At 50.0% G+C, this 83316-nt stretch carries 75 protein-coding genes and 6 tRNA genes; 36 read left to right on the top strand and 45 right to left on the bottom strand.

Annotated features, from left to right (window positions below; translation table 11 throughout):
• Window positions 1-62: 62 nt before the first annotated feature.
• From HMPREF9439_RS07005 to HMPREF9439_RS07050, 10 genes are all read right to left on the bottom strand, one after another.
• A tRNA-Pro gene (locus tag HMPREF9439_RS07005) sits at window positions 63-139 on the bottom strand.
• 31 nt (window positions 140-170) lie between these two features.
• Window positions 171-596 (bottom strand): MerR family transcriptional regulator, encoded by a 426-nt coding sequence (locus tag HMPREF9439_RS07010; protein WP_008811491.1) that lies wholly within the window; start codon window positions 594-596, stop codon window positions 171-173.
• Between the two features lie 6 nt (window positions 597-602).
• The gene (locus HMPREF9439_RS07015; protein WP_008811490.1) at window positions 603-959 is read right to left on the bottom strand and encodes an HU family DNA-binding protein; all 357 of its coding nucleotides are present in this window, start codon (window positions 957-959) and stop codon (window positions 603-605) included.
• A gap of 9 nt (window positions 960-968) precedes the next feature.
• Entirely contained in the window at window positions 969-3380 is a 2412-nt protein-coding gene (gene pheT, locus HMPREF9439_RS07020) for a phenylalanine--tRNA ligase subunit beta (protein ID WP_008864326.1), read from the bottom strand.
• Between the two features lie 17 nt (window positions 3381-3397).
• Window positions 3398-4414 (bottom strand): phenylalanine--tRNA ligase subunit alpha, encoded by a 1017-nt coding sequence (gene pheS, locus HMPREF9439_RS07025; RefSeq protein ID WP_008811488.1) that lies wholly within the window; start codon window positions 4412-4414, stop codon window positions 3398-3400.
• Between the two features lie 127 nt (window positions 4415-4541).
• A complete protein-coding gene (gene rplT, locus HMPREF9439_RS07030; RefSeq protein WP_008811487.1) occupies window positions 4542-4898 on the bottom strand; it encodes a 50S ribosomal protein L20 in 357 nt (118 codons plus the stop codon).
• An 18-nt stretch (window positions 4899-4916) separates the two neighbouring features.
• The gene (gene rpmI, locus HMPREF9439_RS07035; protein ID WP_008811486.1) at window positions 4917-5114 is read right to left on the bottom strand and encodes a 50S ribosomal protein L35; all 198 of its coding nucleotides are present in this window, start codon (window positions 5112-5114) and stop codon (window positions 4917-4919) included.
• A gap of 139 nt (window positions 5115-5253) precedes the next feature.
• A complete protein-coding gene (gene infC, locus HMPREF9439_RS07040) occupies window positions 5254-5787 on the bottom strand; it encodes a translation initiation factor IF-3 (protein WP_008811485.1) in 534 nt (177 codons plus the stop codon).
• Window positions 5788-5791: 4 nt separating this feature from the next.
• Complete coding sequence (gene thrS / locus HMPREF9439_RS07045) at window positions 5792-7717, bottom strand: threonine--tRNA ligase (protein ID WP_008811484.1); 1926 nt, start codon at window positions 7715-7717, stop codon at window positions 5792-5794.
• A gap of 165 nt (window positions 7718-7882) precedes the next feature.
• Window positions 7883-8173, bottom strand: coding sequence for a hypothetical protein (locus HMPREF9439_RS07050; RefSeq protein WP_008811483.1), 291 nt, complete (start codon window positions 8171-8173; stop codon window positions 7883-7885).
• 84 nt (window positions 8174-8257) lie between these two features.
• Here HMPREF9439_RS07050 and HMPREF9439_RS07055 point away from each other — a divergent pair, with 84 nt between their 5' ends.
• From HMPREF9439_RS07055 to HMPREF9439_RS07065, 3 genes are read left to right on the top strand one after another with little or no spacing between them, the layout of a single operon-like run.
• The gene (locus HMPREF9439_RS07055) at window positions 8258-9511 is read left to right on the top strand and encodes a M20/M25/M40 family metallo-hydrolase (RefSeq protein ID WP_240141142.1); all 1254 of its coding nucleotides are present in this window, start codon (window positions 8258-8260) and stop codon (window positions 9509-9511) included.
• A 22-nt stretch (window positions 9512-9533) separates the two neighbouring features.
• Window positions 9534-9956: an NfeD family protein gene (locus HMPREF9439_RS07060; protein WP_008864327.1), complete on the top strand. Its 423-nt coding sequence runs from the start codon at window positions 9534-9536 to the stop codon at window positions 9954-9956.
• A 34-nt stretch (window positions 9957-9990) separates the two neighbouring features.
• Window positions 9991-10923 carry an SPFH domain-containing protein gene (locus HMPREF9439_RS07065; RefSeq protein ID WP_369975295.1) on the top strand — a complete coding sequence of 311 codons (933 nt, stop codon included), beginning with the start codon at window positions 9991-9993 and terminating at the stop codon, window positions 10921-10923.
• A gap of 48 nt (window positions 10924-10971) precedes the next feature.
• On the opposite strand, the gene HMPREF9439_RS07070 is transcribed toward HMPREF9439_RS07065, so the two are convergent.
• The 9 genes from HMPREF9439_RS07070 to HMPREF9439_RS07110 all read right to left on the bottom strand — a co-directional run bounded on the left by HMPREF9439_RS07070 (window position 10972) and on the right by HMPREF9439_RS07110 (window position 18710).
• Window positions 10972-11048 (bottom strand) — tRNA-Val (locus tag HMPREF9439_RS07070).
• 54 nt (window positions 11049-11102) lie between these two features.
• Window positions 11103-11179: transfer RNA gene (locus HMPREF9439_RS07075), tRNA-Val, on the bottom strand.
• Window positions 11180-11246: 67 nt separating this feature from the next.
• On the bottom strand, window positions 11247-13358 hold the full coding sequence (locus HMPREF9439_RS07080; protein ID WP_008811479.1) for a RelA/SpoT family protein: 2112 nt from the start codon (window positions 13356-13358) through the stop codon (window positions 11247-11249).
• 106 nt (window positions 13359-13464) lie between these two features.
• Window positions 13465-13821 (bottom strand): RidA family protein, encoded by a 357-nt coding sequence (locus tag HMPREF9439_RS07085; protein ID WP_008811478.1) that lies wholly within the window; start codon window positions 13819-13821, stop codon window positions 13465-13467.
• 15 nt (window positions 13822-13836) lie between these two features.
• Complete coding sequence (locus tag HMPREF9439_RS07090) at window positions 13837-15210, bottom strand: PFL family protein (RefSeq protein ID WP_008811477.1); 1374 nt, start codon at window positions 15208-15210, stop codon at window positions 13837-13839.
• Between the two features lie 20 nt (window positions 15211-15230).
• The gene (locus tag HMPREF9439_RS07095; RefSeq protein WP_008864328.1) at window positions 15231-15812 is read right to left on the bottom strand and encodes an ACT domain-containing protein; all 582 of its coding nucleotides are present in this window, start codon (window positions 15810-15812) and stop codon (window positions 15231-15233) included.
• Between the two features lie 167 nt (window positions 15813-15979).
• The gene (locus HMPREF9439_RS07100) at window positions 15980-16792 is read right to left on the bottom strand and encodes a TatD family hydrolase (protein ID WP_008811475.1); all 813 of its coding nucleotides are present in this window, start codon (window positions 16790-16792) and stop codon (window positions 15980-15982) included.
• A complete protein-coding gene (locus tag HMPREF9439_RS07105; protein ID WP_008811474.1) occupies window positions 16793-17482 on the bottom strand; it encodes an ABC transporter ATP-binding protein in 690 nt (229 codons plus the stop codon).
• Window positions 17475-18710: a lipoprotein-releasing ABC transporter permease subunit gene (locus tag HMPREF9439_RS07110; protein ID WP_039896221.1), complete on the bottom strand. Its 1236-nt coding sequence runs from the start codon at window positions 18708-18710 to the stop codon at window positions 17475-17477. Before HMPREF9439_RS07110 ends, HMPREF9439_RS07105 begins: the two co-directional genes overlap by 8 nt.
• A 105-nt stretch (window positions 18711-18815) precedes the next feature.
• Here HMPREF9439_RS07110 and HMPREF9439_RS07115 point away from each other — a divergent pair, with 105 nt between their 5' ends.
• From HMPREF9439_RS07115 to HMPREF9439_RS07140, 6 genes are all read left to right on the top strand, one after another.
• On the top strand, window positions 18816-19859 hold the full coding sequence (locus HMPREF9439_RS07115; protein WP_008864331.1) for a hypothetical protein: 1044 nt from the start codon (window positions 18816-18818) through the stop codon (window positions 19857-19859).
• A gap of 16 nt (window positions 19860-19875) precedes the next feature.
• On the top strand, window positions 19876-21594 hold the full coding sequence (recJ, locus tag HMPREF9439_RS07120; protein WP_008811471.1) for a single-stranded-DNA-specific exonuclease RecJ: 1719 nt from the start codon (window positions 19876-19878) through the stop codon (window positions 21592-21594).
• Window positions 21595-21725: 131 nt separating this feature from the next.
• Window positions 21726-22830, top strand: a protein-coding gene (gene prfB / locus HMPREF9439_RS07125) for a peptide chain release factor 2 (RefSeq protein WP_118631445.1) whose coding sequence is annotated in 2 segments (ribosomal slippage) — window positions 21726-21806 and window positions 21808-22830 — 1104 coding nt in all. Because the reading frame shifts where the segments join, the coding sequence is not laid out codon by codon here.
• Between the two features lie 2 nt (window positions 22831-22832).
• Complete coding sequence (locus HMPREF9439_RS07130; RefSeq protein ID WP_008811469.1) at window positions 22833-23600, top strand: SDR family NAD(P)-dependent oxidoreductase; 768 nt, start codon at window positions 22833-22835, stop codon at window positions 23598-23600.
• The gene (lysS, locus tag HMPREF9439_RS07135; RefSeq protein ID WP_008864334.1) at window positions 23590-25125 is read left to right on the top strand and encodes a lysine--tRNA ligase; all 1536 of its coding nucleotides are present in this window, start codon (window positions 23590-23592) and stop codon (window positions 25123-25125) included. Before HMPREF9439_RS07130 ends, lysS begins: the two co-directional genes overlap by 11 nt.
• 5 nt (window positions 25126-25130) lie before the next feature.
• On the top strand, window positions 25131-25970 hold the full coding sequence (locus tag HMPREF9439_RS07140; protein ID WP_008864335.1) for an NUDIX hydrolase: 840 nt from the start codon (window positions 25131-25133) through the stop codon (window positions 25968-25970).
• A gap of 3 nt (window positions 25971-25973) precedes the next feature.
• Here HMPREF9439_RS07140 and iscX read toward each other — a convergent pair whose 3' ends face one another.
• The 10 genes from iscX to uvrB all read right to left on the bottom strand — a co-directional run bounded on the left by iscX (window position 25974) and on the right by uvrB (window position 34134).
• The gene (gene iscX, locus HMPREF9439_RS07145) at window positions 25974-26174 is read right to left on the bottom strand and encodes a Fe-S cluster assembly protein IscX (protein ID WP_008864336.1); all 201 of its coding nucleotides are present in this window, start codon (window positions 26172-26174) and stop codon (window positions 25974-25976) included.
• Window positions 26174-26512 carry an ISC system 2Fe-2S type ferredoxin gene (gene fdx, locus HMPREF9439_RS07150; RefSeq protein WP_008864337.1) on the bottom strand — a complete coding sequence of 113 codons (339 nt, stop codon included), beginning with the start codon at window positions 26510-26512 and terminating at the stop codon, window positions 26174-26176. The genes iscX and fdx overlap by 1 nt, the downstream gene beginning before the upstream one ends.
• A gap of 2 nt (window positions 26513-26514) precedes the next feature.
• The gene (gene hscA, locus HMPREF9439_RS07155) at window positions 26515-28374 is read right to left on the bottom strand and encodes a Fe-S protein assembly chaperone HscA (protein ID WP_008864338.1); all 1860 of its coding nucleotides are present in this window, start codon (window positions 28372-28374) and stop codon (window positions 26515-26517) included.
• On the bottom strand, window positions 28374-28874 hold the full coding sequence (gene hscB / locus HMPREF9439_RS07160) for a Fe-S protein assembly co-chaperone HscB (protein ID WP_008864339.1): 501 nt from the start codon (window positions 28872-28874) through the stop codon (window positions 28374-28376). Before hscB ends, hscA begins: the two co-directional genes overlap by 1 nt.
• 16 nt (window positions 28875-28890) lie before the next feature.
• Entirely contained in the window at window positions 28891-29214 is a 324-nt protein-coding gene (gene iscA, locus HMPREF9439_RS07165) for an iron-sulfur cluster assembly protein IscA (RefSeq protein WP_008811462.1), read from the bottom strand.
• Window positions 29214-29609 (bottom strand): Fe-S cluster assembly scaffold IscU, encoded by a 396-nt coding sequence (gene iscU, locus HMPREF9439_RS07170; protein WP_008811461.1) that lies wholly within the window; start codon window positions 29607-29609, stop codon window positions 29214-29216. The genes iscA and iscU overlap by 1 nt, the downstream gene beginning before the upstream one ends.
• Window positions 29610-29624: 15 nt before the next feature.
• Window positions 29625-30833, bottom strand: a complete 1209-nt coding sequence (locus tag HMPREF9439_RS07175) for an IscS subfamily cysteine desulfurase (protein ID WP_008864340.1) — start codon at window positions 30831-30833, stop codon at window positions 29625-29627.
• Between the two features lie 35 nt (window positions 30834-30868).
• Complete coding sequence (locus HMPREF9439_RS07180) at window positions 30869-31324, bottom strand: Rrf2 family transcriptional regulator (RefSeq protein WP_008864341.1); 456 nt, start codon at window positions 31322-31324, stop codon at window positions 30869-30871.
• Between the two features lie 114 nt (window positions 31325-31438).
• The gene (locus HMPREF9439_RS07185) at window positions 31439-31936 is read right to left on the bottom strand and encodes a low molecular weight protein-tyrosine-phosphatase (RefSeq protein ID WP_008811458.1); all 498 of its coding nucleotides are present in this window, start codon (window positions 31934-31936) and stop codon (window positions 31439-31441) included.
• A gap of 143 nt (window positions 31937-32079) precedes the next feature.
• Window positions 32080-34134, bottom strand: a complete 2055-nt coding sequence (gene uvrB / locus HMPREF9439_RS07190) for an excinuclease ABC subunit UvrB (RefSeq protein WP_008811457.1) — start codon at window positions 34132-34134, stop codon at window positions 32080-32082.
• A gap of 916 nt (window positions 34135-35050) precedes the next feature.
• On the opposite strand from uvrB, the gene speF reads away from it, so the two are divergent.
• The 4 genes from speF to HMPREF9439_RS07210 all read left to right on the top strand — a co-directional run bounded on the left by speF (window position 35051) and on the right by HMPREF9439_RS07210 (window position 40247).
• A complete protein-coding gene (gene speF, locus HMPREF9439_RS07195) occupies window positions 35051-37246 on the top strand; it encodes an ornithine decarboxylase SpeF (RefSeq protein WP_008864344.1) in 2196 nt (731 codons plus the stop codon).
• A gap of 67 nt (window positions 37247-37313) precedes the next feature.
• Window positions 37314-38624, top strand: coding sequence for a putrescine-ornithine antiporter (gene potE, locus HMPREF9439_RS07200; protein ID WP_008811455.1), 1311 nt, complete (start codon window positions 37314-37316; stop codon window positions 38622-38624).
• A gap of 161 nt (window positions 38625-38785) precedes the next feature.
• Window positions 38786-39988, top strand: coding sequence for an amino acid aminotransferase (locus HMPREF9439_RS07205; protein WP_021868127.1), 1203 nt, complete (start codon window positions 38786-38788; stop codon window positions 39986-39988).
• A gap of 183 nt (window positions 39989-40171) precedes the next feature.
• Window positions 40172-40247, top strand: a tRNA-Asn gene (locus tag HMPREF9439_RS07210).
• Window positions 40248-40375: 128 nt separating this feature from the next.
• Here the strand turns inward: HMPREF9439_RS07210 and HMPREF9439_RS07215 are convergent.
• Window positions 40376-40696 carry a PsiF family protein gene (locus HMPREF9439_RS07215; RefSeq protein ID WP_008864347.1) on the bottom strand — a complete coding sequence of 107 codons (321 nt, stop codon included), beginning with the start codon at window positions 40694-40696 and terminating at the stop codon, window positions 40376-40378.
• Between the two features lie 275 nt (window positions 40697-40971).
• Here HMPREF9439_RS07215 and HMPREF9439_RS07220 point away from each other — a divergent pair, with 275 nt between their 5' ends.
• Together HMPREF9439_RS07220 and HMPREF9439_RS07225 are read left to right on the top strand one after the other, a co-directional pair.
• Entirely contained in the window at window positions 40972-41481 is a 510-nt protein-coding gene (locus HMPREF9439_RS07220) for a DUF8052 family protein (RefSeq protein WP_021868129.1), read from the top strand.
• Between the two features lie 39 nt (window positions 41482-41520).
• Window positions 41521-43179: a carbon starvation CstA family protein gene (locus HMPREF9439_RS07225; RefSeq protein WP_040603505.1), complete on the top strand. Its 1659-nt coding sequence runs from the start codon at window positions 41521-41523 to the stop codon at window positions 43177-43179.
• A 442-nt stretch (window positions 43180-43621) separates the two neighbouring features.
• On the opposite strand, the gene HMPREF9439_RS07230 is transcribed toward HMPREF9439_RS07225, so the two are convergent.
• The 4 genes from HMPREF9439_RS07230 to HMPREF9439_RS07245 form a co-directional block, all read right to left on the bottom strand.
• Entirely contained in the window at window positions 43622-44152 is a 531-nt protein-coding gene (locus tag HMPREF9439_RS07230) for a YggT family protein (protein ID WP_008812134.1), read from the bottom strand.
• A gap of 99 nt (window positions 44153-44251) precedes the next feature.
• The gene (gene ampD, locus HMPREF9439_RS07235; protein ID WP_008864351.1) at window positions 44252-44818 is read right to left on the bottom strand and encodes a 1,6-anhydro-N-acetylmuramyl-L-alanine amidase AmpD; all 567 of its coding nucleotides are present in this window, start codon (window positions 44816-44818) and stop codon (window positions 44252-44254) included.
• Window positions 44818-45084, bottom strand: coding sequence for a PP0621 family protein (locus tag HMPREF9439_RS07240; protein ID WP_008812136.1), 267 nt, complete (start codon window positions 45082-45084; stop codon window positions 44818-44820). The genes ampD and HMPREF9439_RS07240 overlap by 1 nt, the downstream gene beginning before the upstream one ends.
• Window positions 45085-45087: 3 nt before the next feature.
• Window positions 45088-45921 (bottom strand): cytochrome C assembly family protein, encoded by an 834-nt coding sequence (locus HMPREF9439_RS07245; protein WP_008864352.1) that lies wholly within the window; start codon window positions 45919-45921, stop codon window positions 45088-45090.
• A gap of 67 nt (window positions 45922-45988) precedes the next feature.
• Here HMPREF9439_RS07245 and ffh point away from each other — a divergent pair, with 67 nt between their 5' ends.
• From ffh to HMPREF9439_RS07290, 9 genes are all read left to right on the top strand, one after another.
• Entirely contained in the window at window positions 45989-47383 is a 1395-nt protein-coding gene (ffh, locus tag HMPREF9439_RS07250; RefSeq protein ID WP_008864353.1) for a signal recognition particle protein, read from the top strand.
• On the top strand, window positions 47383-47988 hold the full coding sequence (gene ruvC, locus HMPREF9439_RS07255; protein WP_008864354.1) for a crossover junction endodeoxyribonuclease RuvC: 606 nt from the start codon (window positions 47383-47385) through the stop codon (window positions 47986-47988). Before ffh ends, ruvC begins: the two co-directional genes overlap by 1 nt.
• Before the next feature lie 3 nt (window positions 47989-47991).
• Window positions 47992-48561 (top strand): Holliday junction branch migration protein RuvA, encoded by a 570-nt coding sequence (gene ruvA, locus HMPREF9439_RS07260; RefSeq protein ID WP_008864355.1) that lies wholly within the window; start codon window positions 47992-47994, stop codon window positions 48559-48561.
• A 3-nt stretch (window positions 48562-48564) separates the two neighbouring features.
• Window positions 48565-49605, top strand: coding sequence for a Holliday junction branch migration DNA helicase RuvB (gene ruvB, locus HMPREF9439_RS07265; RefSeq protein WP_008812141.1), 1041 nt, complete (start codon window positions 48565-48567; stop codon window positions 49603-49605).
• Window positions 49589-50311 (top strand): hypothetical protein, encoded by a 723-nt coding sequence (locus HMPREF9439_RS07270; RefSeq protein WP_008812142.1) that lies wholly within the window; start codon window positions 49589-49591, stop codon window positions 50309-50311. Before ruvB ends, HMPREF9439_RS07270 begins: the two co-directional genes overlap by 17 nt.
• Before the next feature lie 56 nt (window positions 50312-50367).
• Window positions 50368-53934, top strand: a complete 3567-nt coding sequence (locus HMPREF9439_RS07275) for an exodeoxyribonuclease V subunit gamma (RefSeq protein ID WP_008864356.1) — start codon at window positions 50368-50370, stop codon at window positions 53932-53934.
• A gap of 11 nt (window positions 53935-53945) precedes the next feature.
• Window positions 53946-57371: a UvrD-helicase domain-containing protein gene (locus tag HMPREF9439_RS07280; protein ID WP_008864357.1), complete on the top strand. Its 3426-nt coding sequence runs from the start codon at window positions 53946-53948 to the stop codon at window positions 57369-57371.
• Window position 57372: 1 nt separating this feature from the next.
• A complete protein-coding gene (recD, locus tag HMPREF9439_RS07285) occupies window positions 57373-59319 on the top strand; it encodes an exodeoxyribonuclease V subunit alpha (RefSeq protein ID WP_021868132.1) in 1947 nt (648 codons plus the stop codon).
• Between the two features lie 193 nt (window positions 59320-59512).
• Window positions 59513-59857 (top strand): type II toxin-antitoxin system death-on-curing family toxin, encoded by a 345-nt coding sequence (locus tag HMPREF9439_RS07290; protein ID WP_008812146.1) that lies wholly within the window; start codon window positions 59513-59515, stop codon window positions 59855-59857.
• 470 nt (window positions 59858-60327) lie between these two features.
• On the opposite strand, the gene HMPREF9439_RS07295 is transcribed toward HMPREF9439_RS07290, so the two are convergent.
• The 4 genes from HMPREF9439_RS07295 to HMPREF9439_RS07310 are packed head-to-tail and all read right to left on the bottom strand — an operon-like array spanning window position 60328 to window position 66792.
• Entirely contained in the window at window positions 60328-62139 is a 1812-nt protein-coding gene (locus HMPREF9439_RS07295; protein ID WP_008812147.1) for an ABC transporter ATP-binding protein, read from the bottom strand.
• Window positions 62139-63554: an ABC transporter permease gene (locus tag HMPREF9439_RS07300; protein WP_008864360.1), complete on the bottom strand. Its 1416-nt coding sequence runs from the start codon at window positions 63552-63554 to the stop codon at window positions 62139-62141. Before HMPREF9439_RS07300 ends, HMPREF9439_RS07295 begins: the two co-directional genes overlap by 1 nt.
• Complete coding sequence (locus HMPREF9439_RS07305) at window positions 63551-64528, bottom strand: ABC transporter permease (RefSeq protein ID WP_008864361.1); 978 nt, start codon at window positions 64526-64528, stop codon at window positions 63551-63553. The genes HMPREF9439_RS07300 and HMPREF9439_RS07305 overlap by 4 nt, the downstream gene beginning before the upstream one ends.
• Window positions 64525-66792 (bottom strand): ABC transporter substrate-binding protein, encoded by a 2268-nt coding sequence (locus HMPREF9439_RS07310; RefSeq protein WP_008864362.1) that lies wholly within the window; start codon window positions 66790-66792, stop codon window positions 64525-64527. Before HMPREF9439_RS07310 ends, HMPREF9439_RS07305 begins: the two co-directional genes overlap by 4 nt.
• A 274-nt stretch (window positions 66793-67066) precedes the next feature.
• Between HMPREF9439_RS07310 and ybgC the strand changes: the two genes are divergently transcribed.
• The 6 genes from ybgC to HMPREF9439_RS07340 all read left to right on the top strand — a co-directional run bounded on the left by ybgC (window position 67067) and on the right by HMPREF9439_RS07340 (window position 72108).
• Window positions 67067-67483: a tol-pal system-associated acyl-CoA thioesterase gene (ybgC, locus tag HMPREF9439_RS07315; RefSeq protein WP_008812151.1), complete on the top strand. Its 417-nt coding sequence runs from the start codon at window positions 67067-67069 to the stop codon at window positions 67481-67483.
• Between the two features lie 25 nt (window positions 67484-67508).
• Entirely contained in the window at window positions 67509-68192 is a 684-nt protein-coding gene (tolQ, locus tag HMPREF9439_RS07320; protein ID WP_008864363.1) for a protein TolQ, read from the top strand.
• A gap of 9 nt (window positions 68193-68201) precedes the next feature.
• Window positions 68202-68624: a biopolymer transporter ExbD gene (locus HMPREF9439_RS07325; RefSeq protein ID WP_008812153.1), complete on the top strand. Its 423-nt coding sequence runs from the start codon at window positions 68202-68204 to the stop codon at window positions 68622-68624.
• Window positions 68624-69823 carry a cell envelope integrity protein TolA gene (gene tolA, locus HMPREF9439_RS07330; protein WP_008864364.1) on the top strand — a complete coding sequence of 400 codons (1200 nt, stop codon included), beginning with the start codon at window positions 68624-68626 and terminating at the stop codon, window positions 69821-69823. Before HMPREF9439_RS07325 ends, tolA begins: the two co-directional genes overlap by 1 nt.
• Window positions 69824-69840: 17 nt before the next feature.
• Entirely contained in the window at window positions 69841-71352 is a 1512-nt protein-coding gene (locus tag HMPREF9439_RS07335; protein WP_008864365.1) for a mechanosensitive ion channel family protein, read from the top strand.
• 105 nt (window positions 71353-71457) lie between these two features.
• Window positions 71458-72108: a YczE/YyaS/YitT family protein gene (locus HMPREF9439_RS07340; RefSeq protein WP_008864366.1), complete on the top strand. Its 651-nt coding sequence runs from the start codon at window positions 71458-71460 to the stop codon at window positions 72106-72108.
• Between the two features lie 43 nt (window positions 72109-72151).
• Here HMPREF9439_RS07340 and HMPREF9439_RS07345 read toward each other — a convergent pair whose 3' ends face one another.
• On the bottom strand, window positions 72152-72448 hold the full coding sequence (locus HMPREF9439_RS07345) for an addiction module antidote protein (RefSeq protein ID WP_008864367.1): 297 nt from the start codon (window positions 72446-72448) through the stop codon (window positions 72152-72154).
• 764 nt (window positions 72449-73212) lie between these two features.
• On the opposite strand from HMPREF9439_RS07345, the gene HMPREF9439_RS13645 reads away from it, so the two are divergent.
• Complete coding sequence (locus HMPREF9439_RS13645) at window positions 73213-73584, top strand: SF0329 family protein (protein WP_302987784.1); 372 nt, start codon at window positions 73213-73215, stop codon at window positions 73582-73584.
• A gap of 227 nt (window positions 73585-73811) precedes the next feature.
• Here HMPREF9439_RS13645 and HMPREF9439_RS07350 read toward each other — a convergent pair whose 3' ends face one another.
• Window positions 73812-75560 (bottom strand): proline--tRNA ligase, encoded by a 1749-nt coding sequence (locus HMPREF9439_RS07350; RefSeq protein WP_008864370.1) that lies wholly within the window; start codon window positions 75558-75560, stop codon window positions 73812-73814.
• 118 nt (window positions 75561-75678) lie between these two features.
• Here HMPREF9439_RS07350 and HMPREF9439_RS07355 point away from each other — a divergent pair, with 118 nt between their 5' ends.
• The gene (locus HMPREF9439_RS07355) at window positions 75679-76224 is read left to right on the top strand and encodes an RNA pyrophosphohydrolase (RefSeq protein ID WP_008812160.1); all 546 of its coding nucleotides are present in this window, start codon (window positions 75679-75681) and stop codon (window positions 76222-76224) included.
• Window positions 76225-76238: 14 nt separating this feature from the next.
• On the opposite strand, the gene proB is transcribed toward HMPREF9439_RS07355, so the two are convergent.
• The 4 genes from proB to rplU all read right to left on the bottom strand — a co-directional run bounded on the left by proB (window position 76239) and on the right by rplU (window position 79419).
• Complete coding sequence (gene proB / locus HMPREF9439_RS07360) at window positions 76239-77369, bottom strand: glutamate 5-kinase (protein WP_008864371.1); 1131 nt, start codon at window positions 77367-77369, stop codon at window positions 76239-76241.
• 217 nt (window positions 77370-77586) lie between these two features.
• Window positions 77587-78699 carry a GTPase ObgE gene (obgE, locus tag HMPREF9439_RS07365; RefSeq protein ID WP_008864372.1) on the bottom strand — a complete coding sequence of 371 codons (1113 nt, stop codon included), beginning with the start codon at window positions 78697-78699 and terminating at the stop codon, window positions 77587-77589.
• A gap of 119 nt (window positions 78700-78818) precedes the next feature.
• On the bottom strand, window positions 78819-79079 hold the full coding sequence (gene rpmA, locus HMPREF9439_RS07370) for a 50S ribosomal protein L27 (RefSeq protein ID WP_008812163.1): 261 nt from the start codon (window positions 79077-79079) through the stop codon (window positions 78819-78821).
• A 28-nt stretch (window positions 79080-79107) separates the two neighbouring features.
• Window positions 79108-79419 (bottom strand): 50S ribosomal protein L21, encoded by a 312-nt coding sequence (gene rplU / locus HMPREF9439_RS07375; RefSeq protein ID WP_008812164.1) that lies wholly within the window; start codon window positions 79417-79419, stop codon window positions 79108-79110.
• A gap of 270 nt (window positions 79420-79689) precedes the next feature.
• Between rplU and HMPREF9439_RS07380 the strand changes: the two genes are divergently transcribed.
• The 4 genes from HMPREF9439_RS07380 (at window position 79690) to HMPREF9439_RS07395 (ending at window position 82423) form a co-directional block, all read left to right on the top strand.
• Entirely contained in the window at window positions 79690-80670 is a 981-nt protein-coding gene (locus HMPREF9439_RS07380; RefSeq protein ID WP_008864373.1) for a polyprenyl synthetase family protein, read from the top strand.
• A gap of 20 nt (window positions 80671-80690) precedes the next feature.
• A tRNA-Pro gene (locus tag HMPREF9439_RS07385) sits at window positions 80691-80767 on the top strand.
• Between the two features lie 184 nt (window positions 80768-80951).
• Window positions 80952-82295: a tyrosine-type recombinase/integrase gene (locus HMPREF9439_RS07390; RefSeq protein WP_008864374.1), complete on the top strand. Its 1344-nt coding sequence runs from the start codon at window positions 80952-80954 to the stop codon at window positions 82293-82295.
• A 51-nt stretch (window positions 82296-82346) separates the two neighbouring features.
• Window positions 82347-82423, top strand: a tRNA-Pro gene (locus HMPREF9439_RS07395).
• Here the strand turns inward: HMPREF9439_RS07395 and mobC are convergent.
• Window positions 82424-83185, bottom strand: a complete 762-nt coding sequence (gene mobC, locus HMPREF9439_RS07400) for a plasmid mobilization relaxosome protein MobC (protein ID WP_087941999.1) — start codon at window positions 83183-83185, stop codon at window positions 82424-82426. It lies immediately after the preceding tRNA gene.
• Window positions 83186-83316: the final 131 nt, after the last annotated feature.

Consider the following 83316-nt stretch of genomic DNA (forward strand, 5'->3'; position numbering starts at 1 on the left):
GAGAATGCTCATGCCGAGCACACCAAAAAAGGCTGCCACTTGGACAGCCTTTCGAGAATTTGTGGTCGGGGCGGCGGGATTCGAACTCGCGACCCCTTGCACCCCATGCAAGTGCGCTACCAGGCTGCGCTACGCCCCGACTCAAGAACCGTGATATTACACGATTTTTTTTAATTGTGCAAAAACTCTTCGATTTTTTCTAAGTTATAGACGACAGAATCAAATTCTTCCCAATCGATTTCCGCCTGAGAAAAGGTCCCGGCTCCTTCAAAACCAGGGAAAGAAGTCTCCGGAAGCTGTGGTGCAGATGCACCGGCTTTTGCTTCTCTGTCTTCTTTATTCAAAATTTCTCTTGCCGCATCAATACGATAGCCGTCTCCGTAGAGAAGCTCCCGTATTCTGCGGGCAATCAAAATATCTTTTGCGCGGTAAGCACGCTGGCTTCCGCGCTTCATCGGTCTGAGCTGAGAAAATTCTTTTTCCCAAAACCTCAGGACATAATCTTTTACACCACAAAGTGCGCTCGCTTCCCGAATCGGAAAATACCTTTTCGAAGGTATCGGCGGCAATTCAGGAAGCTTTTTCTTTCTAGGCATCCGCTATCAAGCCTTTTGGCGGAGGTTGTAATCGATAAAGTCCGTCAGTTTCTTGGAAGGATGGAAGTAGACATCCAAACGGGTCGGAGCGTCAAACCATTCCTTGGCCTCCGGATCAAAGAACATTTTATAGGCTCTTCCGCAGATTTCAAACCTGCCGAGTGTCGTGAGTTTTACTTCCTCTCCGGTTGCCAAAACATCCGAAATGGTCTGGAAAAACTGAGTCACAAAAACTCGAGACATCTCGCGGCTGAAGCCGAGCTCTTCGAAGAGAACTTCTTCGAGCGTGCTGCGGTTCATTGTGTTCTTATCCCCAAGCAACTCTTTGACGAGTTCAAAATTGTCAGGACCAATGTTTGCCATGACTTCCCCTTAATCTCTCAAGACTGCACCCTCTTTAGCGAGGGCTTCTACCACAGCGGCGACGGCCTCATCAGCCTCTTCTTCAGAAAGCTGAGCATCCGGGCGCTGGAGCAACATGTTAAATGCAAGGCTCTTCTTCCCTACATTAGCACCATCCTGGGGTTTGTAAAGATCAAAGAGTTTGAAAGATGACAAACTCAGCAGGCGCGGATCCTTCTTCGCAGCCTTGCGAACGGCATCCATCAGCTTCTGAACCGGAACTGCATCGTCAATGAATACGGCGATGTCGCGGGACATCGGCTGGAACTTAGACAGACTGCGGTTGACCGGTACTCCGATATCAAGAAGCGCTTCTTCCTTGAGTTCAAAGACTATCGGAGAATGCGGCAGCTCATACTTATGAGCCAATTCCGGGTGAAGCTCACCGATAAATCCGATTTCTTCGCCGTCGAGATAAGCCGTGGCGGCGCGTCCCGGATGGAGTGCAGGATGGTTAGATTTTTCGAAGCGGAGATTGCGGCCCGGAAGCAACATCTCTACTGCGCCCTTTAAGTCGAAGAAGTCAAAGTTTCTGGCCTTCTCTCCCCACTGAGCGGGACGGGCAAAACCGTATACCAGTGCGGCAAGATGCAGCGGCTGATACACGCCTTCAACGGCGGAGTCGGAACCCTTAACGGAAGGATCACGCCTGAAGATGCGGCCCAATTCAAACAAAGCGGCTCTATCAGCCTTGCGATTGAGGTTGTACTTAAGGCGATCCACCAAACCTGAGATCAGCTGTGTTCTCATCACAGCCATTTGAGAAGCGATCGGATTCAAAACCTTGATCGGATCTTTCACTTCGGCAAAGTCTGCTTCAGCATCTTCACTGATGAAGGAATAGTTAATCAGTTCCTGGAAACCTAAACCAGCCATCTTCTTGCGAAGTTCATGACGGTCGAGTTTTGCTTCAGAACGTTCGAGCATAGCTACGCGAGCCAGCGGCGGAATTTCCGTCAGGTTCTGATAACCGTAAAGACGAGCAACTTCTTCGATCAGGTCTTCTTCAATCTCAATGTCAAAGCGATAGCTCGGCGCATCTACAACGAAGGTGTCTCCTTCTTTCTTGAAAGAGAAGCCTAAGCGAGTAAAGCACTCGGCCATTTTGTCGTCGGAGATATCAGCACCGATGACTTTTCTGCAGCGGTCAGCTCTCATGCGAACGGGTTCGCGAACGGGCAGCTCTTCGATTTCGTCGACAACCGGACCGACCTTGGTTTCAGAGGTACCGCAGATCTCGAGGATCAGGCGAGTGATGTATTCCATGTGATCCACATTGGACTGGAAATCCACACCGCGCTCAAAACGATAGGCAGCATCGGTCGAGAAGTTTAATTTTCTGCAGCGGCCCTGAATGGCTTTGGGCCACCAAAAGGCAGCTTCAATAAAGACATTCTTCGTCTCCAGCGAGACGGCGGCATGATCGCCGCCCATGATGCCGGCGATGGCTTCAATGCCGTTGTTGTCGCTGATCACTCCGAAATACGGATCGATATCGACGGTCTGACCGTTGAGCAGTTCGCCCTTCTCGCCTTCTTTACCCCAGCGAACAGTCAGCGGACCGTCAAGCTTATCGAGGTCAAAAATATGAGTCGGACGGCCGAGCTCGAGCATGACGTAATTGGAAATGTCCACCAACGCAGAAATCGAACGTTGTCCAGAACGTTCCAGGCGGTCCTTCATCCACTGAGGCGTCGGAGCCTTCGCATTTACGCCGCAGACCACACGGCCGGCGAACCGTCCGCAAAGATCCGGGGCCTCATTGCGTACTTCGTGAACGCGGTCGCAGGTGGCCGGAACCGGAGAGAAATCCGGGAGGGAAAGCTCGGCACCGGTCAGCGCTCTCAAATCGCGGCCGACACCGATCACGCTTAAAGCGTCACCGCGGTTCGGAGTTGCTTTGACTTCAATCTTCTTGTCATCTAGACGTTCGTAGACGCGAATGTCTTCTCCGACAGGCGCATCTTCCGGAAGAATCCACAAACCGGAATGATCTTCGCTGATACCTAACTCTCGGCTGGAGCAGAGCATACCGTTGCTCTCGACACCGCGGAGTTTGGCTTTTTTAATCTTGAAATCGCCGGGGAGAACGGCGCCGATGGTGGCGCAGGGTACCTTGACGCCAGCCTTAACGTTCGGAGCTCCGCAGACGATCTGTACGGGCTCGCCCTTGCCGATATCGACTGTACAAACATGCAGTTTGTCTGCATTCGGATGCTGATCACAGGTCAGTACCTGAGCAACGATCACACCGGTGAAAGCCGGCGCAATCGGTTCGGCGCCTTCAACTTCCAGACCGCCCATGGTCAGGGTTTCGCACAGCTCATCGCTGCTGAGGGCAGGATTGATGTAATGGCGCAGCCACTCTTCTGAAAATAACATTTTTATCCTTTCGCCGATTAGTTGAACTGTTTGAGGAAGCGGAGGTCGCCTTCGAAGAAAAGACGAAGGTCATCGATTCCGTAGCGGAGCATGGTCAGTCTTTCAAGACCGGAACCGAAAGCAAAACCGATGTAGCGTTCCGGATCTAAACCGAAGTTTCTGACGACATTCGGATGGACCTCGCCAGAGCCGCTGATTTCCAGCCATTTTCCTTTTCTAGGACCGCTGGTGAACATCATGTCCACTTCAGCGCTCGGCTCGGTGAACGGGAAGTAGCTCGGACGGAAGCGAACGATGAGGTCGTCCGTTTCAAAGAAGCGCTTCAGGAAGTCAACATAGACGCCCTTCAAGTCGGCAAAACTGATGTTTTCGTCGATCCAAAGACCTTCGACCTGGTGGAACATCGGGGAATGCGTTGCATCGGAGTCCACGCGATAGGTCCTTCCCGGAGCGATGACCTTGATAGGCGGCTTGTGCTGACGGGCATAACGAACCTGCATCGGAGAGGTATGCGGTCTTAAAGGAAGCTGTTTGCCGGTTTCATCCTTCATGTCCACGTAGAACGTGTCCTGCATAGAGCGGGCCGGATGATTAGGCGGATTATTTAAAGCTGTAAAGGTGTACCAGTCGTTTTCAACTTCAGGGCCGTCGGCAACATCAAAGCCAATCGTTTTAAAGATTTCTTCGACGCGCATCCAGGTTCTCATGACCGGATGAATACCGCCGTAGCCGAACGTACGTCCGGGGAGCGTGATATCGACCGATTCAGAGGTCAATTTACGGTTGAGTTCTTCGCGGGCCAAAGCTTCACGTCGATTATTGAGCAGCGTTTCGACTTCACGTTTAGCTTTATTGATTTCGGCTCCGCGAGCGCGTTTTTCTTCGATGGACAGTTTTGCCATCCCCTTCAGCAATGCTGTCAAAGAACCGTTTTTGCCGAGATAGACCGCTTTCGCGTCTTCAAGGGCTGCCGGCGTTGCGGCCTGATCAAAAGCCTCTTTGGCAGATTGAATGATTAGACTGAGATCTTCCATATTGGGTCAGTTGGATTTTTAGTAACCTGAAAAAACAAAAGCCTGGCATATCAAACCAGGCTTTTGTAGGTATTTTAGCAGTTTCAAAGCACTGAAAGTGGCTTGAAACCTGCGTGTCTGAAGCTAATTAAGCAAGGCTAGCCTTAGCTTTAGCAACAACAGCGGCGAAACCTTCTTTATCGAAGATAGCCATGTTGGACAGAACTTTACGGTCGAGTTCAATACCGGCTTTCTTGAGGCCGTTCATGAACTGGCTGTAGTTCATGCCGTTGGCACGAGCACCGGCGTTGATACGAGCAATCCACAGACGGCGGAATACGCGTTTCTTGTTGCGGCGATCGCGGTATGCGTACTGACCGGCACGCATAACTGCCTGCTTAGCGACACGATAAACATTATTGCGGCGAAGGGTAAAGCCCTTGGACAGCGCAAATACTTTCTTATGACGGGCACGAGCCGTTACACCACGTTTTACTCGGGGCATCTTATTCTCTCCTCTAAATTAAGCGTAAGGCATCATCGCGCGGATTTCTTTTTTATCCGACTCGCTGATGGTTAACATGCCGCGCAGGTGACGTTTGTTCTTCGTCGTGCGCTTGGTGAGAATATGACGCTTGGTAGCGTGTGCACGCTTGATGGAGCCGCCGGAGCGAACTTTAAAACGCTTACTCGCAGCTTTTTTGGTTTTCATCTTGGGCATTTTGCCTAAGTTCCTTTTATTAGATGATTGCAGGCGCCCTCAGACACTGAGGATCTTGTTCAGCCTGGTTTCACTTATTTTCTGCCCGAAAGCAGGGTCGTAATAATACTCCAAAACAAATCATTAATTTGTAAGAATACTATTTCTTTTTCTTAGGAGCCAGAACCATAATCATCTGGCGACCTTCAAGTTTAGGAAAGGATTCGACCTGAGCAATATCAGCCAAATCTTCTTTCACTTTATTCAGGAGATCTGTACCAAATTCCTGGTGGGCCATTTCACGGCCTCTGTAGCGCAGTGTGACCTTTGCTTTATTACCGTCGGCTAAAAAACGAGTCAAAGCACGAAGTTTCGTGTCGTAGTCGTTCTTATCCGTCTGCGGACGGAACTTCACTTCCTTGACCTGAATGACCTTCTGCTTGGCCTTCTGTTCCTGTGCCTTCTTCTGCTCCTGATAGCGGAATTTACCGTAATCCATCAGACGGCAGACCGGAGGACGAGCGTTCGGCGCGACCTCCACTAAGTCAACATCTGCCTCTTCGGCCATGGCTAAAGCCTGAGAGGTCCTGACGATACCGATCATCTCGCCGTCAAGACCCGTCAAGCGAACTTCAGGGACGCGGATCTCGCCATTGATCCGGTGTGTACGTTCTTGAGCTATTTTCGTCTCCAATTAGTTATTCAATTTCGTTCACGTTGCGGCGCGTTGCCACATCTTCCTGAACGAGCTTAATAAAGTCTTCCACGCTCATGGCGCCAAGATCCTTGCCGCCGCGAACTCGAACCGCGACTTTACCTTCTGCCTTTTCCTTAGCTCCGACAACGAGGATGTAAGGAAGCTTCTGCAGGCTAAGTTCGCGAATCTTATATGTAATTTTGCCGTTTCGCAAATCTGCTTCGGCACGAAGACCCGCCTTTTTGAGCATAGAAACCACTTCTTTGGCGTAATCGGCCTGGTCGTCGGTAATGTTGGCAACGGCGACCTGAACCGGAGCAAGCCACGGAGGAAGCTGACCGGCATAGTGTTCAAGCAGCATGCCGATGAAGCGTTCCAAGCTGCCGACGATTGCGCGGTGGAGCATCACCGGAGTGGCTCTGCCGTTGCTTTCGGTCACATATTCGGCACCGAGGCGAGCCGGCATCTGGAAGTCGACCTGGATCGTACCGCACTGCCAACCGCGGCCTAAGGAGTCGCGCAGATGGTATTCAATCTTCGGACCGTAGAAAGCGCCTTCACCCGGAAGAATATCGTACTTGATGCCCGAAGCATCCAATGCATCCATCAGAGCTTTTTCTGCTTTATCCCAAGTTGCGTCGTCACCGATACGTTTTTCCGGACGTGTTGCAATCTTGTAGGAAATATCGGTAAAGCCGTAGTCGGCGTAAACCTTCTGAACGAGCTTGGTGTAAGCGGTGCATTCGGAAAGAATCTGATCTTCTGTACAGAAGATGTGCCCATCGTCCTGAGTGAAACCGCGGACGCGCATCAAGCCGTGCAGAGAGCCGGACGGTTCATTTCTGTGGCAGGCACCGAATTCACCGTAGCGGATCGGCAGATCGCGGTAGGAGCGAACGGCGCTGTTGAAAATTTGAATGTGGCCCGGGCAGTTCATCGGTTTCAGAGCGTAGTAACGGTTTTCCGACTCTGTCGTGAACATGTTTTCTTTGTACTTAGACCAGTGACCGGATTTTTCCCAGAGAGAACGGTCTAACAGCTGAGGAGCCTTAACCTCCTGATAGTCGTTGTCCTGGTAAACACGGCGCATGTACTGTTCAACCTGCTGCCAGAGTGCCCAGCCACGAGCGTGCCAGAAGATAAGACCCGGAGCTTCTTCCTGGAAATGGAAGAGATCGAGTTCCTTGCCGAGGCGGCGATGATCGCGCTTTTCTGCTTCTTCCAGCATATGGAGGTAAGCAGCCATATCGTCTTTCTTGGCCCAGGCGGTACCGTAAATTCTCTGCAGCATTTCATTCTTGCTGTCGCCTCTCCAGTAGGCACCGGCAAGCTTCATTAGCTTGTGAACTTTCAGACGGCCTGTGCTCGGGACGTGAGGTCCGCGGCAAAGGTCGACGTAGTCGCCCTGACGGTACAGAGAAATAGTTTCACCTGCGGGAATAGAACCGATGATTTCGGCCTTGTAGTGTTCGCCGATGGAGTTGAAGTATTTGACGGCCTCGTCGCGGTCCATCTCTTCACGAACGATCGGAAGATCGCGTTTGACGATCTCGTCCATCTTCTTTTCGATGAGCGGCAGATCTTCGTTGGTCAGATGTTTCGGCAGAGAGAAGTCATAGTAGAAACCGTTTTCAATCACCGGCCCGATCGTGATCTGGGCTTCCGGATACAGTTCCTTGACTGCCTGAGCCATCAAGTGAGAGGTCGAATGACGAATGATCTCAAGGCCCTCAGGGTCTTTGTCAGTCACAATCGAAACCGTACTGTTTTCGGTAATCGGGTGAGACAGGTCCACGAGTTTGCCGTTAACTTTACCTGCCAAAGCAGCGCGAGCCAGGCCGGCGCCGATAGAGGCTGCAACGTCACCTACGGTAACCGGTGAATCGAATTCACGTTTGGAGCCGTCGGGCAGAGTTACTTCGATCATTAATCTTTCTCCAAAAATTCTTCAAATTATTCGATTGGTTCGAGCGCGGACGCAAAAAGGCCCAGCCGAACGTAAAAAGTAGATTTTACCGTCTAACCGGAGCCTAATGCTGAGTCGCGCCTTACTTTTTCAGCCTTTCAGAGGCTTAATACTTAGCTTTAAAACTTATTTCGTGGGTTTGTCCTTAAACGCTTTCCCGCTCAGGATGACGCCGAAAACCGACAGAACGGTAAGCCAAATACACTGACGGATAAACCAGTCGGTATTCACTGAGCCGATAACTTCGATCCAAAGGAGGAATTTAAGAATGATGTAGGTTGCCAAAATACCGATAAAGGCACCTATGACACAAGCCAACACCACCCCGAGAAAATTAGGAACTCTCTTCCGAAAAAAGAGGCCGGACAGAATTCCGATGCAAAACGACAGGATCAGCGTCAAAAATGAAATTAGCACTTTCGCTCCTTATGCGATTTTCTTAATATGAATGTTGCAAGGATACCTATTCCAAATCTTCAATTACTGCAAAAAGGTCCGAAAATGGAACACTTCTCTCCCAAGATTGTCGAAGCTGTAGAAACAGTCAAAACCAGCCCTTCCGTACAACGTGCTTTCGACTATGTGAAAGACCATCTCGAAGAAACGATTCGTGATCAGAAAGAACTCGTACTGATCGAAGCGCCGACCGGTCACGAAAAAGCCAAAGCTGAACGCTACCTTTCTATGCTTCGTGAGGCCGGTCTGGATGATATCTACATGGACGAGCACTTTAACGTCATCGGCAAGCTGCACGGAACCGGCAATACCGGCTGCAGTGTTTTACTCGAAGGCCATTTAGACACCGTATTTTCTTTCGGCGACGTCAAAGGGATTGAGACAGATGCCGAAGGACGTATCCACTGCCCCGGCATTTGCGACGACACCCGTGCTATCGCCGCCAACCTCGCTGTTCTGAGAGCTTTTAAAGCGGCAAATCTTCGACCCGTTCACGATATCTACTTCTGCGGTACGGTCTGCGAAGAAGGTCTCGGGGGCATGAAAGGCATGGCCTGGACACTTGACCAGCTCAAAGACAAAACCAATCTGCTGGCCACAATTTCCATTGACGGCGCGACGGCAGAAATTTTTTACGCCAACGCCACCGGCATGATCGACCTTGAGGTCACGATTGAAGGCCCGGGCGGTCACGCGTGGACAGCGTGCGAACGCGTCAGCGCCATCCATACCGCAGGCTTGGCCATCGCGGAAATCGCCAAGATCGTTCCGCCGAAAGATCCTAAGACAACTCTGACCGTCAGTTTGATCGAAGGCGGTCAGGCAATTCACGCCATCGCTCAGAAAGCAGTCTTCAAGATCAATGCTCGTTCAAATTCTCAGGCTGCACTGAATGAAATAGAAGAACAAATCTATCATGCCATCCGCCGCGGCGTTGAAATCGAACAAAAGAAAGAAGGCGGCGAAGGAGAACTCAGTCTTTCGATCGAAAAGACGCTGGACGTCCCCGCAGGATCTCAGCCGGATGATGCAGCGATCATTCAGCTTGCCAAACTGGCCACTCAAGCCGTCGGCAGAAATTACAAATTCCTGCCGGGCGGCTGCACCAATACCAACATGTCTATCGAGCGCGGCATCCCTGCCGTGACACTCGGACGCGGCGGCGAAGAATACGGCACTCATACGCTTAAGGAATGGTTCAATCCGAAAGGCGTCTATGCCTGCGAACAGAAGTCCATTCTGATGCTGTCCGTACTCGCCGGATTAGACGGTGTTATTGCACCTCTGGACAAAGCCTAAAGGAGCGCATGAAGTGTTTTCTATGATTTATTTGTGGCTGATCGGAGCCGTCGTATTAGCCGGCGCCGACATTCTTCTCGGCACGATCTACCTGCTCATTATTGCTGCAGCCGCATTGGCCGCCTTTATCTTTGCTTTGATCGGAGCGGGAATACTGTTTCAGCTGCTCGCGTTTGCCGTCTTTGCCATTGCCGGCTGCGTTTATCTGTCCTATCGGAAAAGGAAAAACTCCGTAAGCACGGATGCCGACCATTTGCAGCACATCAACGACGGACACTCCGTCGAAGTCAAGGAATGGAAAAAAAACGGCAAAGCTCGAGTTTTCTATCGCGGAACCGTCTGGGATGCCAAACCGGAAAAAGGTTCACCGATGGTTCCCGGCCTTTGGGAGATCGTCGGGATGAGCGGAAATACTTTAATTATCAAACTCAAACAGGAGAAATAATATGGAAGCAATCGGAGGGTTCGCCGTATTCATCATGGTGCTGGCAGTCTTTGCCGTCATCTTCATTGCCAAATCGGTTCGCGTCGTTCCACAGCAGGAAGCCTGGGTCGTCGAACGATTTGGAAAATTTCATACCGTGCTTCAGCCGGGTCTGAATTTCATCATTCCGATTATCGACCGCGTTGCCTATCGCCAGACGCTCAAAGAAATTCCAATGGATACATCGAGCCAAATCTGCATTACCAAAGACAACACTCAGCTGCAAGTGGACGGTGTCCTCTACTTCCAGGTCACCAATCCGGAACTTGCCAGCTACGGAACATCCGACTTCGTGATGGCCATTACACAACTTGCCCAGACTTCTCTCAGAAGCGTCATCGGCACGATGTCGCTCGATAAAACGTTCGAGGAACGCGAAGAGATCAACGCAAGAGTTGTTCAGGCGGTAGACGAAGCCGCTCAGACCTGGGGCGTGAAAGTCCTCCGTTATGAAATTAAGGATCTGACGCCGCCGAAAGAAATTCTGCGCGCGATGCAGCTGCAGATTACGGCAGAGCGCGAAAAACGCGCTGTCATTGCCACTTCGGAAGGCCAGAAGCAAAAAGAAATCAATATTGCAGAAGGCGAAAGAGCGGCCATGATCGCCCAATCCGAAGGCGAGAAACAAGCCGCGATTAACAAGGCGGAAGGTGAAGCCCGCGCGATTGAAGCCGTCGCCAAGGCTCAAGCTGAGGCCATTCGTGCCGTTGCACAGGCTATCAGCCAGCCGCAAGGCATGCAGGCCGTCAATCTGCAAGTCGCGGAAAAGTACGTGGAAGCTTTCGGAAAAATTGCTAAGGAAGGTAATACGCTGCTTCTTCCGGCCAATCTCGCCGACATGGGCTCGATGGTCGCTTCAGCGATGACGATCATCCGCGAGCAAAACGGTAAGCCGGCCGCCGCCCCGGCCATCCCCAAGGTCGAATAAGACGCCTATACGAAAATGCCCAGGAGCTTACGCTACCGGGCGAAATCTTGGTAGGCACAATTGGACTCGAACCAACGACCCCCACCATGTCAAGGTGATGCTCTAACCAGCTGAGCTATGTGCCTAAAATTGTCGTCTCTCAACTCGAGACAGCTTCTTCAAACCAAAACAAGAGGTTTTGGTAGGCACGATTGGACTCGAACCAACGACCCCCACCATGTCAAGGTGATGCTCTAACCAGCTGAGCTACGTGCCTGAAGAAGTCGAAACTATACAGTCATTTTTTTAGTTGTGCAAGTCGAACGCAAGGCTGTTGCAAACTCTTACGTTCTTCTTGCTGAAAACACGCCTTTAACTTCGCGAATAGCGGCCAAAGTACGGTTCAAATCGTCCTTGCCGTGAATTTCGATCGTGAATGTCATATGCACGTCGCCCTTGACGCGAACCGTCTGCATCGCAGAAATACTCTGTTTTTCTCGAGAAAGGATTTCAGAGATATCTTTAAGCAAGCCCATCCGGTCGGCTGCGATCACCAAAATCTGGACCGGGAAGACGGACGATTCATCCTGAGTCCAGGAGACTTCAATCAGACGATCTCTGCCCTCTTCGTCCAACGAACGAATGTTCGGGCAGTCGGCGCGGTGAACCGTTACGCCGCGTCCGCGTGTCACGAAACCGACGATCTCATCCGGGGGTACCGGATGGCAGCAACGAGCCAGTTGAGTCAGCAGTGAGTCGACGCCTACCACCAGAATCTTGCCTTTCTCGTGCTCGGAGGTTTTCTTAGGCGCTGCCGGTTCCAGCTTTTCCTCTTCCTGCGGGTTCTTCTGCGGACGAGGCGCTAAAACGTTTTCGATCGCTTTCTGACCAAGTTCGTCTTTTCCGGCAGCCAAACACAGGTCATCAACGGTGTTGAAACCTAAACGCTTAGCCAAATCTTCGAGCTTGACAGCGGTTTTACCCAAGCGCGCCAAGTCCTTGTCGATTTTTTCTCGGCCTGCCGTAAGTGCCTGCTCCATTTCCTGAGCATTGAACCACTGACGGACCTTCGTGCGGGATCTCGGAGAAGCCGTAAAGCCTAAGTCCGGGTTTAACCAGTCTCGGCTCGGAGCACCGACTTTGGCCGCAATAATCTCAACTGTTTGGCCGCTCTGAAGTTTGGTATTCAGTGGAACCATCACACCGTCAACTTTGGCGCCGCGGCAGCGGTGGCCGAGTTCGGTATGCAGAAGGTAGGCGAAATCGATCGGCGTACTGCCGGCAGGAAGATCAAGGACTTTGCCCTGCGGCGTCAGAACGTAGATATGTTCGTCTTTAGCGGCTTCCGGCGTCGGAGCAGCCTGAACGTCACTCTTCCAAGCCAGCATCTGGCGCAGCCAAGCCACACGATCTTCTTCGTGTTCTCCGGCCTTGCGTTTGGAGCCTTCTTTGTAACGCCAATGTGCGGCCACACCGAGTTCTGCGAACTCGTGCATCGCACGGGTTCGGATCTGGATCTCGAGCGGTTTTCCTCTGGAGCCCACAATCACGGTATGCAAAGACTGATAACCGTTGGGTTTCGGTTTTGCGATGTAATCGTCGAATTCTTTAGAGAGAACTTCGAAAGATTCCTGAATCAGCGAAAGCGTCTCATAACATTTTTCGACCGAATCCACGATGATGCGGATCGCTCGCACGTCGAAGAGCTGTTCGAACTTCAGGTTCTTCTTGCACATCTTCTTCCAGATGGAATAGATGTGTTTCGGACGTCCGGAAACCGAAGCCTGAATACCTCGAGAAGCCAGCAATGCCTGAATTCTGCGCACGGCTTCCTGAATAGAAGCAACACGTTCTTCACGGGTTTCTTCAAGGTTATTGGCAATCGTGTGGAAAACTTCAGGTTCGGTAAAGCGCAGAGACAGATCTTCGAGCTCCCATTTCATCTGCCAAATACCTAAGCGGTTGGCAAGCGGAGCGTAAAGCGCCAAAGTCTCGGCACCGTATTCTTTTGCACCCGGAGCTTTGGTTGCTGCGAAGTAACGCAGCGTCTGAAGACGCGAAGCCAAACGCAGCAGTACCACGCGAAGGTCGGTACACAGAGCAAGCAGCAGACGGCGTACGGCGTCAGGCTGCTGACTGATGCGAGCCTCTCCCTCACGGGAGCGGGCTTTTTCGCTCACGTCAATAACGACTTTAAGATTTGCGACGAGTTCGCAGACTTGTCTGCCGAAGTGCTTGGTCAGCCATTCCTTCGGATTTTTGAGCTGGTTCCAAACACAAAAAAGATAAGCTGCAGCCAGGAGGTCATCGTCATCGCGAATGCCGCGAAGGATATCCACGACGCCCTCGGCATGAGCCATTACGGACTCGCCTGTGAAAAGTTTCTGACCCTCGTAAAGAGGCTCAATGATACGACGGACATCAGCCAAATTAAGAGTCGGAGCAGATTCTTCCATTCTTTTACCACTAAACAAAAGAAGGCAGTCCTGATACAGAAACCACCTTCTACAAAAGGATGCGTAATTTTACCGAATCTGTCTGATTTGTCTAAATTTCGGCGCGTTAATCCACTACAACTGCGACTGTTGAAATCTGTACTTTCCAAGACGGATCGGGAAGTGCAGACTCGAGGACGGATCGGGCCGGGGGATTGGTTTTGCTCACCCATTCTTCCCAAGCCTGATTCATCTCGGAAAAGTAGCCCATATTCGACAAGTAGACAGTGCAGCGAAGAATATGTTCTTTGTCCGACCCGGCTTTGGCCAACAGGTCGTCAATGGTTTTGAGAACTTCTGCGGTCTGTACTTTCGGATCTCGGTTACGGGCTAAATCCACTTGTCCGGAGATATAGACCACTCCGTCGCAGACCACCGCTTCACTGAAGCGGCGTCCGGGCTCGATACGTTTAATCTCGGGCATATTGGTTTCCTTCTCTTAGTTCTTGAAGCTGTGAATCGGGGCCGGGATGCGTCCGCCGCGGTTGATGAAGCCAGCCGCCGAACCCTTTTGAACGGCCATAATATCGGCGCCGCCGAGCAGACCGCCGAATTCTGCACGTTCACCGACGGTCTTGCCGGGAACAGGAATCAAACGGACAGCCGTGGTCTTGGCATTGATCATACCGATGGCGCTTTCATCGGCAATGATGGCGGAGATTACGTCAGCCGGTGTGTCGCCCGGGATCGCGATCATATCGAGGCCGACAGAGCAAACGCAGGTCATGGCTTCGAGTTTTTCGAGTGTCAGGAGGCCTTTAGCGGCGGCATCGGCAATGGCCGCATCTTCACTCACGGGAATGAAGGCGCCGGAGAGTCCGCCGACGGAAGAGGAAGCAAAGACACCGCCCTTCTTCACGGCATCGTTCAGCATGGCGAGCACAGCAGTAGAGCCCGGGGCTCCGATAGAGGACAAACCGACGCTCTGGAAGATTTCACCGACAGAGTCGCCGACCTCAGGTGTCGGGGCCAGAGACAGGTCAGCCACACCGAAAGGCAGATTCATTTTTTCGGCAACTTCGGTGCCGATCAGCTGACCGACCTTCGTTACCTTAAAGGCAGTGGTCTTAATGATTTCAGCAATTTCTGTGATTGAGACCTGCTCGCCTCTTCTGCGAACGGCGCGGTCAATTGCTTTTTTCACAACGCCCGGACCGGAAACACCGACGCTGATCACGGCATCGGCTTCGCCGACGCCCAGATAACCGCCGGCCATGAAAGGCACATCTTCCGGGATATTGCAGAAGACAACCAGCTTGCAGCAGCCGAGACCGTCGCGATCAGCAGTTGCGGCAGCAACATCCAGCACTCTGTGGCCCATCAGCTTCACTGCATCCATATTGATGCCGGTGCGGGTGCGCCCGACGTTGATGGAAGAGCAAACGTGATTGGTTGTTGCCAAAGCTTCGGGCAGCGCGTCAATCAGGTTTCTTTCTCCCGGAGTAATGCCTTTTTCGACCAAGGCACCGAAGCCGCCTAAGAAGTCAACGCCGGCGTCGGTGGCGCAGTCATCTAAAAGTTTGCAGACTTTGACCATCTGATCGCGGCTGTATCCGGCACAGACGGTTCCGATCGGAGAGACCGTAATACGTTTATTAACAACGGGAATACCATAGCGGTCGCCGACTTCGTTGCAGATGGCAACGAGGTTCTTAGCATGGCGATTAATTTTGGAGCGGACGCGATAAGCGAAAGTTTCGAAGTTATCGCTTGCGCAATCGAATAAGTTCAAGCCCAGGGTCACGGTACGAACATCCAAATGTTCGCTTCTGAGCATATCCAGCGTGGAGATGACCTCGCGTTCTGTAAGCATTTGATTTATTCCTTTTTGAATTAAGCGATAGACACACGATGAACCGCTTCAAAAATTCTGCGGTGCTGCATGCTCATGGAAAGATGACGGTCGTGGGCGATATCGGAAAGTGTTCTGCTCAGAGCCTTTCTGTCCACTTCGGGAGGAACCGTGACTTCAAACACCAGAAGAACACGCGGCTGCGGCAGAGGGTTGCCGGCATCGTCCAGTTTTACTTCAATTGTTCTGAAACTGTCGATGTTGATGCGGCCTTCATAAAACACTCTGGTAAACGCCGTCAGAATATCCCTGCTGTCGGTACCGTCCACAGTCAGAACGAACGGTTCGCCTTGGGTAACGGTAGCTTCGCCCGGAACGTAATCGCGGACGAGGACGGACATATCGAAGCCTTTGCCCCTCAGTGCTTCTTTAATAATCTTTGCGACTTCGTCGTCGCCAACACTCTCCGGCTTATCCACGATCATGATGGCGGAGTATTCATTTCTCACCGTCGTTTGATCCATATCGATGATGGAACAGCCGAGTTTGTTTAGAGTATCGGAGGTTGTGTAAACAACACCGAAGCTGTCGGGACCGGTGACAGCCACTAAAATTCGCTTCACGTTAATTTCCTAAAAGAATGAGTTTTGCCGCAGACTCGGATGTCATTTCCGATCTTGGCAATTTATAAGGACGAATTCTCCCGACTCGGCGACCGTAATCGTCGAGACAGTCTTTATATTAGCCAAGCAAAAGCCCTCTTTTAGGAAACAAAATGACTTTTTTCGTCTCAGGAGGCGGAAATTAACACTCCGAATTTCGGGATCGCTTTGAGTGTGTTTTGAATGCTCTGTTCCGAGATTTCTTCTATCGTCGTATTTCTTAATTCCGCAGCAACTGCGCCGTAACAGGCCGTGTCCGCAAGGGCGCTTTCGGGGTTCTCTTTGTTTTCTTCGCGCACCCAGCTCGGCGGCATATCCGGACAATCCGTCTCAAGTACCCAGGCGTCATCCGGGAGTTCAGACAAGATTTTGCGGATGCGCTTAGAGCCGTCATAGGACACCGCTCCGCCGTAGCCCAGCTTAAAACCGTTCTGCAGAAAAACCTGTGCCTGGGCCATACTGCCGTTAAACGCATGAATGATGCCGAGCTGCGGGGGCAGACGGCGAATGTATTTAAGCACGATATCCATCGCTTCACGGCCGTGAAGACTCAGGGGGAGACCATATTTGCGGGCAAGTTTTAACTGCGTGGAAAACACTTCTTCCTGAACGTCATGCGGAACGCTGCAGGCTGCAGAGAAATCCAGTCCGCACTCGCCTACCGCTGCCAGACGAGGATCTTCTCTGTGCTCTTCCAGAAAGGCTTCCAACGCTGTCAGATCTTCTTTCCAGGAGTATCCGATGTAAAGCGGATGAATGCCGCAGGCGTAGGCTTGATCATATTCATAGGCACAGCGCCGAGCCTCTTCCAGATTACTGACACCGCTGGCACACACCAAAGAAGAGACGACGCCGACTTTGCGGGCCTCCGAAACTTCTTTTTTCTGCTGTTCTTCGGGAAGAACAAATAAGTGGTTATGGGTGTCAATCCAGCGAAGCATTTAGTTTTCCTCAGGCAAGATGCATCCGTTCTTTAAACGCACGACACGATCGCATCGCGCGGCAATATCCGGATCATGCGTCACAATGACCAAGGCAAGGCCCTGAGAGGACGACAATTTGAGCAGATAGTCGATAACGACTTCGGCCGTCTCACCGTCCAGGTTGCCGGTGGGCTCGTCGGCCAAAAGACACAGCGGAGAGCCGCTCACGGCTCGGGCAATGGCGACACGCTGGCGTTCGCCGCCGGAAAGCTGACTCGGCAGATGATCCACGCGGTCGGCAAGACCCATGGCTTTGAGCAGGCTTTCCGCTCTTTTTTGCGCGACGGAAGCTTTTTCACGGCGGATTTTGAGCGGCATCGCCACGTTTTCCATGGCCGTAAATTCCGGCAGCAGATGGTGGAACTGATACACAAAGCCGAGTTTGCGGTTGCGCAGCTCGGTTAAGCGCTGCTCGGAGAGTTCGGCGATGTTTTCTCCGCCGATTTCGATCAAACCTTTATCAAAACGGTCCAGACCGCCGATGCACTGCAGGAGCGTTGTTTTACCAGAGCCGGATGTGCCCACGATTGCCACCGACTCGCCCTCGTGAACTTCCAGATTGACGTCTTTCAAAACATGCAAAAGTCGGCCGCCCTCTTTATAGCTTTTCTGCAGGCCGACAGCCTTTAATACGACGTTGTTATTCATATCTCAGTGCCTCAGCCGGTTGAATGTTTGCCGCTCTCCAGCTCGGATAGACAGTGGCCGCAAGAGCCAGCAAGAAAGAAAAGACGGCGATCGGGATCACATCGGATGCCCTCGGATCACTCGGCATTGCCGAGATAAAGTAGATTTCTTTGGGCAGGAACTGAACGCCGAACAGCTGTTCGATCGCGCCTACGATGGAGCCCACATTGCAGGCAATGAGAAGCCCCACGCCGACACCGATCAGCACGCCGGCGGTTCCGATGAAGGCGCCCTGAACCATAAAGATGCGCATGATCGAACCGCGCGTTGCGCCTTGGGTTCGAAGGATTGCGATGTCGCTGCGTTTGGAGTTGACGGTCATCACTAATGAAGAGACTAGACCAAACGCGCCTACTAAAACGATCAGGAACAAAATGATGCCCATCATGCGTTTTTCGACTTGAACGGCCGCAAACCAAGTCCGATTCTGACGAGACCAATCGGTTGCCAAAAGACCCGGCGGCATTTGATTATTGAGTTCAGCGGCGACTCTCGGTGCATCCTGCATGTTGGAGAGCTTCAGTCGAATGCCTCCGGGTGTTTGAGTACGCATGAGTTTTTCGGCGTCCGTGAGATTGATGAAGCTCATTGCACTGTCAAACTCGTAGTGGCCGGAATTAAAGACGCCTGCGACCGTGAACTGGCGCATGCGAGGCATGGTTCCGGCCGGCGTGAACTGTCCCTGAGGTACCATCACGTTGACCTTTTCTCCGGGGATCACGCCGAGCATTCTGGCTAAGTCCGTGCCGAGAATGATCTTGAATTCACCGGGTTTTAAATCAGAGAGGCGCCCGATCTTCATATTTTTTGCGACATCGCTGACCTGAGATTCCGTCTCAGGATCAATGCCGTTGAGCTGGACACCGCGCACGTTGGTGCCGCTCGTGAGCAGTCCCTGCCCCCTTAAGAAAGGCGCTGCGCCGATGATCTCTGGCTGCTGCTTCTTCAGTTCTGCGGCAGTCTTCTGCCAGTCCGGAATCGGAGCTCCGATCGAAAGCACTTCGGCATGCGAAAGCACGGAGAGCATCTTGTCTCGAACTTCTTTCTGGAAACCGTTCATCACGGATAAGACTATGATGAGGGCCATGACGCCCAAGGCTATGGAAGCCATCGACATGGCTGATATGAACGATACGAATCCGTCGCTGCGTCCTTTGCGGCGCGACAGTGTATATCGCAGACCGATCATCCACTCGAAGGGCAGACCGGATAAAGGTTTATTTTTCACAAATTTTATCCAACTAAACGTTCAGGCTATTCTAGCTGTGAGATCAAACAATTAGAATTTAAGGCTATGCCCGCATGTATATTTTTATTGCCCAATTCTCTGCCTTCTCCTAATGAAATTAAAGCGTTAGGAAAGGACGCCTATCCGCCCGTTTTGCGGAATTTCCTTGAAGGTTTCGGAGAACCGAAGGTCGCCACGATTTTTGAAAACCCGGCGCTCAGCGGTTTTGCTTCGATGCAGTGGGTATGGATGCTTCTGACTCAGCGCGAAAATCTTGCCCCGTCCGCTCCCTATCTTTGGAAAGGTCTTGGAGGTCCGAAAGTCCATCAGGAATTTTGGGCTTTAAACGGCTACCGCAAAGAAAACGGCGTGCTTAAAAGCGCCGGTGATGTCTTTGATATCGATGAAGAGTGCGACCTCAGAGACCTTTTGAATCCGATTGCTCGTCAGTTTAATTTTGAAGTGCAGGTTTTGGACGGACGCTTTTTCCTCGCGCGCAAAAAAGCATGGCAGGTTCTGATTACTCCGTGGCTTGCTCAGGAAGACAAACCGGCAGCACAGCCGGCTGGTCCCGAAGCCGCTGAATGGACTGAAATCACTCGAGTCATCGAAGAAAGTCTTGCAAAAAGCGTTTTCAATGAATACAGAGCAAAAGCCGGACGGCCTCCGGTTGAAGGTTTCTGGATCAACGGCGGAGCTTTTGAGGAGCAGCTTCTTCCCTACACTCAGATTCGCTGTGCTCTGACAAGCGATCCCACGATTCGCGGGATCTCTGAGGCGGCGGGCATTGCGCGGGCCTACATTAAATCTTCGACGGCTGTTTGGCCCGACTGTCCTGAAGGCGACCGTCTCTGCATCCTGGATGACTTTAACGATCCATCCGTCAAAACGGATCCTGCGCGCTGGAGTGCCGCATGGACACGCGCCGTTAAGCGCATGGAGCACCTGACCGCCACGGCAAAAGGATTTGAAAAATATCATCCCCGCCTGGTCACCTCCGATGGTCTGCGCGTCAGCGTCATTGAAAAACTTCAGGAACAAAAATCTTCTTTTGCCTTTTGGAAGAGCCCAAAAAATTACACAGAAGCATGGCTGAACTCCGGCCGCTAAAGAACACTAAAAAGTTATGACCAAAATAACGATTCGCCGATTTGACCGAAATGTCGTTCAGGCGCTCACCAACCGCGGCTTTCCCGAACCTCTGGCCCGCGCTTTAGCGGCCAGACACGTCACCAGCCCGTCCGACCTTGATTACGAATTCAAGGAAATGCTTTCTCCGTGGGACCTTAAAAACTGCAGAGAAGCCGGAGAAGCGATTGCCGATGCCATCTGGAAACAGAAAAAGATCGTAATCATTGGGGACTACGACTGTGACGGCGCGACTGCTGTTTCCGTCGGTATTCTGGGACTGCAGGCGCTCGGCGCCTTCAATGTCTCTTATTTAATCCCGGACCGTGACAAGGACGGCTACGGCCTGTCTCCTCAGCTTGTCGATCGAGCAGCCGCTGCCGGCGCCGAACTCATCATTACCGTAGACAACGGAATTTCTTCGGTGGCTGCGGTTGAACATGCTAAAACCCTCGGAATCGAGGCCGTCGTTACCGACCACCACCTGCCCGGCGATGAAATCCCCGACACCCTCGTCGTCAATCCGAATCAGCGCGGAGATACCTTCCCGAGCAAATCTTTGGCGGGTGTGGGCGTCATCTTTTACGTGTTAATCGCCGTGCGCTCCGCACTCCGCGCCAAAGGCGCTTACCCGAACGGAAAACAGCCTAATCTTCAGCATCTCATTGATTTGGTGGCCTTGGGTACGGTTGCCGACGTTGTCCCGTTAGACCGCAACAACCGAATCCTCGTTTCCAAAGGCTTGGACAGCATTCGCGCCGGCAAAATGCAGCCCGGCGTGAGCGCCCTGCTCTCCGTAGCAGGCAAGAATGCGCATCGCATCAGTGCCAATGACTTGGGCTACATCCTCGGGCCCCGCATCAACGCCGCAGGTCGTTTGGACAGCATCAACAAGGGTGTTGAGTGTCTGACAAGCTACGACTACAACACGGCGCTCTTTTACGCAAAAGAACTCGACCAAATCAATGCCGAGCGCCGCAACCGCGAAGTATCCATGCAGTCCGACGCTATTCTGTCCCTACAGACGATTTCCGTCGATGACAGCAATTCCATCGTTCTTAAGGGTGACGACTGGCACGCCGGCATCATCGGTTTAGTAGCCTCCCGCATCAAAGAACAAACTTATCGCCCGGTCATTGCGTTTGCTCCGTCGGAAGAAAACGGCGAGCATGTGCTTAAAGGCTCGGGGCGCTCTATTCCCGGCATTCATCTGCGCGATGCATTGGATCGTGTCAGCAAACTGAGTCCGGGGCTGATCCTGAAATTCGGCGGTCACGCGATGGCTGCAGGTCTTACGATCCGTAAGGATGCATTTGATGAATTCAAGGAGCTCTTTGCCCGCGCTGTCAAAGAACTTTCCGATCCGGAAATGTTCGAGCGCAACATCGTCACAGACGGCGAGCTCAGAGCTTCCGACTTCAACATTGAACTCGTTGAAGCCATCCGCAAGCACGTCTGGGGTCAGGCTTTCCCGGAACCGCTCTTTGCCAATCAGTTCAAGGTACTTTCTCAGAGAGTCTTGAAAGATCAGCATCTGAAGCTCTCTCTTGAAGTCGACGGCAGAGAGATTCAGGCCATTTGGTTCCGCCACAAACGCGAACTGCCTCCGACCGTGCGTTTAGCTTACAAGCTCGACATCAATGACTTCCGAGGACGTCAGTCGGTGCAGCTCATCATCGAAGGTATGGAAGACGAGTTTGAGGACTGGACGGCCTAGCGGTTTTCTGTCGTGCAAACAAACTTACACAATTGACAAAAAACGGACCCATTTCCGCCCGCTCAACGAGTTAAGGATTGGGTCCGCTCTTATATAATTGAGGGTTCTTTTTAATATCAACGCGTTAAGAAATGGAAGTTGAACGTTTAAACCTAATCGGCACCACCGCCGAGGACCTTCAAGCTCGCACTGAAGAGCTGCGGAGGTATCTTTGACTACGATCAGAAAGAGCGTCGTTTAGAAGAAGTTAATCAAGCGCTCGAGGACCCGAGCATCTGGTCTGATCAAGAGCGAGCTCAGCAGCTGAGCAAAGAAAAGAAACGTCTCGAAGACGTTGTCCTTACCATCAAACACCTAACTACCGGCCTTTCCGATGCTTTGGAATTATTTGAAATGGCCAAAGAAGAGGACGATGACGCCTCTCTGGAAGCGGTAGAAGCCGATATCAACAACCTCAAGAAAGAGGTCGAACATCTCGAATTCCAGCGCATGTTCAATCAGGAACATGACGAAGCCAACTGCTTCCTGGAAATTCAGGCCGGCGCCGGCGGAACCGAAGCGCAGGACTGGGCGAGCATGCTTGAGCGCATGTATATCAAGTTTGCGGAACGCCAAAGCTTTAAGCCCGAGATTGTTGAAGAAACCGAAGGAGATGTGGCCGGCATTAAAGGCTGCACGATCAAAATCACAGGCGACTATGCCTACGGCTGGCTCAGAACCGAAACCGGTATTCACCGCTTAGTTCGCAAGAGCCCGTTCGACTCCAACGCACGCCGTCATACTTCTTTTGCTTCTGTGTTCGTCGTTCCCGAAGTCGACGATTCTTTCGAAATCGAAGTCAATCCGGCCGATCTGCGCATTGACACGTTCCGCGCCTCCGGCGCCGGCGGTCAGCACATTCAGAAGACCGACTCCGCCGTCCGTATCACGCATATTCCGACCGGCATAGTCGCTGTCAGCCAGACCAGCCGAAGCCAGCATCAGAACAAGGAAGAGGCCATGACGATTTTGAAGAGCCGTCTTTATGAAGCCGAGCTCCGCAAACGCCAGGCTACCCAGCAGGCATTGGAAGACAACAAGAGCGACATTTCCTGGGGTCACCAGATCCGTTCTTACGTGTTGGATCAGTCCCGCGTCAAAGACCTGCGTACCAATGTCGAAACCGGCAACACGACTGCCGTTTTAGACGGTGCTTTGGAATCCTTTATCGAGGCCAGCCTCAAGCAAGGAGTTTGAGCGTGAAGACTCTCACCATTATTACCGGCGCCTCTAAAGGGCTCGGCTTTGAATTAACCCGTCAGTCGCTTAAGGCCGGCGACACCGTCGTGACGATGGAACGCCGTCCTTCCAAGGCTTTGGTGGAAGAAGCCGATAAGATCGGCTGCAATTTCATCCAGTTTACGGCTGACCTGCTTGACCGTAAAGGCGCCGTCGAGCTTTTGATGTGGCTGCTTTCCGATAAGGAATACGCCGAACATGACCGTCTGATTCTGATCAACAACGCCGGCGTGCTGGGTCCTGTCGGTCCGATCGAAAACGCTTCCCCGCAGGTTGCCGTTGACTGCATTCGCGTTAACTTTGAAATCCCGGTGCTTCTGACTCAGGCTTTCCTGAATGAAACGCGCAGCTGGAAAGGCGAGCGCCGCGTCATGAATATCTCTTCCGGCGCCGGCCGCAAGTCCGTTCCGGGCTGGGCCATGTACTGTTCAACCAAAGCAGCGCTTGACCGCTTTACCGCCGTCACAGCTGAAGATCAGCTTGGCAAACCCAATCCCGCACGCCTTAGCGCCGTCGCTCCGGGCGTTGTGAACACTGGCATGCAGGGCAGCATCCGTGCTTCGTCTAAGGAAGATTTTCCGAACGTTGACCGGTTTATCGACTTAGAGAAAGACGGAAAACTTCAGAGCCCCGAAGACACTGCCAAACGACTTTTAAATTACCTCAACAGCGACGAGTTCGGCAAAGAGCCCATCTCGGATATTCGCAATATTTCTGTTGGAGACTAAAGTGGAAAACCAGAAAGAAACCGTCAAAAAAGAAGACGTTCTTGAGACTGAGAACCATATCATTGCCGAACGTTTAGCCAAACTCGACAAACTCAGAGCCGAAGGCGTTGCTTATCCGAATGATTTCGTTCAGAAAGACCGCATTGAAGAAGTGCGCGCTGCCAACGGCAGCAAAACTCCGGAAGAGCTTGAAGCTGCTCCGGTCGAAGTCACCGTCGCCGGCCGCGTCATGCTCAAGCGCGTCATGGGCAAAGCCAGCTTCCTGACCGTTAAAGACGGTACCGATCACATCCAGTTCTTCATCACCAAGGCTGAAGTCGGCGATGAAACTTACGACTTCTTCAAGAAGATGGTTGATATCGGAGATATCGTCGGCGCTACAGGCACACTGTTCTTCACCAAGACCGGCGAGCTTTCCGTCCGCGTTAAGAACTTCCGTCTGCTGACCAAGAACATTCGTCCGCTCCCCGACAAATTCCACGGTCTCTCCGATCCGGAAACCCGTTATCGTCAGCGCTATGTTGACCTGATCATGAACGAAAGCACACGTCGCACCTTCATGATCCGTTCCAAGGCCATCGCCGAAACCCGTAAATTCATGATGGAACATCACTTCATGGAAGTGGAAACTCCGATGCTCCATCCGATCCCCGGCGGTGCGAACGCTAAGCCGTTCATCACACACCACAATGCGCTCGACATGGATATGTATCTGCGTATTGCTCCGGAACTTTATCTGAAGCGCTTAGTGGTCGGCGGCTTTGAACGCGTTTTTGAACTCAACCGCTCCTTCCGCAACGAAGGCGTTGACGTTCGCCACAACCCTGAATTCACAATGATGGAGTTCTATGCAGCCTACAAGGAATACCACTGGCTCATGGACTACACCGAAAAACTTCTGCGCACCGTCGCTGAAAAGACTATCGGTACCGCTGTCATTCAGTATCAGGGTCATACCATCGACCTCACAAAACCGTTTGATCGCCTGACTGCTAAGGAAGCCGTTCTGAAGTACGCTCCTCAGTACACCCCTGAGCAGCTCGAAGACAAGGACTTCATGCAGGAAGAACTCAAGCGCCTGGGTGAACCTGCTAAGGCTGACGCCGGCGTCGGCGCTTTGCAGATGGCCATATTTGAAGCCGTTGCTGAATCCAAACTCATTCAGCCGACTTACATCATTGACTACCCGGTTGAAATTTCTCCGCTGGCTCGCGCCTCCGACAAGGTTCCCGGCATCACCGAGCGTTTCGAACTCTTCATGGCCGGTCGCGAAACCGCCAACGGCTTCTCCGAGCTGAACGACCCGCAGGATCAGGCTGCTCGCTTCATGGCTCAGGCAAAACTGAAAGCCAGCGGCGATGATGAAGCCATGTATTACGACGCCGACTACGTCCGCGCACTGGAATACGGTCTGCCTCCGACAGGCGGCTGCGGCGTGGGCTTAGACCGCTTTGTCATGCTGCTTACCGACTCTCCGAGCATCCGTGACGTTCTGCTCTTCCCGCATATGCGTCCTGAGGCCTAAGAATCATGAGCGAAAGGAAGCTGAAAATCGCCGCTCTGTTAAAAGAGCTTTACGACATGGCCGAAGTTCCCGTGCCCTCCTCTCGTATTCCGTTTTACTTTAACGACGTACGAGCCGGGCACATTGAACGAACTGATGCCGAGTTTTTAGCGAGTACCTTTCGCTTCTGTGACGTCCGTCCGGATGCTTTCGTATTTACCGCGGAAGACTCCGGACAGGCTTCGCGCCGTCTGGCAGCGATTTCGCACCTTTATAAAGGCACGGACAAAGTCTTTGCCTGGCGAGATGAACTGCTTTCCGTTACTGCTTCGGATGACATTGCCTGCGAGTCGCCTTTGACTGTTATTGAGCGTGCAATGTGCCGTCCCTTCGCCTTTAACACCTTTGCCGTTCACTTGAATCCGTTCACGCGTGACGGCAGGATGTGGGTGGCTCAGCGTTCTTTCAAGAAAGCGATCGGCCCTGGTTATTGGGATAACTGTGCTGCGGGTCTAGTCGGAGCAGGCGAGCCTTTCGGGCTTGCTATGGAACGCGAAGCATTTGAAGAAGCCGGTGTGACACCGGGTTCCCTTGAAATCTCTTTTAGCGCGCGCAATATCATTTCGCGTCCCGTTCATGAAGGCTGGATGCGAGAAATCGCTTACATCTGCAATGCTTATGTTGAAGACTCTTTCCATCCTCACAACATGGACGGCGAGGTCGAGCGCTTTGAACTCTTAGAACCCGAAGCGATTATTGAGCGCATAGAAAAAGGACGATTCACATTCGAATCGTCCCTTGCTGTTTTAGCCGGCTTAGCCTGGCAGGAAGGCCTGCTTGATCTTTTGGATCAGCCGGCCGTCTAAACGCTAATCTCTTTCGTCCATCCAAGCGACCAGAATGGCTTCCAGTATTTTTTCGTTGCTTGCTTCTGGATCATCATCAAAATCCGGGAGCGCGACGATCATTGCATGCATCTTCTCAAAGCTGATCGTCAGCGGATCTAAGTCCGGATTTTCGTCATACAGCTCTTCCGCAATCGCACGCGGATCCTTCCAAGTCAGCTTCATTACTCGTTCTCTCTGGCGTGATTACGGGAGTATTTCGGAATTTCAACGGTAATGTCTTCTTTGCCGACTTTTGTCTGGCAAGTCAGGCGTGAGTTCGATTTCAGACCCCAAGCCTGGTCAAGCAGATCTTCTTCATCGTCTTCTGCCGGTTCCAAAGAATCAAAGCCCTTGTCGATGTAGCAGTGGCAAGTCGTGCAGGCGCAGGAGAACTCGCAGGCGTGGTCAATATTGACGCCGTTTGCGACCAAAGCTTTAGCTAAGTTTGCACCTTCGGGGACTTCAAACTCAGCCCCGTTCGGACAGATTCCAGGATGCGGTAAAATGGTTACTTTCGGCATTTTTAAACCTCGTCAACAGATTTGCCTTGGAGTGCTTCCAAGATCGTACGGTTCATTCGACGTGCAGCAAAGTCTTTCGTTCCCTCGGACAGCGCTGAAATCGAATTTTTAATTTCATCTTTGTCATCTTGCGCGCGAACCGTCTCGAGATGTTGAATCATGGCGTCGATCTGAGCGCGCTCAGCCTCATTGAGAAGGTCGGCGTCGGACGACAATGCGGAATAAATGCTTTCCAAAAGGCGAGCGGCTTCCACTTTCTGCTCGCGTAATTCGCGAAGCTTCATATCTTCTTCGGCGTGACCAAAGGAATCTTCCAGCATGCGGCTGATTTCATCTTCCGACAGACCGTAAGAAGGTTTGACCGTGACAGATGCTTCCACGCCCGTGGTTTGTTCGCGGGCCGTGACCGACAACAGTCCGTCAGCATCCACCTGGAACGTCACACGAATACGAGCGGCTCCTGCAACTTTCGGCGGAATACCGCGCAAAGAGAATTTGGCCAAAGAACGGCACTCTTCTACCAAGTCACGTTCACCCTGAAGGACATGGATCGACATCGCGGTCTGACCGTCCTTGAAGGTTGTGAAGTCCTGAGCCATGGCTACAGGAATCGGCGTGTTGCGGGGAATGACTTTTTCAACGAGACCGCCCATGGTTTCAAGACCCAAGGAAAGCGGCGTGACGTCAAGAAGCAGCCAGTCTTCGTCGCTGCGGTTGCCGGCAAGCAGGTTTGCCTGAAGCGCAGCGCCGATTGCCACCACTTCATCCGGGTCAATATCGGTAAGCGGTTCGCGGTCAAAATAATCGGCCACTGCCTTGCGGATGCAGGGCATGCGCGTTGAGCCGCCGACAAGCACGACACCTTTTACTTCATCGCGTTTGAGACCTGCGTCCTTTAATGTCTGTTTCGTGGCTTCGATGGTTCTTGCTACTAAGTGGTGCGTGATCGAATCAAAGACTTCGCGCGTAATCGTGACATTGATGATTCTGTCGCCGGAAATCTTGGCGTGAATCGTTGCTTTCTTTTCCGTCGTCAGCGTTTCTTTGGCTGCCTTGGCTTTTGCCATCAGCATGCGGCTGTCGGAATGCGTCAGCAGCGGACGACCTGCCTGGTCAATGACCCAGCAGTAGAGACGCTGGTCAAAATCATCGCCGCCTAACTGGCTGTTGCCGCCGGTGGCGAGCACCTCAAAAACGCCTTTGCGCAGACGGAGGACGGAGACGTCAAACGTGCCGCCGCCCAAGTCATAAACGATGTAAAGACCTTCGGCGCCGGTATCGAGGCCGTAAGCCAAAGCTGCCGCCGTCGGTTCGCTCAAAAGACGAAGAACATTCAGACCGGCAAGCTTTGCGGCGTCTTTAGTCGCCTGACGCTGAGCGTCATCAAAGTAAGCCGGTACCGTCACAACAGCGCCGACAAGTTCGCCGCCTAAGGCGTCTTCGGCGCGTTTTTTAAGGACTTTTAAGATTTCTGCTGATACTTCAACCGGACTCTTCGCGCCTTGTGCCGTGTTGAGCTTCACCATGCCCTCGCCTTTGATGAAGTCATAGGGCATGTAGCGGTTATTCTGCAGCTCAGAAGCGCTTCGGCCCATCAAACGCTTGACACTTGAGATCGTGTTGAGCGGATCTGCTTCTGCACGTGAACGGGCTTCTTCACCAACAACCACGCATCCATTCTTTTCGTAGTGGACAACAGAAGGAAGCAGTTTCTGATTCTTTTCGTCAACGAGAACTTCGGGAGAACCGTTTCTAACGGTGGCCGCCAATGAATTCGTGGTGCCCAAATCAATACCGACAGCAAACCGCTCTTCGTGCGGTGCTGTCGACATTCCCGGTTCGGCAATTTGCAGAAGTGACATTATTCAAAATCCAGTAGCTGGCGATTTAAAAACATAACCTTTTTTAAATCTTCTGCCGCCAGCGAGACATCAGATTTCACATCGAACGCGTCTACCACCTCGTTGAGCAGCTCGTCCTTTTCTTTTTCAATCGCTTTCTTCAGCACTTCCAGCTCAGCCGTATTCCCGGAATCCTTTGCATCTGAGATCGCCTCTCGGCGTTCCAGCTGCTCAAGAAGAAACTCTTCAGAAATCGAACCGCTGCTGTCTTCGTCAATGAGGTGTCCTCGCAGCGCGCAAAGGGCTTTACCTCGCTGGATCGGATCGCTGAGCTTCTGAAAAGCGTCATTAATCAGCGTTGCCCACTGCTGAGCAACGCGCTTTTCAGTATCGCTTGCCGAAGCAAAACGGTCGGGATGAACCTTTTTTTGGATTTCAAAATACTTTTCATCCAACTTTTGTTTATCGATTCTGAACTGTGGTTTCAAACCGAAAATTTCAAAAGGATTCATCGCCGCCATAGCGCCTCCGTTTCAGTTAGACATGGAAAGACTTGCCGCAGCCGCAGCTTTCTTTCTCGTTCGGGTTCTTGAATTTGAATCCAGTATTGAGACCTTCACGGACAAAGTCCAGTTCGGTTCCGTTGATATAGGGCAGGCTCTTGGGATCAACAATTACTTTGATCCCGTAGCTTTCGTACACCTGATCTTCGGGTTCGATTTTGTCTGCAAACTCTAATGCGTAAGCCATACCGGAGCAGCCGCTGGTTTTGACACCGACTCTGAGGCCGACGCCTTTGCCACGTTTGCGAAGGAATTCTTCAACGTGAGAAGCTGCTTTTTCTGTCAATGTAACCGACATTATTTATCCTTAATCTGAGCCTGTTTCTGGCGATAGTCTTCCACTGCGGCCTTGATGGCGTCTTCCGCAAGAATGGAACAGTGGATTTTGACGGGAGGAAGCTCAAGTTCTTCGGCAATTGCCGTATTTTTGAGCTGTTCGGCTTCTTCCAAGGTCTTGCCCTTGATCAGTTCGGTGACCAAAGAGCTGGAAGCGATGGCACTGGTGCAGCCGTAGGTTTTGAACTTAGCGTCTTCGATCACGCCGTTGTCGTTGACCTTGATCTGCAGGCTTAAAACGTCGCCGCAGGCGGGGGCGCCGCGTGTACCGGTTCCGACGTTCGGATCGTTTTTATCCAGTCTGCCGACATTTCTGGGGTGCTGGAAATGATCCATCACTTTATCGCTGTATTGCATTCTTTTCTTTCCTTGTTAGTGTTCTGTCCATTTAACTTGTTTCATGTCCACGCCTTCCTTGTACATCTCCCAAAGCGGGGACATTTCACGAAGCTGTGCAACCTTTTCTTTGATGAGCTTGACGGTGTAGTCAATCTCTTCTTCCGTCGTGAAACGGCCTAAGCTGAAGCGAATGGAGCTGTGGGCGAGTTCGTCATCAATACCGAGGGCACGCAGAACGTAGGACGGTTCCAAGCTGGCCGAGGTGCAGGCAGAACCGGAGGAAACTGCGATTTCAGGGCAGCTGGCCATGAGGGCTTCACCTTCAACAAACGCGAAGCTGACGTTGAGGTTGAAAGGAGCTCTGTGTTCCATGCTTCCGTTGACATGAACGGCTTCGATTTCGCTCAAGCCTTTCCAAAGTCTGTCGCGAAGAGCGCCGATACGCTTCATTTCCTCGTCCATTTCCAGGCGGCACAGTCTGTAGGCTTCGCCCATACCGACGATCTGGTGTGTGGCGAGTGTGCCTGAGCGCATGCCTCTTTCGTGACCGCCGCCGTGAATGATGGCTTCAATACGAGCACGCGGTTTGCGGCGAACATAAAGAGCGCCCATTCCCTTCGGTCCGTAGAGCTTGTGGGCGGAAAGGCTCATCAGATCAACCTTGAGTTTTTCCATATCCAGAGGGATCTTGCCGGCGGCCTGAGTGGCGTCGACGTGGAACAGGATTCCGCGTTCACGGCACATTTCACCGATTTTTTCGATGTCTTGAATGACGCCGATTTCATTGTTGACGGCCATCACGGAAACCAAGGTAGTATCTGGACGCATGGCTTTGGCCAAAGCGTCGAGGTCCAAAAGTCCGTCCTTGCCGACGTCCATGTATGTCACTTCAAAGCCTTCGCGTTCAAGTTCTCGCATGGAGTCCAGCACGGCTTTGTGTTCGGTCTTTACCGTGATTAAATGCTTGCCTTTGTCCTTATGGAAACGAGCTGCACCTTTGATCGCGAGGTTGTCGCTTTCGGTGGCGCCGCTAGTCCAAACGATTTCTTTCGGATCGGCATTGATTAGTGCTGCAACTTCGGCACGGGCGTTTTCAACAGCTTCTTTAGCCTTCCAGCCGTATTCGTGGCTCGTGCTGGCAGCGTTGCCGAAATTCTCGTAGAGGAAAGGAATCATCTTATCGACGACACGAGGATCCACAGGCGTAGTCGCAGAATAATCAAGGTAAATAGGGAACTTCATGATTAGCTCCAATGAAGAGATAAATTGGGGATTTATTAAACCTTCGGTTTGATAATGGATACGGGGCTTAAGCCCTGATCTTTGAGCTTTTTCTTGTCAGCCAGGTTTTTCAGCGAGATCCCTTTCAGGAACTTGCGGATTTCCTCGTTGAGGCTTTCCCAAAGATCGAATGTGATGCACTCACCTTCTCCGTCGCAGACGGCTCTGTTTTTATCGCAGCTGGCTTTCTCGAGAGGGTCGTCCACGGCTTCCAAAATATCGATCACCGTGATCTGATCCGCAGGTTTGGCCAAACGGTATCCGCCGGCAGGGCCGCGCACACCTTCAAGGAGGCCGGCTCTGCGCAGCTTTCCGAAGATCTGCTCAAGATAGGCGCTTGAAAGATGACGTCTGTCCCCGATCGCAGCGATGGATACGTACTCTTCCGGGTCATGGAGAGCAATATCAAGCATTGCGGTGACGGCAAAACGGCCTTTAGTAGTGAGTTTCATCTTTATTCCGATCCATTTAGTCGGAAATAATAGACCGTTTTATTTCCGAGCGCAATAGTCGGAATTGAAAAAGCCCTCCGAAGAGGGCTAAGAAGGAAAATGAATTTTCAGCGGCTACAGAGCTGAGCCGGGAATGTAGACGGAAGCGCGTTTCTTAACAACTTCAAGCAGGCCTTCGCAGGCGTCCTCACAGTAATCAAGTACCGTGTTGAAGCCTTCGTTGCCGCCGTAATACGGATCAGGCACCACGGCCGTGTCGTATTCGGTTGCATAGCGCATCAGGAGCGCCAGCTTGTGTTTGTACATCGGAGGGCAGATCTGCTGCATGGCGGTCAGATTTTCCCAGTCCATCGCCAAAATGAAGTCGCACTCTCTAAAGTCGTCGGATGTAATCTGACGAGCCCTAAGTTCGGATAAGTCATATCCGCGCTTACGGCCTGCAATCTGAGCGCGCACGTCCGGCGCCTCTCCGACGTGATAACCATGTGTACCGGCAGAATCCACGATTACTTTGTCAGTCAGTCCGGCTTCCTTCACCATTTTCTTAAAAACTGCTTCAGCCGTAGGGGAACGACAAATGTTCCCCATGCACACAAATAAAACTTTTACCATGTTTTTTGCATTCTTCTTAATTGACGAATTAATCACACCTCTCTCGCGTACACCGCAGGCAGGTTGCAATAGCTTACGAGCCCCAAACGCTTTTTGCAAAAATGTATAGGGTAATTACCAATAATTCAACTCAAAATGAGCACCTATACGTTCTCTTTTGCACCTTCCTCATCTTTTCCGGGCGTCGCGCCGAAAACTTGTTTACGAATTGAAGCCAATTTATCACGGACTTCCGAGGCTTTTTCGAATTCGAGATTCTTAGCATGCTCAAACATTTCGTTTTCGAGCCGTTTGATTTCGCGTGCCAGTTCCTTCGGACCCATTTTTTCGTAATCCTGACCGTCCACCAATCCGAATTCATTTTCGAGGTTATCGCTCTTGTAGACACCGTCAATAATGTCACGGATTTCTTTCTTGACGCTCTTCGGCGTGATGTTATGCGCCACGTTGTAAGCAGTCTGCTTTTCTCTGCGTCGAGCCGTTTCGTCCATCGCTCGGCGCATGGAGTCCGTAATCGTATCGGCGTATAGAATGGCTTTGCCTTCAACGTTTCGCGCGGCACGGCCGATCGTCTGAATAAGAGAACGTTCGCTTCGCAGGAAGCCTTCCTTATCAGCATCTAAGATCGCGATCAGTGCCACTTCCGGAATATCCAAGCCTTCTCTCAATAAGTTAATGCCGATCAGAACATCGAAGACACCGGCACGAAGGTCTCGAATAATTTCTACGCGTTCCACCGTATCGATGTCCGAGTGCAGGTAACGCACCTTGATACCGTTGTCCTGCAGGAAGTCGGTTAAGTCTTCTGCCATGCGCTTGGTCAGCGTTGTAATCAGAATGCGCTGGCCCTTCGGAATTCTTTCTTTGATTTCGCCGAGCACATCGTCAACCTGAGTCGTAGCCGGACGTACTTCTACTTCCGGGTCTACGAGGCCGGTCGGGCGCACCACCTGCTCCACGATCTGAGAAGAATGATTCAGCTCGTAGTCTGCAGGAGTGGCCGAGACAAAGATCGCTCGGCGCATCTTGCTTTCGAATTCGTCAAAACGAAGCGGACGATTGTCTTTAGCGCTCGGAAGACGGAAGCCGTAGGTGACGAGGGTTTCTTTTCTGGCACTGTCGCCGCGGTACATACCGCCGATCTGACCTAACAGAACGTGAGATTCGTCGAAGAACATCAGCGCATCTTTCGGCAGATAGTCGATCAAGGTAGGAGGCGGCTCTCCGGGCAGACCGCCGGCCAAGTGGCGGCTGTAGTTCTCAATGCCTTTGCAGAAGCCCACTTCGTGGAGCATTTCTAAGTCAAAGAGCGTTCTTTCGCGGATGCGCTGCGCCTCAAGCAACTTGCCGCTCTCGATGAATTTTGTCTCCTGGTCTCTGAGCTCATCCTTGATGGCTTCAATCGCTCGGAGAATATCGTTTCTCGGCGTGACATAGTTAGACGTCGGATAGATCGCGAAGCGGTCTACCTTCTGGCGTGTTTTACCGGTCAGCGGATCGAAGAAATACATTGCTTCGATTTCGTCATCAAAGAGTTCGATACGGAGCGCCATTTCCGAGTGTTCGGCTGGGAACACGTCAATCGTGTCACCGCGGACGCGGAACTTACCTCGCGTAAATTCCATGTCGTTGCGTTCGTACTGGATGCGGACCAAGTGCGAGATCAAGTCGCGCTGTTCAATCTTATCACCGACTTTCAGGATAAGACGCATCTCGGTATAGGACTCCGGCTTACCGATACCGTAGATGGCAGACACGGTCGCGACAATGATCACATCACGGCGTTCGAGCACGCTCTTTGAAGCCGACAGACGCATCTGCTCGATGTGTTCATTGATAGCAGAATCTTTTTCAATAAACAGATCACGCTGAGGGACGTAAGCTTCGGGCTGATAGTAGTCGTAGTAACTGACGAAATACTCCACCGCGTTGTTTGGGAAAAAGTCCCTCATTTCCGCGTAGAGCTGAGCGGCAAGGGTTTTATTCGGCGCCATGATGAGCGTCGGCAGACCGGTTCGAGCGATAACGTTCGCCATGGTGTAGGTTTTGCCGCTACCCGTCACGCCAAGCAGCGTCTGGGCCGTCAGGCCGTCCTCGATGCCTTCGACGAGTTCTTTGATTGCCTGAGGCTGATCTCCGGCCGCCTCAAAGGGCTGATGCAGTTCAAACGGAGAATTAGGGAATCTGATGACTTTCAAGGTGGTGTCTGCCTAAAGAATCCTTTGAATTTGAAAAGTTTAGAACGAATCCTAAGACATCGGTTTTCCGATCATCCGATCTGGTCAGATTGCCTCGACCTCAGTCTTCTCTGCTTTAGATGAGTTCTAAGGAGACATCCATTTTAAGTTCACTTTCAAACCAAACCCCTCTCAATTAAGCTTCGGCACCTTATTTTCTCAAGCACGCAGGGTGATTTAAATATCAATAATTCAAATTTATAAAATCACCCTTGGCTGGACACTCTCGGAATAAAATAAAAATTAGCACATTACATAAGCTGATGAGGTTTGTTTTCGGAAAAAGTAAAACATCGGTCTGAAACAACTCCTTAACTTTCTAGAAGGATATATCCTTAAAAAATCCTCTCTATTCCAAATTTAATCTTTGTTTAATATTTATCAACCATTATCATCAACCCCTCTAATTATAAAATCCCATTTTGAGTTTATTTTTTGCTAATTAGCTAATTTATAAGAATTTTCATCTTCTCTAAATTTCGTAACAATCTATTGACTTCTAGAAATTTTGCTGTCAGAATGCTTATGTCTGTTGTTTGACAGACATGACAATTGGGATTACTGCTATGTGCATATTTAAGCCTATTCAACATAGGCATGCGCCGCACGTTACACCTCACGCGGTTTACGATGCGTGATTGCTTCTCCTTCAATAAATTCCTCTCCGAATCCGACATCTGGCCCTCCGGCCGATTCTTTATCGGTTCGGCTCGAATTGCTTTTCTCTTAATTTCTTCCGCGAAATCTCTTAGTGTTCAAGCCTTTTTGACGCTTGTTCATAGGGGGGGGGTATTTCCGAGAAAAGCCAATACCACAATTCATTTAATTACGATGCGGATTTATTTACCTTATTAAATAAATCTGGAGGACTACTATTATGCAAAAACTTAAAGTCGCAGCTTCTGCATTACTGAAAGATAAACTTCAGGTTGAACGTGAAGTCGTTTGCCTCTCAAATGCTGACTTTACTGAAGTCTCCGCTGTTGTTATCGACATTGAAGACTATCGGAAAGGCGGGTTAAACAAGGTTAATGCCACCGCCTTGGAAATTCCTGTTTTTCTTTATCTCCGCGATGAAGACACCACTCCGGAAGAACTCGTCGGTCACGTGGTCGGTGTGATCAACGATGACCTTACAGACAGACGTCTTTTCGGCCGTCAAATCGATGAAGCTGCCAAACGCTACGAAGACAAGCTCCTTCCTCCTTTCTTCGGTGCCCTCGCCCAATACGTATACAAAGGAAAGTCCCAGTTTGACTGCCCGGGACATCAGGGAGGCGCATACTTCCGCCGCCATCCGGCCGGCCGCGCATTCTATGACTTTTTCGGTGAAGAGCTTTTCCGCTCTGACCTTTGCAATGCTGACGTTGCGATGGGCGACCTTCTAATTCATGAAGGTGCACCGCTAACCGCTCAAAAAGCTGCCGCTAAGGTATTCAATGCCGATAAGACTTATTTCGTTTTGAACGGAACCTCCGCCTCTAACAAAGTTGTATTAAATGCGGCTTTAACTCCCGGTGACTTGGTTTTGTATGATCGAAACAACCACAAGTCAATTAACCACGGAGCTCTTTTGCAAGCCGGCGCTACTCCGATTTATCTTGAAACTGCCCGCAACCCCTTCGGATTTATCGGCGGCATTGACGAAAAATGTTTTGACGAAGAGTATCTCCGCAGCCTAGTTAGAGAAAAATGTCCTGAAAAAGCGGATGCCAAGCGCCCCTTCCGTCTTGCAGTCATCCAACTCGGCACTTATGACGGCACGATTTATAACGCTCGCCAAGTTGTGGACAAAATCGGCCACCTTTGTGATTACATTCTCTTCGACTCCGCATGGGTAGGCTACGAGCAATTCATTCCAATGATGCGTGACTGTTCCCCGCTTCTTCTCGAGTTAGGACCGGAAGACCCCGGCATCTTCGTCACTCAGTCCGTTCATAAGCAGCAAGCAGGTTTTTCTCAGACTTCACAAATTCGCAAAAAGGACTCTCACATTAAGGGACAAGACCGTTATATTCCTCACAAAGTGTTGAATAACGCTTTCATGATGCATGCATCAACCAGTCCGTTTTACCCGCTGTTTGCTTCTTTGGACGTCAACGCAAAAATGCAAGAAGGAGAAGCCGGCCGTAGACTTTGGGCTGACTGCGTTAAGACAGTTGTTGATGCTCGCAAATTACTGCTTGAAACCTGTCATTACATCAAACCGTTTATTCCTTCTAAAGTTCGCGGCTCCGATTGGAAGTCTTACCCAACGGATTTGATTGCCCAAGACCTGGAATTCTTCAAATTTGTTCCGGGTCAGAAATGGCATTCTTTCGAGGGATATGGGGAGAACCAATATTTTGTAGATCCCTGCAAATTTATGCTGACGACTCCGGGCATCGATGTTGAGACCGGCGAATACGAAAATTTTGGCGTTCCGGCAACGATTTTGGCTAATTACTTGCGCGATAACGGCATCATCCCCGAAAAGAATGACCTCAATTCCATTCTTTTCCTCATGACTCCCGCAGAAAATAAAGAAAAAATGGATCACCTGGTTAGCCAGATCGCTCGCTTTGAAAAATACCTCGATGATGACGCTCCCTTAGAAGAGGTTCTGCCCAATCTTTACAAAGCTTACGAATCTCGCTACCGCAACTATTCCATCCGTCAGCTCTGCCAAGAAATGCATGACTTCTACAAGGAGCGGAATATTAAAGAGATTCAAAAGGAAATGTTCCGTACAGAATTCATGCCTAAGAGCGTCATTAATCCTCAAGAAGCCCACTTTGCATTCCTGCGCGGCCAAGCCGAGCTCGTCCGTCTGGAAGATGCAGAAGGAAGGGTTGCTGCTGAAGGCGCTCTGCCCTACCCACCGGGAGTCTTGTGCTGCTTCCCGGGTGAAGTTTGGGGCGGACCCGTGCTCAAGTATTTCTTAGCTTGGCAGGAAGCCATGGGACGGATGCCTGGATTTGCACCCGAACTTCAAGGTGTTTATGTCGAAGACAACGGCAGGGGCGGTAAACAAGTTTACTGCTATGTACTAAAAGAAGATGCTGTCGAACGTCTGACTGCTAAAGGTAAATAAGCCGCGTGCGCGGAAGCTCGCGCTTCCGTGCTGCCTCTCTACACAGAACATACTTGAGGATATTTTTATGTCTCAGCAAAACCGTACCAAGATGTCAGTCACTCAGCTGACTCTTCTCACTGCTATTAATATGATGGGCTCCGGCATCGTCATGCTGCCGACCAAACTGGCTGAAATTGGAACAATTTCTATTCTTTCCTGGCTCATCACTGCCGTGGGATCCTTGTGTTTAGCCTATGCCTTTGCCAAGTGCGGCATGTTTAGTAAACGTCCGGGTATGGGCGGCTATTCTGAATATGCCTTCGGCAAAGCCGGCAACTTCATGGCTAACTACACTTATGGTGTTTCGCTTCTTTTTGCCAACATCGCTATCGCGATTACCTGTGTCGGCTATGGGGCCGAATTTTTGGAAATTGAACTAACTCCGGTTCAAGTTTGCCTTTCTACGATCGTCGTACTTTGGATCTGTACGTCCGCAAACTTTATGGGGGCCTCGCTCACCGGAAAATTTAGTGCCTTAGCCGTTTGGTGCGTCATCCTTCCCGTGTTGCTTTTAACCGTTATCGGCTGGTTCTGGTTCAGTCCTACGATGTATGTCGAAGCCTGGAATCCGCACAACGAACCTTTCTTCTCCGCTGTCGGGGCTTCAATCTCTATGACGCTATGGGCCTTCTTAGGACTTGAGAGCGCCTGTGCCAACAGTGATGCCGTTGACAATCCCGAGAAGAATGTTCCTATTGCCGTGCTGGCCGCTACCATTGGTGTTGCTATTATCTATATTGTCTCCACCAATATCATCGCGGGTATCGTTCCGAATGCCGAGTTGGTTAAATCAAACGCTCCCTTCGGCCTGACCTTTACCATGATGTTCAACTCTACCATCGGCAAGATCGTCACTTTCCTTCTTGTTCTTTCCTGCGCAGGCTCTACACTGGGTTGGCAGTTCACGATTGCTAAGGTATTTCAGCAGTCTGCAATCGACGGTTTCTTCCCGAAGTGCTTTGCTAAAGTCAACAAATGGAAAGCTCCAGTGCTCGGTATGATTATCATTACGGCCATTCAAACCGGCTTCTGTTTCATGACGATTAGCCCCGAACTGTTCAAACAATTCAACCGGTTGGTAGATCTCGCCGTAGTAACCAATATCATGCCTTATCTGCTGTCAATGGCGGCTGTTGCCGTCATCATGAAAGTCGCAAAAGTGGAGCCCTCCAAGGCCAAACTTTACAACGTCATTGCAATCATCGGCGCCATCTACAGCTTCTACGCACTCTTCTCTACCGGAATCACAGAAGTTTTCTACGGCTCTTTAGCCACATTCCTCGGATGGACGCTTTGGGGACTGATTGCACCTAGATTCGCCAGCAACGAAGCTTGATAGCAATTTGCTCTCAGTTAAAGGACTGCCCGTGCGGCGGTCCTTTTTATTTGCGGTCTCACAGGTTCAGGAGTTTAAATATTTCGTTAGAAAAACGATTTTGCCGCCAATTTTGAATTAGGCTAAGTAATTGACATTTTTTAACACCTCTAGAGAATCTCATGTCCAAATCCATTTTTGATGTTGTCGGACAAGCTCCCGACGATCCCATTCTCGGCCTCAACGAAGCTTTCAAATCCGACCCCCGCGACAAGAAAGTTAATCTGAGTATCGGCGTGTACAGCACCGAAGACGGCAAAGTACCTCTTCTGCGCGTCGTTGCCGAAGCCGAGAAGAGAATCCTTGAAGCCGGCGAGCCTCATACTTATCTTCCGATCTCCGGTATTCCTACTTTTAACGCCGGCGTTCAGAAGCTGATTTTCGGTGCCGATTCTCCGATCATCAAAGAAAAGCATGCCGTTACCGTTCAATCTCTCGGCGGTACCGGTGCTCTTAAAGTCGGCGCAGACTTCCTTGCAGCTATTCTCAAAGATCCGGAAGCCGTTGTCAGCACACCGACATGGCAGAACCACGTTGCAATTTTTGAACAAGCTGGTTTCAAAGTCGGCAAGTATCCGTACTATGACAAAGAAAACAACGGCGTCGACTTCCCTGCCATGCTTAAGAGCCTCAGCGGTTTGAAAGAAAACACCGTTGTGATTCTGCATGCCTGCTGCCACAATCCCACAGGCTATGACCTGACTCAAGAACAATGGGCCCAGGTTGTTGACGTCTGCGTTAAGAACAAGCTGATTCCGTTCCTCGATATTGCTTACCAGGGCTTCGGTGACGGTCTTGAAGAGGATGCCGGCTCCATCCGTCAATTTGCCGATGCAGGCATTCCTTTCTTCGTCTCTAGCTCTTTCTCCAAGTCCTTCTCTCTTTACGGCGAACGTATCGGTGCACTGACCGTCGTCTGCAAAGACCAGGAAGAAGCCTCCCGTGTCCTGAGCAAACTGAAAGCTTTGATTCGTGCCAACTACTCCAATCCTCCCGCCCACGGCGCCAAGATTGTTGCTCGGGTACTCAATGATCCTGAACTCATGAAGCAGTGGCATGAAGATTTGGGCGAAATGCGCGAACGTATCAAAGAGATGCGTAAGGATCTGGCTTCCGAGCTCAAAGCACTCGGCGCCAAGAAAGACTTTGACTTTGTCACTCAGCAGAAGGGCATGTTCTCCTTCTCTGGCCTGAACCCCGAACAGGTTCAGCGTCTGAAAGACGAATTCGGCGTCTACATCGTTAAGAGCGGCCGTATGTGTGTTGCTTCTTTGAACAAAGACAACGTGAAATACACGGCAGAAGCCATTAAAGAAGTGCTCTAAGCTCTAAACTACGCGTTTCTACGGAAGGCTCCGAAAAAATCGGAGCCTTTTTACATTTTTAAATTTCCTTTTGAATCAAGGAGTTCATGAGAGAGTGAATATAAAAACAAAAAAGAATGAAAAAATTTTTAGTTTTTGATTTGCACGACTTCAAAAACTTGTATATAGTCTCGTCTTGTTGATTCCCCGATAGCTCAGTCGGTAGAGCGACGGACTGTTAATCCGCAGGTCGTTGGTTCAAGTCCAACTCGGGGAGCCAGAATTCTGAAAAGCGCATCGTAAAGAATGCGCTTTTCTTTTGCCAAAATTGGTTCGCACCGACTCCGCTTTCTCAAGTCGAAATCAAGCCGCCCATGTTTAGACGGACGGCCCATCGGAATCCTGAGATTAATTCTTCAGACAATCAGACATAAACTTCTTGCGAAGCTCGCCCTTCAGTGCTTTCTCTTTAGCCTCCTTGCTGCACTTGACCATTTTTTCCTGCTGTTGGGTAAGTTTCTTTTTTCCGTCATCAACTTTCTTGGACAAGCACTCCTTCATGAATTCCTTACGCTTATCGCCGTGAAGATCCTTAGCCGCAGCTTCTTTGCTGCAGTAAGACATCTTATTTTGCTGAGCGGTGAGATGTTCGGAAGTGTCTTTTGCGATGGCCGGATTCATGCATACGGCAAAACCCAGGAGAGAGGCAATCAAAACCAAACGTTTCATAATCAGTCCCTTAAAAGGTTGCAAAGAAGTTGATATCTCCTTTATAACTCTTTAGAGGTAAAAGCTTTAGGCAAAAATCCAAGATTGAGCATGAAAACTTCCGTGCTCATCTTCTTGCCAAGACGGGTAATTTCCTTCCTTTGCCTAATAGTCCTACCTCTAAATATCGGGTTTTTTCTGTCTCTTCTCCGAAAATCAGCGGTTTTTTCTCTCTAAAATAAGTTCATGTTCAGCGCGTGTTCTCGGCGAACCGCAGGCATTTTTACGGATAACCAATGAATACATCTGAATATTTAACTTTGATGAGGGATCGACTCACCGCAGCTTTCGATTTCAAAGAGCCGCCTCAAGGACTCAATCCTCAGCCGGCGCTTTGGGCAGTACATAATCGAACTTCAGAAAAGTACTTCCTCTCAAAAAGCATCTCGTTATACACAGTGAACAATGACGAGTATGTCGGGCTTTATGGCTGTACTGACAAAATCAAGGAAACAGACATCGAAGCCGTTTTCGAACAGTTCAAAAGACTGATTTCGGAACTACCGACGGACGAAAAGCATATGTCCTCAATTTTCACTGCGGCGTTGATTTCCAAAGAGGAAATTGACCTGAAGATTGTTGAGACGGCGTCTGCCAAAAAGTTTCATAAAGACTTTTGGTTCTCTCTTCGCGGTTGGGCCGATCTAGCCTTCATTTTGGTCGATCTTAAAAACGAAAAGATTTATTCCAATTCGTTCGGCAAAAGGACTGTTAGAAACTTCGGATTCCCCAAGAAGTCTGACTAATAGCTTTATTTAATTTATCTCAAACACCTAGGAATGGAAATGAACGGTTTTACCTTACTTATCGGCTCAGCGGTCATCTTTCTGATCGCCTATGTCGTTTACGGCTCCTGGCTTGCCAAGCAATGGGGCATCGACCCGAAACGCAAAACACCAGCAGAAACTCAGAAGGACGGCATTGACTACCTTCCGACAAAACCGGCTGTTCTTCTCGGTCACCACTTCTCTTCAATCGCAGGCGCCGGCCCGATCGTCGGCCCGATTACCGCGGCTGTTTTCGGATGGGTTCCCGTCACACTGTGGATTATCGTCGGCAGCGTCTTCTTCGGCGGCGTGCATGACTACGGTTCTTTGGTGGCTTCTTTGCGTCATAAAGGCAAGAGTATCGGCCAAATTATCGAAGCCAACATCGGTGAAAGAGCCAAGATTCTCTTCGCCATCTTTGCCTGGATTACATTGCTGGTTGTGATTGCAGCCTTCGCCAACATCGTTGCTGCTACTTTCGTGGCCAACCCTAGCGCCGGCACATCCTCCTTACTCTTCATTCTGCTTGCTGTCGCTTTCGGCCTGCTCGTCTACCGTACCGGCATATCTCTTTTCCTCGGTACAGTCCTGGGCCTCATCGGCATGGCTGCCGCTTTCTACATCGGTCATATCTTCCCGATCGTCCTTTCTAAAGACATGTGGCTCCTGATCATGATGGGCTACATCTTTGTTGCCTCCATCGCACCGGTTTGGATTCTTCTGCAGCCTCGCGACTACCTGAACTCCTTCCTGCTTTATCTGATGATCATTGCCGCCTTCCTCGGCATCTGCTTCTATCAGCCGACCATGGAGATTTCTCCGTTTGTAGGCTTTGATCTCGGGCACGGTCAGTGGCTCTTCCCGGTTCTGTTCGTTACTGTTGCCTGCGGTGCGATTTCCGGCTTCCATTCTCTGGTTAGCTCCGGTACCAGCTCCAAGCAGCTTGATAACGAAAAGAACGCCAAGCTCATCGGCTACGGCTCCATGCTGATTGAAGGCCTCCTGGCAATCTGCGCCATCATTTCCGTCGCTTACGTTGCTGCTGACAAACTGCCGGCTCTCCTGAAAGCCGGCGGCCCGGTCAACGCCTTCTCTCAAGGCACTGCAACCTTTATGACAGCGCTGGGTCTTGATTTCAATCTGTCTAAGGAGTTCGTTGCTCTGACGATTTCCGCCTTTGCGCTCACTACTCTTGACACCGCAACCCGTCTCGGCCGCTTCATCTTCCAAGAACTGGTTACACGTCCTGTCGAAAGCCGCAACGGCGGTAAGGAACAGCCCATCGCTGCTTTCCTCGGCAACCGTTACGTCGCAACGGCGATCACGATCGCTCTGGCCTGGTACATGTCCGTCGGTTCTTACCTCACGATTTGGCCGATTTTCGGTACTGCAAACCAGATGCTTGCCGCTCTGTCTCTGCTCGCTATCGCCGCATGGCTCAGAAAAGAAAACAGAAAGACATTCATGGTCACGATCCCGATGTACTTCATGTTTGCCGTCACCTTCTGCTCTCTTGGTCAGCTGATCTACGCCAACCTCGGCAAGAACTGGCTGATCGTCGGCATCTCCGCCGGTCAGGCTGTTCTGTCTGCAGCTCTGTTCATTGAAGCCTACCGAGTCTTCAGCAACGACAAAGGTCAGATCCCGAGTAACCTTAAAGCTCAAAATCAAGAGTAAGTCAGTAGTTACTCACTCCTAAAATTACGGCCTTCGCCTAAAAAGTGAAGGCCGTTTCGTTTAGGTTGCTTAGAAACACTGGGCCTTCTGCCAGACTATTCCTGGCTGAGAATTTCCGGATTCAGTATCTCCAACTCATCAATTAAAAAGCCCGCGACTGCAAACCGTTGTTTTCTCTTTAAAGCTCTTTCGGCCCATCATCGAGCCACTAGAGATGCTTTTTAGAGAGGCGGCTTGAAGCTCTTTGCTGTCATTGGACAACATACAAATGTCTCGAAAAACAACTCTGTTATAGAGGGGAAATTGGAAGAGCGTCCTTCCGACTCCAGCCAAAACAAAATTCTCGCCCAGAGCCTTCTGTAATCTGAACGGGAATTTAGCTTTTGTCGGTGACTGTCTCCATAGAACATCAAACAGCGAACAGAACAGTCATCAACAGAAATTAAGTCAAGGGAGCGAGCAGCGCTAAAACAATATTGGCAACCAAGAAGAAGACGATCGCAGAAAAATCAATGTTCTTCCAAACCGGAATAAATTTCTTAATCGGTGCCAGGAAGGGGTAGCAGAGATAACTCAGCGTACGGTAAAGAGCGCTTGTTTGGTTTACCCAAGAGAGAATGCAGAAAAGCAATGCGGCAAACATTGCAAGTTCAATGGCCCAGTACACCACCAGAACGGCGGAACCAAAGAAAAATGGGAAAAATCCCCCGGCCCCCGAGCCCATCAGCCAGTGGAAGAACTGATAAATGACGGCGACTAAGTAGCAGACAAAAATTGAAGGCCAGTCAATGGTCGGCGTTCTCGGAATGAATTTAGAGACCGAACCGACAGCCCACTGCGTCGTGGTATAGGCGAAAGAAGTGATCGGATCGTTTCCGGGAGCACGCAAAAACTTTAAATAAGCTCTTAACAAGAGCAGGCACGCGAAAACCGTGCAAAGAAGTCTAAGGGTTAATAAAAAAATCGCGGACACTTTCTGATCCTCTCGTTTTACTTGTTTTGTTGTTAATCATTCTAAATGAGGCGGCGGTCAACAATGCAGAATTTTGGCCTGAACCGCTCAATTAGACGTTTAGACGTAAGGAAAACACAACGGCTTACCGGTCGTGCAGAGACTCTCATACGTAAGCCAGTCGAAAGCAGGGCCCGGATCCGTCTTGCGAAGCGGTGCGATCATGGAATGGCCCGTGACGTATTTGATAGGATAAGCTTCGGCAAGTGCATCGGTGAGGCGCCCGAGCGTTTCATATTGCGCCTGCTCATAGGGCGCTGAATCTGTACCTTCCAATTCCACGCCGATCGAGAAGTCATTGCAGTTCTCACGGCCCTCGTAAGAGGAAACGCCGGCATGCCAGGCACGGTCCAAACAGGAAACGTACTGGAACAGGCGTCCACTCCGATCAATAAAGAAGTGTGAAGAAACGCGCAGTCCTTCTAAATCTTGGTAGGACGGATGCTTGCAGCAGTCAAGCGTTCCGCAGAAAAGCGCGTCGACATCTCCGGTTCCGAACTGGCCGGCTGGCAAACTGATGTTGTGTATCACCAGAAGAGAAATCTCCTCGCCTTCCGGCCGCTCGTTGAAATGCTCGGAGGGCCGAATTGCCGCTTCGTCACACCAGCCGTTAGGAAAAATTCGCATCAGTGCGCCTTCGGGCCTTTCATTGCGTGCTGGCGGCAGCAATAGTACTTCCCATTGCTGTATACAGCTTCACTGATCGGAACATACAAGCCGCAGTTCGCGCACGAAACCATCTTTTCGCCCGGCATATCGTTTTTGTGTTCCGCAAGATTGGCTTTTTCCTGTTTATCCAGGCGCTTTTCAAGCTGAATCTGCTTTAAGCGCATGGAACGCCAGGCAAAGTAAATAACGGCAACGATAAGAACAAAGAAAATGATCCTGGACATGACTTAGGCTCCCGGAACAACTTCCATAACAAAGCGAACGCCGATATAAGAAACCATCAGAACGCAGAAGCCGATAACGGTCCAAAGAGCGGCAAACTTTCCTCTCCAGCCTCTGAGATGATGTCCGAGAAGCAGGATTCCGAAGATGACCCAGGCCATGCAGGTGGTGACAGTCTTGTGGTCAAAACGGAAGGCTTGGCCGAAAAGTTCCTGAGAATAGACAGCACCGAACAGAATCGCAGCGGTCAGAACAATGAACCCGACCCAGATCAAACGGAAAAGGATTTTCTCCATTTCCATCATGGAAGGCATGTTGTCCAAAATATTGACGTGCTTTGCGCCCTCGTGAGTAACAAAGTCCTTGGCGCGGACTCTCTTATGAACGGCCATTAAAAGCAGTCCTTGGATAAGCGCCATCGTCATCACGCTGTACGCAAGAATCGCCAGAAGCAGATGCAGTCTGAAAGGGCCGCTCGCGGTTTCCGGCGCTAAGGGAGAACCAGGCAGCAGAAGCGGCAAAAGCATGCTAACCGCAGAAAGCGGCAGAACAAAAACCAGCATGGCGCCGATCTTAGAGAAGAAACTTTCCAAGAGCAGCAGGAACGTGCAGGTGAACAGCGTAATCGTCAGCGCTAGCGCCATTCCAAAGTGCGGAGTCCCGTACAGGAACAAAGCCTCGTAAATCAGGTAAGCCTGGATCATAAGACCTGCGCAAATCAGGGGGCGAATCCAGAATTTCTCCGTAGGTTCAGGCTCTTGCAACGTTTTGTAAATTCCGAAGGCTGCGGCTAAATACAATACGGCCGCAAAAACGTAAAATATGGCATTCAATGTCATCGTTACGACTCTTTTTTATATAGTTGATCGTATTGTATGACTTAACTCTTTCCTTTGAATTAATGTAATGCTCGATTCTCTTACTCAGCGTCTTACCAAAGTCGTCAAAACCATTCGCGGACAAGCTCGTCTGACCGAATCCAACATGCAGGACATGCTGCGTGAAATTCGTATTGCCCTCCTCGAGGCAGACGTTGCCATTCCCGTGGTCAAAGATCTCATTGCAAGAATTAAAGAAAAAGCCCTCGGAACCGAAGTTCAGACAAGCTTAACTCCGGGCCAGGCATTGGTCGGCATTGTTCACGACGAATTAACAAAAGTTATCGGCGGAGAGGATCCTGAAAATGTTCGCGAGATCAACCTCGCTACCCAGCCTCCCGCAATCATCCTGTTAGCCGGCCTTCAAGGTGCCGGTAAAACGACGACCGCCGGCAAGCTCGGTAAATGGCTCAAAGAAGAAAAGAAGAAAAAAGTTCTGACAGTTTCCGCCGACGTGTACCGTCCTGCCGCTATTGATCAGCTGCAAACAGTTTCTCAGCAGGCCAACATTGACTTCTTCCCGAGTACCCCGAACGAAAAACCGCTCGATATTGCCCGCAAGGCCCTCGAATACGCAAAGCTTCATTACTACGACGTGCTCATCGTCGATACGGCCGGTCGCTTAGCGATCGACGAGCAGATGATGAATGAGGTCAGCGATCTGGAAAAATTCTTAAATCCGATCGAAACCTTCTTCGTGGTCGACGCCATGGTCGGTCAGGACGCAGTCAACACCGCGAAAGCCTTCGGCGAAAAACTTCCGCTAACCGGCGTGATTCTGACTAAGGTCGACGGCGACTCCAGAGGTGGTGCAGCGCTTTCCGTTCGCATGGTCACCGGTAAGCCCATCAAATTTATGGGCGTTGGTGAAAAACTCAACGGTTTCCAGCGTTTTGATCCGCAGGCCATGGCCGGACGAATCCTCGGCATGGGCGACATCGTTTCTCTTGTCGATGAAGTCCGCAAGAACGTGGATATCGAAAAAGCCCAGAAGTTCGCTGAAAAAATGCGTAAGGGCGACGATTTCACACTCGAAGACTTCAAGGATCAGCTCGCTCAGGTCAAAAACATGGGCAGTTTCTCTTCCTTAATTGAGAAACTGCCGGCACAGTTCGCCCAAGCTGCCGGCCAGGTTGACGACGAACAGGCTAAGAAACAGCTCGCCCGTACTGAAGCCATCATTGATTCGATGACACCGCATGAACGCAGAAAACCCGAAATCATCAAAGCAAGCCGCAAGCGCAGAATCGCTGCCGGCGCCGGCACTACCGTTCAGGAAGTCAATCGTCTGCTCAAACAGTTTGAGCAGAGCCGCGAAATGATGAAGATGATGAAAAAAGGCGGCATGGGCAAAATGATGCGCGCTTTCAGAAGCCTTAGCGGCCGCTTCCCGGGTATGGGCGGCATGGGCGGAGGCTTCTAGTGAGCCAAAAGGCTGTTCGTATTCTCGGAATTGACCCGGGGCTTAATCACACCGGCTACGGCTTTGTAGATTTTGTACCCGGTCATTTCACCTATGTCGCCTCCGGTGTTTTGAATGTACCCGCAGGCGAACTTTCCGACAGACTGGGATTCATTTTTAAGTCCTTGTCGGCTTTGATCGAGGAGCATCATCCGAATGTCGCTTCGATTGAAAAAACTTTCTTGAATACGAATGCCCAGTCCAGCATGCTGCTGTCACACGCAAGAGGCGCTGCGATGTGTGCTGTCGCATGTCACTCTATCCTATGCAAAGAAATCAGCACTCGCGAGATTAAAAAATCCGTAACCGGCTACGGCGCCGCTGACAAAGAACAAGTGCAGCAAATGGTTCTAAGGCATCTGAAGCTTGAGGACACGCGCTTCAGTCCGGACGAGTCGGATGCTCTGGCAACCGCGATCTGCTACGGCAGCTCCAGTATCCTGCTCGGCCTCGTACCGACACTCGGAACCAAGGCCGGCAGCAGCGGAACCGGTGTATCCCGCAGAGGCTCAAGTGCTCGCCGCTCAAGAAACGAGTGGACGAAACGTTATGAAGGAAAGGTCTAACTAATGATTGCAACCATTCGAGGAAAAATTCTTCAAAAAAATCCTCCGCAAGTTGTTATTGAGTGCGGCGGACTGGGCTACGAGATCGATGTCCCGATGTCCACTTTCTACAATCTTCCGAACATCGGCGAAGAAGTGTTTCTGGAAACCGTCATGATCGTTCGTGAAGATGCGCAGCTGCTTTACGGCTTTTTAACTTCTCAGGAAAAATCAGTGTTCCGGCAGCTTCTGAAAGTGAGCGGCATCGGTCCGAGAATTTCGCTCGCCATGCTCTCCTCTATGTCTGCAGAAGATATCGGAAACGCCATTGCCAATAATGAAATCGGACTTTTGACGATGGTTCCCGGCATCGGTAAGAAAACGGCCGAACGTCTCGTTCTTGAGCTGAAGGACAAGATGGTCGTCACTTCTGCGCCCACGGTTTCTTCCGTTCAGACAGAGGTCATCCAGGCTTTGGTTGCGTTGGGTTTCAGCGAACGCGAAGCTCGCGGCGCTGCGAAAAACGTCCCTGCAGATGCCGACGCCTCCGAAGGCATTCGTCTCTGTCTGCGTCAACTTGCTCAGAAAGGTTAATCCATGGCGGACAGCAATTCGATTCTTTCCTCTGAAAGAAAAGAAAAAGAAGAAGTCATCGACAAGGCCCTTCGTCCGACACGTCTCAAAGACTATGCCGGCCAAGACGGTATTCGTGAGCAGTTAGATCTGTTCATCACGGCTGCACGCAATCGCGGAGAAGCTCTGGATCACGTTTTGCTCTTCGGCCCTCCGGGCTTAGGTAAAACGACACTGGCAAACATCATCGCCAACGAACTCGGCGTCAAGCTTCGTCAAACGTCGGGCCCTGTTTTAGAAAAGGCCGGGGACTTGGCTGCCATGCTTACAAGTTTGGAGCCGCATGATGTTCTCTTCATTGACGAAATCCATCGTCTCTCGCCGGTCGTCGAAGAAATTCTTTATCCGGCCTTAGAGGACTTCAAGCTCGACATCATGATCGGCGAAGGCCCTGCTGCCCGTTCGATCAAAATCGATCTTCCGCATTTCACGCTTGTGGGTGCCACGACACGTGCAGGTTCATTGACCAAACCGCTGCAGGATCGTTTCGGTATTCGTGCCCAGCTTCAGTACTACTCGCCTGAAGACCTGACAACCATTGTGCTGCGCTCCATGCACCTGCTAAATATGCCGGCAGATAAAGGCGCAGCCGGTGAGATTGCACGCCGCTCCCGCGGTACACCTCGAATCGCAAACAGATTGCTTCGACGTATTCGCGACTTTTCCGAAGTCCGTCATCAGGGTCAATTGTCCGAACAAATCGCAAAAGACGCCCTTACCATGCTAGAAGTCGATCCGATCGGCTTAGACAGCCTCGACTGCCAATTCCTGCTTGCGATCATTGAAAAATTCCAAGGCGGTCCCGTCGGTATCGAAAACCTGGCTTCCGCTGTCGGTGAGGAGTCTGATACGCTTCAAGATATGGTCGAGCCTTATCTGATCAAAGAAGGTTTTGTTCAGAGGACACCAAGGGGACGCGTGGCGACACCGCGCGCATACAGCCATTTCGGGCTCGATAGAAAACATAAAGATTTGGGATTTTTATTCGATGACGACCAATATTAGTTCTTACAACTTGTCCGAGCGTCAGGTGCAGCTGGACTTGTCCGTTCTTCCCTACGATTTTGAAGAGAACGTCAAGACATTGAGCGAACAAGCGCGTCAGGCCTGGAACGACGTTCAAGATTTGGAAGCTTCTGCCTGCCCTGACAATAAGGCTCAAATCACGATCACGATGCACCCGTCCTTTGCTTCTCAGATTTACTTCCCTGAGGAGTTTTTGCTTGTCATGGGATTGGACTGCGTCGGCGTACGTCAGGTTCAGTGCTTCCCGCGCGACACTTCAAGCTGCGATACTGAAGACGGAGAAATTACCGTTGCGCTCGTCTGCGTCGGAAAGAGACAGGACATCCAGGCCATTCCCGGCAAACTGGAAAAAGTTGTCTCAGACACACTCGTCGGAAAACAGATTCGAACCATTGAAAGTATTGAAGCCGTCTCTATCTATGACCGCTTGGATATTCCCAACGATTACTTCGAGGACCATTTCTTAGTCGGTGTTTATGTGACGCCCGGAAAAACAATCGAAGAATCCAAGGAAGACTTTAAAAATTACGCTCAGAAAAACGATCTTGAAGTACACCCCAACTTCTTAGTCGACAAGGACGGTGTCTTCTATGTGCTTCTGCGCGGTGCCCGCTACAAACTCGATGCTATCGGCGACTACGCCTACACCTTCTGTGTACGTGTCCCGCCGCTGAAAAAAGCCTGACTCAGCGCCACACAACTAAACTAAAACGTCGGCTTTTCCTTTTAGGAGGGTCCTCAGTGATTTCTACTTTTTACTCGAACTCGTTCGAAGTTCTTCGAACGGTTCTTGCCACAAAAATCGGTTTTAATCTGGAGGACCTGCGAAACAGTAATGCCTCCTTTTTTGAGCAAATCAAGGTTATCGTCCCGACGCCGATGATCGAGGACAACCTCAACCGCTTCTTCGCGGATCACTTCGGAGCCACTCCGGGGATTGAATTCTCTAACGTAGCCAGCTGGATGTTCAAAGTTCTCGGACAGTCTCTCTCCAACGCTGAAACATCTCAGGTCATGGACTGGACTTTTTACGAGATCCTGCGTCAAAAGCAAAACAAAAAGGCTTTCCCTGAAGAAGAAAAGCGTCTTTATGAATACATTCAGACATTGGACCCCGTCGGTGTGTTGGAATTTGCCCGTCATCTGAACACAGTTTTCATTACTTACGGTTCCTATCGCTTTGACTGGCTGCAACAGTGGGCTTTAGAGAAATTCAAATTCAACCATAAGGTACACCCGCTTCCGGTACCAAATGCAAAGGCAGAAGAAGAGCGATTGAAGAAAAACGCTGACTTTTTGTGGCAAAAGCGTCTTTGGCAAGAATTAATCGAACAGACCGGCGCAGAAAGCGAAGGAAAAATCTTCGGGTGGCTTGAAAATACTATTGAGCGAATCCGGAAGAACAAACCGGTTGAGAACAGTCTTCCGATTCATCTTTTTCTGCCGTTCTCGATTCCGCCTAACTTACTGCCTCTGATTCGAGCTTATGAAGATTCTCCTGCAGAGCTTAATCTGTACATTCTTAATCCGTGCGCCGAGTACTGGTTTGAGTCCGTTCCGAAAGCGCAGTTCGACTGGTCCGAGAATTTCAAAGTCGACAACAGCTGCCTGAACTATCTGTTGACAAATGCAGCAAGCACGAGAGCCGCTATTGACCGATTGGACAGCTTCCTTTTTTCCGAGGAAGAAGCTTCGGCAATCGAAACGGATATCTCTGATAAAGACAAACAGAACCGTCAAAAGGCATTCGTCAAACAGCCGGGGTCTCGGGAATTTGTAACCTCAGAAAAAACTTTCGACCATTCCGAAGAAGAAATAAAAACCAAGGTTAGTGCCGAGACAGCTTCCGCATATCTGGAGTATCCCTCCAAGTCGTTTCTGCATAGCTTTCAAAACTCCATTCTTAGAATGGACAGCACGCTGCTGCCCATTGAGCCTGCCGAGAAAGATGTCAGTCTTCGCATTCTCAAGGCGCCCTCTTTTGTCCGAGAAGTCGAAGCCACCATCGACATTCTCCAGAATTGGCTCACAGATAAAAAACGCGGCCTAAAACCTTCCGATGTTTTGGTCGTAGTTCCGGACATCGAAAAGGCAGCTCCTATCATTGAAGGCGTCATGGCATCACTGCCGAAAGATCTTTATATCCCTTGGAAGATCATCGGTCTCAGCGAAGAAAAACAGAATGCGCTTGCAGATGCGTTTGTGGGCTTGGGCAAACTCTTGATGTCCGATTTCTCAGCCAGAGAATTCTTTGATTGGCTGGAGAAACTCCCCGTACAACAGCAGTGGGACCTGTCCTTAGACGACATCTCTGTCATTCAGACTTGGCTTTATTCTGCGGGATACTCTGTCGGAATCGATCATGAACAGCTCGCGGCGCTGAATTTCACTGACGAAGACACGTCCTTTCAGGACGCCATGGAACGGCTTTCTCTCGGCTTTTTCCTTGATGAAGCTTCCCCTCTGCCCTTCAAGAGTGTTCTTCCTATTCGAGGAGATGAGGAAGCCGGTTTTGATGTCGTTTCCGACGGCTCGGGCCGCTTGCTCCAAGCGCTTTCTCAACTTTATCTGAACCTTGCCGATCAGCGTCGTGAACTGCTCGCTTCCGAATTTGCACTCCCCGCAGAGGCCTGGAGAGAAGCTCTGTTAGGTATGAAAGAGCGTTTCTTCGGAAACAACTGTGATCCTGAAGAGTCCTATAACTTCTCAGAAATCATCGAGACAGTCTGCAAAGGCATGGCTGCCGCTTTCGGCGGCACGGAAAAAACCGTCAGTTTCGATGTTGTATTAAGCGAGCTGCGAAGTGAACTCTCCAAAACAAAGCGCGATGTACCGAGCTCCGGAACGATGACCTTCGCATCCATTTCACTTGCCAGAGGAATACCCTACAAGGTCATTTGCTGTTTGGGTTTCGATGAGAAAAGCGGGTTCCCGGGAACACCTAAGTTTGAAGAATTTGACTTGACCAAGGATCACCGCCGCCGCGGTGACCGAGACGCAAGAAAGGACAATAACGCTGTCTTCCTTGACACGCTTCTCAGCGCTCGAGAAAACCTTTTGATTTCCTACACAATCGGAACGAAACCGCAAAGCGAAAATAATCCGTCGCTCGTCATTGATAATTTCAAGAATTACTTCCTTTCTCATGCCATGAGCGTAGGGATGGAGGACGGCACAGCTCAGGAAAAGGCAGACGAGCTTTGGAAGAGCATCGTAACTAAGGTTCCTTTGAATCGCTTCTCCATGAGAAATTTCTTAGAGGAAGCAAAATCTCTAGACAAACGAGAAAACAACTTGTTCTGGAAGAGCCCTCGGAAAGACGTCCTCGATTCAATCGAACATGCCTATAGGAACCCGGGCGCCAAGGAACCGATGTTTGCCAACACCGAGATTCCTGCTGAGAAACTTCCCAAAACGATGCAGCACCCGGTGCTCCGCGAACTGCAGGTTAATTTCCTCATAAAGTTCCTGACCTCTTACAACGAATGGGCGGCAACGCTGCTCAAGCTTGAATCATCAGATTTCGAAGCCGACGAAAGAATGATCGTCCCTTCTAAGGACGACAAGCTTATGCACTCAGAGGTCAGCCGAAAATTTCTTTCTTTGCTTGAGAATAACTTCTCTGATCAAGAGGCGCTCAATCTTTTGAACCTTAATCCGAAGTACGGCATTGAAAGTGTCCGACGTGCGGTTCTCAGTTTTGAAACCTCAGAGGTTGCCGACGCTCACGCCGCAAGGAAACAATTTGAGGAGACTGAGACTTTAAAACCCCTCTCGGCGGGACTTGATTATCGAGTTCCGACTGCAGTTTCTAGCTTCGTCAATCGGCTCACAGACAAAACGGATCTCTTCCTTTGGAAAACGGAAGATGAGTCCTTGCGCGTCAAGCTCGGCGTCTTTTGCTCTGCGTCGGAACAAAACCGAGAAGTATTGCGCCAAATTATTTGGACCGAAGCCGGGGAACCCTACGATTTACTCATCTTTAACGAAAGTTCAGACACAGATCATTTCGTCATTTCTTACTCTTCGATTATTCAGAACCATGGCGGCGAACCGCTTAAAGCGTTCTTGAGGTTATTTGAGTGTCACTGCAAGCACGCACTTGGAATGAATGCCTCGGATGACGCACTGCTTTGGCAGGGTGTCTCAGAGGAAAGCGTAAGAAAAGCTGCTGATTTATCTAAGGCTCTCAAAGAAGAACTCAGCGATTACTACAAACTCCTCAAAGGTGATGGCAGAAAGAAAGACATCTACCTTTCAGAAGCATTCGAAGCGTTAATTGAATTCATTCAAAAACTTAAACCTTAATCGGAGTATTTATGCTTTATAAAGAATTTGATGCTGCCACAACGCCGATTGAGGGGCGCATGCTTTTGGAAGCCAGCGCCGGCACCGGAAAAACGTATTCCTTGATGCGAGTGCTGCTCAGGCTTTTAGTCGAGAAAGGAATCGAACTAGATCGTATTTTGGTCGTGACATTCACGAATGCAGCCACTGATGAGTTGTCCTCTCGTTTGCGCAGCAACCTGACGGAACTGATTGAACAAATTAGGCTGAACAAGAGCGGAAGCTTCAACGATCTGCTGGATAGTTGGGGAGAAAAGAAATATTCTCAGGACATAATTCTTGAAAAACTGCAAACAGCGCTGAATAAGATTGACGACGCTGCCATTTTTACTATTCACGGCTTTTGCCAACGAATCCTTCAGGACTTTGTCTTTTCTTCAAAGGGAAACTACGACTTTGAGATCGGAGATGATTCAAACGCTAAAGATAAAGCGCTGAGTACTTTTCTTCGTACAAACCTTCCGAAGGCCTATCCAGGCTACCCTACGGAACAACTGTCTCTGGCTCGAGACATTCCTTGGGAAGATATTCTGACAACTGCTGCCGGTTTGAGCAGAAGCATGCCGCTCACCCGGCAAATGAAGCTGATGAAAGATGCGAATCAAAAGCCCGAAGACGAAACCACTCGGTTTTTTGAAACTTTCATTGATCAGGCAACAAAACTCTACGAAGAAAACAAGAAAGATGAACGTCTTTTTACGTTCGATGACCTGCTGATCGAAGCAGAAGAACGCATTGTTAAAGATCCGGAATTCACCAAGGCAATTCAGAACCTTTACGGCGCTGCTTTGATTGACGAATTTCAGGATACGGACCCGATTCAATACTCGATTTTCAAACACCTGTTCTTAGAGGATCCGGAGAACTCCAAACCCGTTATCTTTGTCGGTGATCCGAAACAGTCTATTTATCGCTTCAGGAACGCAAGTCTTGAAACGTATCTGTTAGCCAAAAACGAAATCAACAACCCTTATCAGTTAGTAAAGAATTATCGTTCTACTCCTGGGATCATTGCCGGAGTTAATGCGTACTTCAATCCGGAAGGGAAAGGTTCCCGCGGCGGCTTTTTGAATCAGGCCCTTTCTTATTCGCCGGTGAAGTTTAATAAGAAAAAACTACCGCTCCTCTTAGAGAAAGACGGCAAAGTCGAACCCCTTTCCTCTTTCGCTTTCTGGTCCAATGCCGACACTAAGGCCTTGTCCAATGCAGAGACACTTCGCGATATGGAGGCTATTGCCATCGCAGAGGAAATCGAATCCTTGCTAAAGGAAAATGTCCTCTATGACGGCCGGAGACTGAGACCCAGCGATATCGCGATTTTGGTTGCAAAGCGCTTCCATGCTGACAAGGTTATTGAAGAGCTGCGCAGGCGGGGCATTCGCACCCTTCGGTCTTCGAATGAAAATGTCTTATGTTCCAAAGAAGCGCACGAACTTAAGAGCGTTCTAGAGGCTATGTACGATCCGAGAGATACTCGTCTTGTGGCTGCGGCTCAGGCAACCAGGATTTTCGGCGACTCGCTGAATGACTTATTGAATAACGATGCGGCCTCCGCGCAGGCACGTCTGTTATTGGAAAACTCAGCAAAAATCTACGAGAAGAGCGGAATTATCGCTGCTGTTTCGAACCTATTTGCCGGCGCCAAAACCGAAGAGCGTTTACTGCAATACGGAGGAGAACGCGCCCTCACGAATTATCAGCACATCTTGGAGCTTCTTCATCAGCAGCACAACACCATTGATAGTCTTCAGGGACTGCTGCGCTGGTTAAAACAAGAACAAAAAAAGAGCAACGACAGCTACACTCTGAGACGTGAAACCGATTCCGATGTTGTTCGAGTTGAGACTATTCACAGCAGTAAAGGCCTTCAATACCCTGTTGTTTATTACCTTGACCGGCCGATAAGCTTTTCCAAAGGTCAGAAATTTAGAGATGATGCGACAGGCGTCATTACCTTCTATGAAACCGAACAGAAGGCACCGGACGACTTCATTGAGAAATCATATGAGGAGTCCATGAGACTGCTGTATGTCGCTATGACGCGAGCCACAGCAAGGGTGGTTCTTCCCTATTTCTTCAAGAAAACTAAGAACGGAGCGCCTCACGGCAGCGTCGGCGGAAAAAATCCGCTTGCTCAGGCTATCAGCGGAGAAACGTCCGGCGGATTGGCCATTATTGGCGGTTTAAACCGACTGCGGGAGGCTTTGAGCCCGAAGGAAGCGTCGGCAAGAGAAGTCAGAAAGGCCTTGCTTGACGGAATTTCCGAGTACAACAAGAACAGCGCACATCCTCTCATGCTCTCTGAGAAAGCTTTAAATGCTTACACTCCTTTTGAGATCCGTTTTGACTTCGAACCCGGCAAATATGGAGACTCCGAAGTCTCCTTCAGACAACCGCCGGAGCATCTTGATCTCAGAGCCGGTCGCGGTGAGAAGCAAAATCGTTCTTGGATTTCTTCCAGTTTCACAAGCTTGTTGAGGACCATGGAAGCACAGGACTCCGCCGTCATCACTGATGAGTCGGAAGCTCTTGAGTCAGAGGAAACTGTCGCGGAATCGAAAGAAGAGGACGTATTGGAAGTCCTCAAAGGCACCCAAAGCGCTGCCGAATTCGGCACGAAAGTCCACGAATTATTAGAAAAGATTTTCGACAAAAATTTCCATAACTGGAAGAACAGAGTCTACAAATTTTTAGATGATCGTTTTAAGGGTTATGTCGCCCCAGAAACTGAAGAACGAAAGGCCGAAATCGAGACTAAAACGGAAGAGTTCTTCGAAAATTTATTCGAAGCAAAGATTCTGCCCTCCGCGCCGGGCTTCCATCTCTCTCAGCTTTTTAAAAATCTTAAAGATTGCCGTCCGGAATTGAAATTCATGCTTTCCGTCGGAGCTCCGATAAAGGGCAGAGAACGTCTGACGGCGAGTCTTTTGGCTGAAACGCTAACGGCCTTTGATTCTCGTTATAAAGACTTTCATTTGTCAGAACTTGATATGCGCGGTTATCTCACGGGCTCCATCGACTTAGCTTTTGCCGCTGACGGCAAATATTGGGTCATCGACTGGAAGACGAACAAAATTGATTACCGCAACAACACTCCTGAGCTCTATACGCCGGAAGCCGTGAACGCCTTGATGAAAAATAATCACTACGAGCTTCAGTTGGCGCTCTATCTCGTTGCGCTCAAACGAATGCTCGAAGTTCGTTTAAATCTGCCGGAAGGTACGGGTTATAAAGCCATCGGAGGGGCGGTTTACTGCTTCCTGCGCGGCATCGACAGGAATGCGCGTGGAACGTACTTTGAACGTCCAAAAGATGCCCTTATCGAATGTTTAGACGACTTCCTGAAAAACGGATTCAGTCGCGAACTCCTGGAATCTCGTGCCAAAGGAGCAGTTTGAAATGATTTCGCAAAACCAAAATTCATTTGAAAACCTCGGCACCATTCTGCTTGACCTTTTAACTCGTCGAGGAAAAACCATTACAGAAGAGCTAAGAGACGCATTGGCGTTCTTCATGCTGCATCTCGGACAAGCCGAACACCTCGGAGGTTTATGTGCCGAGCTTGATGCAACGCCGCAAAATAAAAAGTACGCGGAGCTGCTCAGGGAAGCTGAGCTGCTAACAGACAGCAGCAACAAAATTGCTGACGAACCTAACAACCTTTCTGTCGCTCCTACGCCTTTTCTTCTTGACGAGAGCGAACCGAAAAAGCTGAGAATTTATTCCCGCCGCAATTTTTGCTCTGAAAGCCGTTTGGCCGCAGGTATTCACGGTATGTGCTCTACAAGCGCCAGCGACGTCAACGAGGTAAAAGAGGCCTTAGCACAGCTGGAACAGACGTTAAAGAATGCACGAGAAAACGGCGACAAGAAAGCCTACTCTTTAAATCCTCTGCAGCTGGAAGCCGCCGAACTTGCAGTTTCGGAGAAATTCTCCGTTATTTGCGGCGGTCCCGGTACCGGCAAAACAACCACCGTTGTGAAATTCATTGAAGCCTTTTTGGAAATACATCCGAAGGGCATCATTCAAATGTGTGCCCCAACCGGAAAGGCCACAAGTCGTCTTCTTGAATCCGTAAAAAATCAAGCGGATGCCGGTCCGTCCTCTGCACCTTACTACCCTGCCGTTCGCAAGGCCCTTGCGGAAGATAGACTGACTTCTTTGACGATCCATAAATTGCTCGTCACGGATTTATCCAACGGCAAACGACCTTCAGCAGACAATCCGATCGAAGCAGATCTGCTAATCGTGGATGAGAGCTCAATGATTGACTCCGCCCTTGCGTTAAAACTTATCAGATCAATTGATCCAACCAAAACGCAAACTGTGTTTTTAGGCGACAAGCATCAGCTGGCAGCCGTCGGACCTGGTTCGGTGTTTGCTGACATCTCCGACAATTCGGGTGTTTTGAAAGGCCACATTGTTGAATTAAAAGAGAGCATTCGCTTCAACGACAAATCCGCTATCGGCAGATTGGCGCAGCGCATGCTGGCCTTCGAAGAAGGAAGAGAAGCCGGCATTTCGGACTTTATTTCAGAAGTTGAGTACACGGACGATCAACCTTTTGAAGGATTTAAAGATACCGGCGTGTTTTTCAAATCTGCAGGTAGAAATCTTCCTCTGCAGGCTCAGAAGTGGTTAGAGGAAAAACTCGATTCCTACTGCAACGCAGTCGAAAACTTAAACCTGACTTTAACTTTGAACGATAAAAACGAAGTGGATTCAAGATCAGCCAACTTCGAAAACCTTCCTAATGATGTACAACAAGCTCTTAAAGACGTCTGGAACGAACTGAGTACTTTCCGTCCGTTGTGCGCACAACGTGAAGGTCCGACCGGCGTCAATGCCGTCAATGATTATTGCGAAGATTTTGTTAAAACGGCTTTCATAGTTCCATCCGCAGACGACATGTACAACGGCAAGGTCATCATTGTTCGTCAAAACGACTCCGGCCTTGGTGTCGCCAACGGCGACGTCGCTGTTATTTTCGGCTTGAAGACGGCTGATTCCGACAAACCGATGTGGTATGCATTCATCGGTGATCTGAAGAAAATCGTTCCGGCTCAGCTGCTGCCGAAATATGACACCGCCTTTGCAATCACCATCCATCAATCGCAGGGTTCCGGCTTCCGTGATGTAGCCATCTTCCTGCCAACACTAAGTGCCGGAAGTGATGCTGCCTCTTTATGCACGCGCGAACTTCTTTATACCGGCATTACTCGCTCGGAAAAAACGTGCCAGATTTTCGGGGCTAAGGATGCCCTAGACATGTCGTTAAAGACCGTCACGCAGCGCAGCGGAGGACTGCCTCAGCGGCTTAAAGAACGTTTCAGCGAACAAGGATAATTTCTCTTTCTGAGGGAAGAAGCCGAGCCGGTTAATCGAACCGAATCGGCTCTTCTCTTTCTTGAACTATGACAGATAGAAAATCAGTTCCTCAAAAACAGGAGCTCCGCCCAAATACTAAAGAGCAAATGCTCAAACGCTTTAAAGAAAATTTAAACACCTTCAAAAAGACGTTTGATTATCTCAAAGACAAATGAGTACACCATTAGATATTGATGCGGTGGTCTTGATCAACGAAGCTCTCACCGGCAATCGCTGCTCAGAAGAAAGAAAACAGCGAGTAGGCGGATGTCTGTCCAGCTATTCCTATTACGACACCGTCAGAGAGCAGATAACAAGCATCGTCGTCAGCCTTCTCAAAGGTCATTTCTTTCAGGACGGCAACAAAAGGACGGCGCTGGCGATTTACTTGGATCTGTGCCAAAACAATGGAATCAAGTTCTTGTCGGATCAAGACCGCTTAGGCGATGTTTTAATAGACATCGCTGCCAACCAGCGAGGCATCACTGAAAACACACGATTGCTCTTTCCGGATTAAAAAAGAAGTACCTCCTCGAGTTTGGCCTTTTAACAGTCTAATTTCCAAAAAAGACGTTTTCTTTGACACCAAGAATCCCAATACTTAAAAGATAGATCATCTTTAATTCGGTCTTTTAAAAACAAAAATCCCCTCCAAATTTTTATTTCATCTTTCGCTTATTTCGCTAAAACAGGCCGTTACTCTATCCGGATTGAAAAGAGAAACTCGTTCTCAAGCTCGTCTACTCACGATATATGTTCAATACTTGTTCAATCGTGTTCAATTTCTGCTCAATTCTCAAAAATTGAGGCTTTCTTTGACAGCAAAAATACCAATACTTAGAGGTTAAACTATCTTTAATTCTATCCTTTAAAGATAAAACTCCCCTCTGAATTTTTATTTCGTCCTTCGCTGAATTTCGCTAACAGAGCCTAGAACGTCTTTCCGTATCCAGACGCGTCTTTCGGCTTTGTGGGAACTTCTTGTTCTTACTTCAGAGAGTCGAAATTCGGAACTGCTTCCAGCAAGCGACAGGTGTAAGGATCTTTCGGACGATTAAGGATTTCTGCCGCCGATCCTGCTTCTACCACTTCTCCGGACTTCATCACAATGACTTCATCGGCAAGGTAACGAACGACGCCGAAGTTATGAGTGATGAACAAGTACGAGATATCTCGGCTTCTTTGGATTTCGTTCAAAAGATTCAGGATTTGGGCCTGCACGGAAACATCCAAAGCCGATGTCGGTTCATCACAAATCAGAAGTTTGGGTTCGACCACCAACGCACGAGCTATCGCCAAGCGCTGTCTTTGTCCGCCCGAGAACTCATGCGGATACCGATTCAATGAATCGGAACGAAGCCCGCAAAGACCGATGACATCTTCAATTCTTCCGAGCGCTTCACTCGCAGGAATATCAGGGTGCAGGCTCTCCAACCCTTCAAGCAGAATTTCCTTAACACGCATTCTCGGATTCAAACTGGAGAATGGATCTTGGAAAATAACCTGCATATCGACGCGGGCTTGTCGAAGATCGGGACCGTTCAAGCTGCCTAAGTCTTTTCCGTTCAAGAGCGCAGAACCAGTGATTTTTGCCTGCAGTCGGAGAAGTTGGAGGATACCTCGGGCCACCGTGGTTTTGCCGCTGCCGCTTTCTCCGATCAATGCCGTTGTCAGCCCTCTGCGCACATCGAATGAGACATTGTTGACGGCTTTGGCGTATTCCGTCGGACGCAGAAAACCGCCGCGAATCGGAAACCAAACGCTGTAATTCTTGACTTCAAGAATGCGAGGCACATCTTTCTGCTCTCGCTCAACAACAACGTCACTTCGCGGAAGTTCGACCGGATCATTTTCAGGAAACAGGCAGCGAACTTTTCGGTCTCCAATCTCCTGCAGGACAACTTTATGCTGAGAACATTCGGGACGAGCTTTTTTACAGCGCTCGGCAAATCGGCATCCATGGAACTCTCGATTCAAGCGAGGAACCATGCCCGGTATTGCCTCGAGCATCTGGCTCTTTTGCTTTCCTTCAGGAAGCGCCTTCAAAAGATTGCGCGCATAAGGATGCAATGGCTTGGAGAAGAACTCACGTGCTGAAGCTTCTTCCACCAGCTCACCGGCATACATCAGCCCTACCCTGGCTGCGACCTGAGCCACAACAGCCAAATCATGTGTAATCAGCAGAATGCCGATGTTTTCGGTTTCCTTGAGATGCTTTAAAAGATCAAGAATCTGAGCTTGAACGGAAACGTCCAGCGCCGTCGTCGGTTCGTCTGCAATCAAATAGTTCGGCTCGGCCGCTAGTGCAATAGCGATCATAACGCGCTGCTTTTGACCGCCGGAGAGTTCAAACGGGAATGATTTCATTCTGCGTTCGGGCTCAGGGATTCCGACTTTTTTCAGCCAGTCGAGTGCTTTTGCTCGCGCTTCTTCGCCGCGCAGCGGTGTATGAAGAAGAATTGTCTCGACAATTTGATCCCCGACAGTCATCACCGGGTTTAACGACGTCGCCGGTTCCTGGAAAATCAAACTGATCTTGAAAGAGCGAATATTGCGCATCGCAGCTTCCGGCAAACCCATGATTTCTGTTCCGTCAACGGTAACAACACCGCTCGAGACTCGTCCGGAGCTCGGAAGCAATCTCAGCAGAGAAAAAGCCGTCATAGATTTGCCGCACCCGGACTCTCCGACTAAAGCGCAGATTTCGCCTCGATTAAGCGTCAGGCTCAAACCGTCTACAACGCGAACCGTATCCTCGGAAGTGAGGATTTCAGTCACCATATTAGAAATACGGAGCATTACTTTTTCCTCCCGATTTTGAGGACCAGTCTCGGGTCAAATGCTTCCCGAACGGCAGACGCAAACAAGTTGGCAGACAACACAAGTGTGAGCATGAAAGTGAAAGCCGCGCAAAGGTTCCACCAGACAACCGGTGTGCGGGAAAGTTCAAGACGTCCGGCATTAATCATGGAACCGAAACTGTGTGTCGTCGGATCAACGCCGACACCGACGTAAGAAAGCACCGCTTCATATAGAACAATGCCGGAGAAATCCAATACCGCCACAATCAAAATGATGTGGATCACGTTGGGCAGCACATGACGCTTCATGATCTTAAACGGCCCTAATCCGAAGGCACGAGCCGCTTGGATATAGTCCAGCTGAGAAATCTTTAAGGTCTCGGCGCGAAGGAGACGTGCGAGCGTGGCCCAGCCCGTCAGACCGATGATGATTGAAAGCATGAACAGACGAAGGTCGGCTCTCTCAATGCCGGTCGCATACATGCCGGGATGAGAATCAATGAACACCTGAATCATCAGCACGGAAGCCGCAATCAAAAGAACGCTCGGAATTGAAGACAACGTCGTGTAAAGGTACTGAATTAAGTCGTCTACCCAGCCCTTGAAGAATCCGGCACAAATTCCCAGAACCACGGCAAACGGAAGCGTCGTCAACGTCGCCAGAGTTCCGATCACAAGCGCTGTACGCACCGACTTAAAGGCTTGATACAGGACATCGTTGCCTGTTTGATCTGTCCCCATCACGTGGTAATACGGCCAAAGCGCGCCGATCAGGCACCCGAGGACGATTAAAACAGAGCAGGTCGTAAGGACTGCTTCATAAGGAACTTCATCGCGGCGCTTAAATAGCGTACGCACCTCTCCCTTGAATGAGCGATCTTTATATCGAGCAATCAGTCCGACCGTTAAGAACCACAGCAAAGCGCTAAGCACGAGTCCTGCACCTAGCCCGCAGGCCGATTTAACGATGATGTCTTCTGCCCAATCGGCGTTATTTTTGAGGTGCGCTCCTCCGGCTTTCAGCGGTTCGTAATCGCGCACGGGTTTGCCGTCTTCAAAGCGGGAAATTTTTTCAAATGTCTGAGTCGCAAGCGGCATCGAATAAGACTTCTCTTCGGCAGAAGAGGCTTTGCCTAGCGCTTTATCCAACAGGGAATAAGCCTTGACGTCATAGATCGGGCGCCCGGCCTGAACATCAATGACCGGACGAAAGTGCACAGAATCTACGACGGAGAGCAGAAGGAAGAAACACAGCAGCGAAAGCGAGCACAGCGAGGCGCCGGAACTCACAACATAGCGCCATCGTGCTTTGAGCTCTTCGGAGCGGGCAACATGAATCAGATAAAACGTTAGTGCCGCAAGAAGGACGACAATCACGATATCCGTTGGAAGCAAAACAAATTTAGGCATCATTTCAAACGGATCCTCGGGTCGGCAATCGTGTAAGCTACGTCCGTCAAAATCAGACCGATAACATACAGCACGGTTCCTACAAAAACCATGGTACGGACAATGGCGAAGTCCTGAGCATTAATCGCGTCAATCGTGAAGCTGCCTAAGCCCGGAATGCCGAAGAAGCTTTCCATCACTAAGGAGCCTAAAAACAGCATCGGAAGCACGGCAACCGTTGAAGTCAGAATCGGCAGGCTGGCGTTGCGCAGAACGTGTTTAAACAGGACGGCCGTTTCGCTTAAGCCCTTCGCGCGAGCGGTACGAACGTAATCCTTGTTGATTTCTTCCAGGAACATCGAGCGGTACAGCAGCGCATCGCCTCCGATGCGAGAGAAAACGCCGATCGCAATCGGAAGAATCAGGAACGAAATCATGGCCGTTCCCGTCTCAAAACCTGAGATCGGAACGAGCCGCAGGACTTTTGAGAAGAGCCACTGCCCGAAAATAATGTAGAAAAGCGATGAGATCGACATCATGACAATGGCAAAGACCACGCCGCCGATCTCAAGCTTCGTGTGCCGGAAGAACACTAAACCTAAAGAAAACACGACAATCACGAAGACGCCGAGCAAAAAGGTCGGAAACGCCAAAGCAACCGAAGGCCACATTCGGTTTTTGATTTCATAAGCAATGTCACGTCCCGCGTCCGATGCACCGAGGTCTCCGACCATCAGCCGCGCACTGTGCTGCCAAAAAATCGTATCCGTAAGCTTGTCTGAGCCTTTGGCCTTCTCATTCCAGAGCAGCGGTTTGTCGTAACCGTGTTCTTCTTTCCAGTTCTGGATCGCTTCGGCCGTCACACGCTTGCCGCCGATATTGAGGCGCGCCATATCATCCGGCGTGTTGACCGTAAAGAACAGCATAAAGGTGAGCAGATTGACGCCGATCAGAATCAGGAAGCCGTAGCCGATGCGTCTTAAGAGATAACGAATCATTTGACGTCCTCCTCTGTAGTGCGTGCGGTCATTCGTTCCCGCTTTCTATGAAGAGCCACGGCCGGAATAATCACCAACGCCGACAGCAGAACAAAAACGAGCAGCGGCCAGTAAATGGGTTTGTTCCATTCTTTAATAGCCTTCACTCGCGTCTCAGGATCGAGCCTCAGGTACTGAATGTGATTGCGCACAACCTGCGTGGGTTTGCCGTTGTGCACCCACTGATGGAAAGCCGCGGAACTCGTCGGAAAGTAACCGAATGTCCACGGCGCATCTTCCTGGACGATCTTGATCAGTTCATTAATGGCCTCGGCCTTATCCGGGCCTTCGTCCATATAACGCATACGGCTGAAGAGCTCGTCGTACTTCGGATTTTGGTAGTTCGAAGCGTTCTCTCCCGAGCCGCCCGTCTTGGACTTAGCGTTAGGGCCGTAAAGCAGGAACAGGAAATTTTCTGCATCCGGATAGTCGGCCAGCCAGCCCCATAAGAAGAGCTGGTGATTCCCGGAGATCACTTTATCCTGGAAACGGTTGTAGTCCGTGCCGCGGATATCGAGCTGAATGCCGATCTTGGCAAACTGCTTCTGGTACCAGTCGAGCACAGCCTTCGTTGAAGGAGACGCTGCCGCCTGGAAGTCGAGATTCAAGACTAAAGGCTCGCCGGTTTTTGCATCACGGCCGCCGGGGTAGCCTGCTTCAGCTAAGAGTTTCTTGGCTTCTTCAATGGATTTGCGGCGGACGAGTCCGTCTTCGGTCTTTTCGTAAACGATCGGGTTAAAGGCCGCAGCGCCGTCCTCTCGATATCCGAAAAGTCCCGGCGGCAGGGGTCCATGCGCGGGAGACGCCAGCCCTTTCTCAAAGATCTGGATATATTCTTCCCAGTCCATGGCAATAGAAATCGCCTGACGAAGCTTCTTGTTGCGCTCGCGCTCTTCGGGCGTCTTGCCTTCTCCTACGACCGGATCCATCCAGTTAAAGCCGAAGTACGTGTTTTGCGCTTCTATGGTCTGCGGAAACTGCAGTTTCTTTTCTTTGTACTCTTTTTCTTTTTCCGCGCTGTCGGCCATGCCGATCAAGAAGCCCTGACCGTTGTCGAGACGTTCAATCTGCGGAGAGTCGTAGTAGCCCTGAAGGAACTTCGTACGAAGCGGCACGCTTTCTTTTTCGGCCGTGATTTCAATCCGATCAATGAAAGGCAGCGGTTTTCCGCAGTCCTTTAAAAATCCTTTCGCTTCATCGCCGGGCTCCCCCGCGCAGGGATAAAGCTCCGTCTTACGGAAATTCGGATTGCGCTCCATGACATGTTTGCGGTTCTCAATCGATTCCACCAGCATGTAAGGGCCGGTACCCACGGGCCAATAGTTCAAAGACAAGTTGTTTTTGGCCATGCCCTTCTGGGCGTAGAAGGCTTCGGCCTCCCACGGAACCGGCGCAAAGAACGTCATGGCCAGCCAGTTGGGGAACTGCGGGTACTTTCCTTTGACTTCGAGCCGCAGCGTGTACTTATCCGGCGCCGAAACACCTTTGAGCTCAAACTTCCGCAAGTCTAAGAAAGGTAAGTCTCTGTCAGAGGGCTTGAGATCGGCGCGAAGGCGTTTGTCTTCTGCGCGAACCTGAACGGCAAAGTCTTTCAATCCCGGAAGATAGTTCACCATCGTTCCGTAGACCGGAGCAATGATGCGGGGATTGGCCATTCGCTTGATCGAGTAAACAAAATCCTCGGCGGTCAGCTCTCGCGTACCCTTCTGCGGCAAATCCATCGGATTGTGCAGCTCGTCGATGACTTCAGGCGCTAACGCGTGGTTGATGTATTCGCCCTTTTCGTTCTTGGCAAAAGCCGGATGAGGCGCAAAGAGGATTCCTTTTTTGATCGGAATCTCGTAAACACTCAGAGCGATTTTTTCCGCCGAAGCAGTCTCAGGTAAGGCCTTTCCGTCTTTATCCAGATAAACGGGTTTAACGACCTCTGCTGCGGAACGAGGGATCAGGCGATAAGGGCGCTCTAGGAAGTGATACTGGTAAAGCGGTTCGTAAATACTGTAGGTGTAAGGCGTCTCATCGGAAGAGTAAGAACTCGTCGGATCCAAATGCTTCGGACTGCGGCCGGAGAACGGCGTGTAAAGCGTATTGGAGGCAAGTTCTTTTTCCGTGTGAACAGAGTTCGGAATTTCTTTGCAGGAGGTCAGTGCGATCACAGCAAAGACAGCCGCTGACAACCTAAGGAGCCTGCCGTAAGTTGCGCCGTATCCTACTTTAATTTTCACTGCTGTTCCTTTCGCCTATTTTGGGACGAGATATCTTATCAGATCACAAAAAATTCCAAAGAAATAAAATAGTTAGGGACGGTTTCCCGTCTAGGGGTATTCCCAACTTTTTAAGATTCGCGAAAGATTTTATCGCTCCGAAAAACGGGTATAAAGAATGACCTTTCAAGCCTGATTCTCAGGTACCCGTTTGTTAAAATGCGCTCTTATGTGAGGCTGGGCTTCAAGGAGCCTTTTTGAGCGCGCTTACGCGCGCTCGGATGAGAATTTGTTGATGGAAAAACACTATTTCGACTGGCCGGTTCGCGTCTACTACGAAGACACAGACTGTGCACGAGTGGTTTATTACGCCAACTACTTCAGGTTCATGGAACGCGCACGCACGGAATGGCTGCGCGCATTGGGCTGGAGTCAGGAGCGGCTGTACTCAGAGCTCGGCGTCGTCTTTGTCGTCGCCGAAGCCAAAGCCAAGTACAAGAAACCGGCCCGGCTGGATGATGAATTAGTGGTTCGATCAACGGTCACCGCGTGCGGCCGTACTTCTTTTGAATTTCATCAGGAAATTCTGAGAGGAGATGAAGTGCTCAACGTCGGAGACGTTCGCTGCGGCACGCTCGACGCGCACACATTCCGCCCGGTGGCTATGCCCGAGCCTATTTCAGAACAACTCAAAAAACTTTTAACTCATTAATCATTCGTTAGTACAAGGGACTGTGATGGAAGCATCTGCCGATTTATCAATCATTACTTTGGTTGCTCATGCGAGCGCCGTTGTTCAGATTGTTTTGGCTATTCTTTTGATTTTCTCTTTAGTGAGCTGGACCATTATTTTTCAGAAATGGTTCCAGATGAGCCGTGCAAGAAGAGAAGCCCGCAACTTCGACAAGCGTTTCTGGGGCGGTGCAGATTTAAATAAACTCTACGAAAGCGCCACCGAGCGACGCTCTTCCATCGGTCCTCAGGAGGGCATCTTTTACTCCGGCATGACCGAGTTCTTAAGAAGCCGCGCGAGCAATCTCGAAGCCCGCGCCGGCACCTTCGGCGTCATTGACGGTGTGTCTCGCGCCATGCGCGCCCGTTATCAGAGAGAACTCGACATTCTCGAGTCGGGCTTGAGCGTTTTGGCGACCATCGGTTCCGTTTCTCCGTACATCGGTCTGTTCGGCACCGTATGGGGCATCATGGACGCCTTCACAGGCTTGGGCAACCTGGAAAGCGCTTCGCTGGCTGTCGTCGCCCCGGGTATTGCCGAAGCTCTGGTGGCAACCGCGATCGGTCTGTTTGCCGCTATTCCTGCCGTTATCGGCTACAACCGCTTTGCTTATAGTCTGGATCGTCTCTCGAGCCAGTACGAAAGCTTCATGCAGGAATTCCAGAACATTTTGGGTCGTCAGGCCTAAGGACGCAACATGGCACGTAACGGCAAAAGACGTCTTTTAGCAGAGATGAACGTCGTCCCGTACATTGACGTGATGCTCGTTCTCGTGGTGATCCTGATGGTCGCCGCCCCATACGTCAATCCTTCGATCGTCGATCTGCCGAAAGTCAATAAAGCGGCTCGCACTCCGGATAAAGTTGTCGAAGTCATTATCTCGCCAGACGGCAAACTCCAGATCCGCGATACCGCAAAGAAATTAACTCCGGTTGATTTCCCTCAGTTAGTCTCTACGGTCGAATCGATGCAGACCGACGGAAATCAGGTTCCGGTTGTCATTGCTGCGGATAAAACCGTCGCATATGAAAAAGTCATCGACGTGATGCGCAATCTACAAAAGGCCAACATCACGCGTATCGGTCTGTCATTGCAACTTGAAGGAAGCGGTGCCAAGTAATGGACGACTTATCTCCGAATCAAGCGAATCGGCTCTCAGGCGCTCAGGGTTATTGGGGCACGGCTTTTGTGCTCGCTTTAATCGCCCACGGGCTTCTTTTTGTGCTGCTCTTCGTTTCCATGCAATGGAGATCGGAGCCGACAGGCCCCGTCTATGCCGAACTGTGGAACGGCGACATGCCGGCAGCAGAAGCCCCGGCAGAGACGCAACCGGAACCGCAGCCTGAGCCGGAACCCGAGCCTCAGCCCGAACCGGAGCCCCAACCTGAACCTCAGCCGGAACCGGAACCCGCTCCCGAGCCTCCTGCTCCGGAAGAGCCTCAGCAGCAGCTGCCTCCGCCCCCGCCTCCTATCGCTCAGACGGATTTAGATCGTCAAGCCAATCTGCTTGAGGATCCGGACATCGTCCAAGAAAGACTCGACCGCGAAAAGAAGAAACAGGAAGAGGAAAAACAACGCATTCTTGAGCGCGAACGTCAGCTTCAGGAAGCCAAACGAGCTGAAGAGCAGCGCAAAGCCGAAGAAGCTCGCCAGGCTGAACTGCGCCGTCAGGAAGAAGAACGACGCATCGAAGAACAGAAGCGTCAGGAAGAGCTGAAGAAACAAGAAGAGCAGAAACGCTTAGCGGAGGAAAAACGTAAGGCTGAAGAAAAAGCAGAAGCCGAGCGCAAAGCCAAGCAGGAAGAACTCAAGAAGCAAGCTCAGGAACGCGAACGCAAGATCGCTGAAGAAAAGGCTCAGCGAGAAAAAGCCTTAGCTGAAAAGCGCAAGGCTCAAGAAGAACTCAATCGTCAGAGAGCCCAAGAACAGGCGAATGCCGCCCGCAGAAAAGAAATGCTCAGCCGCTTAACCGGCCAGAGCGGATCTGCCATGGGTTCAGGCTCCGGCGCCATGACGAACTTTCAGCAAGCCCAGTACAACAACCGTATCGTTGCCTGCATCCGTCCGCATATTACGTTTAATACGCCGGCCGGCGCCAAACGCGGAATGTACGTTGCCAAGTTCGATGTCCGACTGCTCAAGAACGGTCAGAAGGCTGTTCCGCCCAAGATGATCAGCAGCAGCGGTCTGAAGGCTTTCGATACAGCGGTGGAAAAAGCGATTCTGATGTGCAATCCCTTCCCCAAACCCCCGGTAGGAGACATTCCCTCTTCTATTACATTGACATTTGATCCGGTTGACGACGCAAACGGTCGTTAACCTAACGGAGACAGCCTATGAGTACCTCGGCAGCCGCATCCGCCGAAATCGCCAAAGTCGCACAAACAGCGGTTACGACAGAAGAACTTTTAAGCGGCGACAGCAACATCCTGGATCAACTCCTGCTGATGTTTGAAAAAGGGCTTAACCAGCCGATCATCTATTGGCAGCTGGCCTCCATTCTGGGCTCACTGTTTTTAGCTTGGCTGCTCGGCAAATACATCCGCATGCGGATTATTAAGCACTTAGCCGCCAATGAAATCATCGAAAGCGACGAGATCAAAGCGGAAGAAGGCGAAGCCCCTGTCAAGCCTGAACATCGCGAGAGCGCCTTCTGGGCAAAGGTAAGACGAGGCATAGAGACGCTGATTTTGCGGCTGAGTTTCCCGCTGCTTGGAATGTTCTTCATCGCGGTCAGCACCTTTACCGTGCGACTTTTCGGCTTGCTTCCTAAGAAAGCCCTGCCGCTGGAATCCATTGCGTGGCTGATTCTCGGGGCCTACGTTGTGATCCGCACGGTCGTATTTCTGCTGCACTCACTTTCGCGCAAATACAACAGCAGCCTGGATAACTTCCTGACGTTTTCGATTTGGGGCGGTGTCGCGCTTCAGATCGTCGGTGTACTGCCTAAGTGCGTCGAATTCATGCAGACCACCAAAATTCCGCTGGGAAGCACCAACGCAACGGTTTGGTCTGTCTTCCTTTCCGGCTTCTCGATTGCCTTAGCGCTCTTTATCGCGAAGTGGATCGGTCAGTTCTTTGAGAAATGGATAAACAGCCTTCCGACCATGGAGTCCAACGTCCGCGTTGTGATCATCCGGGTAGTCAAGGTCGTTTTAGTGACGATTGCGATTCTGATCGGTCTGGCTTCCGTTGGTATTGACATCACCGTGCTTGGTGTCTTCGGCGGTGCCATCGGTGTCGGCTTAGGTTTCGGCTTACAGAAAATTGCCTCTAACTACGTCAGCGGATTCATTATTCTTCTGGATAAGAGCATCAAAATCGGAGACTTGGTGAACGTTTCCGGCGTTGAAGGTATTGTGACGGACATCAAGACGCGCTACACAGCGGTTAAGGCTTACGACGGCAGCGTAACGATTATCCCGAACGAGAATTTCGTCACCAGCAGCGTTCGCAATACCTCGTACCTGTTGGGTCCGGGACGTGCGACCGTCATGATGAGCGTTGACTACAGCGCCGACATTGATGAAGTCATTGAGCTCATGACCGATATCGTCCGAAAACAGCCGCGCGTGCTGATCAATCCGGCGCCCTACACCATTCTGACGAACTTCGGAGCCGACGGTATTGAACTGACGTCGTACTTCTGGGTTCCCGACCCCGAAAAAGGCACCGCGACTTTGAGGTCCAACATTGGTCGCGCGATGTTCCGTGAATTCAACAAGCGCAAGATCAACATTCCGTTCCAGCAGAGGGATCTGCATATCATTTCGATGCCGGAAGTGATATGCAAAGTCGAAAACGACGTTCCTGCCCCATCGAAGTCCGAAGCAAAAGCAGGAACATAACGGTTTCTAACCTCTAATCAATCTGAAAAGTCGAAGCTCAGCCCTTCGACTTTTCTTTCTTGAATCTCTAATCCTCAAGTCCAACATCTTTCAAATTTTTCCGATATGTTTCGCAAGTTAGGCCCGTGGTTCATATTCGTCGCTGCATTGTTCGTCATGAGTTTAGGTATCGCACTCGTGACTCGAGGCAATCTCGGAACCACGCCCATCAGCTCTCTGCCATTAGTGTCGTCTTATGCCAGCGGCTTAACCTTCGGTGAAACTACTTTCTTCATTAACTTGCTCTTTGTTGCTGCACAGTGGCTGCTGCTCCGAAAATCCATCAACAAGCTTCTACTTCTCTCGCAAATTCCGATCACATTCGCCTTCTCTTACTTCATCGATACATCTATGCAGATCACTGAGTTCTTGTCTTCAGATATTTATTGGAAATGTTTTGCAGTCTCGATGCTTGGAAACGTGGTTCTCGGACTCGGCGTTGCTTTAGAAGTGTTTGCCGGCGCCGCAGCGTTACCCGGGGAAGGACTCGTACTTGCGGTCAGTACGGTTCTGCACAAGCCATTTTCATCCGTCAAAATCGCCAATGACGTTATTTTGGTTTTGTTGGCTTTACTTCTTAGTTACTGCGTTTTCCACGAAATACGCGGGCTGCGGGAAGGAACTGTTATTTCGGCGTTATGCGTCGGCATCTTTGTGAAATTCTGGCTTGCCGGTCTTACAAAACTTTTCAAGAGAGCGCCAGCGGACACAGAGTAACTTTTAGAGCTTTCCAGCCGCAGCGGAGATCGGAGAATTTAAATCAGGCTCGATGAGTCGGAATCGTCAGCTTCAAGGCCTTGCTGATTCTAAATATCGTTTCGAATTTAGGTGATCCTTCGGGGCTGAGCGCTCTGTACAAACACTGCTTTGAGAGACCTGTCTCCTTTGCGAGCTGAACCATTCCTTTAGCCTTCACCATTTCGCCAAGTGCCCTTCTAACGAGTGATCCATCTCCCAGATCTTCTTCAACACAGGCCTTGAAAAAAGCTTCGGGATTGTTTTCCGTATTGATAAGGTAGTCCTGGATGTCAAATTCTTTGCCAAGCTTCGTAGTCACGCTTTGTACTCTTCAAGTAAGTTCCTCGTCGAAACCTTCAGCGAAAGTTTAAATGAACGCAGGCTTTCTTGATTGAACTCGGCAGCCTCTTACGCGGCTACCGACTCCAGCTGTTGAGTTTTGCATTGCATTAACCGTTGAATTTGGGACTTGAAGCTGAGTAATGGGCTAACGGGGTTTTCCTCATAGTTCGCTTTTTACTATTGACTTCCTCCCCTCCATAAATGAAGAGGATTCCTACCGCTTCTCCGACAGCCGTAGCTTAATGTCGAAGTTGCCTCGGCGGGTTTCTGCTTCAGCGGGATTGCCCAAAGGAGTACAGCTTGGTTTTTGCACGTTCTCCAAAAGGAGTTTCACGTGCGTGGACACAACCGTATACTCCTTCAGGTCTCACATCTCTCCACAGACTTCACTTCGGGACAGCCCGCCCCTAGATCTGAAAAGATAAAGCCAGTTTAGCATAGCCAGTCCTTCGGACTGGGCCCTTATTTCACCGTCTTAATAACGGTGCTTTACGGGCCTAGCTGGTAAAAGCCTAGTAAAAACAGTCCATAGGCAGAATATCTCAAAATGATTTTCTATAAATTCGATAGTTTGATAATCGAATTTATTGATTTAATGCGTCAAAATTTTTCGCTCAAGACTACTATATTTATATCTGTTAGAGAGCGAACATTTCGCCTTTCGCAAAGACAGAATAACTTGTGAACCGAGGTCGGAAGAAATAACCCAACCCTGCTGACAATTTTCTCGCTACTACTATGATGCAAAGAAGAAAGATTAGGCCTTGGAGCAAATTACAGAAAGAAGTGTATTTGCTTGTCGATCCAAAATTAGACTTTCAGATCCATTGTGTAGCCTACCGAATGGGAAGCCAATATGGAAGTACTGACTTACCAAGGTATTGGATCACGTTAGACAAAGAAACCATCTTCGATTATCCGAAGCACTTTATCCATTCCGAAGGCCCAGACGAAAACTCTCGTATCGCTTACGAAGCTTTATCTATCTATCCGTATAGCAGCGAAACCTCTGAGATTTCGAACATGCTTCGAGAATACATTGATACGCCTTTGTCGGAATTAATGACTAAGAGATCATTGGGGACTCACAGACATTCTTCGAGCCGCCGATAGACGAATAGGTCAAAGAAGACTGGCAGAGTTAGCAGAAATCGTCAGCAACCCAGCCGCACAAAAAATTCTGAAGCAGAGGATAAATACATACAAGGAAAAGCAGAGGAAAGCCGCAGAAGCAGACGGCTTCTGAGCCAGCCTCGGAAGGACACCTAAAGAAATTAAAAGGGCGCCAGAAAATCCCTGCAGCAGGTTTTCCGACGCCCTAAAAGGAAACGCTTCTTCGCTTAGCGGACTTTGATCTTGGCGATCAGTTTGTCAGCGATTTCGGTGACAGGAACGTTTTCGTTCTGGAGATCTCCGCGGTGAGCGTATTCAACTTCACCGTTCTTCAGGCCGCGGTCACCGATCGTAACGCGATGCGGAACACCGATCAGTTCCCAGTCAGCGAACATGACCCCGGGACGCAGACCTCTGTCATCGAGGATGACGTCAATGCCGGCTTCGCGCAGACGACCGTAAAGCTCGTTAGAAGCCTTCTGAACTTCTTCGCTCTTGTCATATCCGACGGGGCAGATCACTACGGTGAACGGAGCAATGCTGTCCGGCCAGATAATGCCTTTATCGTCGTGGCCTTGCTCGATAGCTGCGCCCAGCAGACGAGAAATACCGATACCGTAGCAACCCATCTGAAGCAGCTGGGGCTTGCCGTTTTCGTCCAGGTAAGTCGCATTCATCGGAGCAGAATACTTGTCGCCGAGGAAGAATACGTGGCCGACTTCGATGCCGCGCTGCATCTTGAGCGTGCCTTTGCCGTCTGGAGAAACATCGCCTTCAACGACGTTACGGATATCAGCAACAACATCCGGTTCTCTCAGGTCACGGCCCCAGTTCACGCCGCGGATGTGATAGCCCTCTTCGTTGGCGCCGACAATGAAGTCGCTCATGTTGGCAACGGTTGTATCGGCAACGATGGTGACATCCTTAGGAATACCGACAGGGCCGAGATAACCCGGTTTAGATCCGAAGGTATCTTCAATTTCCTTGTCGGTTGCAAAGCGGAATCCGCCCTTAAGCGCTTCCAGCTTTTCGGCTTTAACTTCATTAAGAGTGTGATCGCCTCTGAGAAGCAGAAGAACGATTTTTGCAGGCAGCGGATTGCCTTTTTCGTCCTGGTGATCAACTGCCAAAACAATAGATTTAACGCTGGCTGTCAGCGGCTTATTCAGAAGTTCAACAACAAGCTCGCACTTGTCGCGGCCCGGAGTCGGAACCTTTTCCATGGTCTCTGTGGCTTCTGCGCGTTTTTCGATCAGGCAGGGAGCTTCGGCCAATTCGATATTGGCAGCGTATTCGCTGTCCGGGCAGAAAACGATCAAATCTTCGCCGGTATCAGCGATCACCTGGAATTCCTGAGAGCGAGAGCCGCCGATGGAGCCGGAGTCAGCGCGCACTGCTCGATAAACCAAACCCAAGCGATCAAAGATGCGGCAGTAAGCTTCGAACATCTTGTCGTAGCTCTTGCCGGCGTCTTCAGCCGTACGGTCAAAAGAGTAAGCGTCTTTCATGACAAAGTCGCGGCCGCGCATCACGCCGAAACGAGGACGACGTTCGTCACGGAACTTTGTCTGAATCTGGTAGAAGTTCACCGGGAGCTGACGCCAGGACTTGATTTCCTGACGAGCGATGTCGGTCACGACTTCTTCGCTGGTAGGCTGAAGAACAAAGTCTCTGTCGTGTCTATCTTTAAAGCGAAGCAGTTCAGAGCCGTACTTCTGCCAGCGGCCGGTTTCCTGCCAAAGCTCAGCAGGCTGGACGATCGGCATCAGAAGTTCGATGGCGCCGGCACGGTCCATTTCTTCTCTGACAATACGTTCAATCTTCTTCAAAGAGCGAAGGCCCATCGGCATGTAGTTATAGACGCCGGCTGCAAGCTTACGGATCATGCCTGCGCGAAGCATCAGCTTCTGGCTAACGATTTCTGCATCTGCAGGAGCTTCTTTCTGTGTTGAAATAAAAAATTGTTTTGCTCTCATTACGAATTCTCAAAAACGAGCCGGCAGGCCGGCAGTCTACGATTAGGTTCGGATCTTATGACTTCTTTTCCTGCCTCTATATAATGGGCAGACACAAATAAGTTATTTTAAAGTTTTTATGCTTGATCAACATGGATACCGACCAAACGTCGGGATTATTTTGACCAATCCTCTCAAACAAGTTTTTTGGGGGAAACGTTTGGGTCAGCATTCCTGGCAATTTCCGCAGGGCGGTATCAACCGCGGGGAATCGCCTCGCGAAGCCATGTTCAGAGAGCTTTGGGAGGAGCTTGGTCTCTTTGAAAACCAGGTCCGTATCATCAGCCGCACCGAAGACTGGCTGCGCTATGACGTTCCCGACCGCTGGATTCGCCGCGATCTGCGCGGCATCTACAAAGGCCAAAAGCAGATTTGGTTCCTCTTAGAGTTTCTCGGTAAAAACAAAGACATCAACTTGAAAGCCACCAACCATCCGGAATTTGAAGCCTGGAAATGGAATGACTATTGGGTTCCGCTGAGCCAAGTGATTGACTTCAAGCGCGGTGTTTATAAAGAAGCTCTGAAGGAATTAGCTCCTGCTCTCTTCACAGATAAAAAACACCTTGTTCCGCCTGCAGGATGGGAAAAAGCGGAGGGGCCGGGACACTTCCGCCTTTACAAATAATCGTCTTTACGAGATCACTTGTTCATCACGACCATGTTGTCCTGATGAATCAGCTCTCTCTGTTCTAAGTAGCCTAGCTCTTCCACAACTTCATCGCTGTGCAGTCCCATGATTCGGCGGGACTCATCGGAGCCATAGTTAATCATGCCGCGGCAGATTTCCTTGTCGTTTTGATCCACGACTTGAATGATTTCGCCGCGAAGGAAGTCTCCGATCACAGCTTTAACACCGACCGGCAGCAGGCTCTTGCCTTTGCGGACAGCCTCGACGGCACCCTCATCAATAACGAGCTTTCCCTTCAGCTGCAAATGGTCAGCCATCCACTGGCTGCGGGCAGACATCGGTTTGCGATCTGTCTTCAGAAGCGTTCCGATGGATTCTCCCTGAGCTAAACGGACTAAAACATCAGGAATGCGTCCGCTGGCAATAACAGTTGAGGCTCCGCTGCGAGCTGCGCGTTTAGCGGCAAGCACTTTTGTCTGCATACCTCCCTTACCAATGGAAGAACCGGCGCCTCCGGCCATTGCTTCATAGATCGGATCTCCGGCTTCGCCGACTTCCACTAATTTGGCTTCAGGGTTGGAGCGCGGATCAGCGGTGAAGAGGCCGATCTGATCGGTCAAGATCACTAAGACGTCGGCATCAATCAAGTTGGTTACCAGTGCGCCCAAGGTATCGTTGTCACCGACTTTGATTTCGTTAGTTACGACCGTGTCGTTCTCGTTAATGATCGGAACAACTTTGAGATCCAAGAGTGTGGTTAGCGTCTGGCGTGCATTTAAGTAACGCTCACGGTCTGCGAGGTCAGCATGCGTCAACAAGATTTGAGCTGTGCGGATGTCGTAGCGCTCGAAGCTTTTTTCGTAGGCTTCGACAATACCCATTTGTCCGACAGCTGCGGCTGCCTGGAGTTCGTGCATTTTTTTCGGACGTTTGGTCCACCCGAGACGAGCCATTCCTTCTGCAACCGCACCGGAGCTAACCCAAACGACCTGTTTTCCCATTTCCTGCAGCTTAGCGATCTGAGCCGTCCAACGGGCAATCGCTTCCGTATCTACCCCGTGACCTTCATTTGTCACTAAAGAAGAGCCGACTTTTACGACAATTCTTTTTGCATCGTTCCAAATCTTGAGGTTTTCTTCCATCTCGTTTCATCCGATCTTATTGACGACAGCACTCTTTCTAAGCGGATCATAAACTTCACTTGCTTTTTGTTGTATTAACGGCGTCGTCGTGATTAGAGCTGTTCAGTATATCCAAAATCGCTTTAAACAAAAATGCTTCCACTTAAAGTACAAAATCAAAAAAGAAAAACCGCCGGGATTTTGTTTTCTCAGCGGTTTGACCAAATTCACCGGCAGCTTACTTTTGCTCACCTTCTTCAGGCTCTCCGCCTTCGGGCGGGAAGACTTCTTCGTCTTCATCAAAGCGGACATCCGGTTCGCTTTCTTTGATGAGCTGTCTGCGCTGTTCGTGAATATCTTCAGCAATTGCTTTAACCAAAGCTTCAGTGCCTTCACGGGTCACAGCAGAAATCGCAAACATCGGAACATCCGTACCGAATGCTTCACGGTACTTATCCACGACATTGGCTCTTTCTTCTTCAGGAACCAGGTCCATCTTGTTAAGAACAACCCAACGGGGTTTGTCTGCCAATGCCGGATCAAACTTTCTCAGTTCTTCAACGATGGCGCGAGCAGCTGCGATAGGATCTTCTTCGGTATCGAGAGGTGCTACATCAATGACGTGCAGCAGCAAGCTGGTTCTGGAAAGATGACGCAAGAACTGGTGTCCTAAACCGGCGCCCTCGGATGCACCCTCAATCAGTCCCGGAATATCTGCAATCACAAAACTGGATTCCGGACCTGCACGAACAACGCCAAGATGCGGATGCAACGTTGTAAAGGGATAATCGGCGATTCTAGGTTTGGCGTTAGAAACCGCGGAAATCAGTGTGGACTTGCCTGCATTCGGAAGACCTAACAAACCGACGTCCGCCAATACTCTCAGTTCAAGCTTGAGTGTTCTTTCTTGGCCCGGTTCTCCGGGAGTGCATTGACGAGGAGCACGGTTGGTAGAGGTCTTGAAATGCAGGTTGCCCAGACCGCCTTTACCGCCTTTGGCAAGAAGGGCTTTTTCACCGTTCTTATCCAAGTCGGCAATTGTCTCACCGGTATCCAAGTCGGTAATCACGGTTCCGACCGGAACACGAAGCTCAATATCGGGAGCACCTCTGCCGTAGCAGTCACTGCCGCGGCCGTTTTCGCCGTTCTTGGCTTGGAACTTACGTGTGTAGCGATAATCGATCAGAGTATTCAGGTTTCTGTCGGCAACGGCATAAATAGAGCCGCCGCGGCCGCCGTCTCCGCCGTCGGGACCGCCTTTAGGAATAAACTTTTCGCGTCGGAACGAGGCAACGCCGTTTCCGCCCTTACCCGCAAAAACTTCAATTTTCGCTTCATCTACAAATTTCATTTTTTATTTCCTGTCCGTGAGGACTTATTAGGTATGGAGTTGATGATAGCCGTAGAAAAAAATCAGCGCCCCGTTCCCTGCTAGGAATGGGGCGCTTCTTTGTTTGATTCGCGGTCTAATTAAGCAACCGGAACAACGTTAACGTAGTGACGGTTCAGACGTCCGTGAACAACGAACTCGACCTTACCGGCAACTTTAGCAAACAAAGTGTGGTCACGGCCCATACCGACGTTTTCACCGGCATGGAATGTGGTACCGCGCTGACGAACAATGATAGCGCCCGGCTGAATCATTTCAGAGCCGAAAACTTTAACGCCAAGACGTTGTGCGTTGGAATCGCGGCCGTTACGTGTAGATCCGCCGCCTTTCTTATGTGCCATTTCAAATACCTCTTACTTAAAAATCCAATTAGGCCGAAATCTCATCAATCTTGAGTTCGGTGTAGTTCTGACGGTGACCAGCACTCTTCATGGAGTGTTTACGACGACGGAACTTGAAAATACGAACTTTTTCATGACGTCCTTCAGACAGGACTGTGGCAGTAACAAAAGCGCCGGGAATCGTCGGATTACCAAGCTTAAGGCCTTCGTCGTTTTTAACAGCGAGGACTTCCACGAGTTTGATCTGGGAGCCAACGTCACCCGGAAGGGTTTCGACCTTAACCTTGTCGCCAACAGCAACAGTGTACTGTTTGCCGCCGGTTTTAATAATTGCGTACATGTATATACCTTTAACACTTCAATGCAGTCTGCGTTCTGCTGAAGCCTTTTTGTTTGCTCAAATAACTTAACGCGCAGAGTGCGAGATTATGCTCGAAAAATTTCGTATAGTCAAACGGTTAAAGATGTTTTTTTGTTTTTCTCAACGCCAAACGGATTGTCGGGTTGAATTCTCAGAAAAATCTCGTTTTTGTGTCTTTTAGTGTCAGCAGTCAAAGAAAAATAGTTAATATTTGACTTTGTTTTATTTAGCGCCCATAGGAATTTTTCAATGAGTCAAGTAGCAGCCGCCGTTCAGAGAATCATCGCCCCGATTTCGGAAGATTTACTCGCCGTTGATCGGGAAGTTATTGATGATCTTCAGAGTGACATCCCGCTGATTAAAAAGATAAGCGACTACATCGTTACAGCCGGCGGCAAACGAATGCGTCCGATCGTCTTAATGCTCATTGCACGCGCTCTGGGCTACCAGGGAAAAGAGCATATCTTCCTTGCAACGATGATTGAGTATGTGCACACAGCCAGTCTGCTACATGACGACGTTGTTGACGAAAGCGACTTAAGGCGCGGAAAGCCGACTGCCGGATTTAAATGGGGAAATGCGCCTGCGATCTTAACCGGCGACTTTATGTATTCACGCGCCTTCCAATTAATGGTCCGCACTCAAAACTTACGTATTTGCGAAATCGTAGCCGGCGCCGTAAACCGCGTTTCCGAAGGTGAGGTCATCCAGTTGCTCAACATTCATGACACCACATTAGACGAAGCTCGCTATTTTGACGTCATTGAAAGAAAGACCGGTGTTCTTTTTGAGGCAGCAGCCCGCATGGCCTCCGTCGTTGCCGGCGCCTCTAAGGAAGTAGAAGACAAAATGGCTGAATACGCTCTTTGTCTCGGCCGCGCCTTCCAAATTATTGATGACGTGCTTGACTACACAGGCACTAAGGTCAATATCGGTAAAAATTTAGGCACCGACCTTCGCGAAGGAAAAATGACGATGCCACTTATCTACGCTTTGAGACATTGTTCCGAAGAAGATGCAAAGATTATTCGTACTGCAGTCAGCAGCAATGATCCGGACTTAGAAAGCGTAACCCGCGTCATTCTGGCTTCCGGAGCCATTGATGCGTGCATTGAAGCTGGCAAAAAAGAAGTTTCTCGAGGAATTGATGCATTAAATTGCTTACCGACTAGCGCATTTAAAAATTCTCTGATAGAATTGCTTTCCTTGACAGTTGAGAGAGATCGATAGGTCACTCGAAACGCAAGAATCGGAGTGTAGCTCAGCCTGGTAGAGCACTGCGTTCGGGACGCAGGGGTCGGAGGTTCGAATCCTCTCACTCCGACCACATCGGAGTGACAAGCAATGACAAGTCATACAGAAAACTCCGTAAATGTCGCTTTTTCGAACACCTTTTAGTAAATCTCCCTGTGACAAACCGTGACAACCAGTGCCAAACAATGACATGGTTTTAGGATGACTATTTTTATGTCTGTTAAAATTATAAAAAACAGCACTCTCAATAGTCATCTATGCCACAAAGAGCGAAAGAGTTATCTGCACTTGCCGTTAAACGACTTACCGAGGTTGGGTTTTACTTTTTGGGCGGAGTGCCGGGCTTTGCCCTCAAGGTCCAAAAGAACTCAGCCAGTTACGTTTTAAGATATTCGGATGCCTACGGAAAAAAGCATGACGTTTTCATCGGTCCGCGCTCTGTTCTGAGCTTATCCCAAGCACGGGGTATTGCATTAGAGCTGAAAGCCAAGATTCTTGCGGGAAGAGATCCTCTTGAAGAAAAGAAACAAGCTCGACAAAAAATCAAAGAAGAGAAAAAACAACAACAAATCCCAAACTTCGAAAAAGTAGCTAATGATTGGCTTAAGGATCGCGCAAGAAACGGATTTTTCCGAAACAACCCGGAAGGTGAAATCCGAACGTTTTGGGTTTTAAATCGGCATATTTTCCCAAAACTCGGGGCTAAATCTATCAATGCAATAACACCTGAAATGATCAGGGATATTATCGGTCCTTTATGGGAAACTAAAACAAACACTGCTCAAAAAGCACTAACCTACTTACGGCAGATTTTCAACTGGTCAATTGCTCTTCGGATTAGGGAAGACCGCGAAAATCCCGCTGATTTGAGATCTGCGCTAGGTGTTCTGCTGGAACCTCAAAAACGAAATCGACGCGAAAAAGAAAATCATGCTGCCATCAGCGTTGAGGAGCTTCCAGCGCTTTATGCCGCGCTGGATAAACTTCAGGGAACCTCTCCTCGTGCTTGTCAGTTCGCGATCCTTACCGCTTCTCGATCCAAAGCGGTACGGCTCGCAACTTGGGATGAGTTCGATCTCGAAAACAAGACATGGAATATTCCGCTTGAACACGACAAAATGAAACAAGCGAAGAGAGACAGAACCATCCTTCTTTCCGACGAAGCAGTCCAACTACTTAAAGATTTGCCAAGATACACCGGACAAACAAAAGTCTTCTTAAGTAATCAAATGCAAACATTGTCTGATATGACTATGTCGATGGTTCTTAGGCGATTGCATAAAAAACAAAAAAATATAGACGGAATCGGTTGGATTGATAAGGAAAAAACCAAGAGAACCGGAAAAGATTGCGTCGTTACTCCTCACGGTTGTGCACGCGCAACTTTCAGAACCTGGGCAAAAGACGACACTATTGGTAACAATAAAAGCTTTGATCAAGAAGCCGTAGAGCTTTGTTTATTGCATTCAAAAAGAGACGTCTATAACGGTGCTTATGACAGGGCGAGGCTCTTAACCGAAAGAAGAAAAATAATGGATGCCTGGGGAAAGTATTGTATATCTGCGGTTCGAGAAAAAACATCTCAAATAAAAGGCTCGTGAGCAACAAACTCTATTCTGTAGACGTGATAGACTACGTGTCTTTGGTGAAATCGGGGTGTAGCTCAGCCTGGTAGAGTACTGCGTTCGGGACGCAGGTGTCGGAGGTTCAAATCCTCTCACCCCGACCATCACATTTTTATATTAGTTCTCGTCTTTGCGCTCTTCAAAATCTTCTCCATTTTGTACAAATGATTTTCGATAAATGAGCTTAATTTGGCAATTTGGAGCTTGAGTTCTTTGAATGGGATTGACCTTTTCTCGCGATCGTCCACCAATATATTCAAGGCATGAGCAATTTGGTTTAAGTTGACTCCGATTTTATTCATCGCAACTGTCGAATCGATAACGGCCTCCCTTTCTTTTTCCAACAACATTATCGTACCTAGAAGATCCTTTCTAAGAAGCAACGTAAGGTAACCTTGTTTAGAAACGCCGAACTCTTTGGCTCTGCAATCTAATGCGGCCAGCTCACTTTTTGTTAACCTTAAGAAAAGAGGAATCTTTTTCTCTTCTGGGAATTCTTCTGCTTTGGCTTCAGAAAAAACAGTCCTAATAACACTTTTGTCCAAAGAGTTTTTCTGGCCTTTCAGCTTTTCTTCGATAGTTGCATTAATAAATGCCGAAAGACTTTCTCCGGATTTTTTCGCATACTCCTTGGCAGCATCTTTTGTTTCCGTTTGAACGCGAGCCGTAAGAACACTGGTTTTCTTTTCTGAACCTCTTTTTGGCATGACTAACCTTTTTGGAATTAACTCAGATCGTGTGTAACGTATCCACCGAACGCTCCCGCGTTCGACCGCCTTGGCGGTGTGGCAGGACAACCGAAAATGAAATTTTCGACCGAGCCCTCGGCGAGGTGTTGATGCATCTATGGTATCAAATGTATACATTTGATATCAAGATGCGATCCTGCCTTAGCAGTAGTTAGTCGTACATCCTCAGTAGTTATCCACAATTCAGCTTGCCAAAATTGTGGATAACTACTCTGACTGCTGAGAGTTGTCCTCATTTTCACTCGGTG

The sequence above is a fragment of the Parasutterella excrementihominis YIT 11859 genome, from assembly GCF_000205025.1.
In the GTDB taxonomy this organism is placed as follows: Bacteria; Pseudomonadota; Gammaproteobacteria; order Burkholderiales; family Burkholderiaceae_F; genus Parasutterella; species Parasutterella excrementihominis.

Coding starts and splice junctions, on each gene's coding strand:
- HMPREF9439_RS07225 (WP_040603505.1), top strand. CDS start 41,521: ATGAACGGTTTTACCTTACTTATCGGCTCAGCGGTCATCTTTCTGATC.
- HMPREF9439_RS07085 (WP_008811478.1), bottom strand. CDS start 13,821: ATGCCCGAGATTAAACGTATCGAGCCCGGACGCCGCTTCAGTGAAGCG.
- HMPREF9439_RS07100 (WP_008811475.1), bottom strand. CDS start 16,792: ATGCTTCGCTGGATTGACACCCATAACCACTTATTTGTTCTTCCCGAA.
- tolQ (WP_008864363.1), top strand. CDS start 67,509: ATGGAAGCATCTGCCGATTTATCAATCATTACTTTGGTTGCTCATGCG.
- HMPREF9439_RS07270 (WP_008812142.1), top strand. CDS start 49,589: ATGACGACCAATATTAGTTCTTACAACTTGTCCGAGCGTCAGGTGCAG.
- ruvB (WP_008812141.1), top strand. CDS start 48,565: ATGGCGGACAGCAATTCGATTCTTTCCTCTGAAAGAAAAGAAAAAGAA.
- HMPREF9439_RS07065 (WP_369975295.1), top strand. CDS start 9,991: ATGGTGCTGGCAGTCTTTGCCGTCATCTTCATTGCCAAATCGGTTCGC.
- ampD (WP_008864351.1), bottom strand. CDS start 44,818: ATGCGAATTTTTCCTAACGGCTGGTGTGACGAAGCGGCAATTCGGCCC.
- proB (WP_008864371.1), bottom strand. CDS start 77,369: ATGGAAGAAAACCTCAAGATTTGGAACGATGCAAAAAGAATTGTCGTA.
- hscB (WP_008864339.1), bottom strand. CDS start 28,874: ATGGCGGCGATGAATCCTTTTGAAATTTTCGGTTTGAAACCACAGTTC.
- rplT (WP_008811487.1), bottom strand. CDS start 4,898: ATGCCCCGAGTAAAACGTGGTGTAACGGCTCGTGCCCGTCATAAGAAA.
- thrS (WP_008811484.1), bottom strand. CDS start 7,717: ATGATCGAAGTAACTCTGCCCGACGGCTCCAAACGTGAATTCGATTCA.
- HMPREF9439_RS07015 (WP_008811490.1), bottom strand. CDS start 959: ATGGCAAACATTGGTCCTGACAATTTTGAACTCGTCAAAGAGTTGCTT.
- HMPREF9439_RS07245 (WP_008864352.1), bottom strand. CDS start 45,921: ATGACATTGAATGCCATATTTTACGTTTTTGCGGCCGTATTGTATTTA.
- HMPREF9439_RS07055 (WP_240141142.1), top strand. CDS start 8,258: ATGGAACACTTCTCTCCCAAGATTGTCGAAGCTGTAGAAACAGTCAAA.
- hscA (WP_008864338.1), bottom strand. CDS start 28,374: ATGTCACTTCTGCAAATTGCCGAACCGGGAATGTCGACAGCACCGCAC.
- HMPREF9439_RS07325 (WP_008812153.1), top strand. CDS start 68,202: ATGGCACGTAACGGCAAAAGACGTCTTTTAGCAGAGATGAACGTCGTC.
- rplU (WP_008812164.1), bottom strand. CDS start 79,419: ATGTACGCAATTATTAAAACCGGCGGCAAACAGTACACTGTTGCTGTT.
- HMPREF9439_RS07335 (WP_008864365.1), top strand. CDS start 69,841: ATGAGTACCTCGGCAGCCGCATCCGCCGAAATCGCCAAAGTCGCACAA.
- HMPREF9439_RS07090 (WP_008811477.1), bottom strand. CDS start 15,210: ATGCTTACAGAACGCGAGGTCATCTCCACGCTGGATATGCTCAGAAGC.
- mobC (WP_087941999.1), bottom strand. CDS start 83,185: ATGTATACATTTGATACCATAGATGCATCAACACCTCGCCGAGGGCTC.
- recD (WP_021868132.1), top strand. CDS start 57,373: ATGATTTCGCAAAACCAAAATTCATTTGAAAACCTCGGCACCATTCTG.
- HMPREF9439_RS07240 (WP_008812136.1), bottom strand. CDS start 45,084: ATGTCCAGGATCATTTTCTTTGTTCTTATCGTTGCCGTTATTTACTTT.
- HMPREF9439_RS07280 (WP_008864357.1), top strand. CDS start 53,946: ATGCTTTATAAAGAATTTGATGCTGCCACAACGCCGATTGAGGGGCGC.
- HMPREF9439_RS07110 (WP_039896221.1), bottom strand. CDS start 18,710: ATGATCGGTCTGCGATATACACTGTCGCGCCGCAAAGGACGCAGCGAC.
- HMPREF9439_RS07350 (WP_008864370.1), bottom strand. CDS start 75,560: ATGAGAGCAAAACAATTTTTTATTTCAACACAGAAAGAAGCTCCTGCA.
- HMPREF9439_RS07295 (WP_008812147.1), bottom strand. CDS start 62,139: ATGCTCCGTATTTCTAATATGGTGACTGAAATCCTCACTTCCGAGGAT.
- HMPREF9439_RS07215 (WP_008864347.1), bottom strand. CDS start 40,696: ATGAAACGTTTGGTTTTGATTGCCTCTCTCCTGGGTTTTGCCGTATGC.
- HMPREF9439_RS07300 (WP_008864360.1), bottom strand. CDS start 63,554: ATGATGCCTAAATTTGTTTTGCTTCCAACGGATATCGTGATTGTCGTC.
- pheS (WP_008811488.1), bottom strand. CDS start 4,414: ATGGAAGATCTCAGTCTAATCATTCAATCTGCCAAAGAGGCTTTTGAT.
- HMPREF9439_RS07105 (WP_008811474.1), bottom strand. CDS start 17,482: ATGAATAACAACGTCGTATTAAAGGCTGTCGGCCTGCAGAAAAGCTAT.
- iscA (WP_008811462.1), bottom strand. CDS start 29,214: ATGTCGGTTACATTGACAGAAAAAGCAGCTTCTCACGTTGAAGAATTC.
- tolA (WP_008864364.1), top strand. CDS start 68,624: ATGGACGACTTATCTCCGAATCAAGCGAATCGGCTCTCAGGCGCTCAG.
- HMPREF9439_RS07080 (WP_008811479.1), bottom strand. CDS start 13,358: ATGGAAGAATCTGCTCCGACTCTTAATTTGGCTGATGTCCGTCGTATC.
- ybgC (WP_008812151.1), top strand. CDS start 67,067: ATGGAAAAACACTATTTCGACTGGCCGGTTCGCGTCTACTACGAAGAC.
- HMPREF9439_RS07355 (WP_008812160.1), top strand. CDS start 75,679: ATGCTTGATCAACATGGATACCGACCAAACGTCGGGATTATTTTGACC.
- HMPREF9439_RS07340 (WP_008864366.1), top strand. CDS start 71,458: ATGTTTCGCAAGTTAGGCCCGTGGTTCATATTCGTCGCTGCATTGTTC.
- HMPREF9439_RS07010 (WP_008811491.1), bottom strand. CDS start 596: ATGCCTAGAAAGAAAAAGCTTCCTGAATTGCCGCCGATACCTTCGAAA.
- ruvA (WP_008864355.1), top strand. CDS start 47,992: ATGATTGCAACCATTCGAGGAAAAATTCTTCAAAAAAATCCTCCGCAA.
- HMPREF9439_RS13645 (WP_302987784.1), top strand. CDS start 73,213: ATGCAAAGAAGAAAGATTAGGCCTTGGAGCAAATTACAGAAAGAAGTG.
- HMPREF9439_RS07220 (WP_021868129.1), top strand. CDS start 40,972: ATGAATACATCTGAATATTTAACTTTGATGAGGGATCGACTCACCGCA.
- HMPREF9439_RS07305 (WP_008864361.1), bottom strand. CDS start 64,528: ATGATTCGTTATCTCTTAAGACGCATCGGCTACGGCTTCCTGATTCTG.
- speF (WP_008864344.1), top strand. CDS start 35,051: ATGCAAAAACTTAAAGTCGCAGCTTCTGCATTACTGAAAGATAAACTT.
- HMPREF9439_RS07380 (WP_008864373.1), top strand. CDS start 79,690: ATGAGTCAAGTAGCAGCCGCCGTTCAGAGAATCATCGCCCCGATTTCG.
- HMPREF9439_RS07205 (WP_021868127.1), top strand. CDS start 38,786: ATGTCCAAATCCATTTTTGATGTTGTCGGACAAGCTCCCGACGATCCC.
- HMPREF9439_RS07060 (WP_008864327.1), top strand. CDS start 9,534: ATGATTTATTTGTGGCTGATCGGAGCCGTCGTATTAGCCGGCGCCGAC.
- iscX (WP_008864336.1), bottom strand. CDS start 26,174: ATGAAGCTGACTTGGAAGGATCCGCGTGCGATTGCGGAAGAGCTGTAT.
- iscU (WP_008811461.1), bottom strand. CDS start 29,609: ATGCAATACAGCGATAAAGTGATGGATCATTTCCAGCACCCCAGAAAT.
- HMPREF9439_RS07140 (WP_008864335.1), top strand. CDS start 25,131: ATGAGCGAAAGGAAGCTGAAAATCGCCGCTCTGTTAAAAGAGCTTTAC.
- HMPREF9439_RS07180 (WP_008864341.1), bottom strand. CDS start 31,324: ATGAAACTCACTACTAAAGGCCGTTTTGCCGTCACCGCAATGCTTGAT.
- HMPREF9439_RS07390 (WP_008864374.1), top strand. CDS start 80,952: ATGCCACAAAGAGCGAAAGAGTTATCTGCACTTGCCGTTAAACGACTT.
- HMPREF9439_RS07115 (WP_008864331.1), top strand. CDS start 18,816: ATGCCCGCATGTATATTTTTATTGCCCAATTCTCTGCCTTCTCCTAAT.
- rpmA (WP_008812163.1), bottom strand. CDS start 79,079: ATGGCACATAAGAAAGGCGGCGGATCTACACGTAACGGCCGCGATTCC.
- HMPREF9439_RS07185 (WP_008811458.1), bottom strand. CDS start 31,936: ATGGTAAAAGTTTTATTTGTGTGCATGGGGAACATTTGTCGTTCCCCT.
- HMPREF9439_RS07290 (WP_008812146.1), top strand. CDS start 59,513: ATGAGTACACCATTAGATATTGATGCGGTGGTCTTGATCAACGAAGCT.
- potE (WP_008811455.1), top strand. CDS start 37,314: ATGTCTCAGCAAAACCGTACCAAGATGTCAGTCACTCAGCTGACTCTT.
- pheT (WP_008864326.1), bottom strand. CDS start 3,380: ATGTTATTTTCAGAAGAGTGGCTGCGCCATTACATCAATCCTGCCCTC.
- HMPREF9439_RS07175 (WP_008864340.1), bottom strand. CDS start 30,833: ATGAAGTTCCCTATTTACCTTGATTATTCTGCGACTACGCCTGTGGAT.
- fdx (WP_008864337.1), bottom strand. CDS start 26,512: ATGCCGAAAGTAACCATTTTACCGCATCCTGGAATCTGTCCGAACGGG.
- obgE (WP_008864372.1), bottom strand. CDS start 78,699: ATGAAATTTGTAGATGAAGCGAAAATTGAAGTTTTTGCGGGTAAGGGC.
- rpmI (WP_008811486.1), bottom strand. CDS start 5,114: ATGCCCAAGATGAAAACCAAAAAAGCTGCGAGTAAGCGTTTTAAAGTT.
- ffh (WP_008864353.1), top strand. CDS start 45,989: ATGCTCGATTCTCTTACTCAGCGTCTTACCAAAGTCGTCAAAACCATT.
- recJ (WP_008811471.1), top strand. CDS start 19,876: ATGACCAAAATAACGATTCGCCGATTTGACCGAAATGTCGTTCAGGCG.